Origin of the sequence: Burkholderia sp. RS01 (assembly GCF_039748055.1) — a bacterium.
Classification (GTDB): Bacteria; Actinomycetota; Actinomycetes; order Actinomycetales; family Micrococcaceae; genus Arthrobacter.
Map to the genome: position 1 here is coordinate 57672 of NZ_JBDLAK010000003.1, position 115343 is coordinate 173014.

The 115343-nt window shown below is 66.1% G+C and carries 94 protein-coding genes, 1 tRNA gene, 1 other RNA gene, 1 pseudogene and 1 riboswitch (2 of these 98 cut by a window edge); of the genes and pseudogenes, 61 read left to right on the plus strand and 36 right to left on the minus strand.

The window, feature by feature from the left end; all coding sequences use genetic code 11:
• The 4 genes in view from ABFP37_RS04095 to ABFP37_RS04110 are tightly spaced (at most 57 nt apart) and all read left to right on the plus strand, a layout consistent with a single transcriptional unit that may run on beyond the window.
• Positions 1-277, plus strand: partial view of an SAF domain-containing protein gene (locus ABFP37_RS04095; protein ID WP_347032809.1) — the final stretch only. Its footprint begins 422 nt before the window's first position; 277 of the gene's 699 nt are visible here — the last part of the coding sequence; the start codon falls outside the window, past its left edge; the stop codon is at positions 275-277.
• An 11-nt stretch (positions 278-288) separates the two neighbouring features.
• Positions 289-1632, plus strand: coding sequence for a hypothetical protein (locus tag ABFP37_RS04100; protein WP_347032810.1), 1344 nt, complete (start codon positions 289-291; stop codon positions 1630-1632).
• A 57-nt stretch (positions 1633-1689) separates the two neighbouring features.
• Positions 1690-6543: an NAD-glutamate dehydrogenase gene (locus tag ABFP37_RS04105; protein WP_347032811.1), complete on the plus strand. Its 4854-nt coding sequence runs from the start codon at positions 1690-1692 to the stop codon at positions 6541-6543.
• Between the two features lie 32 nt (positions 6544-6575).
• On the plus strand, positions 6576-8045 hold the full coding sequence (locus ABFP37_RS04110; RefSeq protein ID WP_078028014.1) for a PAS domain-containing sensor histidine kinase: 1470 nt from the start codon (positions 6576-6578) through the stop codon (positions 8043-8045).
• A gap of 90 nt (positions 8046-8135) precedes the next feature.
• On the opposite strand, the gene ABFP37_RS04115 is transcribed toward ABFP37_RS04110, so the two are convergent.
• Positions 8136-8384, minus strand: coding sequence for a WhiB family transcriptional regulator (locus ABFP37_RS04115; RefSeq protein WP_003804966.1), 249 nt, complete (start codon positions 8382-8384; stop codon positions 8136-8138).
• A 245-nt stretch (positions 8385-8629) separates the two neighbouring features.
• Here ABFP37_RS04115 and ABFP37_RS04120 point away from each other — a divergent pair, with 245 nt between their 5' ends.
• Positions 8630-9127, plus strand: coding sequence for a hypothetical protein (locus ABFP37_RS04120; protein WP_347032812.1), 498 nt, complete (start codon positions 8630-8632; stop codon positions 9125-9127).
• A 68-nt stretch (positions 9128-9195) separates the two neighbouring features.
• Here the strand turns inward: ABFP37_RS04120 and ABFP37_RS04125 are convergent, their stop codons facing one another.
• Positions 9196-13290 (minus strand): FtsK/SpoIIIE domain-containing protein, encoded by a 4095-nt coding sequence (locus tag ABFP37_RS04125; protein ID WP_347032813.1) that lies wholly within the window; start codon positions 13288-13290, stop codon positions 9196-9198.
• A gap of 241 nt (positions 13291-13531) precedes the next feature.
• Here ABFP37_RS04125 and ABFP37_RS04130 point away from each other — a divergent pair, with 241 nt between their 5' ends.
• From ABFP37_RS04130 to ABFP37_RS04175, 10 genes are all read left to right on the plus strand, one after another.
• On the plus strand, positions 13532-14821 hold the full coding sequence (locus tag ABFP37_RS04130; RefSeq protein WP_078028011.1) for a nucleotide sugar dehydrogenase: 1290 nt from the start codon (positions 13532-13534) through the stop codon (positions 14819-14821).
• Positions 14822-14884: 63 nt separating this feature from the next.
• Positions 14885-15484: an acyltransferase gene (locus tag ABFP37_RS04135; RefSeq protein WP_078028010.1), complete on the plus strand. Its 600-nt coding sequence runs from the start codon at positions 14885-14887 to the stop codon at positions 15482-15484.
• Positions 15481-16572, plus strand: coding sequence for a DegT/DnrJ/EryC1/StrS family aminotransferase (locus ABFP37_RS04140; RefSeq protein WP_347032814.1), 1092 nt, complete (start codon positions 15481-15483; stop codon positions 16570-16572). Before ABFP37_RS04135 ends, ABFP37_RS04140 begins: the two co-directional genes overlap by 4 nt.
• Positions 16572-17567 carry a Gfo/Idh/MocA family oxidoreductase gene (locus tag ABFP37_RS04145; protein ID WP_347032815.1) on the plus strand — a complete coding sequence of 332 codons (996 nt, stop codon included), beginning with the start codon at positions 16572-16574 and terminating at the stop codon, positions 17565-17567. Before ABFP37_RS04140 ends, ABFP37_RS04145 begins: the two co-directional genes overlap by 1 nt.
• Positions 17564-18742 carry a glycosyltransferase family 4 protein gene (locus ABFP37_RS04150; RefSeq protein ID WP_347032816.1) on the plus strand — a complete coding sequence of 393 codons (1179 nt, stop codon included), beginning with the start codon at positions 17564-17566 and terminating at the stop codon, positions 18740-18742. Before ABFP37_RS04145 ends, ABFP37_RS04150 begins: the two co-directional genes overlap by 4 nt.
• A gap of 173 nt (positions 18743-18915) precedes the next feature.
• Entirely contained in the window at positions 18916-20100 is a 1185-nt protein-coding gene (glf, locus tag ABFP37_RS04155) for a UDP-galactopyranose mutase (RefSeq protein ID WP_078028006.1), read from the plus strand.
• The gene (locus ABFP37_RS04160; protein ID WP_347032817.1) at positions 20097-22127 is read left to right on the plus strand and encodes a glycosyltransferase; all 2031 of its coding nucleotides are present in this window, start codon (positions 20097-20099) and stop codon (positions 22125-22127) included. The genes glf and ABFP37_RS04160 overlap by 4 nt, the downstream gene beginning before the upstream one ends.
• Positions 22124-23029, plus strand: coding sequence for an ABC transporter permease (locus ABFP37_RS04165; protein WP_139362785.1), 906 nt, complete (start codon positions 22124-22126; stop codon positions 23027-23029). The genes ABFP37_RS04160 and ABFP37_RS04165 overlap by 4 nt, the downstream gene beginning before the upstream one ends.
• Positions 23029-23757 (plus strand): ABC transporter ATP-binding protein, encoded by a 729-nt coding sequence (locus tag ABFP37_RS04170; RefSeq protein WP_078028004.1) that lies wholly within the window; start codon positions 23029-23031, stop codon positions 23755-23757. Before ABFP37_RS04165 ends, ABFP37_RS04170 begins: the two co-directional genes overlap by 1 nt.
• An 83-nt stretch (positions 23758-23840) precedes the next feature.
• Complete coding sequence (locus ABFP37_RS04175) at positions 23841-25832, plus strand: DUF6541 family protein (protein ID WP_078028003.1); 1992 nt, start codon at positions 23841-23843, stop codon at positions 25830-25832.
• 122 nt (positions 25833-25954) lie between these two features.
• Here the strand turns inward: ABFP37_RS04175 and wecB are convergent, their stop codons facing one another.
• On the minus strand, positions 25955-27019 hold the full coding sequence (gene wecB, locus ABFP37_RS04180) for a UDP-N-acetylglucosamine 2-epimerase (non-hydrolyzing) (protein ID WP_078028002.1): 1065 nt from the start codon (positions 27017-27019) through the stop codon (positions 25955-25957).
• A 112-nt stretch (positions 27020-27131) separates the two neighbouring features.
• On the opposite strand from wecB, the gene ABFP37_RS04185 reads away from it, so the two are divergent.
• Both ABFP37_RS04185 and ABFP37_RS04190 read left to right on the plus strand, forming a co-directional pair.
• Positions 27132-28250: a glycosyltransferase family 4 protein gene (locus ABFP37_RS04185; RefSeq protein WP_347032904.1), complete on the plus strand. Its 1119-nt coding sequence runs from the start codon at positions 27132-27134 to the stop codon at positions 28248-28250.
• A gap of 12 nt (positions 28251-28262) precedes the next feature.
• Entirely contained in the window at positions 28263-29366 is a 1104-nt protein-coding gene (locus ABFP37_RS04190) for a glycosyltransferase family 2 protein (protein WP_347032818.1), read from the plus strand.
• Positions 29367-29445: 79 nt separating this feature from the next.
• On the opposite strand, the gene ABFP37_RS04195 is transcribed toward ABFP37_RS04190, so the two are convergent.
• From ABFP37_RS04195 to ABFP37_RS04210, 4 genes are all read right to left on the minus strand, one after another.
• Positions 29446-30549: a glycosyltransferase family 2 protein gene (locus ABFP37_RS04195; protein ID WP_347032819.1), complete on the minus strand. Its 1104-nt coding sequence runs from the start codon at positions 30547-30549 to the stop codon at positions 29446-29448.
• Positions 30546-32333: an ABC transporter ATP-binding protein gene (locus tag ABFP37_RS04200; protein WP_347032820.1), complete on the minus strand. Its 1788-nt coding sequence runs from the start codon at positions 32331-32333 to the stop codon at positions 30546-30548. Before ABFP37_RS04200 ends, ABFP37_RS04195 begins: the two co-directional genes overlap by 4 nt.
• A 135-nt stretch (positions 32334-32468) precedes the next feature.
• Positions 32469-33488, minus strand: coding sequence for a hypothetical protein (locus tag ABFP37_RS04205; protein ID WP_347032821.1), 1020 nt, complete (start codon positions 33486-33488; stop codon positions 32469-32471).
• Positions 33489-33600: 112 nt separating this feature from the next.
• Entirely contained in the window at positions 33601-35718 is a 2118-nt protein-coding gene (locus ABFP37_RS04210; RefSeq protein WP_347032822.1) for an acyltransferase family protein, read from the minus strand.
• Positions 35719-35917: 199 nt separating this feature from the next.
• Between ABFP37_RS04210 and ABFP37_RS04215 the strand changes: the two genes are divergently transcribed.
• The 4 genes from ABFP37_RS04215 (at position 35918) to ABFP37_RS04230 (ending at position 39301) form a co-directional block, all read left to right on the plus strand.
• Entirely contained in the window at positions 35918-36556 is a 639-nt protein-coding gene (locus ABFP37_RS04215; RefSeq protein ID WP_078027996.1) for a glycosyltransferase family 2 protein, read from the plus strand.
• 4 nt (positions 36557-36560) lie between these two features.
• A complete protein-coding gene (locus ABFP37_RS04220; protein WP_078027995.1) occupies positions 36561-36971 on the plus strand; it encodes a DUF2304 domain-containing protein in 411 nt (136 codons plus the stop codon).
• Complete coding sequence (locus ABFP37_RS04225; RefSeq protein ID WP_347032823.1) at positions 36968-38065, plus strand: acyltransferase family protein; 1098 nt, start codon at positions 36968-36970, stop codon at positions 38063-38065. The genes ABFP37_RS04220 and ABFP37_RS04225 overlap by 4 nt, the downstream gene beginning before the upstream one ends.
• A gap of 93 nt (positions 38066-38158) precedes the next feature.
• Positions 38159-39301 carry a glycosyltransferase gene (locus ABFP37_RS04230; RefSeq protein ID WP_347032824.1) on the plus strand — a complete coding sequence of 381 codons (1143 nt, stop codon included), beginning with the start codon at positions 38159-38161 and terminating at the stop codon, positions 39299-39301.
• Between the two features lie 73 nt (positions 39302-39374).
• Here the strand turns inward: ABFP37_RS04230 and ABFP37_RS04235 are convergent, their stop codons facing one another.
• The gene (locus ABFP37_RS04235; protein WP_347032825.1) at positions 39375-42722 is read right to left on the minus strand and encodes a GH25 family lysozyme; all 3348 of its coding nucleotides are present in this window, start codon (positions 42720-42722) and stop codon (positions 39375-39377) included.
• Positions 42723-43026: 304 nt separating this feature from the next.
• On the opposite strand from ABFP37_RS04235, the gene galE reads away from it, so the two are divergent.
• From galE to ssrA, 14 genes and pseudogenes are all read left to right on the plus strand, one after another.
• Positions 43027-44046 carry a UDP-glucose 4-epimerase GalE gene (gene galE / locus ABFP37_RS04240; RefSeq protein WP_078028195.1) on the plus strand — a complete coding sequence of 340 codons (1020 nt, stop codon included), beginning with the start codon at positions 43027-43029 and terminating at the stop codon, positions 44044-44046.
• A gap of 151 nt (positions 44047-44197) precedes the next feature.
• A complete protein-coding gene (locus ABFP37_RS04245; protein ID WP_078027991.1) occupies positions 44198-45421 on the plus strand; it encodes an ATPase, T2SS/T4P/T4SS family in 1224 nt (407 codons plus the stop codon).
• Positions 45421-46275: a type II secretion system F family protein gene (locus ABFP37_RS04250; RefSeq protein WP_078027990.1), complete on the plus strand. Its 855-nt coding sequence runs from the start codon at positions 45421-45423 to the stop codon at positions 46273-46275. The genes ABFP37_RS04245 and ABFP37_RS04250 overlap by 1 nt, the downstream gene beginning before the upstream one ends.
• Complete coding sequence (locus ABFP37_RS04255; RefSeq protein WP_347032826.1) at positions 46272-47213, plus strand: type II secretion system F family protein; 942 nt, start codon at positions 46272-46274, stop codon at positions 47211-47213. Before ABFP37_RS04250 ends, ABFP37_RS04255 begins: the two co-directional genes overlap by 4 nt.
• Before the next feature lie 108 nt (positions 47214-47321).
• Positions 47322-47549 (plus strand): hypothetical protein, encoded by a 228-nt coding sequence (locus ABFP37_RS04260; RefSeq protein ID WP_139362779.1) that lies wholly within the window; start codon positions 47322-47324, stop codon positions 47547-47549.
• Between the two features lie 12 nt (positions 47550-47561).
• Complete coding sequence (locus tag ABFP37_RS04265; RefSeq protein WP_347032827.1) at positions 47562-47960, plus strand: TadE family protein; 399 nt, start codon at positions 47562-47564, stop codon at positions 47958-47960.
• 7 nt (positions 47961-47967) lie between these two features.
• Positions 47968-48549, plus strand: coding sequence for a hypothetical protein (locus ABFP37_RS04270; protein ID WP_347032828.1), 582 nt, complete (start codon positions 47968-47970; stop codon positions 48547-48549).
• Between the two features lie 62 nt (positions 48550-48611).
• Complete coding sequence (locus ABFP37_RS04275; protein WP_056633819.1) at positions 48612-49025, plus strand: pilus assembly protein TadG-related protein; 414 nt, start codon at positions 48612-48614, stop codon at positions 49023-49025.
• Positions 49026-49145: 120 nt separating this feature from the next.
• Positions 49146-50261: a peptide chain release factor 2 gene (prfB, locus tag ABFP37_RS04280; RefSeq protein WP_347032829.1), complete on the plus strand. Its 1116-nt coding sequence runs from the start codon at positions 49146-49148 to the stop codon at positions 50259-50261.
• 187 nt (positions 50262-50448) lie between these two features.
• Positions 50449-51123: pseudogene (gene ftsE, locus ABFP37_RS04285) on the plus strand (cell division ATP-binding protein FtsE); the annotation flags it as partial.
• 122 nt (positions 51124-51245) lie between these two features.
• Positions 51246-52160, plus strand: coding sequence for a permease-like cell division protein FtsX (gene ftsX, locus ABFP37_RS04290; RefSeq protein WP_078027976.1), 915 nt, complete (start codon positions 51246-51248; stop codon positions 52158-52160).
• A 250-nt stretch (positions 52161-52410) separates the two neighbouring features.
• Positions 52411-53799: a peptidoglycan DD-metalloendopeptidase family protein gene (locus ABFP37_RS04295; protein WP_347032830.1), complete on the plus strand. Its 1389-nt coding sequence runs from the start codon at positions 52411-52413 to the stop codon at positions 53797-53799.
• A gap of 109 nt (positions 53800-53908) precedes the next feature.
• The gene (gene smpB, locus ABFP37_RS04300) at positions 53909-54379 is read left to right on the plus strand and encodes an SsrA-binding protein SmpB (RefSeq protein WP_078027975.1); all 471 of its coding nucleotides are present in this window, start codon (positions 53909-53911) and stop codon (positions 54377-54379) included.
• Between the two features lie 92 nt (positions 54380-54471).
• Positions 54472-54840: a transfer-messenger RNA gene (gene ssrA, locus ABFP37_RS04305) on the plus strand.
• A gap of 105 nt (positions 54841-54945) precedes the next feature.
• Here the strand turns inward: ssrA and ABFP37_RS04310 are convergent.
• Complete coding sequence (locus ABFP37_RS04310; RefSeq protein ID WP_347032831.1) at positions 54946-57462, minus strand: DUF2156 domain-containing protein; 2517 nt, start codon at positions 57460-57462, stop codon at positions 54946-54948.
• Positions 57459-58787 (minus strand): alpha/beta hydrolase-fold protein, encoded by a 1329-nt coding sequence (locus ABFP37_RS04315; protein ID WP_347032832.1) that lies wholly within the window; start codon positions 58785-58787, stop codon positions 57459-57461. The genes ABFP37_RS04310 and ABFP37_RS04315 overlap by 4 nt, the downstream gene beginning before the upstream one ends.
• A 259-nt stretch (positions 58788-59046) precedes the next feature.
• Between ABFP37_RS04315 and ABFP37_RS04320 the strand changes: the two genes are divergently transcribed.
• Both ABFP37_RS04320 and ABFP37_RS04325 read left to right on the plus strand, forming a co-directional pair.
• Positions 59047-60510 (plus strand): alpha/beta hydrolase-fold protein, encoded by a 1464-nt coding sequence (locus ABFP37_RS04320; RefSeq protein ID WP_347032833.1) that lies wholly within the window; start codon positions 59047-59049, stop codon positions 60508-60510.
• A gap of 123 nt (positions 60511-60633) precedes the next feature.
• The gene (locus ABFP37_RS04325; protein ID WP_347032834.1) at positions 60634-61617 is read left to right on the plus strand and encodes a trypsin-like peptidase domain-containing protein; all 984 of its coding nucleotides are present in this window, start codon (positions 60634-60636) and stop codon (positions 61615-61617) included.
• A 73-nt stretch (positions 61618-61690) separates the two neighbouring features.
• Here ABFP37_RS04325 and ABFP37_RS04330 read toward each other — a convergent pair whose 3' ends face one another.
• The 11 genes from ABFP37_RS04330 to ABFP37_RS04380 form a co-directional block, all read right to left on the minus strand.
• Positions 61691-61825 (minus strand): hypothetical protein, encoded by a 135-nt coding sequence (locus ABFP37_RS04330; RefSeq protein ID WP_258064271.1) that lies wholly within the window; start codon positions 61823-61825, stop codon positions 61691-61693.
• A 100-nt stretch (positions 61826-61925) separates the two neighbouring features.
• Complete coding sequence (locus ABFP37_RS04335; protein WP_104136288.1) at positions 61926-62288, minus strand: hypothetical protein; 363 nt, start codon at positions 62286-62288, stop codon at positions 61926-61928.
• A gap of 171 nt (positions 62289-62459) precedes the next feature.
• Positions 62460-62825 (minus strand): CrcB family protein, encoded by a 366-nt coding sequence (locus tag ABFP37_RS04340; RefSeq protein ID WP_078027969.1) that lies wholly within the window; start codon positions 62823-62825, stop codon positions 62460-62462.
• Positions 62822-63292 (minus strand): CrcB family protein, encoded by a 471-nt coding sequence (locus ABFP37_RS04345; RefSeq protein ID WP_347032835.1) that lies wholly within the window; start codon positions 63290-63292, stop codon positions 62822-62824. Before ABFP37_RS04345 ends, ABFP37_RS04340 begins: the two co-directional genes overlap by 4 nt.
• Before the next feature lie 62 nt (positions 63293-63354).
• Positions 63355-64068 (minus strand): metal-dependent transcriptional regulator, encoded by a 714-nt coding sequence (locus ABFP37_RS04350; RefSeq protein ID WP_347032836.1) that lies wholly within the window; start codon positions 64066-64068, stop codon positions 63355-63357.
• A gap of 31 nt (positions 64069-64099) precedes the next feature.
• Positions 64100-64858: a class I SAM-dependent methyltransferase gene (locus tag ABFP37_RS04355; RefSeq protein WP_347032837.1), complete on the minus strand. Its 759-nt coding sequence runs from the start codon at positions 64856-64858 to the stop codon at positions 64100-64102.
• Between the two features lie 77 nt (positions 64859-64935).
• Positions 64936-66345, minus strand: coding sequence for an aminotransferase class V-fold PLP-dependent enzyme (locus tag ABFP37_RS04360; RefSeq protein WP_347032838.1), 1410 nt, complete (start codon positions 66343-66345; stop codon positions 64936-64938).
• A gap of 34 nt (positions 66346-66379) precedes the next feature.
• A riboswitch (SAM riboswitch) is annotated at positions 66380-66493 on the minus strand.
• Positions 66494-66664: 171 nt separating this feature from the next.
• Positions 66665-67477 carry a histidinol-phosphatase gene (gene hisN, locus ABFP37_RS04365; protein ID WP_078027965.1) on the minus strand — a complete coding sequence of 271 codons (813 nt, stop codon included), beginning with the start codon at positions 67475-67477 and terminating at the stop codon, positions 66665-66667.
• Positions 67478-67543: 66 nt separating this feature from the next.
• Positions 67544-68659, minus strand: a complete 1116-nt coding sequence (locus ABFP37_RS04370; RefSeq protein WP_078027964.1) for a ribosome small subunit-dependent GTPase A — start codon at positions 68657-68659, stop codon at positions 67544-67546.
• Positions 68643-70055 (minus strand): 3-phosphoshikimate 1-carboxyvinyltransferase, encoded by a 1413-nt coding sequence (aroA, locus tag ABFP37_RS04375; RefSeq protein WP_078027963.1) that lies wholly within the window; start codon positions 70053-70055, stop codon positions 68643-68645. The genes ABFP37_RS04370 and aroA overlap by 17 nt, the downstream gene beginning before the upstream one ends.
• 6 nt (positions 70056-70061) lie before the next feature.
• Entirely contained in the window at positions 70062-70610 is a 549-nt protein-coding gene (locus ABFP37_RS04380; protein WP_078027962.1) for a DoxX family protein, read from the minus strand.
• 506 nt (positions 70611-71116) lie between these two features.
• Between ABFP37_RS04380 and ABFP37_RS04385 the strand changes: the two genes are divergently transcribed.
• Positions 71117-71860: a sigma-70 family RNA polymerase sigma factor gene (locus ABFP37_RS04385; protein WP_078028190.1), complete on the plus strand. Its 744-nt coding sequence runs from the start codon at positions 71117-71119 to the stop codon at positions 71858-71860.
• Positions 71857-72117, plus strand: a complete 261-nt coding sequence (rsrA, locus tag ABFP37_RS04390) for a mycothiol system anti-sigma-R factor (RefSeq protein WP_078027961.1) — start codon at positions 71857-71859, stop codon at positions 72115-72117. Before ABFP37_RS04385 ends, rsrA begins: the two co-directional genes overlap by 4 nt.
• A 401-nt stretch (positions 72118-72518) precedes the next feature.
• On the opposite strand, the gene ABFP37_RS04395 is transcribed toward rsrA, so the two are convergent.
• The 4 genes from ABFP37_RS04395 to ABFP37_RS04410 all read right to left on the minus strand — a co-directional run bounded on the left by ABFP37_RS04395 (position 72519) and on the right by ABFP37_RS04410 (position 78640).
• A complete protein-coding gene (locus ABFP37_RS04395) occupies positions 72519-73139 on the minus strand; it encodes a PadR family transcriptional regulator (RefSeq protein ID WP_078027960.1) in 621 nt (206 codons plus the stop codon).
• Positions 73139-73966 carry a DUF4097 family beta strand repeat-containing protein gene (locus tag ABFP37_RS04400; protein ID WP_078027959.1) on the minus strand — a complete coding sequence of 276 codons (828 nt, stop codon included), beginning with the start codon at positions 73964-73966 and terminating at the stop codon, positions 73139-73141. Before ABFP37_RS04400 ends, ABFP37_RS04395 begins: the two co-directional genes overlap by 1 nt.
• 89 nt (positions 73967-74055) lie before the next feature.
• The gene (locus tag ABFP37_RS04405) at positions 74056-74655 is read right to left on the minus strand and encodes a GDSL-type esterase/lipase family protein (protein WP_185982234.1); all 600 of its coding nucleotides are present in this window, start codon (positions 74653-74655) and stop codon (positions 74056-74058) included.
• A gap of 172 nt (positions 74656-74827) precedes the next feature.
• Entirely contained in the window at positions 74828-78640 is a 3813-nt protein-coding gene (locus ABFP37_RS04410; protein ID WP_078027957.1) for a multifunctional oxoglutarate decarboxylase/oxoglutarate dehydrogenase thiamine pyrophosphate-binding subunit/dihydrolipoyllysine-residue succinyltransferase subunit, read from the minus strand.
• A gap of 534 nt (positions 78641-79174) precedes the next feature.
• On the opposite strand from ABFP37_RS04410, the gene ABFP37_RS04415 reads away from it, so the two are divergent.
• The 5 genes from ABFP37_RS04415 (at position 79175) to ABFP37_RS04435 (ending at position 84534) form a co-directional block, all read left to right on the plus strand.
• A complete protein-coding gene (locus ABFP37_RS04415) occupies positions 79175-80671 on the plus strand; it encodes a hemolysin family protein (RefSeq protein WP_347032839.1) in 1497 nt (498 codons plus the stop codon).
• Complete coding sequence (locus ABFP37_RS04420; RefSeq protein WP_347032840.1) at positions 80668-81738, plus strand: hemolysin family protein; 1071 nt, start codon at positions 80668-80670, stop codon at positions 81736-81738. Before ABFP37_RS04415 ends, ABFP37_RS04420 begins: the two co-directional genes overlap by 4 nt.
• 140 nt (positions 81739-81878) lie before the next feature.
• Complete coding sequence (locus ABFP37_RS04425) at positions 81879-82847, plus strand: zinc ABC transporter substrate-binding protein (protein WP_347032841.1); 969 nt, start codon at positions 81879-81881, stop codon at positions 82845-82847.
• Positions 82844-83659 carry a metal ABC transporter ATP-binding protein gene (locus ABFP37_RS04430; RefSeq protein ID WP_185982235.1) on the plus strand — a complete coding sequence of 272 codons (816 nt, stop codon included), beginning with the start codon at positions 82844-82846 and terminating at the stop codon, positions 83657-83659. The genes ABFP37_RS04425 and ABFP37_RS04430 overlap by 4 nt, the downstream gene beginning before the upstream one ends.
• Positions 83659-84534, plus strand: a complete 876-nt coding sequence (locus tag ABFP37_RS04435; protein WP_347032842.1) for a metal ABC transporter permease — start codon at positions 83659-83661, stop codon at positions 84532-84534. The genes ABFP37_RS04430 and ABFP37_RS04435 overlap by 1 nt, the downstream gene beginning before the upstream one ends.
• Here ABFP37_RS04435 and ABFP37_RS04440 read toward each other — a convergent pair.
• The gene (locus ABFP37_RS04440) at positions 84518-85033 is read right to left on the minus strand and encodes a Fur family transcriptional regulator (RefSeq protein WP_078027953.1); all 516 of its coding nucleotides are present in this window, start codon (positions 85031-85033) and stop codon (positions 84518-84520) included. The genes ABFP37_RS04435 and ABFP37_RS04440 overlap by 17 nt on opposite strands.
• Positions 85034-85128: 95 nt before the next feature.
• Here ABFP37_RS04440 and ABFP37_RS04445 point away from each other — a divergent pair, with 95 nt between their 5' ends.
• Positions 85129-85785, plus strand: coding sequence for an MBL fold metallo-hydrolase (locus ABFP37_RS04445; protein WP_347032843.1), 657 nt, complete (start codon positions 85129-85131; stop codon positions 85783-85785).
• Here the strand turns inward: ABFP37_RS04445 and ABFP37_RS04450 are convergent.
• The gene (locus ABFP37_RS04450) at positions 85782-86864 is read right to left on the minus strand and encodes a PLP-dependent cysteine synthase family protein (RefSeq protein WP_347032844.1); all 1083 of its coding nucleotides are present in this window, start codon (positions 86862-86864) and stop codon (positions 85782-85784) included. The genes ABFP37_RS04445 and ABFP37_RS04450 overlap by 4 nt on opposite strands.
• 134 nt (positions 86865-86998) lie before the next feature.
• Here ABFP37_RS04450 and ABFP37_RS04455 point away from each other — a divergent pair, with 134 nt between their 5' ends.
• The 3 genes from ABFP37_RS04455 to ABFP37_RS04465 all read left to right on the plus strand — a co-directional run bounded on the left by ABFP37_RS04455 (position 86999) and on the right by ABFP37_RS04465 (position 89503).
• Positions 86999-87838, plus strand: coding sequence for a sulfurtransferase (locus ABFP37_RS04455; RefSeq protein ID WP_078027950.1), 840 nt, complete (start codon positions 86999-87001; stop codon positions 87836-87838).
• A 61-nt stretch (positions 87839-87899) separates the two neighbouring features.
• Complete coding sequence (locus tag ABFP37_RS04460; protein WP_347032845.1) at positions 87900-89078, plus strand: NAD(P)-dependent alcohol dehydrogenase; 1179 nt, start codon at positions 87900-87902, stop codon at positions 89076-89078.
• A complete protein-coding gene (locus tag ABFP37_RS04465) occupies positions 89075-89503 on the plus strand; it encodes an HIT family protein (RefSeq protein ID WP_078027948.1) in 429 nt (142 codons plus the stop codon). Before ABFP37_RS04460 ends, ABFP37_RS04465 begins: the two co-directional genes overlap by 4 nt.
• Positions 89504-89517: 14 nt before the next feature.
• Here the strand turns inward: ABFP37_RS04465 and hrpA are convergent, their stop codons facing one another.
• Together hrpA and ABFP37_RS04475 are read right to left on the minus strand one after the other, a co-directional pair.
• Entirely contained in the window at positions 89518-93471 is a 3954-nt protein-coding gene (gene hrpA, locus ABFP37_RS04470) for an ATP-dependent RNA helicase HrpA (protein WP_347032846.1), read from the minus strand.
• Between the two features lie 166 nt (positions 93472-93637).
• On the minus strand, positions 93638-93805 hold the full coding sequence (locus ABFP37_RS04475; RefSeq protein ID WP_181038383.1) for a hypothetical protein: 168 nt from the start codon (positions 93803-93805) through the stop codon (positions 93638-93640).
• An 81-nt stretch (positions 93806-93886) separates the two neighbouring features.
• On the opposite strand from ABFP37_RS04475, the gene ABFP37_RS04480 reads away from it, so the two are divergent.
• Positions 93887-94855: a helix-turn-helix domain-containing protein gene (locus ABFP37_RS04480; RefSeq protein WP_078027947.1), complete on the plus strand. Its 969-nt coding sequence runs from the start codon at positions 93887-93889 to the stop codon at positions 94853-94855.
• A gap of 46 nt (positions 94856-94901) precedes the next feature.
• Here ABFP37_RS04480 and ABFP37_RS04485 read toward each other — a convergent pair whose 3' ends face one another.
• The 6 genes from ABFP37_RS04485 to ABFP37_RS04510 form a co-directional block, all read right to left on the minus strand.
• Entirely contained in the window at positions 94902-95216 is a 315-nt protein-coding gene (locus ABFP37_RS04485; protein ID WP_347032847.1) for a protealysin inhibitor emfourin, read from the minus strand.
• 63 nt (positions 95217-95279) lie between these two features.
• Entirely contained in the window at positions 95280-96323 is a 1044-nt protein-coding gene (locus ABFP37_RS04490; RefSeq protein ID WP_078026721.1) for a M4 family metallopeptidase, read from the minus strand.
• 114 nt (positions 96324-96437) lie between these two features.
• Positions 96438-96510: transfer RNA gene (locus ABFP37_RS04495), tRNA-Arg, on the minus strand.
• Positions 96511-96615: 105 nt separating this feature from the next.
• The gene (locus ABFP37_RS04500) at positions 96616-98175 is read right to left on the minus strand and encodes a hypothetical protein (RefSeq protein WP_347032848.1); all 1560 of its coding nucleotides are present in this window, start codon (positions 98173-98175) and stop codon (positions 96616-96618) included.
• Positions 98172-99044, minus strand: coding sequence for an FAD:protein FMN transferase (locus tag ABFP37_RS04505; RefSeq protein ID WP_347032849.1), 873 nt, complete (start codon positions 99042-99044; stop codon positions 98172-98174). The genes ABFP37_RS04500 and ABFP37_RS04505 overlap by 4 nt, the downstream gene beginning before the upstream one ends.
• A 56-nt stretch (positions 99045-99100) precedes the next feature.
• Positions 99101-99574 (minus strand): FMN-binding protein, encoded by a 474-nt coding sequence (locus ABFP37_RS04510; protein ID WP_347032850.1) that lies wholly within the window; start codon positions 99572-99574, stop codon positions 99101-99103.
• A gap of 173 nt (positions 99575-99747) precedes the next feature.
• Here ABFP37_RS04510 and argS point away from each other — a divergent pair, with 173 nt between their 5' ends.
• From argS to ABFP37_RS04560, 10 genes are all read left to right on the plus strand, one after another.
• Entirely contained in the window at positions 99748-101397 is a 1650-nt protein-coding gene (gene argS, locus ABFP37_RS04515; protein ID WP_078026717.1) for an arginine--tRNA ligase, read from the plus strand.
• A gap of 5 nt (positions 101398-101402) precedes the next feature.
• Positions 101403-102878 carry a diaminopimelate decarboxylase gene (lysA, locus tag ABFP37_RS04520; protein ID WP_347032851.1) on the plus strand — a complete coding sequence of 492 codons (1476 nt, stop codon included), beginning with the start codon at positions 101403-101405 and terminating at the stop codon, positions 102876-102878.
• Positions 102879-104195 carry a homoserine dehydrogenase gene (locus tag ABFP37_RS04525; protein WP_347032852.1) on the plus strand — a complete coding sequence of 439 codons (1317 nt, stop codon included), beginning with the start codon at positions 102879-102881 and terminating at the stop codon, positions 104193-104195.
• Positions 104196-105302, plus strand: a complete 1107-nt coding sequence (thrC, locus tag ABFP37_RS04530) for a threonine synthase (RefSeq protein ID WP_078026714.1) — start codon at positions 104196-104198, stop codon at positions 105300-105302.
• A gap of 2 nt (positions 105303-105304) precedes the next feature.
• The gene (gene thrB, locus ABFP37_RS04535) at positions 105305-106291 is read left to right on the plus strand and encodes a homoserine kinase (protein ID WP_347032853.1); all 987 of its coding nucleotides are present in this window, start codon (positions 105305-105307) and stop codon (positions 106289-106291) included.
• A 401-nt stretch (positions 106292-106692) separates the two neighbouring features.
• Complete coding sequence (gene rho / locus ABFP37_RS04540) at positions 106693-108825, plus strand: transcription termination factor Rho (protein WP_078026712.1); 2133 nt, start codon at positions 106693-106695, stop codon at positions 108823-108825.
• A 193-nt stretch (positions 108826-109018) separates the two neighbouring features.
• Complete coding sequence (gene prfA, locus ABFP37_RS04545; RefSeq protein ID WP_078026711.1) at positions 109019-110092, plus strand: peptide chain release factor 1; 1074 nt, start codon at positions 109019-109021, stop codon at positions 110090-110092.
• Between the two features lie 21 nt (positions 110093-110113).
• Entirely contained in the window at positions 110114-110998 is an 885-nt protein-coding gene (gene prmC / locus ABFP37_RS04550) for a peptide chain release factor N(5)-glutamine methyltransferase (protein ID WP_347032854.1), read from the plus strand.
• 30 nt (positions 110999-111028) lie between these two features.
• On the plus strand, positions 111029-111784 hold the full coding sequence (locus ABFP37_RS04555) for an L-threonylcarbamoyladenylate synthase (protein ID WP_078026710.1): 756 nt from the start codon (positions 111029-111031) through the stop codon (positions 111782-111784).
• Positions 111781-112539: a WecB/TagA/CpsF family glycosyltransferase gene (locus ABFP37_RS04560; RefSeq protein ID WP_078026709.1), complete on the plus strand. Its 759-nt coding sequence runs from the start codon at positions 111781-111783 to the stop codon at positions 112537-112539. The genes ABFP37_RS04555 and ABFP37_RS04560 overlap by 4 nt, the downstream gene beginning before the upstream one ends.
• 31 nt (positions 112540-112570) lie before the next feature.
• Here ABFP37_RS04560 and ABFP37_RS04565 read toward each other — a convergent pair whose 3' ends face one another.
• A complete protein-coding gene (locus ABFP37_RS04565) occupies positions 112571-113467 on the minus strand; it encodes a glycosyltransferase (protein ID WP_078026708.1) in 897 nt (298 codons plus the stop codon).
• A 378-nt stretch (positions 113468-113845) separates the two neighbouring features.
• Between ABFP37_RS04565 and ABFP37_RS04570 the strand changes: the two genes are divergently transcribed.
• Positions 113846-114952 (plus strand): MraY family glycosyltransferase, encoded by a 1107-nt coding sequence (locus ABFP37_RS04570; RefSeq protein ID WP_347032905.1) that lies wholly within the window; start codon positions 113846-113848, stop codon positions 114950-114952.
• A gap of 94 nt (positions 114953-115046) precedes the next feature.
• Positions 115047-115343 carry the 5' portion of a hypothetical protein gene (locus tag ABFP37_RS04575; protein WP_078026706.1) on the plus strand. The gene runs 189 nt beyond the window's last position, so only the first 297 of its 486 coding nucleotides appear in the window; the start codon lies at positions 115047-115049; its stop codon lies beyond the right edge, outside the window.

Sequence of the window (115343 nt, forward strand, 5' to 3'; positions counted from 1 at the left end):
TGTTCAGGAGACCTTGCCTGAGCAGGCGGTGGCCGGCACGCGCGTCGACGTCTGGGTCTCGTTGCCTGATGCAAGGAACGGATTCGCCGAGCCGCGGCTTCTCCTGCCGGGTGCTGAAATCGCCCAGGTCACGTCAGGTTCCACTGCACTGGGGTCCTCGAAATCCACGGTCCTCATGGTCCTGGTGGGCGACGGACAAATGCCGGCGATCCTCGGCGCGCAGGCCAACGAAGCCAAGATTTCTGTCGTGTGGAATCCCGGGGGCGGTACCAAGTGAGTATCCCGGTTGTGACTGTCGGCCAGGCCCAAGAGGACGTGGTCGGCGGATTGGAGAGACTCCACGGGCCCGTCACCGTGGTCCGGCGGTGCACGGAGTTGGCGGAGCTGCTCGCTGCCTGCCAGAGCGGACTGGCCCGGGCAGCCGTCGTGGCCGAGGGGAGCGAGGACCTGACGGCTTCCCTCGTGGACAGGCTCGGCGCCGTGGGCGTCGCCATTATCGCCTTGACTGACAGCCCGGAGGAAGCCGCCCGGCTGCACGGCATCGGCGTAACATCGGCGCTTACCACGGTCGACTCAGCGGCGTTGGCCGAACGGATCTCCGACGCGGTTGCCCAGCTCACGGGCAGCGGGCTCACTGGCCGCCGGCCCGCGAGTAACGGGCTCACGGCCAGCGGGCTCACCGGGGGAAAGCAGCGGGAGCACGGATTTGCAGAGACCGGTGCGGCCCTGCGCCCGGAGGCTGACGAGGCCGTGCCGGTTCCGTCGGCGGCCGGAACCGGCAAGATCGTGGCCGTGTGGGGACCCGCCGGCTCGCCGGGACGGACCCTCGTGGCGGTGAATATCGCCGGCGAGCTTGCCGCAGCAGGACAATCCGTCCTCCTCGTCGACGCGGACAGCTACGGGGCCAGCGTGGCTGCGGTTCTGGGGCTGCTCGACGAGGCGGCTGGCCTGGCCCAGGCCTGCCGGCTGGCGGACCAGGGCCTCCTTGACCGCGAGACGCTGCTCCGCGTCGCCGTCCCCGTTGCTGCCACAGCGGGAAGTTTCCGCGTCTTGACCGGCATTACCCGGGCAGACCGCTGGACCGAGCTCCGCTCTGCCGCGTTGGCGCTGGTCTTGGAGCGGGCCAGGGAAGTGGCCGACGTCGTTGTCGTGGACACCGGCTTCTGCCTCGAAGCCGACGAGGAACTGAGTTTCGACACCATGGCGCCGCGGCGGAATGCCGCCACCCTCCGGAGCCTGGAAATGGCCGATACCGTGTTCGCCGTCGGAGCTGCCGATCCTGTCGGCGTCCCCCGGCTTGTCAGGGGACTGGCGGAGCTCGAAACAGCAGTTCCGGGCGTTGCTCCGGAGGTCGTGATGAACAAGGTGCGTGCTGCCGCGGTCGGCCGCTCGCCGGAACGGCAACTCCGTGAGGCTTGGGACCGATACGGGCCCGGAACCGGTATCAAGGCCTTCCTCCCGTCGGATCCTGGGGCCAGCGATGCGGCGCTCCTTTCCGGGTCGCTGCTGCTGGAGGTGGCGCCGGATTCGCGCCTGCGCACCGCCATCGCCAGATTGGTTTGTGCACCTGTCCAGCAAAAGCGCAGATCCTCTGTGTTCTCTTCCACAGCAAAGGCAAAGCTAAGGGGTTAGGCTCACGGTGAGGGCTGCAACGGTGCGGCCGTGAACTTGTGATGGAGGCGTTTGTCGATGTCGTCTGGGTCCAGTGTGGAGGATCAGTCCCGTTCCATAGGAGCCGAAGAGGGCTTTTTTGCGGACTACTATGAGCACCTCGCGGAGGAGGACGCCCGAGCGTACCCCCGTGAGCTTCTGACTGCCCGGGCAGACATGCACCGGCAGGTTGGGGCCATACGCCAGCCCGGGCGGGCAAACATCTCGATCTCCGACGAAACCGATCGAAGCGTGGTGTACATCGTCACCGACGATATGCCGTTCCTCGTGGACTCCGTCAACGCCGAGCTGGTCCGGCAGAATTCGGCCATTCACCTCGTCCTCCACCCGATGTTTGTGGTCACGCGCAACCGCCAAAGCAATGAGCTGGTTAAGGTGGACCGGGTGCCGTCGAACATCGGGATCTCCAGCGGCGATACGGCGGCGCTGCCCAGCCTGTCGCACCTGATTGCACAGGGTGACAACGCCTCCCACATGGAGTCCTGGATTGCCGTCGAGATCGGCCGGGCGAGCGATGAAGCAAAGGTCCAGCTGAAGGAAGGACTGGAGCGCGTCCTGGGCGACGTCCGCGCGGCGGTGGAAGACTGGCCGAAGATGCGCAATAAGGCATTGCAGATTGCACAGGGCCTGGACAAAGTGGCCCATGCGTCGCAAATCGCAGAGATCCGGCAGGCCCAGGACCTGCTGCGGTGGCTTGACGAAGGAAATTTCACATTCCTGGGGTACCGGGAGTACGACCTCGTAAACGATGCCGGCGAGGACGTGCTGGAACTCCGTGAGAACAGCGGACTCGGGCTCCTGCGCGCGCACGACGACACCCGTCAGGTCCAGCACCTCACCGATGCAGGCCGGCGGAAGGCACGGGAGAAGCGCGCTCTCGTCATCACGAAGGCCAACTCCCGTTCCACCGTGCACCGGCCCGCCTACCTCGACTACGTGGGTGTGAAGAGTTTTGACGCCGCCGGGAACGTGAACGGCGAACAGCGCTTCATCGGGCTCTTCGCCACGAGCGCCTACACGGATTCGGTAAAGAACATCCCTATCGTCCGCGAAAAAGTCGACGCCGTTCTCCGCAGCGCCGGGTTTCCGCCCGATTCGCACTCCGGAAAGGACCTGCTGGGAATCCTCGAGACCTACCCGCGCGACGAACTTTTCCAGATCGAGATTCCCGACCTCGCCGCAACGGCGACCGGAATCCAAAGACTGCAGGAACGCCGGCGCACCCGGCTCTTCCTGCGCCCGGACATTTACGGACGGTTCATGTCCGCCGTCGTGTACCTGCCGCGTGACCGGTACACCACGAATGTCCGGCTCCGGATTGAGCAGGAGCTTCGCGAGACCTTCCATGCCGAGTCCATTGACTATGAGGCGCGGATGACGGAATCGGCGCTGGCCCGTCTTTTCTTCCGGATCAGGCTGCCCAAGGGTGCCGACGTCAGCCATGTCAACGCCGATGCCCTCGAGAAGCGGCTTGTCCGGGCTGCCCGCTCCTGGAGCGAAGGAATCAGCGAGGTCCTGCGTGACCGGCGCGCTGACGACGGGAATAAAGAGCTGGCTGCCATCTGGGCGGAGGCCTTCCCTGCCAGCTACAGGGTGGACTACGAGGTTGAGGACGCGCTCGAAGACATCGCCCGGTTTGAAAAGTACGGGGCCGCAGCCGAGCGGATGACCGGGGCGACACAGGAACGCCCCGGCGTCCACGTCTACCTGCCCGAGGGCGCTGGCGCGACGCTCGAAGAGGACGCCCGGGTCAAGCTCTACATGCTGGAGCCCAAGAGCCTGAGCCAGATCCTTCCCTACTTTCACAACCTGGGCCTCGAAGTGCTGGATGAGCGTCCCTTCGAGATCGAGACCGCCGACCGCCGGGACTTCTTCCTCTATGACCTCGGCTTGAAATACCCGGCCGGCGTGGACCCGGTGTCTACCGGGCAGCTGCTGGCGGATTCGTTCGGGGCAGCCGTTTCGGGAGCCGTTGAATCCGACAGCTTCGACCGGCTCGTGCTGCGCGAAGGCATGGCGTGGCGGCAGATCATCGTCCTCCGGGCCTACGCCAAATACATGAGGCAGATGGGTAACACCAACTCCTTCGAGTTCATGGCAGACACGCTTTTGAGCAACCCGGACGTCACTCGGGGGCTCAGTGCCCTCTTTGCGGCACGATTCGATCCGGCGTTGACTGAGCTGGAGCGGGCCGAACGGCAGGAAAAAGTCCGCGCTGAGCTGTCGTCGTCGATCGAAGCGGTGGCGACGCTGGATGCGGACCGTGTCCTCCGGACGTTTACCAACCTGATCGAATCAACGCTCCGCACGAATTTCTACCAGGACAAGCCGTATGTGAGCTTCAAACTGGATCCTGCCGGCATTGAGGGCCTGCCCTTCCCCCGGCCCAAGTTCGAAATCTGGGTCTACTCGACGCGGGTCGAAGGTGTGCACCTGCGCTTCGGCAAGGTGGCGCGTGGCGGTCTCCGCTGGTCCGACCGGCGCGAGGACTTCCGGACGGAAATCCTGGGACTGGTCAAGGCCCAGACTGTCAAGAACGCCGTCATCGTTCCGACCGGCGCCAAGGGAGGCTTCTTCGCCAAGCGGCTGCCCGACCCCGCCGCGGACAGGGCCGCGTGGATGGCCGAGGGCATCGAAAGCTACAAGACCTTCATCCGCGGACTGCTGGACCTCACCGACAACCTGGTCACCACCGCCGACGGTGAACGGCTGGTGCCGCCTGCGGACGTCGTGCGGCATGACGACGACGACTCCTACCTGGTCGTCGCGGCGGACAAGGGAACGGCCACCTTCTCCGACATCGCGAACGGGCTCGCCGCGGAATACGGCTTCTGGCTGGGCGATGCCTTCGCCTCCGGCGGATCCGTGGGGTATGACCACAAGGCGATGGGCATCACCGCCCGGGGCGCCTGGGAATCCGTGAAGCGTCACTTCAGCGAGCTGGACCTGGATACGCAGTCCGAGCCGTTCACGGTAGTCGGGGTGGGCGACATGTCCGGTGACGTTTTTGGGAACGGGATGCTGCTCTCCAAGCACATCCGGCTGCTGGCCGCGTTCGACCACCGGCACGTTTTCCTGGATCCCAACCCCGACGAGGCCAGTTCCTTCTCCGAACGGCAACGGCTGTTCGAGCTGCCGCGATCGTCGTGGGATGACTACGACAAGGGGCTGATCAGCGAAGGCGGCGGTGTGTACCGGCGCCAGGCCAAGTCCATTCCGGTCTCCCCGCAGGTCCGCGCGGCCCTCGGCCTGCCGGAGGACACCACCCAGCTCAGCCCGCCTGAACTCCTGCGGGCCATCCTCCTTGCACCGGCCGACCTGCTCTATAACGGAGGCATCGGCACCTACGTCAAGGCCAGCTCCGAGACCAACGCCATGGTGGGAGACAAGGCCAACGACGCCATCCGCGTTGACGGGCGTGACCTTCGCGTCAAGGTGGTGGGCGAAGGAGGAAACCTTGGCATGACCCAGCGGGGGCGCATCGAGGCGGCACTGCAGGGCGTCATCCTGAACACGGACGCGATTGACAACTCCGCCGGCGTCGACTGCTCGGACCACGAGGTTAACATCAAGATCTTCGTGGACCGGATGGTCGCCGCAGGCAAGCTTGATGCCGGCGAACGTCCCGGGTTCCTGGCGTCGATGACCGACGAAGTGGCCCGTCTCGTCCTCGAGGACAACATCGACCAGAACATCCTGCTGCTCAACGACCGCCAGAAGGTGGCCGACTGGAGCCCCAGCTACGAGCGGCTGATGGACTGGCTGGAAAAGACGGCGGACCTCAACCGCGACCTTGAAGCCCTGCCTTCGACCGCAGCCCTCCGCGAACGCCTCGAACAGGGACAGGGGCTGACATCGCCTGAGCTGTCGGTGCTGGCCGCCTATGCCAAGATCGAGCTGGCGACGGCGCTGCGCGACAGCGACCTCGCCGACGACCCCTGGTTCCGGCGCACGCTTCGGGAATACTTCCCTAAGCAGCTCCGGGAACGGTTCGATGCCGAACTGGACTCCCATCCGCTGCGCCGGGAGATCATCGCCACCGTGGTGGCCAACGACATGATCAACATGGGCGGCATCACGTTTGTGTTCCGGACCATGGAGGAAACGTCCGCCAGCGAAGTCGCGGTGGCCAAGGCGTTTGTTGCGCTGCGGGAGATCTACGAACTGGACATCATGGTGTCCGAGCTCAACGACCTGCCGGCATCGTTCCCCACCGAACACTGGAGCACGGTTCACCTCGACATCCGGCGGCTGCTGGACCGGGCGGTGCGCTGGGTCCTGGGCCAGGGGAGCGCCTCGCAGCCCATCGCCGACGTCGTCAGCGAGTTCAAGCCCCTCATGGATCCGATGCGGGCGCGGCTGCTCGACTACCTCCGCGGCGATGACCGGTCACGGGTGGCGGCCTGGCTTGAGAAGGCACGGTCCTGGGACCTGCCGGACGACCTGGCCCACCGCTGGGCCGAGCTGTTTGAGAGCTTTGTCCTCCTGGATATTGCGAAGATCACCCACTCCCGCAAGGAGCCGGTGGAGGAGATCGCACGCGTGTATTACACGGTGTTCAACCGCTTCCACGCGGATTCCCTGCTGGAACGGATCAGCACGCTGCCGCGGAAGGACCGCTGGCAGGCGCTGGCCCGGGCCGCGCTGCGGGACGACCTGTACTCCACCGTTTCAGACATGACGACGGCGGTGCTTGAGTCCACTGCAGAAGGCCTGCCGGCCGAGGAGCGGCTCAAGGCGTGGGAGGCACTGAACGCGGAACAGCTGGGCCGGGCGAAGAGCATGTTCGATGAGGTCAATGCCCTCGAAGCCGACGATATGGCGTCGCTGTCGGTAGCATTGAGGCTCTTGAGGTCAATCGTCCGACGCTAGGCATTGGCCCGGCGTCGAAATCTGGAGGTGCAGTGGCAATCTTTACGGACCCCATCAGGGAACATGCTGATTTCGGGCCGGGGGATGCCGAGTGGCTGCACCTCCTGGTGGGCGACTGGCAAATGGTGGCCGACCTCGCATTTGCCGACCTCGCCCTCTGGTTTCCGCACCCGGACCACGGCTATGTGGCGCTTGCCCACGTGCGGCCCTCCACGACGCATACGGTGTTCCATGCCGACTTCGTCGGGGAGGGCATCCGGTCCGATCTCCAGCCGCTGGTCGACAAAGCGTGGGCCAGCCGCGCCATTGAGCGTTCCAGCGAGACCAACTGGAGCAGCGATATGGCGTTGCGGGTCGAGGCCGTGCCGATGGTCAGAAATGGCCGCACGCTGGCAGTGGTCACCACCCACATGGACCTCTCCAGTTCGCGGATGCCCTCCCGCCTTGAGCTGACGTACCGCCAGTGCGCCTACGACCTGCTCCGGATGGGCACCCTGGGCCTGTGGCCCGACTTTGCCTCACCCACGGGTTCCCGCCGCGGGGCGCCACGCGTGGGCGACGGCCTGATCCGCCTCGACGCCGAGGGGATCGTGCAGTATGCGAGCCCGAATGGCGTGTCCGCGTTCCGGCGCCTCGGCGACGGCGAATCGCTGGAGGGCCGTTCGCTGGCGGAAGTCACCGCAGGATTGCTCAGGGACCGGCGCCTGGTGGATGAGACCCTGCCGCTCGTCGTCACCGGCCGGATGCCGTGGCGCAGCGAGATTGAATCCCGCGGCGTCAGCCTGTCGCTTCGCGCCATTCCGCTCCGCGACGAGCAGCAGCGGTTCGGGGCGCTGGTCCTGTGCCGCGACGTGTCCGAGCTGAGGCGCCGTGAGATGGAACTGGTCACGAAGGATGCCACCATCCGTGAGATCCACCACCGCGTGAAGAACAACCTGCAGACCGTGGCCGCTCTGTTGCGGATGCAGTCCCGCCGGATGGTCAGTGACGAAGCGAAGCAGGGGCTCGAGCAGGCGATGCGGCGCGTGGCGACCATTGCGCTGGTCCACGAGACGCTGTCGCAGGGCCTGACGCAGAGCGTTGACTTTGATGAGTTGATCGGACGGCAGTTCCGTCTTTCGGCCGAGGTGGCGTCGCCGTCCCAGCAGGTCAGGACGCAAAGGTCGGGGGTTTTCGGTGAGCTTCCCAGTGACTTTGCCACGCCCCTGGCGCTCGTGATCAACGAGCTGGTGACGAACGCCGTCGAGCACGGACTGGAAGGCCGGACCGGGACGGTCTGGCTCCTCGCCGACCGCTCGGCTGGAGAAGACGGCGAGGAACTGCTCACGGTGACCGTGGCCGACGACGGCGTTGGTTTGCCGGACACGCCACACGTCGAGGGCCTTGGGCTTCAGATTGTCCGCACTCTGGTCACCAGTGAGCTGGGGGGCACCATCCAGTGGAAGGCCCGTGAGGGAGGCGGGACGGCGGTCCAGATCATCCTCAGCCTCGCAAGCCGCTGAGGCGAGGGCCCCACTGCGCGTAAAGCGCACAAAAAAGCGACGGCCGCGGACCTTTGGTCTGCGGCCGTCGCCGTAGTGTTGACCTGCCGCTTAGGAAGCGCGGCGGGCGCGGGCCGCGCGGCGCTTCAGCGCACGGCGCTCGTCCTCGCTCATGCCGCCCCAGACACCGGCATCCTGGCCCGACTCCAACGCCCACTGCAAGCAAGTGTCCACGACGGGGCACCTGCGGCAAACGCTCTTGGCCTCCTCAATCTGGAGAAGCGCCGGCCCGGTGTTGCCGACCGGAAAGAAAAGCTCCGGGTCCTTGTCGAGACAGGCTGCGCGATTACGCCAATCCATGCTGATCAGTCACTCCATTCCTGGGAAGTCATTTGCCACTTGTGAAAATATTCACTAGGGCCTACATAGGAAAGGGGCCCTGAGGGCCCCCTTGGTCATCTGGATCAAGCGTTTCATGTTAACGCTGTGTAAACAAGGGGTACTGGTGCACGAAATCCCCCGGAAGCGTGAGCGATGCATCACACCTGCAATACGCCGGAGGGCTGCCCCCACCGTCAGTTGACTATGTCGGGTAGGGTGCCAGTGTGTCAAGACCCCCAGCAGGCCCCCCCGAACCGTCCCCCGAGCCCGAAGGCAGCGGCTTTTCCGACCGCGAAAGCGGGCCGGAGCGGCCCGCGACTGCCGGGGAAAGGCCGAGGGCAGTCGCGCTAATTGCGGCGATTGTCGCAGCCGAAGCCGCGGCGCTGTTGGTAGCCGCCGCCTGGTACGGTTTTCAGCTCGTGGCCGGAGCGCCGGTCCTGTCCTTCTGGGGAGCCGTGTTTACGCTTGCCCTGCTTTTGGCATTCGCTTCCTGGCTGTGTGCCGTTGCGGTGTTTCTGTTCCGCGGCTTCCGCTGGCCCAGGGCTGGTGCACTGGTGGCGCAACTGTTCGTGCTGACCGTCGGCTTCCCCACTCTGACGGGTGGTTACCCGGTGGCAGGGGCCGCGATGCTCATCCCGGCGGCGGCCGCCATTGTGCTCCTCTTCGACAAGCGCGTGGTCCGCTTCGCCTCCCGTCCCGCAGGTGCGCCTCCCGCGCTTTGAGCCCGGGCAGGCACAAGGGCCGGTACGGCACGGCGCCGGCGATGAGTCCCGGCTGATGCAGCTTTGCCTTAACCGCCCGCCAACGGCTCTCCGGCGGACACGTCCTCGGGACGGCTCGCGGCAAGCTGGACCGCCATTGCCCTGCCGTCCGCGAGGAGGACGGCGCGGCCCGGCGGAGGGTCCGGTTCCCGCTCGTACCTCAGCCCGAAAAGGTCGCCGTCCATGGGACTGCGCGGCCCAATCAGGATGCCGCTGCCGCAATTGCGGGCGGCCAAGGCTAGCGGGACGCGCTGCACAAGGGCCGGGCCGAAGCCGGCAGCCATGATGACCGTCCGGCCCAAAGCGTTCAGCTCCAGCAGCAGCTGGTGGGCGGCGGCGGGCAGCAGATCCGCGTCGTCCACGAGCAGTACCGCATCCCGGGCGAGCAGACCCTTGGCGGCCGCGGCGCGGGTCTCCGCCCAGAAGTCGGCCGGGTCCACCTCCGGGGCCGGGAGGACCCAGCCCGCCGTCCCCGGATTGAGGACCTGGACCGCACGCAGGAATGAAGACTTCCCCGAACCGGCCGCACCCAGGACGGCAAGGACGCCGCCGCACGGAACGCGTACGAAGACGGGAGCCAGCTCGTCCCCGCCCACGCCGACACACAGTTTCAGGTTTCGCGCCGGCCCCGATGTTCCCGCGTCAGGCCGGTCCGGAGCGGAAATTCCCTCCGGCCCGCCCATCCGGGCGAGCAGTCCGGCCAGCGAAACTTGCAAGGGGAGGGGCTCCACCCTGAAGGGCCTCGTGCGGGGGGACTCCTGCGGCGGGGCCTCTTGGCCGGGCGGGCCATCCCGGGTGTAGAGCTGGCAGACGCCCTGCCGGTTCCCCGCGAGCGCACCGACCGCGACGGCACGGCCGGGCACCGCCGGAATGTCAGGCATCCGCGGCCACGCCAGCCTGCTCTCTTCGCTGGCGCCCCTCGGAAAGTAGATCCGGTTGCGGACGGCGGAAAAGAAGCGTGCGGTCACGAGCTCACGGTCCCCTGAAACGATGACGGCAACGCCGGCGCCCTGCCCGTCCCGGACCAGGCCGTGAACCAGATCCTCAGCCCAGATCAGCGGGCCCGCCCGCAAGGCGGAAACCCACGAACCCCAGCCCGAAATGGCCAGCACCAAGGGAACCGCCGGTGTGGCCGCCGACCGGCTCAGCCGCCGTGACACTTCGTCGCTCAGCCGTTCCAGAACGCGCACGCCACGGCGCAAATCATGGAGGTTGACCACCGCGCCGGCACGGCACGAGGACGCCAGCGCGGCGAAAGAACCGTCGGCATCGAGGACATACAGGTGCGACTCCGTTGGGTGCGTCAGGAGCTGATCCAATGTGAGGGACAGTGCGTCGCCGGGATCAGCGCAGCTGCCGCCGATCAGGGCCAGGTGTCCGTCGCTGCGGGGACGCCAGTTGAGGCCGGCAAGTCGCTGTTCTTCAGGCAGGTCCAGCCAGCCCAGCTCCAGGCACCAGCGGTCATCCCGAGTGTCCGGGGCATCCGGCCGATGACCGCCGGGCCCCGCACCCGGAGTCCGGGCCGGTGCCCGTGGCGGACAGGGCAGCACGTCAGGCAGCGGCATCGCCACGGGGCTGCGCACGGCTGCCCCGCCCAACGTTTCCCACAGCGAACGGGTCACCGCCGCTATCGGCGCCACTGCAGCGGCCGGTGCCTGCGGCGGTGCCGCATTCCCGTCGCCGGCAGCCGCGGAGGAGGGCATCTCCAGCGCCTCGCTGGTCAGCAGCACGGCGACATCGCAATCACTCCCATCGGGGAGCCCGGCTGAGAGACTGGCCGACTGAAACTCCTCCGGTGCTTCGGTTGCGCGCGCAAGAAAGGCCCGGCCGGGCGTTTCAACAGCAATACCGGCGGCGGCGTTGGTTCCTATGACGTCGGCAGACTCATGGGCGGACTGTACGCGGAGGGCGATGCTGGTTGTGACGTTGGCACGGATGTCAGCCGTGAGCGCGCCCTGCGGCCGCTGGGTAGCCATGACCAGATGAATCCCCAGTGACCGGCCGATGGCGGCGATCCTCATCAACTCGCTCAGGGACAGCGGCGCATCCTCCACGAGAATCCGGAACTCGTCGATGATGAGGATCAGCTGGGGGAGGGGGTGCTCGTCGGCCGCTTTGGACAATCGATAGGCCGCCAGGTCGGGGGCAGCGGCCGCGGCCAGCGCTTGTTCCCGGCGGCGGACCTCGGCACGCAACGACACCAATGTGCGATCGAGTTCGCTCCTGGTGAGGTCCGTGAGCATGCCCACACAGTGTGGCAGGGCCGTCAACGGACCCAGCCCGGACCCGCCCTTGAAGTCGAAGAATAGGACGTTCACGCGTTCCGGCGGGAAACTCAGGGCCAACGCGGCGGCGAGCGTACGGAGCAGCTCCGACTTCCCGGATCCGGTGGTGCCCGCGATGAGCACATGCGGACCGTCAGCCTCCAGATCCAGGATGCGGACGCCGCCGGCGCTGCGACCGATGGGGACGGCCAGGCCGGGCATCAGCCTGCCGCTCGCCCAGCGCCGGGCCGTTCCGGCCTCCGACATGTCGAGGATGTCGGTGAGCGGACAGGCGGCCGGCAAGGTCGCGCCGCTTCGCGGGGCACCTCCCAGGGCATGGCCGGATTGCCGGCAGTAGCGGTCGAAGACATTGAGCGGCACAAGATCGGGAACGAACCGCCGCGTTGATCCGGGGGAGCGGAACAAGGCCCTGCGCTCGCCGAGTTCAATATCGGTGTCCGCCGGCAGCACAGGGCGGTCGGCGAAGTGAACCACCCGCCAGCCATGGCGGCGCGCGCTCTCGATGAGTCCGGCATCTGCACTGCTGGTCGTCCGGCTGCCGGCGATCAGGAATACACCCGGAGGGCCGGCCGCTGCGGAATCCACCGCCAGGACCGCCGCGGTGATCCCTGCTGCCGCGTGCAGGGTGACAGCGGGCAGGTACCGCGCCGTCAGCGGCACCAGGCCGGGCGGGCCGTGAACCACAATCCGGGTCCCGCTGGCCCGCGGATATCCGGTGAGCTGCATGAGGAAGGAGCGCATCATCCCCTGCGCTTCAGCTTCCGGTCCCCGAACGGTGACCAGTGGAACCTCGGGATCCAGAAGTAGCGGCACGGCTCCGAGGCACGGCAGCTGGAAGTCCGGGTCCTCTGGCTCAAACCGGATGTTCGCCGGTTGGTCTGCCGTTCCCAGCCGGAGCCAGACGCCGGAGGCTGCCCGTTCGGCGCCTGCCGGTTCCGCCGCACCGGGCGAGTACAGGGCCAGCTCCGCGGCGGACGGCGCGGACCGCCGTCGTCGTTCCGTATCTTCTGCCGCTGCCGCCGAAACTGCCGACCGCAATTCGCGGCGCCGCCGCCTGCCCGCGAGGACCGGGACCATAACCGTCACGGCCGATATGGCGGTGAACGCCAGGAACATCCACATCCCGGTCGCCAGCGCCAGCCCCAGCCCGAGGGCGACGGGCAACCCGGCGGCGAGGAGGAGTGCGGCCCGGCTGCCCTGCTCAGTTGCGCGCGGTACCTTCAGGGGTTCCGCCACCGACAGTCCGGCGGAGCCCAGATGCGAGCCCGGTGAACCCGGCGGCCGTGCAACCAGGACTGACAGGGTCGAGTTTCCGCACCGGATGAGCGAGTCGGTGGAAATGACGGCGTTCCTGACGCGCTTGCCATCCACCTCCGTCCCGTTGACGCTGTCAAGGTCCAGGATGGTCATGGCCGTGTCCGAAACGTCGATCCTGGCGTGCTCCCTTGACAGATCCGGATCCGGGATCGTCACCTCCGCGTTGGTGCGTCCGATCTGGTAGCTCCCGCGGCGCAAGGGCAGAATCATTCCTGCAGCCGGGCCGCTGTGCACGGCCAGCAACAGTGCAGGGGAAGCGTCCGACCCTGGCCAGGGCCTCGGCCTCGCCCGCCTCCGGCCGCCGTCAACGAGGACCGCCCCGTTGACGAGGGGGACCTCACCGACCGTCATGGTGCCGAGCGGCAGGCCATTCACCGTCAGATCCCGCGTTCCGAAGGCGTGCGCCACAGCGCGGTCAAGTTCGGCGCCCGGGCAGCCGGGCCGTACGCGGACGGTCAGTTCCACGGCCGCGTCGGAGCGCTCCGCCGCCGGGCCGCGGACCAAGGTGCAGTGCAGGGTCACCGCGTGGTCCTCCGTTCTTCGGCCAACTTGTGCCCCACGCTAACGCCGCCGCTGCCGGGACGGCGCGCCTGGATCCGGCTATGTGGATAACCGTGCGGAGCACCTCGCTGCAGCCAGCGGGCCCTGGCGACGGGGAGTAGCGGAGTCGGCGGAAGGACTGGACAGCGGATAGTGTTAAGCAAAACCGGGTGCGGCGGCGTGGTTGCCGCCTGCCAGTCATGAGAGAAAAGGCACCAGAATCGTGAAGATTGCTGTAATTGCGTTGGGGAAAATCGGGCTGCCGCTGGCTGTCCAGTTTGCTTCCAAGGGCCATGACGTTGTCGGCGTCGACGTCAACCAGCAGGTAGTGGAGCTCATCAACGCCGGCACGGAGCCGTTCCCCGGTGAAGCCCACCTGCAGGAGAAGCTCTCGGAGCTCGTGCCGGCAGGAAAACTCCGCGCCACCACGGATTACGCCGACGCCGTGCCCGGCGCGGACGCCGTCGTGCTCGTTGTGCCGCTGTTCGTTGACGCCGACGCGAAGCCTGACTTTGGCTGGATGGACGGTGCCACGGCTGAACTGGCCAAACACCTGACGCCCGGAACCCTCGTGTCCTATGAGACAACCCTGCCGGTCGGAACCACCCGCACCCGCTGGAAGCCTGCCCTCGAGGCCGGCTCCGGGCTGGTCGAGGGCCGGGATTTCCACCTCGTCTTTTCCCCGGAACGCGTCCTGACCGGCCGCGTGTTCGAGGATCTGCGCAAGTACCCCAAGCTCGTCGGCGGCCTGTCCGAAGCGGGTGCGGCGAAGGCTGTTGAGTTCTATGAATCCGTGCTGGACTTCGATGAACGTGCCGACCTCCGCAGGCCGAACGGAGTCTGGGACCTGGGCTCCGCGGAGGCGTCCGAGCTGGCCAAGCTGGCCGAGACCACGTACCGGGACGTCAACATCGGGCTGGCGAACCAGTTCGCGCGGTTCGCTGCCACGGCCGGCATCGACATCTACCAGGTCATCGAAGCCTCCAATTCCCAGCCCTACAGCCACATCCACCAGCCGGGCATCGCCGTCGGCGGCCACTGCATCCCCGTGTACCCGCGCCTCTACCTCTGGAATGACCCCGAGGCGACCGTCGTCCGCGCCGCCCGCGCTGCCAATGCCGACATGCCGGACTACACGGTGGGACTCCTCGAAGGCGCGTACGGTGACCTCACCGGCGCCCGCGTGGTCGTGCTGGGTGCGGCGTACCGCGGCGGCGTGAAGGAGACAGCGTTCTCCGGCGTCTTTGACGCCGTGACGTCGCTGGAAAAGCGCGGTGCCGAGGTGTCGGTTCACGACCCGCTGTACACGGACGCGGAACTGGACAAGCTCGGGTTCGCGGCCTACCACCTTGGCGAGCCCGTTGATGCGGCCGTCGTCCAGGCCGACCACGCCGAGTACAGGGAATTGTCGCCCGCTGACCTGCCGGGCATCAAAGCGTTTATTGACGGCCGTCGCGTGAGCTCAGCTGACCGGTGGGACGGGATCACCTACCGCGTCATTGGCAAGGCCTGACACCGCCTTGCTGCCGCAGCCCCCGCTGGCCGCGGCGCCGGCACTCTTGAGAGGAACCAAACTATGACGACGACCATTGCTCCCAGCGCCGACGTTTCGGACCAGGCAATACTCGGCGAGGGCACGAAGGTCTGGCACCTTGCCCAGGTGCGCGAACGGGCCAACCTTGGCGAGAACTGCATCGTGGGCCGCGGCGCGTACGTTGGCACAGGCGTACAGATCGGTGAGAACACGAAGATCCAGAACTACGCCCTGGTCTACGAACCGGCCAAGCTCGGCAAAGGGGTTTTCATCGGCCCGGCCGTGGTGCTGACCAATGACACCTACCCGCGGTCCGTCAGCCCGGACGGCTCGCTGAAGAGCGCCCATGACTGGACCCCCGTTGGCGTCACCATCGAAGACGGCGCCTCGATCGGTGCGCGGGCCGTGTGCGTTGCGCCGCTGACTGTCGGGCGCTGGGCAACGGTTGCGGCCGGCGCCGTGGTCACCAAGGACGTTCCGGCGTTTGCCCTGGTAGCGGGCGTTCCTGCACGCCGACTGGGTTGGGTCGGGAAGGCAGGCGAACCGCTGCGGCAGGAGGGCGACTTCTGGGTCTGCCCTGCCACCGGCGCCAAGTACATTGAAGACGGAAATTCCCTGAAAGAATCTGAGGAGAACGCATGAGCTACGACTTTATTCCTGCCGCGAAGCCGATCATCGGTGACGACGAGCGGGCCGCCGTCGACGCCGTTCTGGCAACAGGAATGCTCGCCCAAGGCACGCAGGTCGCGGAATTCGAGAAGGAGTTCTCTGACGTCCTCCTGGACGGCCGCTCCTCCGTAGCTGTGAACTCCGGCACCTCCGGACTGCACCTGGGCCTTCTTGCCTCCGGCGTCGGACCTGGCGACGAAGTCATCGTTCCCTCCTTCACTTTTGCCGCAACCGGCAACTCAGTCGCGCTCACCGGTGCCACCCCCGTGTTTGCCGACATCGAGCTGGACCACTACACGCTCGACGTGGACCACGTGGCCTCCCTCATCACGGACAAGACCAAGGGCATCATGCCGGTCCACCTCTACGGCCACCCGTTCGACGTCGAAGGCTTCACCAAGCTCGCTGAAGAACGCGGCATCGACCTCTACGAGGACGCCGCCCAGGCCCACGGTGCCAGCTTCAAGGGCAAGAAGGTCGGAACGTTCGGCAAGTTCGCCATGTTCAGCCTTTACCCGACCAAGAACATGACCTCCGGCGAGGGCGGCATGGTCTCCACCCCGGACGCCACCGTGGAACGGAACCTGCGGCTCCTGCGGAACCAGGGCATGGAGAAGCAGTACGAAAACGAGCTGGTCGGCTTCAACGCCCGGATGACGGACCTGCACGCCTCGATCGGGCGCGTGCAGCTGAAGAAGGTCCTGGGCTGGACGGAACAGCGCCAGCAGAATGCCGCGTTCCTGACGGACAACCTTGAGGGTGTGGGCACGCCCACGGTCGCCGAAGGCGCCTCGCACGTCTACCACCAGTACACGATCCGCGTCACCGAGGACCGCGACGGCCTGGCGAAGGCCCTACGCGAGGAGTACAACATCGGCACCGGCGTCTACTACCCGGTCCCCAACCACCGTCTTCCGTCGTTCAACCGCACGGAGGACCTGCCCAACACCGAAACGGCCGCGAAGGAAGTCCTCTCCCTGCCGGTCCACCCGTCACTGAGCCAGGCTGACCTGGAACGCATCGTCACGGCGGTCAACAAGCTCGTCCAGGCAGGCGCCTGATGGGGAACCTTCGCGTTGGCCTGATCGGCCTGGGAATGATGGGCCGTCACCACGCCCGCGTGATCCGGGAGCTCGACGGCGTTGACTTGGTGGCCGTTGCGGACTCCTACGGGGATCCCCACGGAGTTGCCGGCCCGCTGAGCGTGCTGTCTTCCGTTGAGGAACTCATCGCCGTGGGCATCGACATGGCAGTCGTTGCCGTGCCCACCGGACTTCACGAGGAAGTGGGGCTCGCCCTCGCCGAAGCCGGTGTCCACACGCTGGTTGAAAAGCCCATCGCCTCGAGCACCGAAGCGGGCCAGCGGCTGGTTGATGCGTTTGCAGCCAAAGGGCTTGTCGGAGCCGTCGGCCACATCGAACGGTTCAACCCCGCGCTGCAGTCCCTTCGCAAACGGATTGAGGCCGGCGAGCTCGGCGAGGTCTACCAAATCGCCACCCGGCGCCAGGGGCCGTTCCCGGCCCGCATCGCCGACGTCGGCGTGGTCAAGGACCTCGGCACGCACGACATCGATCTGACGGCCTGGCTGGCCCAGAGCCGGTTCCAGTCGATTTTTGCCCACATCACCACCCGCAGCGGCCGCCCGCACGAGGACATGGTCGCGGCAACGGGACACCTCGAAAACGGCGTGATCACCAACCACCTGGTCAACTGGCTCTCCCCGATGAAGGAACGCCTGACGATTGTCACCGGTGAGAAGGGCGCCTTCGTGGCCGACACCATCACCGCAGACCTGACGTTCTTCGAGAACGGCACCGTCGCCACTGAGTGGGAATCGATGGCCGCGTTCCGGGGTGTCTCGGAAGGCAACGTCACCCGCCTTGCGATCCCCAAGCCCGAACCGCTGCGGACCGAACACGAAGCCTTCCGGGACGCCGTCCTCGGGCTGCGCAGCGACGTGGTCACCATGCAGGAAGGGCTCGACACCCTGCGGGTTGCCGAAGCCGTGCTGGAATCCGCCACGAGCCGGCAGATCGTGGAGATTGCCGCTTCGTGACTGACAAGAGACCCCTCAAGGTCACCGTAGCCTCGCGGCTGTTCACCCCCGAGGTGGGCGCGGCATCATTCAGGCTGCAGGCGCTGGTGGACGGACTCGTGGCACAGGACGCGGAGGTCAGTGTTTTGACCACGCGGCCGCCACACGGTTCGCCGGTTTTCACGGCGCCGTACAAGCTTTCCCGGTGGCCGGTGCTTCGCGACGCGGGCGGCAACGTCCGGGGCTACGTGCAGTACATGAGCTTCGATCTGCCGGCATTCTTCCGCCTGCTGTTCTCGCCGGCGGATGTCGTCGTCTCCGAACCGCCTCCCACCACGGGGGTGATGGTGGCCCTGAGTTCGGCGCTCCGGCGCAGGCCGTTCGTGTACTACGCCGCCGACATCTGGACCGAAGCACTGTCCGCCACGGACGTGCCGGGCATTGTCATCCGCGTGATGCGGGCTGCCGAAGGCTTCGCGCTGCGCCGCGCCGCCAAGGTGATCGCCATTTCCGACGCTGTGGCGGAGAAGGTAGGGGAGTTCGGCGTCCCCGCGGACCGTGTTGTTGTTGTCGGAAACGGCATCGACACCTCCGTCTTCGGCCCGGCCGGCGAGTCAGCCGGGACGGGCGATCCGTACTTCGTGTACACCGGAACCATGTCCGAGTGGCAGGGGGCCGACATCTTCATCCGTGCGCTGCCGGCGGTGTTGGCCGAGCACCCCGGCGCCAGCATCCGGTTCTTCGGGCAGGGGTCCGATGAGCCTCATCTGCGGGAACTCGCGGCGCAGACGGCTCCCGGCCGCGTTCACTTCGGCGGAGTCATTCCGCCGGCAGAGGCGGCGCAGTGGATCCGCGGGGCATCGGGGGCGCTGGTCAGCATCAAGCCGGGCCAGGGCTACGACTTTGCGAAACCGACCAAGATCTATGCGGCGGCCGGGTGCGGAACCCCCGTGATCTTCGCCGGGACCGGAGAAGGCGCGGCACTCGTCGCCGACAACGGACTCGGCGAAGCGGCAAAGTACGACGTCGACAGCGTTGCCGGAGCCATGCGCCGGGTCCTGGACGCTCGGCACAATGGCGACGACGACGGCAGCCGGGATGCCAGGGCCGGCTGGGTTGAGCGCCACGCGTCGCTGGCTAACTCCGGTCAGCATGCTGCCGCCGCAGTTCTGGCGGTGGCGCAGTCCGGGCGCTAAGGGTGGCCCGTGAAGCGCCGGCGGGTTGATTTTCCAGCGGCCGCACGGGCCCCGGAGCCTCTCGGCAAGCGCCCTGAAGCCACCCCGGAATGCGTGACAAATTTCAAGTTCGGGTAGTCTAGACCCGGCAGATAGGGCTGTCTATGCCTGCCACCAAAACACACAGGAGAGTTGTGAACGCTGATCTCGTCGTAGTCGGTTCGGGTTTTTTTGGCCTGACAATCGCGGAACGCGCCGCCACGGAGCTTGGACTTAAGGTTGCCGTCCTGGACCGCCGGCACCACATCGGTGGGAACGCGTACAGCGAAAATGAAGCCAAAACAGGCATCGAAGTCCACCGCTACGGAGCCCACCTCTTCCACACCTCGAACGAGCGGGTCTGGGAATACGTGAACCGCTTCACGGCATTCACGAACTACCAGCACAAGGTTTACACCAGCCACAAGGGCGAGGTGTACCAGATGCCCATCAACCTCGGCACCATCAACCAGTTCTTCCGGGCCTCGATGGGGCCGGCGGAAGCACGGGCGCTGATCCAGGAACAGGCCGGGGAGCTGGCGGGCACTGACCCGCAGAACCTGAACGACAAAGGCATCCAGCTGATCGGCCGTCCCCTCTACGAGGCGTTTATCAAGTACTACACCGGCAAGCAGTGGCAGACGGACCCGAAGGACCTCCCGGCGGAGATCATTTCCCGCCTCCCGGTCCGCTATAACTACGACAACCGGTACTTCAACGACACCTATGAAGGCCTGCCGGTGGACGGTTACACCGCGTGGATTGAACGCATGGCCGACCACCCCAACATTGAGGTTCACCTCAACACCGATTTCTTCGACGGCGGCGAGTTCGGTCAGGCGTCGGTGCGCGGCCAGGTTCCCGTCATCTACACGGGACCGGTTGACCGCTACTTCAACTACGCCGAAGGTGACCTCTCCTGGCGCACCATCGACCTCGAGGAGGAGGTCCTTCCCGTGGAGGACTTCCAGGGCTGCGCCGTAATGAACTACCCGGACGAAGAAGTCCCCTATACCCGGATCCACGAGTTCCGGCATTTCCACCCCGAACGTGACTACACGAAGGACGCCACGGTGATCATGCGGGAGTTCTCCCGTTTCGCCGAGAAGGGTGACGAGCCGTACTACCCCGTGAACACCGCCGTCGACCGTTCGAAGCTGCTGGCCTACCGGGACCTGGCCCGTGACGAGGATTCAGTGCTGTTCGGTGGCCGGCTGGGCACCTACAAGTACCTTGACATGCACATGGCCATCGGATCGGCCCTGAGCATGTTTGACAACAAGATCAAGCCGCACTTCAGCGGCGGGGCGAAGCTGGAAAGCGGAGGAGTAGACGCATGAGCGTAGCGACAGAATTCCGGCAAGAAACCGGGTCCGGCACCGGCGACACCGTCTGGAAGACAGTTCACCGTGTGGTCTTCCCGGTTGACGGCGACACCGACACCCTTCCGCTGTATGTGGACTTCGACGCCGCGCGCCGCGTCGTCGAAACGCAGGACGCGGGCTCCAAGCGGGCGGCGGCAGCACCGGTGGTAGCTGCCCAGCGCAGCGAACTCCGCGCGGACTTCATCCTTGACCGCCGCCAGCTGTCACTCCCTGCGCACCGCCGGGTTTCTTTCGGAACGTATTTCAATGCGTTCCCCGCCAGCTATTGGCGCGCCCACACGGACGTTCAGAAGGTCCGGCTCAGCATTGAAGTGGATGCCGAAGTAACGGTCATTGTCTACAAGTCCAGCCCCCGGGGCAGCTCAAACCGTGTCCAGAGCATGCATGCCACCGGCGGTGCCACCGCGACCTGCGAGCTGCCGCTGACCAACTTCGCCGACGGCGGGTGGTACTGGTTCGACCTCGTCGCGCACGGCAAAGACGTGACCCTGAAGCAGGCTGACTGGTCGGTTCCCGAACCCGAAGGCTTCACCCCGGGCACGCTCTCCATTGCGGTCACAACGTTCAACCGCCCGGATTACTGCGTCAAGCACCTGCGCACGTTCGCCGAGTCGGAAGACCTGGTGGCAGTCATGGACCGCCTCATCGTCACCGATCAGGGTACCCAGAAAGTCCGTGACGAGCCCGGCTTCGAAGAAGCCGCGGCTGTCCTCGGTGACAAGTTCAAGCTCATTGAGCAGGGCAACCTGGGCGGTTCCGGCGGCTTCGCCCGCGGAATGCACGAGTCTGTGGAGGACGGCCTGAGCAAGTACGTCATGCTCCTGGACGACGACGTCGTGGTGGAAACTGAGGGTGTGCTCCGCGCCGTCAACTTCGCTGACTTCACCCGCAGCGCCACCATCGTGGGCGGACACATGTTCAATCTCTTTGAGCGTTCGGTGATCCACAACTTCGGCGAGGGCATCAACGAGTACCGGTTCCAGTATGAGCCGATCGGGGAAGGGCAGATCGCCCACGATTTCGCCTCCGGCAACCTTCGCACCACACCCTGGATGCACCGCCGTATCGACGTCGACTACAACGGCTGGTGGATGTGCCTGATCCCGACGTCGATCATCAGGGAGATCGGGCTTGCACTGCCGGTCTTCATCAAGTGGGACGACGTCGAGTACGGCATCCGGGCCAAGGCCAACGGGTACACCACTGTGAGCCTTCCGGGGGCGGCCGTATGGCACATGCCCTGGACCGAGAAGGACGACACCATTGACTGGCAGGCCTATTTCCACCAGCGCAACCGGTGGGTCGCGGCCATGCTCTACTCGCAGTACGAAAAGGGCGGCCGGCTGCCCATCGAGAGCTTCCTCCAGGACGTCCGGCATCTGCTCTCGCTGCAGTACTCGGCTGTAGAGCTGCGCAACCGTGCCCTTCAGGACCTGCTCGACGGTCCCTCCCACCTGCACCGGACAATTGGCGGCAAGCTCCCCGAGATCCGCCAGGTCCGTTCGGGTTTCCCGGATGCCCAGGTCACCAAGGACATCACGGAGTTTCCCCCGGTCAAGAGGGTGCACCTGCCGAAGTTCGGCATGGTTCCGTCCCGCCCCAAGAACTTCGCGCAGACCATCTCCAGTGCCATGTCCGGCGCCCTTCGCCAGCTGCGCAGCGTCAACACCGCAGCGTCGCAGAACCCCGAGGCCGTTGTGCCTGCGGCGGATGCCCGCTGGTGGCGGCTGTCCCACCTGGATTCGGCCATCGTCTCGGCGTCTGACGGGACGGGCGCATCCTGGTACCGCCGGGACAACGTCCGCTTCCGCAAGCAGCTGCTTCGCAGCCTGACGCTGCACGCCCGTGTGCTGGCGCGCTGGGACGAGCTTTCGGCGTCCTACAAGAAAGAACTGCCCAACTTCACGTCGCCGGAAGCCTGGCTCAAGACGTTTGAGTCCATGACCGACTCCGCGCCCGATCAACGGAAATCCAATCAGTGACTAGCGGACACACCTCCCCGACGCACCAGGATGCCGCGCGTGCCCTGGTGGTACCGGGAACCGGGAACGGGCTTGCCGATGTGTTCCGGTCCCGGTTCCTCCTGAAGCTCCTGGTCCGCAAGGAACTCAGGATCAGGTACCGGGGGTCAGTGCTGGGACTGCTCTGGACCTACGTCAAACCCGGGGTTCAGTTCGTTGCGTTCTACGTTGCCCTCGGCGTCTTCCTGGGGCTTGAACAGAGCCCGAGCAACAGGGGCGGTTTGCCGAACTACGCCGTGTACCTGTTCTCCGGGATTATCCTGGTGAACTTTTTCACCGAGTCCTTGAGCACGGCGACGCGCTCGATCGTCAACAACAGCGGCCTGATCAACAAGATCTATCTGCCCCGTGAGCTGTTCCCGGTCTCATCGGTGTGGGTGTCTGCGGTGCATTTCCTGCCGCAGATGTTCGTGTTGGTGATCGCCTGCCTTTTCAGCGGCTGGCGCCCGGGACTCCTTGAGGCGTACAGCGCCGTTGCGGGCTTCCTGATCATTGCCCTGCTTGCCACCGGACTGGGGCTCTTCTTCGGGGCCGTGAACGTATATTTCCGGGACTCGGAGAATTTTGTGGACCTCCTGCTGATGGTGGCCACCTGGGTTTCGCCGGTGCTGTATTCGTGGCACATGGTCCAGGCCAAGGCGGGGGACCTCTGGTTTTCCGTGTACCAGCTCAACCCGATCACGATCGCCGTCGAGTCGTTCCACCACGCGTTTTGGCTGCCCACGACGTCCGGGGCGGAAGGCAGCCCGCCGAACCTGGTCACGCTGTGGATCCCGGTGGGCCTGCTGGTGTCGCTGCTCATTCTGTTCCTCGGCCAGTGGACCTTCCGCAGGCTCGAAGGCCGTTTCGCGCAGGAGCTGTGATGACTACCGCCATAGAAATACGCAACATCAACAAGCAGTTTGTCCTGCGGCACACCAGGTCACTCAAGGAAGCCCTCGTGTGGCTGATGCGCGGCCGCAAGGGTGACCTCTCCAAGAAGTTCCACGCCCTCCGGGACCTTTCGATCGACGTCGAGCACGGTGAGACGGTGGCGCTCTTGGGCCTCAACGGCTCCGGCAAATCGACGCTGCTGAAGCACATTTCCGGGGTCATGCTGCCCGATTCGGGCACGGTCCGCACCGGCGGCCGGGTAGCAGGGCTGATTGAGGTGGGTGCGGGATTCCATCCTGACCTCTCAGGACGGGACAACGTCTACCTCAACGGCGCCATCCTCGGCATGACCGAAGCGCAGATCAAGGAAAAGTTCGACTCGATTGTCGAGTTTGCCGAGATCGGCGAGTTCATTGACACCGAAGTGAAGTTCTATTCCTCCGGCATGTACCTCCGGCTGGCGTTTTCCGTTGCAGTCCACACGGACCCGGACGTCTTCCTGGTCGACGAGATCCTGGCCGTGGGCGACGAACCCTTCCAGAAGAAGTGCCTGGCAAAGATCAAGGAACTGGCGGCAGCGGGAAAAACGCTGATCGTCGTCAGCCATGACCTCGACCTGGTCGCCCACGTGTGTGAACGCGGAATCCTGCTGGAACATGGCTCGGTTGTGATGGACGGCCCCGTGGGCCACGTCATCAGCCGGCTGCGGAACCGCTAAAGCAACTGCACTACTCGCGAACGACCCCCCCGGGGCACACCGGCGACAACCGGACCGCCCCTGCTCAAACTCTTGGAGGAAATGTGTCCTGGCTGTCCACACTGCCGGCTCTGCTCGTTGCCGTGGCTGTGGTGCTGCTCCCGGGCGCCGCAGTGGCCTGGTCCATGGGCTTGCGGCGCTCGAGCCTGCTCGGGTTCGCGCCGCTCTTCTCGCTCTCCATCACCGGCGTCGCTGCCGTCCTTGCTCCGTTCGTAGGGATCAGCTGGAATATCTGGGTGGTCTTGGCGGCCACGTTGCTGGTGTCGGCCGCGGCTTACGCGGCAACCCGCACAGCCTGGGTGCGCAGGCAGATCACGGCAACCGAGGTTCGCGACAGCTGGGCAGTCCTGGGGGCGACTGCCGCCGCCATCGCCGTCGGCGGATTCCTGACGGCCCGTCGTGTCATCCAGCTGGTAGGCGCCCCGGACAACATTTCCCAGCGCTATGACAACGTCTTTCACCTGAACGCCGTCCGCTTCGTCCTGGACACGGGCAACGCATCTTCGCTGAATCTCGGCAGCATGGCCGGCGGAACCGGCGGACTGTCCTCCGTCTACCCGGCCGAGTGGCATTCCCTGGCCGCGCTGGTCACGCAGCTGACGGGTGCGGCCGTTCCGGTCTCTGTCAACGTGGTGAACCTTGTGGCATCTGCCGTCATCTGGCCCATCTCTCTGGTTTTCCTGACGAGGGTGGTCGTCGGCCCCAGGCCCATCGGCCTCCTGGCGGCAGGGGTGGCGTCGGCGGGCCTCATGGCGTTCCCGTACCTCCTGCTGGTCTGGGGACCCCTCTTTCCCAATCTCCTTTCGGTGAGTGCCCTGCCTGCCGGCATCGCGGCCGTGATCCTCGTGTGCAAACTGGCCCCGACACTTCCGGTGCCGACGGTTCGCGCGCTGCCCGCATTGGTGCTGGGAATTCCGGGCCTTGCGCTGTCCCACATGAGCGCGGTCAACGCGCTGCTCGCCTTCAGCGCCCCTATCCTCGTCTGGAAATTGGCCGTCCACGTTCGCGGACAGATCCGCAACAAGGCCTCCCTCGCACGGTTCGCCGTGACGGCCGCTGTGACGGTCGCCAGTGTGGTCGTTGCACTACTTGCATGGCAGAAGCTCCGGCCGGGCGCCTACAACGGATGGGCCGCCCACCAGACAGTTGCAGGATCAGTTGGAGAAGTCCTGGCGAATGCACCGATGAAGACTGACGTGGCGCTGGCGATCTCCGTGCTGGCGCTGATCGGAATGGTTCGGATCATCCGGCAGCGGACCCAGATCTGGCTGTTGGGCTGCTATTTTGTGGCAGGGTTCCTCTACGTGGTCGACGCCGGATTCAAGGCCGGGTGGGCCAGGGCATTCTTCACCGGCACGTGGTACCAAGACACGAACCGGCTCGCGGCGTATCTGCCGATATTCACCGTGGTGCTCGCTGCTGTGGGCATGCTGGCCGTCGCGGACGTCGCCAAGGCGGCGTTCGGGGGCATTGTGTCAAGGATGCCCCGAAACGCCGTGGCCGGAGCGCGCCCTGCCGCTGTTGCCGGCCTGGCGGGGACCGTCATTGCCGTTGTGGTGCTTGCCTGGGCCACGCAGACCGGTCCGGTCCGCGACTACGTCGCGTCCGGCCAGGTGTTTTATGAGCGCGATACCAAGGATTCCATTCTGTCCTCGGATGAGTACGTGCTCTTGGCCCGCATGGGTTCCGAGGTGCCCCAGGACGCGGTCATCGCGGTGAATCCGTGGAACGGCGGAGCCCTGGCCTATGCCTTTGCGGACCGCAAGGTGCTGGAATTCCACATGGGCCAGCGGGAAACGAAAAGCATGCGGGTTGTTGCTGAGGCCCTCGCTAAGGCCGATTCGTCCGCCCGCGTCTGCGATGCCGTGCGCGAGACGAAAGTATCCTATGCGCTGGACTTCGGCCAGCAATACCTGCTGAACCACCCGTCCAGCAGGACCTACCCGGGCCTCCAGAACCTGGAGTCATCCAAGGCTGTTCAGCTCGTGGATCAGCAGGGAACCGCCAAGCTGTACAAAGTGGTGGCCTGCAGCTAGTCCGGGAACGCAGCCAGGCCAGGAACAGGAAAAGACCTCCGGCGCCGCCAGCTTGATAGCTGCGGGTGCCGGAGGTCTTTTCGTTGCCAGTCCTTGGCCGTGGCCAACGGGCCCGAGCGGGATTAGCTTCCGAACGCCTGAAGCAGGGCAGCCACCGTACGCTCGGCCGCATGGCCGTCACCGTAGGGCGTTGCGTCCGTTGCGGCCGGCGCCGGCCGCCGTACGGTATCGGCGAGGATGCTCAGGTCCTTGCTGACCAGCACGTTCCAACCCAGCTCAACGGTCTCCACCCATTCCGTTTCCGGCCGGATGGTAGTGCAAGGCGTGCGCAGCAGGAAGGCTTCCTTCTGGAGTCCGCCGGAGTCGGTGATGACGCCCGCGCTGTTCCGCACGGCGTTGACAAGCTGCGGGTAGGCCAGCGGAGCTGCCACCCGGACCGATCCCTGCTCCAGGTCGAGCCCGTGCTTGGCGGCCAGGCTGACGAGCCGCGGGTGTGCCAGCAGGAATACCGGCTTCTCCAGGCTCGCCAGGGAGCTGATGATGGCGGCCAGGCGCTCCGGGGAGTCGGTGTTGTCGGGCCGGTGAATGGTGCAGACGTAGTACTCGCCCGGCGCCGCGTCGACGGGGAGGGGCTGGTCGCCGGCGTCGAGCAGGTCGCGGACTTTGAAGAGCACGTCCGTCATGACGTCGCCGACCAGAACGGTTCTCTCCGCGAGGCCTTCCGTGGCCAGGTGCTTGACGGCCACCTCGGTGGGCGCGAGCAGGAGGTCTGCACTGTGGTCGGTCAGGACGCGGTTGTGCTCTTCGGGCATCCGGCGGTTGAAGGACCGGAGACCGGCCTCGAGGTGTGCCACCGGGATGTGCATCTTGATGGCGGCGATGGCAGCGGCGAGGGTCGAATTGGTGTCGCCGTAGACCAGCACGCAGTCCGGAGCTGATTCCTCCAGGATTGCCTCGAGTCCATGCAGCATGGCACCGGTCTGGGCGCCGTGCTTGCCAGAGCCAACTCCGAGGTTGAAGTCCGGTGCCGGGATCCCAAGATCCCGGAAGAACACATCACTCATGAGTTCGTCATAGTGCTGGCCGGTGTGGGCGATCAGGTGTTCCGCCTGGCCCTCCATTGCCGCCGCGATCGGCGCGAGCTTTACAAACTGGGGACGTGCGCCAACGACGCTGAGAATACGCATGGCTTCTAGTTTAGAGGCAGCCTCCAACTTTTCCGGACTGGCCCCTCCGGTACGATGGATTCGGCGTTGTGCCCGGCATGCGGGCTGCGGTTTACACAGTGAGGTCTTGTCGGTGCGAATTCTTGTGGTTACTACGTGGTTTCCCAGCGAGCAGAGACCGACGGAGGCACCCTTCAACCTGGAGCACGCCAAGGCCATCCAGCGCAGCCACGATGTACAGGTCCTGCATGTGCGGCTGGGGCGTTCGCAGCACCCCGAGACCGGGCAGTATGAAGGCATCCCGGTGACCCGCATCGGCCTGCACCCGCGGCGGCCCCTCACCCTGATCGGCGCCGTGCGGCAGATTTCATCCGCCCTGCGAAGCGCCGACGTCCTGCACACCATGGCGTTCTCCAGTGCCCTCGTCGCGGCATTGCCCTGGTCTCTGCGTCGGCGGCCATGGGTCCATACGGAGCACTGGAACGGCGTCACCAACCCGGAAAGCGTTGGCGGAGTCTGGCCACGGATAGCCTGGCTCAGGCACGTACTCCGCCTGCCCCACCACGTGACGGGAGTGACGCGGCAGCTGGCGGACAGGCTCAGTGAGTTCTCGCGTCCCCAGGCGGCGTCCGTGGTTCCGTGCGTCGTGCCGAACGAGAGGCCGGTGGCACCGTACCCGCCGCTGGATCCCCTGCGGCTGGTGGCCGTCGGCGGTCTCATCCCGCGAAAAAGGCCCTTGCTCGCCGTCCAGACGGTCGCCTGGCTTCGTGGCCAGGGCCACAACGTAGAGCTGGAATGGGCCGGGGACGGTGGCCAGCGGGCCGAGGTAGAGGCACTCATTGCGTCGTCCGGACTGACTCCCTACGTCCGGTTGCTGGGAAACGTTGCCCCGGCGGAAGTTTTCGCCCTCTTCGACCACGCCCATCTGTTTTTCCTGCCGACAGAACAGGAAAACTTCTTTACATCCGCGGCGGAGGCCATGAGTGCCGGGCGCCCCGTCGTTGCCCCGCACGTGGGCGGCTATGACGACTACGCGACGCCGGAAAACAGCCGTCTCGTCGACGACGTGACGCCCGAGTCGCTGGGACAGGCGATTCTGGAGGTTCGGGACCGGTTCCGGAACGAAGAGCCCAGGGTCATTGCCGGGCCGATCCGGCGTCGGTTCTCTCCCGAAACCGTCGCCGGACTCTTTGACGACATCTACACGGACGTCAGCGAACGGAAGGCCGGCGGCGCCCGAATAGCGCAGTGATAGCCTGAGCAAGTGCAAAATACGGGTACAGGGTTTACGCCTGCAGTCGACGTCGTCATAGCCGTACACAGTTCCGGCAGGCCGATCGAGCGGGCAGTGGCCTCAGCCTTTGACGGCGGCCTGGCGGCCAATCAGGACGGCGGAGTCCGCGTCTCCGTTGTCTGCCACAACATAGAAGCCGAAGCAATCCGCAGGCGCCTTCCGGCCGACACCGCAGAGCAGGTGCGCTGGCTCACCTGCCAGGACGGCATTCCCAGCCCTGCGGGCCCGTTCAACGCCGGCATCGCAGCGGCCGACGGCGAGTACGCGTGCATCATGGGGAGCGACGACTACCTGGAATCGGGCGCGCTCGCGCAGTGGCTCACAGTTGCCCGCGACGGCGGCGCCGCCGCAGTCATTGCGCCGCAGCGCCACGCTGACGGCAACAAGATCCGCACCCCTCCCGTCCGAGCCGGACGCAAGAGCCGGCTCGACCCCGTCCGGGACCGGCTGTCCTACCGCACCGCGCCGCTGGGACTCATCAGCACGAAGGAAATCCAGCGCCACAGCCTGGCTTTCACTGCGGGACTCAAGACAGGAGAGGACCAGGAGTTCTCGTCCCGGCTGTGGTTCGGCGGCGGACGGATCGACTACGCCCGGGGCGCCGGCCACTATGTCGTCGGCGCGGACGCGCAGGACCGCGTCACCTACACCCGCCGGCCCGTCACCGACGAACTGTCCTTTGCGACGCGCCTGGTGGCCTCCGACTGGTTCAAGGGGCTCACGGACACCGGCAGGCGGGCCATCGTGGTCAAGCTCCTCAGGGTCCACGTTTTCGGGCTGGTGGGGGTGCGGGCCGACCATGGGGGCTGGTCCGTGGCGGACATGGCGGAACTGGCCGCCGTCGCACGCAGCCTGCTTGCCGCTGCCCCCGGGGCGGCGGATCCGATGGCCATCGCTGACCGCCGCCTGCTCGACACCATTCTTGACCGCCTCGCCGACCCCGCTGCGCTCGTGGCTGCGGCCGCAGCACGGCGTAGGTTCGGCAGGCCCGAAACGCTTTTCGCCCGCGGGATCAGGAACAACCTCAACCCGGAGTCCCCGCTCAGGTTCATCGCGGCGTCGCTGCTCGTCTGAGCCTGGGCGGCCCGCTGCCGCCCGTGGGCCGTCGCGCGCCGTGCCGGCCCGCCGCCGTCGTCCGAGCCCAAACCCGCCGCTACGGGCGAGCCCCGCCAAACAGGGGAGCCGAGTAGAGCTTGGTGCGGATCAGGTGGCGAAGAGTGCTTTCGCGGCGTAGGTTTGCCCACGGCGCGGGCGCCAGGACCTTGCTGACGTACGGCGCCCGCTGATCGGCCTCCAGGGCCTCCCTGATGACTCCGTCTGCAGTGGCTCGTCCCGCGGCGAGAATGAGCCCGCGGTCCGCCACGGAAAACGGCCGCAGATATTTCCCGGAAATGCCGGAGACCTTGCCGATGAACTGCTCCAGCACGGCGAGGTCGGACGGCGTCCATTCCCAGTTCGCCCCGCGCCTCCGGAGAGCGCCCAGCAGATGGACCCTGACCAACTTGACGGCGATGGCTGTCCGCGCGGCAGGACGCAGGCCGCCCAACCAGGCGTCGTCGAGGCCCAGCACAGCCCGGAACTCCTCGGCCAGCGGCAGGACATCCGATGTGACGCGGTCCGACGCGTCGCTGCAGATCACGTAGCTTGGCGCGCCTGCCGGATATTCGATTTTCGCCCCCGAGTACCAGAGGCGCAGCCCGGGATCGAGGTCTTCGCCCGACCGCAGCCCCTCCGTATACGCGATGCCTTCGGATTTGAGGGTCTCGCGGCGGATGAGCCCCAGGGGAGCTGTGGCGTAGGCCAGGCCGTCGCGGACGGGATCCAGGTTGTGCGTCCGCCCGGGACGGACCCGTGGGGTTCGGATGCGGACCTGCCGGTCGGTGAGAAGCGGCGCTGCCACGGCATCCGCGTTCTGCTCATTGAGCGCGTTGTGCCAGGCCTGCAGGGCACCGGTCTCGAAATAGTCGTCAGAGTCCAGCACTGCCACAAACGGCGCCGTGGCGAGGCTCAGCCCGTAGTTCCGCGGACCGGCGGGGGAGTTCCGCTGGTCGTGAAACTCCTCGAACCGGATGGTGCCGTTGGAGGCAGCGCCCACCGTGGGGCTGATCTGGTCGCGGGAGATGTTGTGGCACACCACAGTGACGCGGACCATGCCGCTTGGCATGCCGTCAAAGCAGGAGCGCACGGCGCGGTCCAGCGGACGTTCCGTGGTGTGGACCGGAATGACGACGTCGATCGTCGGCTCTGCCGGCGTCAATTGATGAGTCCCGCCAGGGAGGCCTGATGCGCGAAGTCAGGGACGTTTTCGATCAGCTCGTCGAACGTGCCGCTGGCGGTTACCCGGCCGCCCGTCATGAAGAAAATCTGGTCGGCGTGGCGGATGGTGGACAGCCGGTGGGCGACGAGCAGCACGGTGACCTTACCGTGGAGATCGCGGATGGCCTGGCTGATGGCATCCTCCGTTGCCGTATCGAGGGCGCTCGTGGCCTCGTCCATGACCAGCACCAGCGGATCTGCGTAGAGGGCGCGGGCGATGCCCAGCCGCTGCCGCTGGCCGCCGGACAGCGACAGGCCACGCTCGCCGAGGGCGCTGTCCATGCCGCCGTCGCGCTTTTCCACGACGTCGAGCATCTGGGCTGTCTTCAGTGCTTCCTTCACCCGTTCGCGGTCAACGCTGTCAGTCCAGGTCAGGGCGACGTTCTGCGCGACGGTGGCGTCGAACAGTGATACGTCCTGGGGCACGTAACCGACACGGGAGCGCCAGTCATCCTTCACGGCGCTCAGCGGAATGCCGCCGATCGAAATGGTTCCCCCGGTGGGTTCCACGAGGCCCAGGATGAGGTCCACCAGCGTTGACTTTCCCGCGCCCGACGAACCCACGAATGCGACGGTTGAGCCGAACGGCACCGTGAGGTTGATGTCGCTGAGCGCCGGCGGCGCGTCCGGGGCATACCGGAACGACACATCGCGGAGGTCAAGGCTCGCAGCCGAGACGGCGAGCGTCTCGCCGCTGCGCTCATGCTGCCGGTCCTCGGAGAAGCGCTCGATGGACTTGATGTCGGAGACCACAATGTTCGCGTGCGGGGCGTTGACCGAGGTCTGCGACACGATGGCCTGGAAACGCTGGATGCTGGGGGCCATGCGGAAGCCTGCAAGGGCGAAGATGGCCACCGAGTACATCGCCTGGTTCGTGCCGCCCGCGAGGTATCCCACGAGTCCGACGACGACGAAACCGCCGATGAGCGCGGATTCCAGGACGTAGCGCGGAACGATGCTCAGGAACTGGATGTTGGACCGTGCGCGGGACGTGCTGATGCGGTTCTCGTGGACCACCTGGGCAACTTCGTCCGACTTGTTGCGCAGCGTAATCTCCTTCAGTGCGCCCACCATCTCGGTCAGCAGCTGCGCAACGCGGAACGAGTAGTCGCGGTTGACCCGCCCGGCCACGACCGAACGCCTCGAAACGAAGACGTAGAGGACGCCGCCCACCAGGCCCAGGTAAATCAGGGCCACCGCGGCGGTCAGAGGCTGCGAGACGGCAAGGATGGTGACAACGACGACGAAAGTGAGCACTTCGCCCACCACCGATACCGCAGGCAGCAGGAATCCGGCGATCGTGTTGGCGATGCCCACGTCCGCAATCCGGATGAGGTCCGAAGAGTTCCGCCGGAGGCGTTCGACCCAGGGCGCGGCGAGGTAGGCGTTGAACAGCCGGTCACCCATGGCAAGCTCATATTGCGCAAACCTGCGGGTGGCAAACCATTGCAGGATGACGGCAAACACGCCCTTGAGGACGATGATGAGGCAAATGATGCCCACAACGACAAAAAGGCCCGCGCCGGAGATCTCTACGCCGATGAAGGGGACCTTCCAGCCGGCGCCGTTGATCATGGGCGTCAGCACCAGTGCCAGCAGGCCCATCGCGAAGGCGTCAAAGAGTGATAGCACGCCCAGAAGTACTGAATACAGCTTCAGGAACCCGACGCTCTGCGGCGGCAGGATGCTGACAACGTTCTTGAATGTGGTCAACAGAGCCTTCACCGGCGCTGCTCCTGCGTGGGAATTGGGACGAATCGGGCGGCGTCGCAGCTGGCAGGGGAAGAACTTCGTGGGCTTCGTATCACCATGACATTCTAGCGGGCACCCGCTGGGCCGGACTGAACCCCGGATTGCCGGTCAGCGGCTGCGGTGATCCGCTGCCGAACCGTAGAGGTCTTGGAGGACCGGGATCCACGCGTCCGCGCGGTGGTTCTTGAGCACCCACTGCCGGGCGTCCGTCTGCTCTGCGGCGGTGACGGGGTCCCGCAGTACTTCCCGCGCCTGTTCAGCCAGTTCGAGCGGGGAACCCTGCAGGACGGGTGGAGCTCCTGCCGGCCCCTCCATCTGGCGTCCGGGACACGCAACCACCGGGCCAATGCCCATCGCCTCCAGTTCGCTGACGCCGAGCAGGCCCGTGGATTGCCCCACGACGAGGTCCGCGGACGCGAGGTAAGCAAGGTAGTCCGGATGGCTCATTTTTGGGACCAGCTCAACGCCGAGGGCCTTGGCGGACGCCGCTCCCGGCCCCCAGTCCAGCCCGACGATCTTCGTCGAATCCGGGACGGCCTTGACCAGCAGTTCAGCGAACTCCAGCTGCGTTTCGAGCCCTTTGGAATCGTCCCAGCGGGAGGCGAAAACCACCTTGCGCTGACCGCCCGCCTGCGCCTGGGGCGCCCAGCGGGGGAGAGTCTCGGGGCGGAGGAGCGCCGGCATGTACCGTGCATCGGGACGCGCCGCCAGCGCGTTATCTGCGGTGTCGAGATTTGAGTAGAAAACGGTGTGGGCGCCGTCAATGGCGCGCTGGACCTGATCGCGGGTAGACGGCTCGAGCCACTGCTTGCGGATATCGGTGCCATGCAGATGAAGCAGGTACGGGCGGCGGGGGAGGAAACCGTGCTCCAGCAGTGCGGCCGCCGTCGCGTAGTGGATATGGATCACATCCGAGGTCAACAGCATCTTCAGGTGCCGGGCGACGTACGGCAGCTGGCGCGCCCGCCCGGCTGGCGATGACGTGAACCCTTCCGGCGGGCGGACGTCCGAAGGCGGCACGAAGTTCCAGTGATGGCCCTGCGCGGCTGCCGCCTGGACCAGGGTCAGGGCCACGTTGGCGCAGTCGTTAAAATGCGTTACGCGCGGTTCTCCGGCTGCAGATGTCACTCGAACAGGCCTCCAGTTCAGCAATCCAGTGCACGGCCCGGCGGCCTGCATGACATGACTAGCGTAGCCGCCGGCCGCGCCGATGGGGGCGGCGGGGCCGGCGCCCGCCCGGTCAGGACAGGTGCCCGTCCACGAACGGGGCCAACGCCCGCGAAAACTCCGCGCTGATGTGCGAGTAGTCCCGGTAGACGATCACAGCCCCGAGCTGCGGGTAGCAGAGCTTCGCATCGCAGAATTCATTCCGGAGCGGGATGCGCGTGAATCCGGACGCCTTGAAGGCTGCCGCGGCATGCGTGATGGCGGTTCCTTTGGGGAAGGCATGGTCCACAGTGGTGGCACAGGCGAGCGGATCCCGGCTGTTGGCCGCAAGGCAGGTGGGAACATACTGGCCGTTAGTGCGCGGCACGTCGTCAAAGGCCACCACGCGCTTGCCGGCCGAGAGCAGCCCCTTCCACGCTGTGGTGAAGCCGTCCTGTGCGGGGTCGCGGAGTTCAACGCCGGGCGCCTGCTTGTACGTGTAGGCAGTCGAATAGGCTGCTGTGAACACGGTGGTGACCTTCCGGTCCGTCGCCAGCTTTTCCTGCACTTTCTTTCCCCAGGACCGGCAGTCTGTTTGGTTTCCGTCCGTCGCCTCCGAGGGCAGGACGCGCAACGCCGCTGTCAGGGGGCAGGACGCTTTGGTGAACGTCTTGATGTGCCACTTGTGCCGTTCCGCGAGCACCTCGATCGCCGGCAGCCACGCGGTTGCGTGCGAATCACCCACGAGGGCGACGGTGGCTGTGGCCTGGCGTTCGTCCACGCCGAGGTTGCAGGAGACGAGATCAGTGCCGGAAAGATCGCCCTGGCAACCCTTGTACAGGGGTTCCGTGTTTTGCCGGGCAACCACCGCCGGAGCGGGGTCCGGAAGCCCGGACCCGGTCACCGGGTCGCAGTGGTTGCCGGGGGTGAGTGCCCCCGGCCCGTAGCAGGGGCTGTTCACCTGCGCCGCCTTGCCGTCGCTCCCGGCGAAGGCAAATGACGTCAGCGCAACGGAGAGGCCCAGGACGATGGCCATGCCGGACGCGGCGAACGAATACGCGCGAAGGTTGGTCGACAGGAAGCGGCCGGTGCGCAGCGGGTCTTCCACCGTGATTTTCGTGAGCCAGGACAGGAGGACCACAAGGCCAAGGAGGAGGCACTTGTCCAGCAGGCCGGCGGGCCGGCCCGTGACGTACGGGGCAACGATCAGGATCGGCCAGTGCCACAGGTACAGGGAGTAGGAGATGCCGCCCACAAACGTCATGGCCTTGGATGACAGCCACCAGCGGGCTCCAGCCGGTGTCGCCGTCCCGGACACCATCAGGATCAGCACGGTTCCGCCGACGGGAACGGCGGCGGTCCAGCCGGGGAACGGCGTCGCGGCCGTGAACATGAGGGCCGAACCGGCAATCAGGCCAATGCCCGCCCAGCCCAGGACGGTGGCGAGCCGGCCGTCAAGGGTGCGCTCAACGAGGATCAGGGCAACGAGCGCTCCGGCCGCAAATTCCCAGACACGGGCCGGGGTGACGAAGTACGCCATGGACGGGGCGAGCGCCGTCACCGCCATTGAATAGGCCAGGGAGGCTATCCCCACCGCCGCCAGGCCGGCGATCAGAATCGACCGCGGAGACGTCGTCTTGCCCTTTGAACGGGCGAGCTTCGGAACTATGTACAGCAGGCCGAGCACCAGCAGGGGCCAGAAGACGTAGAACTGCTCCTCGACGGAGAGGGACCAGTAGTGCTGGGCGACGGTCGCGTCATTGTGCTGCGCGGAGTAATCCACCGAATCGCCGGCCAGCACCCAGTTTTGAACGTAGAACGCGCTGGCTGCCAGTTGCCGCGCCGTAACTTCCCAGACTGTTGACGGCACCCACAGGAATGCGGCAAGCAGCGAAGCGATCAGGACAAGGAAGGAAGCAGGCAGCAGCCGGCGGACACGCCTGGCCCAGAATTTCAGCAGGCCGATTGAAGATGTCCGCAGGATCTCCCGGTACATGTGGGACGTGATGAGGTATCCCGAGATGACAAAGAAGATGTCGACGCCCACGTACCCTCCGGTTAACCGGTTCGGCCAGAAGTGGTACAGCACGACGGCTGCCACGGCGATGGCGCGCAAGCCTTGGATCTCCGGGCGGAACGGGGCCTGAGCGGGCCGCTGCTCTGCCGTGCGGAGTCCTGAAGCCGGGTCATTCACGAGGTTAGTTGCAGACACAACAGGCAATTTTACCGTTGAATGCGGCCGGGCCGGTGCGGGGCGGCCCACAGCCGGTCACCGCTCCCGCCGTTCCTGGCTGCCTTCCACACCCTCCAGGCGTCCATACACGAGTCCGTGCCGGGGAGTCCCGCGTGCCCGTCGGCTGCGTGCCCTATGGAATACTTGACGGGTGAGTCGAACCTGGATAGTCATACCCATGTACAACGAAGCGTCCGTCGTCGGTACCGTCATCGAGGGGCTGAGGGAAGAATTCCCCAACGTTGTGTGTGTCGACGACGGCAGCAGTGACGGCTCCCAGGGTGTCGCCCGGGCAGCGGGCGCCGTCGTCGTTCAGCACCCCGTAAACCTGGGTCAGGGGGCCGCGCTCCAGACGGGCATCGAGTATGCGCTCCAGGACCCGGAACTGGATTGCATCATCACCTTCGACGCCGACGGCCAGCACCGCGTCGTGGACGCCCGTGCCATGGCCGACCGAATCCTGTCAGGCGAAGCCGACGTCGTCCTGGGATCCCGCTTCCTCGATGACCGGACAAAGCTGTCGCCCATGAAGCGGCTGGTTCTCCGTACGGCCGCTGTGCAGTCCCGCCTCGCCACCGGCATGGCCCTGACGGATGCGCACAACGGCCTGCGGGCCTTCAGCCCGGGAGTGGCCCGCGGCCTTCACCTGGAGCAGAACCGGATGGCACACGCCTCCGAACTGGTCCACCAGCTTGCCGAGATGAATCCCCGCTGGGTCGAACAGCCGGTCGAAATCGTCTACACCGACTATTCCAAATCCAAAGGCCAGTCCCTGCTGAACTCGGTCAATATCGTTGCTGATCTCTTTTTTAGGTGAAATTGTGCAGATTATTGTCCAGATAGTTCTCGTCCTGGCCGTCGTTATCATGTCGCTGGCGCTGATGCGCGGCGGCTCCAACGCGCGGCACCTCGCCATCCGCCGGATCATGCTGGTCCTGTTCGCCTGCGTAGCAGCGTTTTCCATCTTCTTCCCCGAACTGCTGACCCGGGTGGCACACCTCATGGGCATCGGCCGAGGCACGGACCTGGTCCTTTACGGCCTCGTGGTCAGCTTCCTGGTGTTCATGGCCACGACATACCAGCGCTTCCGTCATATGGAAGCCACGTTGACGAAACTGTCCAGGAGGATCGCCCTTGACGAGGTGGCACTGCCAGGCGCCAGCGATGCACATCAGAGCGGAGATGCCCAGCCTGATCGGCGGCTGACCCCGCCGGCCCACGGGGGACAATGACGTCCGTTCGGGGCGTACCGCTGCAGGCAGGCGCCCGCAGCCCCGAAAGCCCCCGGCAACGGGACTTCGGCCTGGACATCCTCCGGATTGTCAGCATCTGCGGAGTCGTGGCCATTCACGTTTTCGGCCTCCTGGTGGGACGGGCACCCCGCGGCAGCCGGACCTGGTGGATCGCCGTTACCATCGACGTCGCATGGATCTGGGTGGTTCCCGTCTTCGTGATGATTTCCGGAGCGCTCATCCTTGGCTCCCGGCAACTCGCCGATCCCGGGCTTTTCTACCGCAGGCGGGCTGTCAGGCTGGTCCCCGCGCTGATCGCCTGGAACCTCATCTATCTGATCGGTGTGCGGCTGTGGATGCGCGGCGAGGACCTCACCCCGGCGCGTGTCCTGCAGCTCCTCGTGGACGGATCGGTGTTCACCCAGCTGTATTTCCTGTGGCTGATCGCCGGGCTTTATGCCGTGGCGCCCTTGCTGGCCGCTTTCCTTCGCGGCGGAAGCAGGCGCAGGGCCGTTGCCGCCGCCGCAACAATCCTGGCGGCTGCCCTGATCTTCTACATGATGCCGGGAATCCTGAGCCTCTTTGGCGTCTCCCGTCCCATCCAGCTCAACGTCTTTACCCACTGGATGCCGTATGTGGGGTATTTCCTCGCGGGCTACGCCCTCAAGGACGTCCGGCTGGGCGGCTGGAAATTGCTGGCCGCAGGAGCCGCGACGGCCGGGCTCGTGGCAGCTGCCATCTGGCAGTACGGGCACAGGGGATCGCTGCCGGTGCTGGATGCTGCTTTTCCGGTCTCCTACCTGGGGCTGCAGGTTGCGCTGGCTGCCATCGGCGTCTTCGTGGTGGCGCTTTCCCTGTGTGACGGCCTCAAGCTGAAACGGGCGGGGAAGATGACCGTTGCACTGTCCAACGCGACCTTCGGCGTCTTCCTTGTCCACCTCGTCATTTTTGAAGCAATCCGGCTGACCGTTCCGGCGGTGTCTGCCGGAAATTCCCTGGGCGCAATCGCCGGTGCCTATGCCGTGACGCTGGCCGCCAGTTTTGCGGTCTCGCTTGCGGCCAGCCGTATTCCGCTGGTCAAGAACATTTTCTAGCCCCTGCAGATTGCCGCCGCCGGTGCCTGCGGGCAACGCGTGGTGGCGGTTTCCGGACGGGAGGCCCTGCAAGTGTCTGGGATAATGGGCCATATGACTGAGCTCCCCTCGTTGCTGATCCTGACCTTTTCGCCCATTCGTTCGGATCCAAGGGTCCTCAAGCAGGTTGAGCTGTTCAAAGGCAAATACCGGGTGACCACGTGCGGCTACGGTGAAGCCCCTGAGGGAGTCGATGATCACTATGCCCTGCCCAGCGACGCCCGCGGCTGGCCCTCGGACAAGCTGGGACTTGTCGCCCGGCGCTATCCCCGCGTATACAACGGGCTGACAGCCGTTCAGGCAGCGCGGAAAGTGTTGCCCCGTGGTGAATTCGACGTCATCCTGGCCAACGACCTGAATACGCTGCCCTTGGCCTTCGAACTTCAGCCGAGGCTCGGCGTCCACGCGGACCTCCACGAATTTGCGCCCCGCGAAAAAGAAGACGACCTCAAATGGCGGCTGTTCGTTGCGCCGTTCATGCGCTGGCTCTGCCGCCGCTACCTTCCAATGGCTGAATCGGTCACCACTGTGTCCCAGGGCATTGCCGAGGAGTACACCAAGGATTACGGTGTGGCCGCAGGCGTTGTCACCAACGCTGCACCGTACGCCGAGCGGGAGGTTCGTCCTGTCGGCACCCCCGTGCGCCTGATCCACAGCGCGGCCGGGCAGCGCTACCGGAAACTTGAAAACTTCATCGAAGCCATGCGGGACGCGCCGGACTGGCTCACCCTGGACATGATCGTCATGCCCAACGAGCCTGACTACGTGGCGGAACTGAAAGAGAAGGCGGCGTCTGTCCCGGCGATCCGGTTCCGTGATCCGGTTCCGTACGCCCAGCTGGTGGCAACCCTGAGCGAATATGACGTGTCGCTGGTGTTTCTCCCTCCGACTAACTTCAACCTGAAGAATGCCCTGCCGAACAAGTTCTTTGAAGCCGTCCAGGCCCGGATCGGCCTGATCGTCGGCCCGTCACCGGCGATGGTTTCACTTGTTGAGCAGTACGGCTTGGGCGCTGTGACGCCCGACTTCTCCGCCGATTCGCTGCGTGCGACGCTCCACGGCCTGACGGCCGACAAGATTGCGGAGTGGAAGAAGGCGGCAGACGCCGCAGCCGGGCCGCTCTCGGCCGAGTCCCAAGTGCTGGCCTGGCAGAAGGCCGTGGACGACATCGCGGGTTCCCGGCACGCACGCGCCTAAGGCGGCACGCAGGCTGGCCGGACAAGAAAGGCGGCTCCCATGCGGGAGCCGCCCTTCTTGTGCCTTCGGGCGTCTAGCCCGCAGCGGACGAGACGGAAACGAGGGCCGCTGAGCCGACAGTGCCCGCCGTCGAAACCGGGCCCCACTTGCTTCCGGCGGTGACGGGGTAGTACCGCAGCTGCCCGGACGTCTGCAGGGCCAGAAGTCCCTTGCTTGCTGCGCCGGCGAAACCTGCCGTGGCGGAGAACTGCCGGAAGGACTGCCACCCGGTGCCGACAATCTTCCTTGCTTCCGGAACGAAGCTGTTTGTCCCGGTGGAGCGGAAGAGCTTCATCGAACCGGAGGAGGAGACGGCCAAGAGGTCCTGTTTTCCGTCAGTGTCGAAGTCCACCATGGCCAGCTTGAGTCCGGTCCAGCCCGTGCCGATCCGCACGGGAGCGCTGAGCGCTGCACCCGACGCGTTGGCCCAGTAGTTGAGCTCTCCGTTGCTGCCATAGCCCACCAGGCCGGGGTAGCGGCTGCCGGTCACCCACTTGCCGGCGATCAGTGTGGTCTGGGCGAAGCCTGCCGTGGCGACAGTGACCGGTCCGGTGAATCCGCCCGACGCCGATCCCAAGTACGCTGATAGCGCGCCGCTGGTCTTCTGGGCGAGGACGTCGGGGACGCCGTCGCTGTTCCAGTCCACAACGTTCAGGGACTTCATCCCTGACCAGCCGACGCCGATCTGGAACGCCCCGGAGATCACGGAGGACCCGGCCGGATGGTTCCAGAGCCTTCCCGCGGCGTCAATGGAGAGCACGTCCGCGGTGCTGGTGACCGGCCGTTCGGATGCAAGGCGGGCGCTTCCGGAAATTAGGGTGTTGGCCCATCCTGCCGACAGCACCGACTTCTGGCCGAAGGCTCCCTGGCTCAGCGGGTAGTAGCTGAGCGTTCCTGCGCTGTCGCGTGCCAGTAACCCGTTCGAGGACGGTGCCGCGAATCCCCTGGCCGGACTGATGCTGGTCATCGCGCCCCACCCGTTGCCGATCAGCTTCCGGGCTTCCGCGATGAACGTTCCCGTGCCGTTGGAGCGGAAAAGCGTCATGCGCCCGAGGTAGTCAACGGCGGCAACGTCCTGGTTGCCGTCCCCGTCGGCATCCGTCATGGTGACGTGCATCCGGGTGAATCCAGACCCGATGCCGGCGGCAGGGCCAAGGGCGCCTCCCGAGGGGTTCGCGTAGAACTGGAGCGCGCCGGCCGCCTGGCGGACCACGAGGCCCGGATATTTCGACGCCTTCAGCCAGGGCCCGATGGTGATGTCTGCTCCGGAGAGGCCCGAGGCGAGAATGCTGGGTGCCGCGAAGCCGCCGGCAGCCAGCCCGGTCCGGATGCTGAGGGCTCCGGCGGTACTGAGAGTCGCCACATCCTGGATACCGTCTGCGTTCCAGTCGGTGACGTGAACGGAAGCGATGCCGGTAAAGCCGTCACCGATCTTGGTTGCGGCCCCGAGGGCGCCCCCGCCGGCGGAGCGGCGGAACAGGCCGCCGGCGGCATCGATGGTCACAACGTCCGAGGCGGCCGTGATCGAGGGAGTCGGCTGGGTGGGCGGAGGAGCGGCAGCGACGTTGACGGTCTCGCCGCCGGCGATGAGGAAGTCGTTCCATCCGACGCCGATCAGGGCTGACGCGCCCCACGTTGAGTTGCCGGGCACGGGGTAATAGGTCAGTTGCCCACCGCTACTGCGGGCCATGAGGCCGTTGGTTCCTGCGCCCTTGAAGTTGGTGGTAACGGTCACGCTGGTCATCGCGTTCCAGCCGCTGCCTACCGTCGGCCGTGCCTCGGCAAGGAAGGAACCGGCGCCGCCGGAACGGTAGAGCCGCAGCGCCCCGGTCGTGTCCTGCCCAAGGATGTCCTGATTGCCGTCGCCGTCAAAGTCGATCATGGTCAGGTTCAGCCCGGCCCAGCCGTTGCCGATGGCCGTTCCCGTACTAACGCCGGAACCCGAGGCGTTGCGCCACAGGCGGAGCGCGCCGGCATCGTCTCGCGTGATGATCTGCGGGAAGAAACTGCTGCTGAGCCAGTAGCCGACCGTGAGCTGGTAGTTGGCCCAACCCGTCGCTGCCAGCACCGGGCCGGCGGCAAATCCGCCGGTGGAGGCGCCCAGGTACACGTTGACGCGGCCCGAGGTCCATTGGGCGACGAGGTCCAGGACGCCGTCGGCGTTCCAGTCGATGGCGTTAATGGAACGCAGTCCGGTCCAGCCGCTTCCGATCTGGCGCCGCGCGCCGAACGTTCCCGAACCTGTCGCGGGATAGTCCCAAAGGACGCCGGTGGGGTCGGCGGCAATCGCATCACCCAGGGACGTTATCGATGGTGTGGGGATGGCACCGTCGGCCGTGGACGCAAACTTCTGCAGGGTGGCCAGTGACCCGTTCCAGGCGTTGGAGTCGCCGTCGAAAGGTCCGGTGCTGCTGTACTGCCAGACACTGTATGTTCCCCAGCCGTTGGGCATGGTGCCCACGAAGGTCGAATATGAGGCCAGGTGCAGGGGCTGCCTGCTGAAGGCTCCGGAGTTGCCGGTGCACCTGGTCCACCAGTCGGTAGTTGTGTAGATCATGGGAAGGCGGCCGGTCCGGGCCAGAACACGGTTGGAGAAGGCAGCAATCCAGTTCACCATCGCTGCCTGGCTCATGTTGTAGCACGTGTTGCCCAGCGACGGGTACGGGTTGTACTCGATGTCCAGAAGCGGGGGCATGGTCTTCCCGTCGCCGCTCCACCCTCCGCCGTTGTTGACGAAGTAATCGGCCTGCACGGACGCCGCCGTCACGTTCGGGAGCGCGAAGTGGTACGCCCCGCGGATCATGCCCGCGGCTTCCGCGCCGCCGTACTGGGACCCGAAGAGCGGGTTCCGGTACGTCGTGCCCTCCGTGGCCTTCACGTAGGCAAACCTGGCACCCATGTTGAACTGGGCCGTCCAGTTGACAGCGGACTGGTGGCTGCTGACGTCCATCCCCTGGACGCCGGGCGGCATCCAGGTATTGGCGGCCTCTGTGGAGATGGCATTCAGGGACGACGCCTGCGACTGCTTGGCGAACGTCGAGGCGCGGGCCTTGGCGCCCTGGCCCATGTAGGCGCCGTCTTTGCCGATTTCGGCGCGCAGCGCGTCCATGTCGATCTGTGCGGGGGCCGGTTGTGCGGGGGTGGCAGCCTGAGTGGCTGCGGCAGATGTCGCCGGGTCCGGTGTGCTCGCCGAGGGCGCGGCGGCCGACGACGGAGCTGGTTCCGTGGACGCAGCGGGGCTCGTCGAGGCGGCGGGGGCGTCAGGGGTTGCGGGGCCAGCGGGCGGCGTCGCCGTTGCTTGGGCCGGAAGGCCGCCGCCTACGCACAGCATCGTGGACAGAATCGCGGAAGCCCCCACAAGGCCCAGCCGTCTAATGCTCAACGCAATGACTGCGGAGCGACTGCTTTTCGAGGAACGTTCCATGTAGTACTCCGTAGCCTTGAGCTGCTGGCTTAAAACGGCCTCATGGCTGACTTTCCTCGCCGTATTGAGCCCCGCACCAAACCAGCGGCGATGTTAGCGGGCCCATCCTAACACCAGAGGTATGGAAGTGACTAATGTGACTCCTGTGACCAGCGGGGACGCTGAACGGCACTGCGCCTGCCGGATGGGCCTTCAGGTCTCCTTGGCAGCAACGGAGGCGTGCAGGCGCTGACGCCCTGCGTCTGGACCTAGACTTGTGGCCATGAAAGTTTTGGTCACCGGGGGCGCCGGCTACATCGGATCACACACTGTGCTTTGTCTTCTTGAGGACGGGCATGAGGTCGTCGTGCTGGACAACCTCATGAATTCGAGCGTCGAGGCGGTGCGCAGGGTTGAGGAGCTCACCGGCAAGAAAGTGGATTTCCGTGAGGGCGACCTTCTGGACGCGGACGCCGTCGACCGCGTGTTCGCGGAAGGCGGCTTCGACGCCGTCATCCACTTCGCCGGCCTCAAGGCCGTGGGGGAGTCGGTCGAGAAGCCCCTCTGGTACTACAAGAACAACGTCGTGGGCACGCTGAACCTGCTGGAGAGCATGGAGAAGGCGGGCGTGCGCCGGCTGGTCTTCAGCTCGTCCGCCACGGTTTACGGTGCATCGGAGCATGTTCCCCTGATCGAAAAGTCTCCCCTCGACGCAACCAATCCCTACGGGCGGACCAAGGAGCAGATCGAGGACATCCTCTCCGACCTGAGCGCCGCCGATCCGCGCTGGAGCATTGCGCTGCTGCGGTACTTCAACCCCGTGGGGGCGCACGAATCGGGCCGCATCGGTGAAGACCCCCGCGGCATTCCGAACAACCTGCTGCCGTTCGTGGCCCAGGTGGCCGTGGGCCGCCGGGAGAAGGTCATGGTCTTCGGCAACGACTATCCCACGCCCGACGGCACCGGCGTGCGGGACTACATCCACGTCATGGACCTTGCGGCAGGCCACCTGGCCGCGCTGCGCTACCTCGCGACCAAGACCGGCGCCTTCCGCTGGAACCTGGGCACCGGACGCGGCTCGTCCGTGCTGGAAGTCATCGATGCCTTCGGCGCTGCTGCCGGCCACCCGATTCCCTACGAGTTCGCGCCGCGGCGGCCCGGCGACGCGGCCGTGAGCTACGCCGATGCCTCGGCCGCCCTCGCGGAACTGGGCTGGTCGGCGCACCGGAACCTGGCGCAGATGTGCGAGGACCACTGGCGCTGGCAGAGCTCCAACCCGTTCGGCTACGCAGAACAGGACTGACGGCCGGGCCCCGGGTCGGCTGGCACAGTTCCGACCCGGGACCCACTTATCCACAACTTGTCCGCCATGACTTTGCCCACGGGGTAGCATCCCTTAGCTTTAACCCAATTGCACTTCCTCCGCCGGGGGCGGCAGTCGTATTGGGGAATACATGGATGCTGTACGGATAGTCGAGGATGAAGTCCGGGAGCTAATTCGTCGCCGGGGTCTCGATCCGCTGCGGCAGGCGGTCGAAGTCAGGCGGCTCGTGGATGCAGCCGTGAGCGATTACGACGAACGCGCACTCATGGGGCCGCTCCCTCCTATCGGTCCGCTGGAACCCGCCCGGAGGTTCGTCTTCGACGCGGTGGCAGGCTTCGGCGCCCTCCAGCCCCTGCTGGACGATCCGGAGATCGAGGAGATCTGGATCAACGCGCCCTCGGAAATCTACGTGGCCAGGAGCGGCGAATCCGAGCTGACGTCCCTCAGCCTCACGGACCAGCAGATCCGGGATTTGGTTGAGCGCATGCTGAAGAGCTCCGGCCGGCGGTTGGACATGTCCTCGCCTTTCGTAGACGCCGCGCTGCCCGACGGATCACGGCTCCACGTGGTCATCCCTGACGTCACCAGGCGCCACTGGGCCATCAACATCCGCAAGTTCGTGGTCAAGGCAAGCCGCCTGGAGCACCTCGTTGAACTGGGCACGCTGACACCGCAGTCGGCACGGTTTCTCGGAGCCGCGGTGGCCAGCGGGCTCAATATTCTTGTGTCCGGTGCAACGCAGGCGGGTAAGACCACCATGCTCAACTGCCTGGCGGCCAGCATCGGGAGCCGCGAGCGCGTCATCACCGTTGAGGAAATCTTTGAGCTGCAATTTCCGCTGCGCGACGTCGTCGGGCTTCAGTGCCGGCAGCCGAACCTCGAAGGCGAGGGTGAAATCCCGCTGCGCCGGCTGGTCAAGGAGGCGCTCCGGATGCGGCCCGACCGCCTCGTCGTGGGAGAGGTACGGGAGGCCGAGAGCCTCGACATGCTCATCGCGCTGAACTCCGGGTTGCCCGGCATGTGTACGGTGCATGCCAACTCCGCGCACGACGCCGTGACCAAGATCTGCACGCTTCCCCTGCTGGCCGGAGACAACATATCGAGCGCGTTTGTCGTCCCGACGGTGGCCTCGTGCATTGACCTCGTGGTCCACTGCAGCCGCCAGGCCAGCGGCCGCCGGCAGGTGACCGAAATCCTGTCGCTGGGCAGAAGGGTCGAGAACGGCATCATCGAGTCGTCCATGATCTTCTCGATGGTCGACGGCCAGCTGCAGCTGAAAGCCAACTCGATGCCCGCAGCGGAGAAATTCGCGAAGGCCGGTTACGACGTTGCCGCCCTCCTGGAGCCGCGCTGATGGCGCCGCTGCTGGGGGTACTGGCAGGGGCCGGGTTGTTCCTGATCTGGTGGTCGGCATGGGAAGAGCCGGATCGCGTCAGGAAGCAGCGCGGTAACGGCCGCCTGCAGGACCTGCTGCTTGCCGCGGGCGTGGAGAAGGTTACCGGGGCCGGCCTGGTCGGGAGCTGCCTTGGCCTGGGCGCCTTTGCCATGCTCGCCTTCTTTGCCGTGAGCAAGTCATGGCCGATTTCGTTCTGCTTCGGACTGTTTGGCGCCTGGCTGCCGGTAGTTGTCGTGAAATGGAGGGCCAAGAGGCGTACTGCCGTCCTGCGGCGGCTATGGCCCGACGTCGTTGATCACCTGAGGTCGGCGATCAGGGCCGGGTTGTCGCTGCCGGAGGCACTCATCCAGCTGGGTGAAAAAGGACCGGAGGAACTGCGCCATGTGTTTCGGGACTTCGGCTCCGACTATCGTTCGGGCGGGCAGTTCGACGCTTCCCTGAACAGGCTCAAGGAGCGTCTTGCGGACCCGGTTGCCGACCGGATTATTGAGGCACTGCGGCTGACCAGGGAAGTGGGAGGCTCCGATCTCGGCAAGCTCCTCGGGACCCTGGCCGAGTTCCTCAGGGAGAGTGCCCGGACCCGGAGTGAACTGGAGGCCAGGCAGTCGTGGACGGTCAACGCGGCCCGCCTCGCTGTTGCCGCCCCGTGGATCGTCATGGTGCTGCTCGCGAGCCGCCCGGAAGCCGTCGCCGCCTACAACACGCCGATGGGGGCGGCGGTCCTGCTCGGGGGGCTGGTCGTTTCCCTGGTCTGCTACTCCGTCATGCTCCGGATAGGGGCCCTGCCGGAAGAAGAGAGGGTGCTGCGATGACCACGGTGCCGGCGGCTGCGATCGTGTGCGGCGTAGTTCTGGGCGCCGGACTCTGGCTCGTCGTCGTCCGGCTGCCATTCATGCGGTCAATGAGCCTCGCGGAGCGGATCGAACCGCAGCTGCGATCCCAGAACATCGAATCCAGGCTCCTGCGGACCGTGGACCACACCATCACGCCATTTGGTCCGCTCGAACGCATTCTTCGCCCGCTCATCAAAGATGCCACCGCCAAACTGGGCAAATTCAACCTCGGCTCGTCTGCGCTTGCCCGTAGGCTCGCGCAGGCGGGCATCAGCAAGCCGCCTGTGAACTTCCGGGCAGAGCAGTTGCTCTGGGCCGTTTCCGGCTTCGTCGCTACAGTCGGTCTCATCGTTCTGGGCGCACTCGCCGGGAGGTTCAGTCCAGTCCTGGCGGTCGTTGCTGCGGCCGGAAGCGCAGTGGGCGGGTTCCTGTTCCGGGACTACTGGCTGGGTGTGCAGATACGGAAGCGTGAAGAACGGATGATGGCGGAGTTCCCCAGCCTCGCCGAGATGATGGCGCTCGCCGTGAGTGCCGGAGAAAGCGCCACTGGTGCCCTGGACCGGGTGTGCAGGAGCGCCCGCGGTGAGCTGTCAAAGGAATTCGGCGCGGTCCTCGCCGAAACCAGGGCAGGGAAGCCCCTCGTGGAAGCGTTGCAGGAGTTCTCGGCCCGGACTGACCTGGGACCACTCGTCCGGTTCGTCGACGGCATCATCGTGGCAGTGGAGCGCGGCACGCCCCTCGCAGAGGTCCTGAGGGCGCAGGCCCAAGACGTCCGCGACACCGCGAAACGCGACCTGATGGAGTCGGCCGGAAAGAAGGAAATCGCGATGATGGTTCCGCTCGTATTCGGTGTCCTGCCGCTCACCGTTGTCTTCGCCGTGTTTCCGGGACTGGCGGCGCTCAGCCTGAATCTTTGACCTTCGGGCGCGCCTCGGCGAATGGCCCTACACAAACCGGGTTTCCGGTTATCAGCAGTCAGTCCGCAGAGAAAAGGGAAGTACATGACATTCATGGCCAGGCACCGAATGGCAATTGCCAACGCACTGATGGCGCTCACCGCGGGAGCCCGGGCGCTGACCCCGCCGGCGCTACCCAAAGCCAGCGGTCAGCCTGATGACCCTGAGCGGGGAGATGTGCCTGGCTGGGTCATGATCACCCTCATGTCGGCGGTGCTTGTTGCCGCCTTGCTGGCGCTCGCGGGCCCGGCCCTTGAGGCCATGTTCAACCAGGCAATGGACACGGTCGGAAAATAGGCCGTGACAGGGATGGCCGAGGAGCATTCCGTCGACGCTGCAGGAGGCGAGCGCGGTTCTGCTGTGGTCGACTTTGTGCTGGTCGGCGGACTGCTCACGATGTTCTTTCTGGCCATCATCCAGCTCGCCCTCGTACTGCACGTCCGCAATACGCTGATCGATGCCGCGGCCTCGGGTGCGCGGTACGGGACCCTGGCTGACCGCAGTGCCGAGGACGCACGCCGGCGTACGGGCGAACTGATCGGAACAGCCCTGAGTGCTGACTTCGCGCGGGACGTCCAGACACGTGAAGTCACTTTCCAGGGCCTCCGGACGTTGGAAGTAACCGTCAGGGCCCCGATGCCGGTGATCGGACTCATCGGTCCCCGGGACATGCTGGAGGTCAAGGGCCATGCGGCCATCGGCGAATGACCCCACCGTGCCCAGGGCATCGCAGGGCGTCGCCAACGTTCGGCCGTCGCCTTGGCGCATTGCCCGATTCCTCAAGCACCGCTTGTCCGAAGCGCTGTGCCTTGACGACTGTGAACCAACCGGGGGCAGGAACGCAACCGGCAGCCGCGCCGCCGGACCCTCGTTGCGGGGCGGCTCCGGCCAGCGGGGGAGCGCGGTCGTGGAGTTCACCTTCCTGGGGCTGCTCCTGATGGTTCCGGTGGTGTACTTCATCATCACCATCAGCCAGATCCAAGGTGGCTCGTTCGCCGTCGCCGGCGCAGCAGACCAGGGGGCGAAGGTTTTTGTGGCCCAACGCGACGAGCAGTCGGGCCGTGCAGCGGCGGAGCAGGCCGCAACCCTGGCCATGGCGGATTACGGGCATTCTGCCGAAAACGCCCGCGTCGAGGTCAGCTGTGACCCCGGCGACTGCATGGCGGCAGGGTCCGCCGTCACAGTGACCGTTCATCTGAGCGTTCCGCTTCCCTTCGTCCCCTTCAGCGACGCTCTTCGCCTCAACGCCAGCCAACTGAACGCCTCAGCGACCCAGATCGTGGGCAAGTTCCGGTGAGATGGGATCCGGCCCGCCGGACACCCGGCGGAGGGAACGGAACCGGAAGCGAGGACGGGCAGATGGCCGTGCTCATTATCGGGTTCGTCATGCTTGCACTCCTGGTCAGCACGGTGGTGATGGCGGCGTCAAGCCTTTACATCGAGCACAAGAAACTCCTGTCCCTGGCCGACGGCGCATCGGTGGCTGCCGCGGACAGCTACACCCTTGGACAGGTGGAGACCAAGGGCGGAACCCCTTCGGCCGTCCTGAGCGGGGAACGCGTCAGGAGCGTCGCGGGTGACTACCTCAACCGGAACGGTGCGTTCGGGCGATTCGAAGGTCTGGCCGTCACTGCGGCAACCGGAACACCCGACGGGTCCACCGCCGTCGTGGTCCTCAGTGCCGCAGTGCACCCACCGGTGGTGAACTTCCTCGTGCCGGACGGTATCCGCATCGAGGCGGCGTCCACCGCCCGGTCGCGGCTCACACGGTAGGCCGGCCGCCGCGCCGCCCGCTCGTGACGGCCAGCCCGCCCGCGAGCCAAGTCGCTCCGCGAATCAAGCCAAGCCCGCCCGCGCGGCGGGAGGAGACGGATAGCGTAGGCTTTAATAACCATGGCCCAAATAGATTTTTCCGCAGAAATCCGCGCGCTGCGCGCCACCTACAGCTCCATCGAGAACGTCACCAATGTCGAGGCGCTGAAGGAAGACATCGCAGAGCTGAGCGAGCGCGCCGGCGAACCGAACCTGTGGGATGACCCCGCAGCCGCCCAGGTGATCACCTCCCGCCTGTCACACAGGCAGTCCGAGCTTGAACGGCTGAACACCCTCGTGTCCCGCATTGACGACCTGGAAGTGCTGGTTGAGTTGGGCCAGGATGAGGACGACGCCGATTCCATGGGGGAGGCCGCCGCGGAGCTCGAGTCGATCCGGAAATCCCTCAAAGAGCTTGAGGTCGTCACGCTCCTCGCAGGCGAATACGACGAGCGCGAGGCCGTGGTGACCATTCGCTCGGGTGCCGGCGGCGTCGATGCTGCCGACTTCGCGGAAATGCTCCTCCGGATGTACCTGCGCTGGGCCGAGCGGCATGGATATCCCACCACCGTCATGGACACTTCCTATGCGGAAGAGGCCGGGCTCAAGTCCGCCACGTTCGAAGTCAACGCGCCCTACGCGTTCGGCACGCTGAGCGTCGAGGCGGGAACGCACCGTCTCGTCAGGATCAGCCCCTTCGACAACCAGGGCCGCCGGCAGACTTCTTTCGCCGCCGTCGAAGTCATTCCGCTCATCGAACAGACGGACTCCATCGACATCCCGGACAACGAAATCCGTGTGGATGTCTTCCGGTCCTCGGGCCCCGGCGGCCAGTCGGTCAACACGACGGACTCCGCCGTCCGGCTGACCCACATCCCCACGGGCACGGTGGTGTCCATGCAGAACGAAAAGTCGCAGCTGCAGAACCGCGCCGCCGCCCTGCGTGTGCTGCAGTCCCGCCTCCTGCTCCTCAAGAAGGAGCAGGAGGACGCCGAGAAGAAGGCGTTCGCCGGTGACGTCAAGGCATCCTGGGGCGACCAGATGCGCTCCTACGTCCTGAACCCGTACCAGATGGTCAAGGACCTCCGCACCGAGCACGAAGTGGGCAACACGTCCGCTGTGTTCGACGGCGCGATTGACGACTTCATCGAAGCCGGCATCCGCTGGCGCACGGACAACCGCAACGCGGCCAAGTAGCCACCTTCGACGCTGAACGGCCAGGCTTTGGGCTCGAATCGTGCGACACGCCCCGCTGACTCCCCGGTGAGCGCAGCTGCCCGTGCGTATAGTCGAGGGGCCGGAGCTCTACTTCCCCCAAGAGAAAGCCCCCGCACCGGTTGCAGACCATGCCCACAAAGCCGCGTCCTGCAGGGTACATAGGGTCATGATCCGTTTCGAAAATGTCACCAAGGTCTACGACCAGAACGCCCGGCCTGCGCTGGACGCTGTCAGCCTTGAAATCGACCGTGGGGAATTCGCGTTCCTCGTCGGCGCGTCGGGATCCGGCAAGTCAACATTTCTGCGCCTAGTCCTCAAGGAAGACCGCGCCACTTCCGGCATCGTCTATGTCGCAGGCCAAAACGTCGCCAACATCTCCAGCTGGCGCGTGCCGAGGCTCCGCCGGGGGATCGGCGTCGTCTTCCAGGACTTCCGCCTGCTGCCGCAGAAGAACGTCTTCGCGAACGTCGCGTTCGCGATGCAGGTCATCGGCAAAAGCCGCAGCGTCATCCGGGACACCGTCCCCGAGGTCCTGAAGACCGTTGGCCTCGAAGGCAAGGAGCGGCGCATGCCGCACGAACTTTCCGGCGGCGAGCAACAGCGCGTGGCAATCGCCCGCGCAGTGGTCAACCGGCCCGGCATCCTGCTGGCGGACGAGCCCACCGGCAACCTGGATCCCACCACTTCCATGGGCATCATGGGTGTCCTGGACAAGATCAACCAGAACGGCACCACGGTGGTCATGGCCACCCACGACGACGACATCGTGAACGAAATGCGCAAACGCGTGGTGGAACTCAAGAACGGCAGGGTCATCCGCGACGAAGCGCGCGCCCTGTACACGTCGATGATTCCCGTCGTCGGCCAGTCCCGCCGGCTCAAGGATGCCAGCGGACGGGACGACGCCGCGGACTCCGGCCCTCCCCGGCCGGACCGCTCCCCGCGTTCAGGGGAGGACCAGCTGTGAGGCTCCAGTTCATCCTCGGCGAGATCGGCAGCGGCCTGCGCCGGAACCTTTCCATGGTGGTGTCCGTCATCCTGGTGACGTTCGTGTCGCTGACGTTCGTCGGCGCCGCCGGAATGCTCCAGCTGCAGATCAACCAAATGAAGGGCTACTGGTACGACAAAGTCCAGGTCGCCATCTTCCTTTGCGGTGACGGCTCGACGGCGGCCGGCTGCGCCACGGGAACGGTCACTCCCGAGCAGCAGGAAAACCTGCGGACCCTGCTCAAGTCGCCGGCGGTTTCCCAGTACATCAACGACTTCCAGTTCGAGTCCAAGGAAGATGCCTACAAGCACTTCAAGGAGCAATTTTCGAACTCGCCCATCGTCGACTCCGTCACGCCCGACCAGCTTCCTGCGTCCTTCCGGATCAACATGAAGGATCCGGAAAAGTACCAGATCATCAGCGAGACGTTCGCCTCGCAGCCCGGGGTGGAGACGGTCATTGATCAGCGGCAGGTCCTGGAACGGCTGTTCTCCGTAATGAACGCCGCGTCACTCGTGGCGGTGAGCATTGCCGGCGTGATGACGGTCTGCGCCATCCTGCTCATCGCCACCACCATCCGGCTCTCGGCGTTCAGCAGGCGGCGCGAGACGGGAATCATGAGGCTCGTAGGCGCCTCAAAGATAGTGATCCAGCTGCCGTTCATCCTCGAGGGCGTGATTGCCGCCGTCATCGGTGCAGCCCTCGCATCGGGAACACTGTGGGCCGTCGCCCATTTCTTCCTGGGTGAGTACATGTCCAAGCAGTACCCGGACACCGCATTTATTTCCCCCGCGCAGACGCTGCTCCTGGCTCCCGCCCTTGTCGGACTGGGCGTGGTCCTCGCGGGTACTTCATCTCTTCTGACACTCCGCCGATACTTGAGGGTGTAGTCCATGCGCGAACAACTGCTCGAAAACTGGGCAAAATCTGCGCATGAGGAAGGGGCAGGCCGGTCAGAATTGGCTGTAGCGCTCGGCGTGAGCAAACAGGCTGCCTTGGGAGAAATCCAATGAGAAATTCACATGACAAGATTCCGAGCACCGGAGGAAATCTCCTCGTCCGCTCCAGCTTCATTGTCAATGTCCCCGCGACATTGCTCTGGAGTCTCGCTGTGCGCACTGTCGAACTGAAGGAATGCCCATGATAGCGAAGTCCGCCCGGCTCCCGCGGAACGCTCCGGCGGGACCCCAACGCAGGATCGTCAGTGCAGCCCTCGCGCTGGTGCTGGCGGCCGGCCTGGCGGCCTCGGCTCCGGCAGCCTTCGCCGACGATCTCGAAGACCAGCAGGCCGCCCTCAAGGCTGAGGCGGCCCGGGTCCAGCAGTCGCTGGAATTCGTGGACGCAAAAATCTCCAAGGCTGCGGCCGACCTGGTCCTCTTCCGCGGCCAGCTCCCGGCCGCCCAGCAGGCATTGCTAGAGGCGCAGGGCCGTGTGGCCAGCGCAGTGAAAGAGGTTGAGGCACTCGCCGCCCGGGTGGATCTTGCCCAGCAGAACAAGGCTAAGATCGCCCAGCAGCTGGACACGGACAAGCAGAAGATCGCCAGCACCAAGAAACTCATTGGCCAGATTGCCACGCAGGCCTACAAGTCCGGCGGCGTGCCGTCGAACCTGACGCTGTTCTTCGGCTCCAACAACACGGGCAGCCTCACGGACACCATCGACCTGGCAGACCAGGCCATGCGCAGCCAGAACTCGGCCATGGACAAGCTGACCCAGCAGAACGCCACCAACGTGAACTCCCGGGCCCGCCTGGAAGCGGTCGAAGCGGAGATCAAGGACCTCAAGGCCAAAGCCGACGCCGCGCTGGCCAAGGAGAAGGCAGCCCGGGACGAGGCAGCCGCCAAGAAGGCCCAGGTGGACAAGCTCATCGCCGACACCGCCCGGCTCAACAAGGAACTCGAAGCCGCCAAGCCGGGAATCCAGAAGAAACTTGCGACCGTCAAGGCCCGGCAGGACGCCGTGGCCGCCGAGATCGTCGAACGTGACCGGAAGCTGCGTGAAGCATGGGAGGCGGAGCAGCGCCGCCTCGCAGCCGTTGCCGCGGCGGCGGCCAAGGCCAAGGGCGAAACGCCGAAGCCGTATGCGCCGGTGACCGGTCCGCCGTCGGCCTTCGGGCTCCGTCACCCGTTCTCCGACGGCGTGCCCATCACGTCCGGATTCGGCTGGCGGGCAACGCCGCCCGGAACCGTCGACTTCTACGGCCAGGGCGGCTACATGCACACCGGCATCGACTTTGGGGCCGCCTGCGGCACGCCTGTGTATGCCCCGGCAGCGGGCACCGTCTTCTCTGCCGGCTGGGCGGACGACGGCGGCGGCAACAACGTCAAAATCTCCCACGGCGTGGTGCAGGGGAACTCGCTGACCACGATCTATTACCACAACAGCAGCGTCACCGTCTCTCCAGGCCAGCATGTCAGCCAGGGTCAGCTCATTGCCTACTCCGGCACCACCGGAAACTCCACGGGCTGCCACTCGCACTTCGAGACCTGGCTCAACGGGGTAGCGGTGGACCCGATGACCCTGCTCTGAGGCAGGCTCCCGGCCTTCGCATCCGCGCCCGGATGACTGCCGTAGACTGGTGTGACCTTGCTCCGGAGCCCCGGAACAGCCAAAATTTTGAGATCTGAGGAGTTCTACCGTGCCCAAAGAAAGTGGCCGTAAGGTAGTGGCCACCAACCGGAAGGCCCGGCATGACTACCATGTCCTGGACACTTACGAGGCCGGCATCGCCCTGATGGGCACCGAGGTGAAGAGCCTTCGCGAAGGCCACGCCTCGATGGTTGATGGCTTCTGCACTTTCTACAACGATGAGCTGTGGATGGAGGGAATCCATATCCCCGAGTACAACCAGGGGAGCTGGACCAATCACGCCGCCCGCAGGCGCCGCAAACTGCTGCTGCATCGCGAGGAGCTCATTAAAATCTCGCACAAGATCCGGGAATCCGGCTTTACCGTGGTGCCGCTGCAGCTGTACTTCCTGGACGGCCGGGCCAAGGTGGAAATCGGCATCGCCAGGGGCAAGAAGGAGTACGACAAGCGCCAGACGCTGCGGGAACAGCAGGACAAGCGCGAAGCTCTTCGGGTCATGAGGGACCGCAACCGCCGGTAGGAATTATTCGCCGCAAAGATGCGTTATGATGGGTAGTCCGGCAGGGATCTGGTACGTGTACCGTTGGCCCCGCCGGCTTGGTAACAAAATACGGGGATGATCGGTTTCGACGATGTTAGTCGCGACAGGTGAAGCGGGCCGAGGATGCAGAATTATCTCGTAAACGCTGTCTGCAAACCAATAAGTGCCAATTCTAAGCGCACTGACTTCGCTCTTGCTGCCTAAGCAGTAAGACAGTCCGTCAGCCCGAGGTTGCTATTGCCCCGGATCCTGGCGTCATTTAGATAGCCACTGCTGTTTGCCCCCGTCATCGGGGCAGACGGGACTCTTAGATGACTGGGCCCGGATCAGCCGCCTGTTTGCAGGACGGCTGGGGCCGAGAAAATCCGACGCGAACTGCGCCCGGAGAAGCCCTGACAACACGACATCGGACGGGGGTTCAATTCCCCCCATCTCCACATTTTGTGGTGAGTCGGGACATCCTTCACGGATGTGTCGGGTCATCGGGAACACCCCGGTCTTCGGACCGGGGTGTTTTTCTTCGTCCGGGTTGGTGCCCGACAGACTCACGCCATGATTTCCCGGAGCAGCTTCGCCGTTTGCCGCAGGGATGTGTTCGGCATGTATGCCTCGGTGACCGCCCGGCCGATCCACGGAAGCCACAGCGGATCCTGATACATCATGTAGAGCGTGCGGTGCCGCGGCCGGAACCGCGCCTTGAAGGCCGCCAGAGAGCGGAAACCGTATACCGGCTCGAGGCCCCTCCCCAACAGGGCCAGGAACCTGCCCAGGGCATCGCCGTCAGCCGGCGCCGAAGAATGAGCTTCAGACGCCGCCGGAGGGACAAGAGGGGACCCGGAGAGCGAGAGGACGTCAAGCGATTCTTTGAAGTGGATCACGGCAGAGGCGATCAGGAACTCCATGACGCCCGGGAAGCCCTCCTGACTCCGCCGCATGAAATCGAGGGTCCGGCTGACAACCTGTCCGCGCCGGAACACCGGCAGCCAGCTGGTCACGCCGTGCACTTTCCCGTTTGAATCCACGGCAAGCCCAATGAGTACATTGTCATCCTTGAGTTCTTCAAGGCCGCCCAGCGTGAACCCCATCTCGGGCAGGGCCTTCTCGGATACCCACGCTTCCGAGATCTCGTGGATCTGCGTCCGAAGCCCGAGGCTCAGCTCGCTGTAGGTGGACCACCGGGCGGTGACTCCCAGCTTCCGGGCCTTGTTGAGCGCGGTGCGGACGTTCTGCCATTCCTTGCCCTTGAATTCGATTTCCCTGATGGGCAGCAGCGTCTCCTCCGCGACGGCGACGCGGCGGAAGCCGAGCCTCCGCAGGTGCTCCCAGTTGTCGTCGGTGATCGAATACCAGCACGGGGCCAGAGACTGGGCGCCGCAGAAGCGAGTGAATTCCTCGGCCGTGCCACCGGCGTCTTTCGGATGCCCGAACGGCCCGCCGATAGTCAACGCAACGTTATAGTGCACCTGATAGGCCACGCCCGCGGTCTGGGTAGCGTTGAACCAATAGCGGTTGTTCGGCCACAGGGCCATCCAGGACAGCGAGCCTCCGCCCTGGCGGACCAGTTCCCTGGCCTTGGAGAATTCGTTGTCCGGGCGGATGTTCCTCAGCCGCCGGCTGAGGAACAGCACGAACACGCTGATGACGGACACGAGCCAGAAGACGGCGCCCCCGTAGCTGAAGAGCAGGGTGGAAAAGAAGCCGTGCGGGAACACTGACACCGAATACCGGAAGGAGAACGGGTAGGGCAGGAACATCCTCGGAAGTGTGGCCAGGAGGGCAAACAGTCCCGCTCTCCGGTGATAGTTGTCCTCTGCGAACCACGCGATCACATAGCCTGTGACGAAGACGGCAAAGAGCGAGGGCACCAGAATCGCCGTTCGCCGGCGCAGGAGAGGATCGGGATCGACGATGAAATGCCGCCGGTTGAAGAAAAGCAGCCCGGCGATGACGAACGGCACAGTGACCACCGGCAGCACCTCAACAATCCCCGACTCCACGGGGAGCACCCGGCCTGCGCTGCGCATGTAGCTCCCGAACAGTGAAAAGAGCTGCAGGTGGATGGCCGAGAGGACTCCGATCACCAGGTGGACGGCGATCGCTGCCCACAGCGCCAAACGGTTTCCGCGCCGCAGGCCTTCCGCGCAGACGAGCAGCACCAGCAGCGGGACCAGCGACAGCGCCTCACCTCCCGGGCCGTTGAGGCCGGGGCTGTGAAGCACCTGCGCGCAGCTCAGGTCGACGGCTGCCCGGCAATTGGCCTGGAGTTGGCTGATGGTCGGAATCGGATTGACGATCAGATCGCGGAGGATAGCCAAGGGCCCGGACGGTGCCTGGGCCAGGGCTGCCATCGCCGGCCCTGCGGCGAAGACTGCCACCATCATCGACAGCAGCGCCCTCGTCTCTCGGCTCGTGGAGCGGGGCAGGCGGGCTCCCTCCGGCGGTTCGTGAAGAACCCGGGCCAGGCCAAGGCCGCACAGGATGCCCAGAAAACTGGCCAGCGCCTGCGGATGCCCGACGTACAGCAGCAGCATGAGCGTGACGGCTACGGTGACCGAGCGCAGCCGGCGCCGCCACAACGCGCTGAGCAGCGGAGTGGCCGCCATCAGCGCTGCCAGCGATCCGGCGAACGGGCCGATGATCGCCCCGGGCCGCATGCCCGCGAGCCAGTCGCTGCCCAGGGCCGAACCGGCCAGGACCACAGTGAAATGCAGGACCAGGGCGCCCAGATGGCCGCCGAAGAAGGCCAGGGCTGTCCGCAGGGTGCCCATCGTGGCTTCCGCGAGCCCGACGCATCCCAGGATGATCGCCGTGGCCAGAAGGTACGAGGCCAGGTTTCCGGTAAAGAAGATGGAAAGGAGAGGTGCCCACCAGTCCCCGCGGGCGGCAGCGTCGAAGCTCTCCGCCACCAGCCGCCGCACTTCCGGGGGCGGCCCGGACACCACGGAACGGGTTCCGGCGGCGGCGGCCCACATGACAGCGGCCAGCAAGGAGGCCAAGGGGACGCTGCGCAGCAACCGCACGGCGGCCCGCAGCGGTGCCCGCCAACCGGCCCCTTTCGTCACGGGGCCAGCCCCATCGGCCGTGCCAGGAAATCCAACGCCGACTGCATTGAATCCAACACGACCTTCCACGAATGCCCGGCACCCGGGACGATTTCCGATTTGACGTGCATTCCCGCCTTGGCAGCGGCCGCGGCCAGCACGACGGCGTTGCCCCGGAACTCGGGATCGTCGGCCCCCGCCGCGAAGAATCCAAAGCTGTCCGCGTAGTGGTGTTTGGCCAGCAGCGTCAGCGGGACTTCGGCCGTGAACGCAGCGAGGTTTCCGGCGAACGCCTCGTTGGCTGTCTGCTGGCGTGAAATCGCCAGGGCGGGCTCCCGCTCACCGCCAAAACTCATGAAGTTGGGGTAAATGCGAGGATGCCGGGTAGCCATCTGGACGGCGCAGGTGCCGCCGAAAGAAAAGCCGCCCACGGCCCAATGCTGCGGGTTCGAGTCCACGTCGAGGTTGTGCTTGATCCATTCGGGCACGTCAACGCTCATGTAGGTGTCCGTCTTGGCAATTGTGGTGTCCATGCACATCGTGTTGCCATCCTCGGTCCCATTGGGATCAGGAATGACAACCACCGGAGCCAGACCGTGGTGCCTGGCCGCGAAAACGGCCATCATCCGGACGAGGTCCCCGCTGACGGCCCATACCCCCGGCCAGCCAGGCTGGCTGCCAACCAGAACAAGGACCGGGAGCTTGGGCCGGTTCTTCAGGAGGTACACCGGCGGCAGGTAGATATGGGCGTGCCGGCCATGCCATCCCGAAACCGTCCCCGGGATCTCCGCATGGCGCATGACGCCGGTGGCAGCCAAATGCCCAGGTTCGTGCCAGTGGTCGTAGATCGGCGCGCTTTCGAAGGACATCCGGTCGCCGTGCTTCTTCAAGGCGGACTCCAGCGGCAGAAGCGAGGACCCGGAGACGCCGAACAACGTGCCGACCGTCGGGAGCAGACCAAAGTAGGCATTGATCTGCAGCCCGCAGAGACTGAGGACCACGAGGGCAGCGACCGGAGCCAGGAGGGTGTGCCGCAGGCCGCCCAGGAGAATATTTCCGACGCAGGCGGTTGCGGCAAAAACTCCGACACCGGCCCACGCCACTACCTCCGGCGGAAGATCTTCCGGCCACACGTAGAAGACGTGAACCAATAGCCACGCCAGGCCGAAGCAGCCTGCCATCGAAGCGGTCAGCGAAACGGCGGCAAAGATCCACCAACCGGGGCGCCGGCGCAGCAGCAGGAAGATAATGGAGACAGCGCAGAGAACGGCCAGGGTATCCGGAAACCACCCCTCCAAAAGACTGATTGAATACAGCCAGGTCTGCAACAGAATCCTCCAGGTCATTCTTCCGGCGTCTTCACGATAGTCACGGATTCTGGGCATTTACTGGGGATAATCTGGGCATTCGCACGGCGCTTCCCGCGCCGCTTCACGACGCCGGTTTGTTCCGCTGGCTGCTTGTGAGACAGGCGACGGGCTGCTTGGGTCAGCCCGGGGCAGGGAAGACTCAGGCGCCAGCACGCCAACATTCAGCCGGCTGTAAGGTTCCGGTCCTACTCTCATCCTGGGCGGAGCGCCAGGGGGCTGGACGCAAGGAGGCAAGATGCTGCCGCTGCTGGACCTGAATATTCTGCAGAAACCCCTGCTCTACGCATTCGACGCGGCAAGCCTTCTGGCGGTCGTGTATCTGTTGATCCGGCCGGCGGGCCCGGCCCGCCGGCGGCAGGTCCCTGCATCGGCTGCCGGCGTCCGGCGACTGGTACCGCGGCGTTCGATTGCACTTCATTCGATTCCGGTGGGCTCGATTCCCCGGCAGTTCAAACGCCGGCGCCGTCATCTCCAGGGTCGCCGGCTCCTGAGCGCGGTCGCCGCCTTGGCAGGCGGCTCCCTGGCGGGTGTCCTTACCCTCTATGTCTGCGAGGGCTGGCTCAACGTCTTCGGCCTGGCCCTGGATCCCGACACGCACGCCTGGGTCATAGCACTCTTCGGCTCGGTGGCGCTGGCGCTGCTGAACATGTGGCATTCACGCTGGCGGCGCAAGCTTGCGGCCGGAGTTTCCATTCTGCTATTCGCTGCGACGGCGGCCCTTGGCATCAATGCGGCCTACGGTCTCAACGCCACCGTGGGCGCCTTCCTGGACCTCAACCCCGCCCGTCCCCTGGCCCTGCCGAAGCTGAGTTCCAGAGCTGAGACCGGCGGCCCGCTGTGGAAGACGTGGAAAGCTCCCGCCGGCATGCCCGCCGCGGGCCGTGACGGCCCGATTTCAATCCCTGCCCCTGCGTCCGGCTTCCGCGCCCGCGACGCCCACCTTTATCTGCCGCCGGCGGCGCTGGTCCCGAATCCGCCGGCACTGCCCATTATTGTCATGATGATGGGACAGCCCGGCGGCCCCGAGCAGGACAGGTCGGCGGTGCGGGAACTCGACGCCCTTGCCCGGCAGCACCACGGCCTGGCCCCGCTGCTGCTGACGGTCGACCAGCTCGGCAATCCGTTCCACAACCCTGTGTGCGTCGATTCGGACAGCGGCAACGTCTATACCTACGTGACCACTGACGTCGTCAACTTCGTCCGGAGCAACCTCAATGTCGACGCCGACCACACTGAATGGGCAGTGGGCGGTTACTCCAACGGCGGGGAATGTGCGTTGTCGTTCGGCGCGAAGCGCCCTGACCTCTTCGCCAACATTCTCGACATATCAGGCGAACTGGAGCCGCTCAACGGAACCGAAGCCAACACGATCAACACGATCTTCAAGGGGAACCACGCGGCATTCGCCGCGGAGGAACCCGCCAACATCCTCAAAGCGCACAAGTATTCCAACGAACTCGCCATCTTCACCAGCGGTTCCCTGGACCCCGTTTACAGTGCCCAGGCGAGAACAGCGGCAGCGGACGCCAAGGCAGCCGGCATGGCCACCCGGCGCTTTGTTGGCAGCGGCATCGGCCACCGAGGGGATGCCCTTGACTACGGTGTGACGACGGGGCTGCCGCTCCTTTACCCACGCTTCGGGCTCTCGGCGCCCGATACAACTGCGCCTGGCACAACGACGCCGGGCGCCCAGAGCTGAGGCCGGCGCCCCGCTGTTCACCAACGGCGTAGCGCATCCGGGAGTAGCCGGCGTGCTGCCGGAGTTGTTTCAGGTAGCAACTCAATCCGCATCACACCTATGACAGGCCAAGGGAGGCGCGCCATGTCCACGGCGCCTGCAAGCTCATCCGATTCCGTCGACGACGACGCGCCGCTGGATGCCTACTCAGAGACGGTGATCAGGGTGGCCCAAGCGGTCACGCCGCATGTCGCCGCCATCGAGATGACCGGAAACCGGCGAAACGGCAGATTCCGCGTCGGCGCAGGGTCAGCCGTGCTCTTCACGGAGGACGGCTACCTGCTCACCAACGCGCATGTGGTGGCCGGGACGCAGAAGGGGCGGGCAGTCTTTGCCGACGGTTCCGGAACGGACCTTGAGGTGGTCGGGGCGGATCCGTTGTCGGACCTCGCCGTGATCCGCGGGCGGGCGCCGCATGTGCCCCCGGCGGAATTCGGCGATGCGGAATCCCTCCGCGTGGGTCAACTGGTCATCGCCGTCGGCAATCCGCTCGGACTCGCCGGCTCCGTGACGGCGGGTGTGGTCAGCGGGCTGGGCCGCGCCATTCCTGTCTGGGCCGGCCGCAACCGGCGTGTCATCGAGGACGTCATCCAGACGGACGCCGCGCTCAACGCCGGCAGTTCGGGAGGTGCGCTGGCCGATGCCCGCAGCCGGATCGTGGGCATCAACACCGCGGTGGCCGGCGCAGGCCTGGGACTGGCCGTACCCATCAACACCACGTCCCGACGCATCATTTCGGCGCTGCTGGCTGACGGCCGCGTGCGGCGGGCATACCTTGGCGTGGTCAGCACTCCGATCCGGCTGGGTGCAAGCGCCGTGGTCCGTACCGGGCAACGCCAAGGGCTGCGGGTTGTTGAAGTGCTGTCGGGTTCCCCCGCAGAGCAGGCGGGCCTGCGGGCCGGGGACGTGCTGCTCAGGGCAGGCTCACGGCCGGTCAGCAATGCCGAAAGCCTGCAGAAACTCCTCTTTGCGGAGGCCATCGGGGTACCGATGAGTATTGCCATCCTCCGTGACGGACGCGAACAGGAAATTGTTGCCGTGCCTGGCGAAATGGCCGACGGCGGCTAGCCGGCAACAGACGAGCAGCCAAAAAAGCGGGGCCGGAATCCGGCCCCGCTTTCTTGTTCGACGGCACCTGCGGTCAGCGCTTCTTCAGGTGCGCGACCGGGTCCGGGGCACCTTCAATGGGTCCCTTGGCCTTCTTGTCCGCCCGTTTTTGCTTGATGGTTTTGCCCGCTTTTTTCTGCTGCTGCTGGTGCGGTGTCTTGTCCGGCATGGCGTGCTCCCTCGTCCGAGGGGCACGAGAATGCCCCTCCATACGTAAATTACGCCTGTTTCATGCCGAATGTAACTGCGGGATGTGGGAGCTTCCGTAGTCAGGCTGAGACGTCGGCGATGCCCACGAAACGGGTGCCCACGCCGTCGAACTCGCTGCGCACGAACCCCGGCGCCGGCGGCGGAATTTCGGCCGGGCTGTGATGCGCGCAGCTGACGTACGTGAAGTCCGGCCACCACTTCTTGGGCCTGGCCGCTTCCGAATAACCGCAGACGTCGCACGTCAAATGCACCCACACCGGCCGCTTGCCGGTCCGGTTGGCACGGGACTGGAGCAGCCACTGCGGGGGGTTGTCCAGGATTTCACCCAGCTCGGCCTCCGACAGCCATTTGGGTATGCCGTGGCGCTGTGCCATTTCCAGGGGTACATCAAGGGCAATAGCCGCATCACGTCTGCTAATCATCACAGTCAACGATACGGTAAGGCATGACCGGTGCGGGCCGGAGCGCTGCTCCAACCCGCCTTCAGCGACAAGTCTTGACCGTGGCGATCGTGGCGTCGTTCAACGCCATCCTCGACCTCCCGCGGCCGCGCTGCCGCACAGCCGCGGGAGGTCGGCACCGGTTGCGGCGGCCTACCCGCCGCTCAGCGCGATCCCGGCAGCCGCAGCGGCCAGGCCCGTGAGGAGGTTGGCGCCGATGTTGAGCGCCGCAGCAAGGTAGCGCTGCTCGCTGACAAGGCGCACAGTCGCGGTGGTCCATGAGCTGAAAGTGGTCAGGCCGCCCGCGAGGCCGGTGGCCAGCGCGGCGTGCCATTCCGGGCCGAACCGGCTGCTGATGCCGATGGACAGCCCGATCACCAGGCATCCGGCGATATTGACTAGGAGGGTTGCCCAGGGCCAGTGGCGCCGGGGAGTTGCCCGGCCGGCCAACAGGCTGTCCACGCCAAACCGGATGAGGGCGCCGGCCATGCCGAACAGGCCTACCAAAAGCGCGGTCACGTGCGGCCCCGATTCAAGCCGCCCAGCACTTTGCCGACCCGCCAGCCGGCTGCTGCGGCGCCCAGCCCGAGCACCACCGAAAGGCACAGGTAGGCAACCCACACGCCGGGGAGTCCCTCACTGGCCAGCCGGTCCACTGAAATGATGAGTGCCGAGAACGTGGTGAAGGACCCGAGCACGCCCGGGCCGATGCCGGCGCGGAGCCAGAAGGCGGTGTGCGGCCGGGCGATCCAGATGGTGGTGAGCGCGCCCAGGACGAAGCTGCCGGCAACATTGATGCCCAGCGTGGTCCACGGCACCGACCCGCCGGCCTCGGGGAACAGCATGACCAGCCCGTACCGCAGCTCCGTCCCCAGCAGCCCGCCCGCGGCGACAGCCGCCCAGGCCCGCCACCCGTGGCCGGCGGCCGACTTCACGGCGGACGCGCCGTCGCCGGCGGCGCGCTTCAGCGGCGGACTGGATTTCACCGGCAAACCGCCGCCGCGCCGGGGCCGTTCACCCGGAGGAGGGCTGCCCTGAGGCCGATCATTCAGATCCCGGCCATCCGGCAGCCGGCATGGGCGGAGTCGCTGTGCACCCACAGCGCGGAGGCGACTTCTTCCGCGAGATCGAAGTCCCGGCTCGTCCCGGCGGTACCGATGCGCACCACCAGGGCGCCACCGAACGGCTTGCGGCCCCTGACCTCGACGTCCGCGTCAAGGTCAATCTTTTCGGCCGAGAGGTAGCGGAGCAGCTCCGGGTTCTCGTCGCTGATCCGGGTGATCCTGCCGGTGTGCCCGTCGTCGAGTTCGCTCATGCGGTGGGCGGAGGGCATCTGCACCGTGCCGTCGGCGGAGGGGATGGGATCACCGTGAGGGTCCCGCGTCGGGTTTCCCAGCCGGGCCGCCATCCGTTCGATGAAGGTGTCCGAGACCGCGTGCTCCAGTTGCTCGGCTTCATCGTGGACTTCATCCCAGCTGTAGCCCAGGTCCTGCACGAGGTACGTTTCAATGAGCCGGTGCCGGCGCACCATGGAGAGAGCCAGCCGGACGCCCTCTGCCGTTAGCGTGATGGCGCTGTACGGCTTGTGCAGCACCAGGCCCTGGTCCTTGAGCTTGCGCACCATCTCGGAGACCGAGGAGTTGGCGACGCCAAGGCGCTGTGCCAGCTGGGTGGACGTAATGGGCTTGTCCTGCCACTCCGTGAAGGAATAGATGACCTTGACGTAGTCCTCGATCGAGGAGGAGGGCATGCTGGTCTTCACGGATCCAAGCCTACCCGGTGCCGGTGCGCCATCATGCCTTCGCTGCCCGCCATGTCTGGGTGAGGTAGGGCAGGAGCAGTTGCTCGCCTTCTGCGTGGCCCAGATGTTCGTGGAGGTACCAGTCGAGGTTGCCGGTGACCTTGGCCCGGGTGGCGTCGTTCGCCCGAAGATAGTAGCTGCGCGACTTGACCAGTTCAAGGATGTCGCCCGGTGTGACCGGATCCTCCCACCGGGTCAGGTGGCTTGCCAGTCCGGCGAACTCCGGGCCTATCCGGGGACGGAAGTCAGGCTTGTGGACATCCCCTGCATGCATGATGCGGGAGAGCCGGTGGACCCAGGGCACGGAGGTGTCCAGCTGGTTCCAGATCAGGCCGAGAACGCCGCCAGTTTTCAGGATTCGCGCGATCTCGGCGCTGGCCAGCAGGGGATCGCACCAGTGCCATGCCTGGGCCACCGTGACGACGTCGAAGGCAGCCGCGGGCAGTCCGGTGTTCTCTGCGGTCCCTTCCAGCGCCGCCACCGAAGGGAGGTCGGCGCGGAGCTGGCCGAGCATGTCCGGCGAGGGGTCCACAGCGGTGACAGCGAGGCCGCGTTCCACCAGGAGCGTGGTGAACTTGCCGGTGCCGGCGCCCAGGTCCGCGGCCGTGAGGGAGCCGGCGGGAATGAGCCAATCCGCGGAGTCAGCAGGGTAGCCGGGGCGGACGCGGTGGTAGTGCTCGCCGCCGTCCTGAAAGCTGTGCCCGAGCTCCTGCCGCCGCCCGTGATCGAGTTTGGGACCACCCCGTGCCACGTGCAGTCTCCTTAGCCCATGCCGAAAATTTACCCTTCGAATTTACCGCATGGAGCTGCCGGCCGCATTTGCCGGCGTCAGTCCTGCGTGCACGGGGCCGCTCCGGCGGTACCCGGCGTATTCGGTGCCCAGTCCGGGTAAGTGCGGGTGTCATTGGCCGGAACCCAGCGGCCGGAGTCCACCACGTAGTCCCAGCCGAGGCCGGTCCGGCGGAGCTCGTCGATGCCGGCCAGCAGGCGCTGGGCGTCCTCGAGCCGCGAACCCACCCCGAAGCTCGCACGCAGGGAACCGGACGGGAGGCCGAGGCGCTTGAGGAGCGGGTGGGCGCAGAAGCGGCCGTCCCGGAGTCCCACGCCGTGCTCGGCGGACAGGTAAGCGGCCACCAGCCCGGCGTCGTAGCCGGCCACGGAGAAGTTGACCACGCCGATCGTGTCCGTGTCCGGGTCGGTGTCGGAGAAAATCTGGTGGACGGTGACGCCGTCGATCTTCGGCAGCCCCTCGACGAGGAAGGACCGGATGGCAGCCTCATGCGCATGCCAGCGCTCCTGGTCCAGCGCCGCGACCACCTGGGTGGCCCGGGCAAGCGTGGCCGCGCCCAGGACGTTGGGGGAGCCGCCCTCGTGGCGCGCGGGGCCAGTGGCCCAGCTGACGCCGTCGAGCCTGGCCTCGCTGACGGCGCCGCCGCCGGCGAGGTGGGGTGTTCCGGCGTCGAGCCAGTCCGGCCGTCCCACCAGCACGCCGGCACCGAACGGCGCGTAAAGCTTGTGACCCGAAAAGGCGAGGTAGTCGACGTCGTCCGCTGCGATGTTGATGCGGCGGTGCGGCGCGAGCTGCGCCGCATCCACGGCGATCCTGGCGCCGAACTCGTGGGCCAGCGCCGCGAGGCGGCGGATGGGCAGGATTTCGCCGGTGACGTTGGACGCGCCGGTGACGGCCAGGAGGCTGACGTCGCCGTGCTCCAGTTCGGCGCGCAGGGCTGCGATGGTGCCCTCGATCGTTTCGGACGCCACGACGCTGCGGTGCGGCACACCCTGCCACGGCAGCAGGTTGGCGTGGTGCTCGATGTCGAGGTAAAGGACCTCCCCGGTGTGGGGGTGGTCCACGACCGGCAGGCAGCCGGCCAGCAGGTTCAGGGAATCGGTGGTGTTCCGGGTGAAGATCACAGAGTCGTCCGCGCGGCCGCCGACGAACTCGCGGACGATGTTCCGGGCGTTTTCGTAGACGGAGGTGCTGATCTGCGACGCGTAGCCGGCGCCCCGGTGCACGCTGGCGTAGAAGGGCAGGATCTCGTTCAGATACGCCGAGACGACGGAAAGCGCCGGCGCGGACGCTCCGTAGTCGAGGTTGGCGTAGCGGACGTGCCCGCCTTGGATCAGCGGCGCCTGGATCTCGGCTCCGGTGACCGCGGCCAGGGGCCGGCCGGCAGCGGCAAAGCGGTCGTCAAGCAGCCCGGTGCCGGTGTTGGAAGGGAAGATTGCAGTCGTCATGGGACCTCGCTCTGACAGGACCCCTTGTGACGGGGATCCGCGCTTGCCGGGTCCGTTCCGGACCGGCCTGGTCGTCACCCGGGGCACCCCACCGCGAATGGAGGGTTGCCGGCCAGCAAACCGGGGTTTAGCGCTGGCACTCGTGACCTGTTACGAGCCTAGGACATCCCGGCTGGCGATGAAAAAGGCGGACGCGAATATTAAGCCGTTTGTTACAGAGGGGTTGAATCGCCGGAATTGCCGAATATACGACGGCGGATGCCTCCCTGAGGGGGCGCCCGCCGTCGTAATATTTTCTGCCGAAGGATCCGGAAGCGGCCTAGAGCAGATCATCCAGCTGCGGATTGAGGCGCTTGAGGACCTCAGAATGGAGGATGGAGTTCGTGGCCAGGGCGTTGCCGCCGAACGGGCCGTCGGTGCCTTCCAGCGAGGTGAAGCGGCCGCCGGCTTCCGTAACGATGGGCACCAGGGCGGCCATGTCATACAGGTTCAGTTCCGGCTCGCAGGCGATGTCGACAGCGCCTTCAGCGACCAGGCAGTACGACCAGAAATCACCGAAGGCGCGCGTCCGCCACACGTCCTCGGTAAGGCCCAGGAACTCGTCCAGGTTGCCCCGTTCCTTCCAGCCGCCGAGGCTGGAATATGACAGCGAGGCGTCCGACAGCTTTGAGACGTTGGAGACCTTGAGGCGGGTGGCGGCGGCCAGCGAACGGCCCATGTAGGCGCCTGCCCCCTTGGCGGCCCACCAGCGCTTGCCGAGTGCCGGGGCGCTGACCACGCCCACGACGGGCTCGCCCTCATCGACGAGCGCAATAAGCGTGGCCCAGACCGGAACCCCGCGGACGAAGTTCTTGGTTCCGTCGATGGGATCAATGATCCAGCGCCGGGAGCCGTGGCCGGAACTGCCGAACTCCTCGCCGAGGACGGCATCGCGGGGGCGGGAACGGGACAGCTGGCCGCGGATGGACTCCTCGGCGGCCTTGTCAGCATCGGTGACCGGCGTCAGATCTGGCTTGGTTTCTATCTGAAGGTCAAGCGCCTTGAACCGGCTCATGGTCTGGTCGTCGACGGAGTCCGCCAGCACATGGGCCAGTCGCAGGTCATCGTTGTAGCTCGAAGCGGGTTGGGTCATGGTTCCAAACTACCGTCAAAGGCCCGGCGGGGCGGGGATGTCCGGCTGCTGGCGGCGGCGGGGAGCCTAGCCGACGCTGCCGAGTTCCTTGGTTTCCTGCGCTTCCATGCGGGGATCTGTGCCCAGCAGGCGGCGCAATGACGCGAGCCGGGCAGCTCCGGAGGGGCCCGCGTGGCCGGCGGAGACCCAGGCGTCCACGCCGCAGTTGACGGCCGTGGCATCGTGTTTGCAGCCGCGTTCGCAGGCCTCGGTGCCGGGTGCAAGGTCGGGGAACGAATGGAGGATCCGGTCCGGGTCGACGTGCGCCAGGCCGAAGGAACGGATGCCGGGGGTGTCGATGATCCAGCTTCCGGTGGGGGCATCGGCCAGCTTGAGTGCGAGGGCCGACGACGACGTGTGCCGGCCGCGGCCCGTGACGGCGTTGACGCCGCCGGTGGCCCGTTCCGCCCCGGTCAGGGCGTTGACCATGGTGGATTTGCCGACGCCGGAGTGGCCCAGCATCACCGTGACCTTGCCGTCCAGGTAGGCGCGGAGCTGCGAAACCGCCTCAACGTCGAGCCGGGCGGACAGGCCGTCGTCGGACCGGGCGTCGATGCCCGACGCCGCCGAGTCGGCTGTGCGGCTGATGATGACGGGGAAGTCGAGATGCCGGTAGTTGTCGAGCAGTTCGGCGGGGTCCTTGACGTCGGCCTTGGTGACGAGCAGCAGCGGCTCGATGCCGGCGTCGTACGCTGCGACGAGGGCGCGGTCGATGAAGCCGGTGCGCGGTTCCGGGTTGGCGGCGGCCACGACCACCACCAGCTGGTCCGCGTTGGCCACTACCGCGCGTTCAATCGGGTCGGTGTCGTCGGCGCTGCGGCGCAGGAGCGTCTTCCGATCCTGGATCCGCACCAGGCGCGCCAGCGTGTCCGGGTCGCCGGACACGTCGCCCACGAGGGACACGAAGTCGCCGGCCACCACAGGGGAGCGGCGGAGTTCGCGGGCCCGGGCGGCGATGACCGTCCGCTCGTGCCCGGAGTCCTCGCCCACCACGGCCGTGTAGCGCCCGCGGTCAACGGTGATGATGCGGCCCGTGACGGCGTCGTCGTAGCTGGGACGGTCCTTGGTGCGGGGCCGGGAACCCTTCTTGTTGGGGCGGATCCGGACGTCGGACTCGTCCCAGGACTCAGTGCTGCGTGCCACCGTGGGTCCCTGCGCCGTTCCCCTGGGCAACGCCGTTGCCGCCTGCGAGGGCGGTGCCCTGCTTGAGCATGTCCGCCCACAGCTGCGGGAAGTCCGGCATGGTCTTTGCCGTGGTGGCGATGTCCTGCACTTCGATGCCGTGCACGGCCAGGCCAAGGATCGCGCCCGCGGTGGCCATCCTGTGGTCGGCGTAGCTGTGCACGACTCCGGCATGAAGGGGTGCGGGCCGGATGATAAGGCCGTCGGCTGTCTCTTCGGCGTCGCCGCCGAGCCGGTTGATTTCGGTGACCAGCGCGGCGAGCCTGTCGGTTTCGTGCCCGCGCAGGTGGGCGATGCCGCTCAGCCGTGAGGGGCCGGTGGCCAGCGCGCAGAGTGCAGCAACGGTGGGGGCGAGCTCGCTGGTTTCCGCGAAGTCGGCGCCCTTGATTTCGCGTCCGCCGGTGACAATGAGGGTCCCGGCCTCCAGTGTCACGGTTGCCCCCATGTCGCTGAGGATGCTCCGCCAGAGGTCGCCCACCTGGGTGGTGTGTTCCGGCCAGTCCGGGATCCGGACGGTGCCGCGCGACGCGAGGGCGGCGGCCAGGAAGGGACCGGCGTTGGAGAGGTCCTGCTCGATTCGCTGATCGAAGGCGCGGATGGCTCCCGGGCTGACGATCCAGTGGTTCGGCGTGGAGTCATCCACGGAGACGCCGACTCCGCGCAGCACGGCCACCGTCATGTTGATGTGGTCCAGGCTCGGCACGGCGCCGCCGGCATGCTCAAGGTGCAGGCCCTCCGTGAACCGCGCACCGACGAGCAGCAGGGCCGAGACGAACTGGGAGGAGGCGCTGGCATCAATGACGAGATGCCCGCCGCGGACCTCTCCCGTGCCGGCAACACGGAACGGCAGGGATGCCGGCAGTTCGCCCGATGCACCGCTGACGGCGACGCCGAGCCCGGCCAGGGCTTCGATAATGGTTCCCATCGGCCTCTCGCGGGCGTGGGGATCGCCGTCGAAAACGGTGGTGCCGCTCCGGAGGGCCGCCAGCGGCGGGACGAAGCGCATGACCGTGCCCGCCAGCCCGCAGTCGATGGCCGCTTCCTGGCCGCCGGAGTACGGCGGGATGGGCGTTACTTCGAGGTCCGGGCCGAATGCGCCGTCACCCGGCACCTCGCGGACATCCGCGCCGAGTTGGCGCAGCGCTCCGATCATCAGTGCGGAATCACGGGAGTGCAGCGGGGCCCGCAGGCGGCACGGGCCGTCAGCCAGGGCGGCGAGCACGAGATACCTGTTGGTCAGGGATTTCGACCCGGGGACGCGGACCGTGGCGTCCACGGGCTGGTCCGCAAACGGCGCGGACCAATGCGGCGCGGCGCCGGTGTTGTCGACGGGCACGCCCGTGATGGATCCTGTCATTCCTGCTTATGCCCCCACTGCGTGGTCTACTGCCTTGCGAACTGCCTTGTCCGCCTTGTGAAACTTCTTGCCGGTAGTTTTGCGGACGTCCGCAGCCAGGTGGCTTGCCGTCTTCCGGGCGTCGGCGGTGAGATGCTCCGCGCGCCAGGCCAGGCTGGGCTTGCCGGCCGTGTCCACCGAGGCCAGCAGCACGCCGCCGGTCAGCGTGACGTTCTTGAGCAGCTGGGTGCGGCGCGCATCCCGGCCTTCCTTGCTGCTGATATCGGCACTGCGCCATTCCACATATGCGTTCAGCGCCGAGATGACAGCCAGGAGGGTCGCCGAAAACCGCGCAAACTTGCCGAAGGCGAAGAGTACGCCTGCGCCCACCTGGGTCCCGCCGATCAGCCGCGCCAGGACCTTCTCGTCCGTCTGGAAGGGGAGGGCCTCAGTGGCACGGCGCAGGAGGGGTGACAACTGTTCCACAGTGTCGTCCGCGTTCCGGAGCTTGTCCACGCCGGCGAGGACGAAACTTGAGGCCAGCATCGGTCGGGCGAGAAAACGGACAAAGGACATGAATTTCCTCCTGGATGGACGAGCCACGGTTTCTGCGGCGGAGTCGGTTCTAGTCTTGCACTTTTGCGGAATATTTGCCCGCCAGGCGTCGTTGTCGACTACAGGCCCGGAACAGGCTTTCGGACAATATCCGGGGTGGTTGCCGGGATTCAATCGTGGCCGGGCGCTGCCCGGGCCGGCCCTATCGCAGTTGCATGCACGAGGGCTGGCCTGCGGCGTGGCCGTGCCGGGCACGTGAGTACTTGATACGGGCTTAACACGCGGGGACGGTCCTGTTTGCGCGGGACCAGTGGAGTGGAGATGGAGCTTTGACTTTGGTGAAGGATGCTGTGGGGCTGCGAAGTCCCTCCCGGTTGCGCCCCTTTGAGGCGGCGGAGTTCACGTTAGAGGCAGCGGAGCTCAAGGTGCCGGAGTTTGACGTGCCGCGGGCCGGGTCAGCCGGCTCGGCGTACGGCGCCGGGCGCGACACCGGGCCGGTTCCAAGGATCACAGTAGACTTGAACGCAATGAGCACCGTGGATCCGGCCCTTGAGGCCACACAGGAGGAGGACGCCCGAGACGGCGCCCAGGTCATCAGTACGTCTTCGGTCCCCGAACAGGCACCTGAGCAGGCCGAGGAAATCGACGTCGCATCCGAGAGCACTGAAGCCCGGCGGATCCGTTTTGAGCGCGACGCAATGCAGTACGTTGACCAGCTGTATTCGGCGGCCATGCGGATGGCCCGGAACCCTGCAGACGCCGAGGACCTCGTCCAGGAGGCCTACACCAAGGCGTTTTCGGCGTTTCACCAGTACAAGCCGGGCACCAATCTGAAGGCGTGGCTGTACAGGATCCTGACGAACACCTACATCAACCTGTACCGGAAGCGGCAGCGCGAGCCGCTGCAGTCGAACTCGGACACGATCGAGGACTGGCAGCTCGCCCGGGCCGAATCGCACACGTCCAGCGGGCTCCGCTCGGCTGAGGCGGAAGCCCTGGACCATTTGCCTGACTCGGACGTCAAACGCGCGCTTCAGGCAATCCCCGAAGAGTTCCGGCTGGCTGTCTACTTCGCCGACGTCGAGGGATTTGCGTACAAGGAAATTTCAGACATCATGAACACCCCCATCGGCACTGTCATGTCCCGGCTGCACCGGGGCCGAAAGATGCTGCGGGACATGCTGGCGGATTACGCCGCCGAGCGGGGATTCAAAGCTGCTCCGGACACCAAGGCAGCAGCGGAAAGCAACAATCAGGAGAACAGGAAATGAGCGACTGCCAGGGATTGGGCGATTGCGACGACGCCCGGATGCAACGCATCTACGAGTACCTAGACGGGGCGCTGACCCGCAGTGACCTTGCGGAAATCAAGCATCACCTGGACGAGTGTCCGGAATGCACACAACAGTACGATCTCGAGTGCGTCATCCGGAACATGGTGAAGCGGTCCTGCACCGAAGCCGCGCCAGAGAACCTGAAGAACGCGATCCTGGACAGGATCCACAACATCCGTCCCGTGGACGCCTGACGCCCGTGGACGCCTGACGCCCGCGGACGCCTGACAGCAGGCCGAAGCTTAAACGGAGTGCCCCCGCAACCAACAGGTTCCGGGGGCACTTCGTTTTAAGCTTCGGTTCTAGCCGTGGCTTAGGTGTTGGGGCGCTTCCCGTGGTTAGCGCCGCCACGCTTACGGTCACGGCGTTTACGTGCACGTTTGCTCATAGCTGGCCTCCTTAATATCGGTACTCGAAAGAGCTGCCCTCAAGTCTCCCACATCAGTGGACGGGCCGCGAACCGGCATCCGGTCCGCGGAACTGCCCGCGCAGGCGCCTCCCGGAGTGCGCGCTGACCGGGCAGCGGCAGCCAGCATTTGGCGGTCGGCCGTTTGGTGATCGGCGGAGGCAGGCCCGTAGGAGCCCCAGATGACGTTCACGGCTCAGCCTTCAAGGAATTCCTGATCGAGATGCGCGCCTGGTTAAGCACCGTCCTCATGGTCTCCAGCGTGACGGGGGTCAGGGGCCGCGCGCTGGCCTGCGCCCGAAGTTCCACCCGCAGGTCATCCCGGAAGGCCTGAAGCAGCATCTCCGCCTCCTTGAGCATGCGGTGTCCCTCCGGGGAGGACCGGGCCGCGGAGCCGGTGAAGTCAGCTGACCTGGCAGCGCAGCGGGCAGCTTCCGCGGTGGCCGCCAGGTCCGCGCGCAGGCCCCGCATGTTACTGCGGATGTCGGCCCGCAACGAGTCCGCCAGCCGCCGGACGGACGCCGCGATGTCGTTTTCCACGCCCGCGAGTTCATCACGCCGGCTGTTCAGCTCGGCCAGGCCTGCGGCCGTGATGCGGTAGTTGGTGCGCCGCCCCTCGGACTCCGTGGCAACGAGCCCCTCTTCCTCAAGTTTCCCGAGCCGCGGATAGATCGTCCCGGCGCTGGGGGAGTAGGTGCCGCCGAACCGGTCGCTCAAGGCTTTGATGAGCTCGTACCCGTGCTTGGGCCCGGACTCCAGGAGCGCGAGGAGGTACAGGCGCAGCGCGCCGTGGGCAAAGACGGGAGGCATCAGAGCGACGTTTCTGCGTCGGCGGAAGCCAGGCCGTGGAAGATGGAGGTCTTACCGGACACCGAATTGGTCCGTACCAGCATCAGCCTGGCATCCGGGCCCGCGATGGTCTGCACCTTGCCGCCCGGCTGCGTGTACCTCTGGTCATCGATCACCACGGCACCGCTGGCAGATTTGGCCACGATATCCACGCCGACGTCGCGGGGGAGCCTGATGGTCATGTCGCCGGACACTGAGTTGGCGCCGAAATCGTGGGTGAAGCCGTGCAGGTCGAAGCTCATGTCGCCGCTGACGGTGTTGGCGCGTATGTTGCTGAAGCGTCCCGACGCCGTGACCTCGCCGGAGACGCTTTTTGCCGTCAGGACTCCGTGGTGATTCCGGGCGATCACTTCGCCGCTGACGGTGTTCACATGGAGATCGCCTGAGGTGCCGTCGGACATGACGGAACCGGACACGGTATTGAGCTTGGTGTGGCCGCTGATGCCGGACACGAGTCCGTCTCCGCTGACAGTGCCGGCTTCAACCTGGACGCCGGCCGGCACCGCGATGCTGATGACCACCGAATTGTTGCTGTGGTTGTTGACGGACTCCATCAGGTTTTTGAACCAGCCCTGCGCGCCGTGCAGCTGGTGCCGGACCTCAAGGCGTCCATCGGTCACGGTCACCGCCAGGGGGTCGCCGTGGAGCTCGGAGACTTCGATGCGGGCCACAGCCTCGTCGTGGGTGACGATGTCAAACCGGCCGCGGACAATGCCGAGCTTCAGCGACGAGACGCCGTCGACGTCGATGGTTTGCGGGCCGGTGACGGTCCACGAGTTCTCTGCCATGATTCCTCCACTTGCGATATATCGTGACTGTTAGATCACGATATATCGCAAGACGCGGAAGATCAAGATATATCGCGAGTAGCTTTTGCCTACTCGGGCGCGTCCATCCCCAGCCAATGGAACCAGCCGCGGTGCAGGACGAGCCAGGCCATCAGCCCGTAGCCTGCCTGGCCCGGTGTCCCGCCGTTGGCCGCAAGGTCCTGGCGCCACTGCTCGTGGTTGAGGAGCGGCGAAAAGGTGTCCACGTAGATGTGCTTGCGCCGCGTTGTGACGTCGGCGAAGGCCGTGTTCAGTTCATCCAGCCGGCGGTTCTGCGTCTGATCCAGGGTGGGCGGCGGCCCGACGACGAACACCTCGAGCCGCTTCTGCGTGGCGGAATCGAGGATATTGGCCAAATTGAGCCTGCTCCGCGCGGTGGAGAGCCCGTACTCGATGTCCCGCCCGGAAAGGCCGATGACAAGGCGGTTCTCGTACAGGTCGCTGAAGCGCCGGCCCGTCTCCTCAAGCCACCGCGCCGCGAGGCCCTCGGTGCCTTCCTGGGGGCAGGGCAGGGCATAGCTTTCCACCGTCATGCCGTCCTGCGGAGTGCGGGCAAGTACGCGGCCCAGCCAGCCCAGGGCCCGGGGGTCGCCGAGTCCGGCCAGCAGCTCATCTCCAACAGCTGCAATCCGCAGCTTCCTGTCTTCCACTACTACCTCTTCACTTATTTGGCGGGCGTGCCCCGGATGCGGACCAATTCCGCACGGCGGCGCCATCCGCTGCCTGCGCCGACGTCCTGCCTGTGTCCATTAACTCACGCCGATTAAACAGAACTGCCCGGCTGAAACGGTATGTCACCGTTTCGGCCGGGCAGCTCCCCTGCTACTTGCGCGAGAATGCCTGCTTCAGGAGTGCATCCTGCTCGGCGGCGTGGCGCTTCATGGAGCCGGCAGCGGTTGATGCCGACGCCGGGCGGGAGACCAGGCGAACGTGGCGGTCCAGCGCCGCCGGGAGGTTCAGGCCCATGAACGGCCACGGACCCTGGTTCGCGGGTTCGTCCTGCGCCCACACCACTTCGGCGTTGGGGTACTTGGCCAGCTCGGCCTTGATTTCCTCCTGCGGCAGCGGGTACAGCTGCTCCACGCGGACGATCGCCGTCGTTGTATCGCCGGTCTTCTGCCGGGTGGACAGGAGATCGTAGTACAGCCGGCCCGAGACCAGGAGAACGCGTTCGACGGCGTCCGCCGGCAGCTGCTCATGGTCGCCGATGACGGGCCTGAAGCCGCCGTTGGTGAAGTCCTCCACGGACGAAGCGGCGGCCTTGAGGCGCAGCAGCTGCTTCGGGGTGAAGATGATCAGCGGCTTGCGCGGCCGGCTGTACGCCTGGCGGCGCAGAAGGTGGAAGTGCGATGCCGCGGTGGTGGGATTGGCCACGATCATGTTTTCCTCGGCACACATCTGCAGGAAACGTTCGATGCGGGCCGACGAGTGGTCGGGTCCCTGGCCCTCGTAGCCGTGCGGCAGCATCAGGACGAGCGACGAACGCTGACCCCACTTCTGCTCTGCGGAGGAGATGAACTCATCGATGATGGTCTGCGCGCCGTTGACGAAGTCGCCGAACTGCGCTTCCCACAGCACCAGGGCATCGGGACGCTCCACCGAGTAGCCGTATTCGAAGCCCATGGCCGCGTATTCCGACAGCAGGGAGTCGTAGATCCACAGCTTGGCCTGGTCGTCCGAGAGGTGGGCCAAGGGGGTCCACTCGTTACCGGTGGCGCGGTCGTGGAAGACGGCATGGCGCTGCACGAAGGTGCCGCGGCGGGAGTCCTGGCCGGCGAGCCGTACGGGGACGCCTTCCATGACGAGCGAACCGAAGGCCGCAAGCTCGCCGAAGCCCCAGTCGATGCCGCCCTCACGGGACATCTGCTCACGCTTCTCCAGGAGCTGCTTGAGCTTGGCGTGCACGGTGAAGCCCTCCGGAATGTCCAGATGGGCCTTGCCGATGCGGGCCAGGGTGTCCGTTGAAATGGCGGTGGACGCCGGAGCGTTCGTGCCGGAGTCGGACTGCTGCGCTTGGGGCCGCTCGATGTCGGAGACGGCCGCAGAGTCGGCGGTGATGATCGGGATGGGCGAGGTCTGCGCCGCATGGGTTTCGGCGAAGACACGCTCAAGGCGCTCCTGGTAGTCGCGGAGCAGCTGCTCTGCTTCTTCCTCGGTGATGTCCCCGCGGCCGATCAGCGACTCGGTGTAGAGCTTGCGGACCGAGCGCTTGGCCTCGATGAGGTTGTACATGAGCGGCTGCGTCATCGAGGGGTCATCGCCCTCGTTGTGGCCGCGGCGCCGGTAGCAGACCATGTCGATGACGACGTCCTTGTGGAACCGCTGACGGAACTCGTAAGCGAGCTGGCCGATGCGGACCACTGCTTCCGGATCGTCGCCGTTCACGTGGAACACCGGAGCCTGGATCATCTTGGCGACGTCCGTGGAGTAGGTGGACGAACGCGACGAGGACGGGGCGGTGGTGAACCCGACCTGGTTGTTGACCACGACGTGGATCGTTCCGCCCGTGCGGTAGCCCCGCAACTGGGAAAGGTTAAGCGTTTCGGCCACGACGCCCTGGCCGGCGAACGCTGCGTCACCGTGCACCATGATGGGCAGCACGGGGAAGGCCTCGCCCTCGTCCAGGCGGTCCTGCTTGGCCCGCACGATGCCCTCCAGCACGGAGTCAACCGCCTCGAGGTGCGAGGGGTTGGCAGCGAGGTAGACCTTGGTCTCCTTGCCGCTGTCCGAGGTGAACGTGCCTTCGGTGCCCAGGTGGTACTTGACGTCGCCGGAACCCTGCACGGAGCGGGGATCCTGCGTTCCCTCGAATTCGCGGAAGACCTGGGCGTAGGTCTTGCCGGCGATGTTGGTGAGCACGTTGAGGCGGCCGCGGTGGGCCATGCCGATGGCGACCTCGTCCAGGCCGTCGTCGGCGGCGTCGGAGATGATGGCGTCCAGCAGCGGGATCAGCGACTCGCCGCCCTCAAGCGAGAAGCGCTTCTGGCCGACGAACTTGGTCTGCAGGAAGGTCTCGAATGCCTCTGCGGCGTTGAGCTTGGAGACGATCCGGAGCTGCTCTTCACGGCTCGGCTTGGAATACGGGTGCTCCAGCTGGTCCTGGAACCACTTGCGCTCGGCCGGTTCCTGGATGTGCATGTACTCGATGCCCGTGGTGCGGCAGTACGCGTCGCGGAGCACGCCGAGGATGTCGCGGAACGCGAGCATGGGCTTGCCGCCGAAGCCGCCGGTGGGCCATTCCCGGTCCAGGTCCCACAGCGTCAGGCCGTAGGTGAGGACATCGAGGTCGGGGTGCTTGCGCTGGACGTACTCCAGCGGATCGGTGTCCGCCATGAGGTGGCCGCGCACGCGGTAGGAGTGGATGAGCTGCTGGATCCTGGCGACCTTGTTGATCTGGTCGGAGGGGTCCACCTGGAGGTCCGGGCTCCAGCGCACGGGCTCGTAGGGGATGCGCAGGGATTCGAAGATCTCGTCGTAGAAGTCCTGGGCGCCGAGCAGGAGCTGGTGGACCAGCTTGAGGAATTCACCGCTGCCTGCACCCTGGATGACGCGGTGGTCATAGGTGGATGTCAGAGTCAGCACCTTGCTGATGGCGTTGTGCGCGATGATCTTCTCGCTGGCGCCCTGGAATTCGGCCGGGTAGTCCAGCGCGCCGACGCCGATGATGGCGGCCTGGCCCTTGGAAAGGCGCGGAACAGAGTGGACCGTTCCGATGCCGCCCGGGTTGGTCAGGGAAACGGTGGTGCCGGCGTGGTCGTCCGCCGTCAGCTTGCCGCTGCGGGCCCGCTTGATGAGGTCCTCGTAGGTGTGCCAGAACTCGGAGAAGTTGAGCGTCTCCGCTTTCTTGATGTTCGGGACCATGAGCAGGCGCGTGCCGTCCGGCTTCGGCATGTCGATGGCGATGCCGAAGTTGACGTGGGCGGGCTGGACGGCAACAGGCTTGCCGTCCACCTCGTCGTAGTACACGTTCATGGAAGGGAACTGGGACAAGGCCCGGATGACGGCGTAGCCGATCAGGTGCGTGAACGAGACCTTGCCGCCGCGCGCACGGGCCAGGTTGGAGTTGATGACAACGCGGTTGTCGATCAGGAGCTTCGCCGGAATGGCGCGGACGCTGGTGGCGGTCGGCACCTCGAGGCTGGTGACCATGTTCGAGGCGATGGCCTTGGCCGGTCCGCGGAGGACGGAGACGACGTCTTCCTCGGGAGCGGTGGGGGCCTTGACGTTCTTCGGAAGCTGGGCCGGAATAGGCTGGGCGCCGGTGCCCGCCTCGGTCTTCTTCGCGCCGTCGCGGGCCACCGTCGCGGGGGCCTTCTTGGCGGGTGCGGCAGGGGCGGCGGCCGGCGACGTTGCCGGTGGTGCCGCAGGTGCCTGTCCCGCGGGGGCTGCAGTGGCCGGGGCCTTGGCAGGCACCGGCGGAGTAACAACGGGCATCTCGCGCGTCGCCGGATTGGCCGTCACACTCGGCACTCCGTTGGAAGTTGGGCCGCTGCCGCTGTCAAAGGATTCGAACAGGGGCCACCATTTAGCGTCGACCGTATTCTTGTCCTGCTGGTAACGCTCGTACAGTTCGTCAACGAGCCACTCGTTTCCGCCAAATTCCTCTGGTAGACGGTGGCTAGGCTGCTCTGGCACTTGAAATACGCCTCTTCCATGAGTTTGAATTCCCTCTGGTCGCCAAGGTGCCACGGCACAACAATCGAACCAGTTTCTGTGTCCTATGAACCCAGACCTCTGCCAGTCTAGTGACCGTTCCGGCTTAACTGCCAATAAGGGTGACTCAAATCATGTACCGGCCGAATTGTGGCCGGGGGGTGGCTAAAATCCGGGAGTCGGAGTGCTTTTCCGCCAGCCGTGAAGGCGGCTCCGGGCGCGCAATACGCACCACCGCGGGCGTCGCTGCTCCTGTAGACTGCAATTCTTATGGACAGTAAATCTAGGTGCCGGCCTGGGGGCTGTCAGCGGAGCAGAATCAGCCCCGCACAGCCCACCCGCAGAGCCGGCAAACCCCGTTCACGTTCCCGACAATGTCCGCCGCTTCACCTCGCCGGGACTTCCCGGGACACGGGCCAGGCCACGGCCGACCATCCTCCGCCTGGCAGTTTCACCGGCATTGCATCCCCCGCCAGCGGCGCGCGCTGGCCCCTCACCACCGCGGCAGGCCGCTAAATGGAATGGCTTCTTCTCGCGGCCGGGTTCCTGCTGATCTTGGGCACCGGTTTCTTCGTCGCCGTCGAATTTTCCCTGATAGCGCTTGACCAGCCCACGGTGCAGCGCGCCGTGGATGACGGCGACACCGCCGCAGTTCCGCTGCTCAAGTGCCTCAAATCCCTCTCCACCCAGCTTTCCAGCTGCCAGCTCGGCATCACCATGACAACCCTGCTGACCGGCTACGTCATGGAACCGTCGGTAGGCGCGCTGCTGAAGGCGCCGTTGGCCCTCATCGGCGTTCCGGAGGCGATGGCAGGATCAGTCTCCCTGGTACTCGCCATGGTGATCGCCACCCTGCTCTCCATGTTGCTCGGCGAACTGGTGCCAAAAAACATGGCGATCGCGCTGGCGTTCCGCGTCGGCCGGGCCCTCGCGCGGCCCCAGCTCATGTTCACCGCCATCTTCAAACCGGCGATCGTTCTCCTCAACGGGTTTTCAAACAAGGTCCTCAATGTCTTCGGCCTCGAAGCGAAAGAAGAAATCTCCGGGGCGCGGACGCCGGCCGAGCTTGCGTCCCTGGTGCGCAGGTCCGCGGCCATGGGAACCCTGGACGCGGGAACCGCCAACTTCATCGCCCGGACCTTGAACTTCTCCGGCCGCTCGGCTGCGGATGTGATGACCCCCCGCATCCGGGTGGAGACCATCAACGCGGACCAGCCGGTGTCGGACATCCTCGACGCCGCCCGCCGTACCGGCTACTCACGTTTCCCGGTGATCGGAGACTCGACTGACGATATCCGGGGGCTGGTGCACGTCAAGAAGGCGATTGCCGTCCCGTCGAACCGGCGATCCAAACTGGAGGCGGGTGCAATCATGACCGATGTTCTCCGGGTGCCGGAGACCATCCACCTCGATGCCCTGCTAGCCGAACTTCGGGAAGGCAACATGCAGCTCGCTGTCGTGCTGGACGAGTACGGCGGAACGGCAGGGATTGCCACACTGGAGGACCTCGTCGAGGAAATCGTGGGCGAAGTGGCCGACGAACACGACAAGGTCCGGCCCGGCCTGCTGCAGAGTGCCTCGGGCGACTGGTACTTCCCGGGCCTGCTGCGTCCGGATGAACTGTCCGAACAGATTCCCGGACTGAGTGTCCCGGATGAAGCGGCCTACGAAACGGTGGGCGGCTACGTCATGAGCGAGCTGGGGCGCATCGCCGCGGTAGGGGATGCCGTGAAGGTTGGCGGCGGAACCCTGAGCGTCACCCGCATGGACGGCCGCCGGATCGACCGGATCTGCTTCAAGCCGGACCGCGAACCTGCCGACGGCTCTGCGGAGAAGTCCGCTGCGGGGGAGTCCTCAGCAGAGAAGCCCTCCGCCGGGAACGGTTCCAGCCGGACCGGCTCCTCGCGGAACGGCTCATCCCGGAAGATGTCCCTGCGGAAGGGCCTGTCCCGGAACGCTTCGCCCAACAGCGCCTCGTCCAAGAACACGGCCACGAACGGAGGTGCGGCATGAGTGACTGGGCTGGGATTCTGTGGCTGGTGCTGCTGCTTATCGGCAACGCCTTCTTCGTGGCGGCCGAGTTTGCGGTCATGTCTGCACGCCGCAGCCAGATCGAGCCGCTGGCTGACTCCGGCTCACTTCGCGCCCAAACCACCTTGCGGGCCATGGAGAACGTTTCGTTGATGCTGGCCTGCGCACAGCTGGGCATCACGGTCTGTTCCCTGCTGATCCTGCTGGTTGCGGAACCGGCCATCCACCACCTGCTGGCTGTACCCCTCGCGGCACTTGGAGTGCCGATGGAAATCGCCGACGTCGCCGCGTTCGCGGTTGCGCTGATGGCTGTCACCTTCCTGCATGTGACCTTCGGGGAGATGGTGCCGAAGAACATTTCCGTCTCGGTCGCCGACAAGGCTGCCCTGCTCCTGGCTCCGCCGCTGATGTTCGTCGCCCGCCTCGTCAACCCGGTGATCGTTGCGCTGAACTGGTCCGCGAACCACATCCTCAAGCTCATGCGGATCGAGCCGAAGGACGAGGTCAACTCCTCCTTTACCCTGGAGGAGGTCCAGTCAATCGTGCAGGAATCCACCCGGCACGGGCTGGTGGATGACGACGCGGGCCTCATCACCGGTGCGCTCGAGTTTTCGGAGCACTCGGCCGCGGAGGTCATGGTTCCTTTGGAGCGGCTGGTCATGCTCAAGACCTCCGCAACCCCGCTGGAGTTTGAAAAGGCTGTCAGCCGGACCGGATTCTCCCGGTTCCCGATGGTGGACGAGGACGGAATGCTGGCCGGCTACCTGCACATCAAGGACGTGCTGTCGATTCCCGAATCGGGCTATCAGCATCCCATTGCCGAAAGCCGGATCCGGTCGCTGGCCAACCTCTCACGCGGCGATGAGATAGAAAATGCCATGTCCGTCATGCAGCGCACCGGCTCGCACCTGGCCCGCGTGATCGGACCCCACGGCCAAACGGAGGGCGTGTTGTTCCTCGAGGACGTGATCGAGCAGCTGGTGGGCGAGATCCGTGATGCCACGCAGGCCAAGGGGATACGCCGGCTGGGCGAGCCCGACGTCGAATAGCAAGGCGGGCGTACGCGGCGCCGGGGGACAGCACCCCTCGGCGCCGCCAGGTTCTAAATAGGAATCATTCCTATTTAGCGGTACACTCGGTACGGTTGCTGATCCCGCAAACTACCGTTCCCAGAACTGAGGTTTTCTCCGTGCGCATCACCGTCCGTACTTCCATCACCGCCGCCATTGCGGGTTTCGGCCTGCTGCTTACGGCCTGCGGAACGACGCCGGAGACTTCCGCACCGACTGCCGGCAACCGCATCCCCGTGGTCACATCGACCAACGTGTACGGCGAAATCGTTGAGTCCATCGGCGGCGACAAGGTCAACGTCACAGCCATCATTTCGCGGACCAGCCAGGACCCCCACTCGTACGAGGCCAGCGCCCAGGACAGGCTGGCCATTTCCAAGGCCAAGCTGGTGCTGGAAAACGGCGGCGGCTACGACGACTTCGTCCACACGATGGCCGACGACAACAACATCCCGCATGACAGCATCATCAGCGCCGTGGAAGTGTCAGGGCTGGCCCCCGCCGCTGACAGCACACCCTCTGCGACGGCCGAAAGCGGCCACAGTCATGACCACGGTGATTTCAACGAACACGTCTGGTACAGCCCGCAGGCGATGTCCCGCCTTGCCGACGCGGTGGCCGCCAAGCTGGGAACCATCGACCCCGGGTCGTCTGCTGACTTCAAGGCAAATGCCGCTTCCTTCAAGTCAGGACTGACGGAACTCGAAGGCAAGCTCGCCGCCATCAAGAAGGCCCGCGCCGGGTCCAGCGTTGCCGTAACTGAACCGGTGCCGCTGTACCTGCTCGAAGCTGCCGGACTCGATAACCGCACCCCGGCCGAATACACCGCCGCCATCGAAGAGGGCACCGACGTATCGCCCGCAGTCCTGAAGGCCGCCACGGCACTGGCAGCCTCGCCGGACACCAGGCTGCTGGCGTACAACGAGCAGACGGACGGCCCGCAGACCGAGGCCCTCAAGAATGCGGCCACGGCCGCGGGCACCCCCGTCGTGAATTTCAGCGAGACCTTGCCCGACGGCAAGACGTACCTGCAGTGGATGGCGGACAATGTGGCTAACATCAGCAAAGCCCTGGAGAGCAAGAATTGACCCCAGTAATCAGCCTGCGCAAAGCTTCCCTCAAGTTTGGTAAGCGGGCGCTCTGGGAAGACCTGGACCTGGACATCAAGCCCGGGGAATTCTTTGCGGTCCTCGGCCCCAATGGCAGCGGCAAGACCAGCTTCCTCAAGGTGCTCTTGGGCCTCCAAGAACTCCACTCCGGGAGCGCAACCCTGGGGGGCCACCCGGTGGAACGCGGGAGCCGGATGATCGGCTACATCCCGCAGCAGAAACCCTTCCTTCCGGACACCCCCATGCGGGCCCGGGACCTTGTGGGTCTCGGTGTTGACGGCCACCGCTGGGGCATCCGGCTCGGGAACGCCAAGGCCAACCGCCGGATTGACGAGCTCCTGGACCTCGTGGGCGCAAGTGACTACGCCAAGGTGCCGGTCGGGCAGCTGTCAGGCGGGGAGCAGCAAAGGCTGCGCATAGCCCAGGCTCTCGCGACGGATCCCAAGGTGCTGCTCTGTGACGAGCCGCTGCTGTCGCTGGACCTGCACCATCAGCAGGCGGTCAGCGCACTCATCAACAAGCAATGCCACGAGCAAAAGAGCGCCGTGGTCTTCGTGACGCATGAAATCAATCCGATCATTGACTACGTCGACAGGGTCCTCTACCTGGCCGGAGGCCGGTTCAGCGTGGGCACTCCGCACGAGGTCATGACCACCGACGTCCTGTCCGAGCTTTACGACAGCCACGTGGAAGTGATCCACGCGAACGGCCGGATCGTCGTCGTCGGACTCCCTGACGCCACCACCCACCATCACGACGAGGCGCACGCCGCCGCGGCGGAGGGGGCCTGATGGATCCGGACGGCATCCTGCACTCGGTGTTCAACTTTGAAAACTACGGTGAACTGCTGGTCCTGGTCCAGAACTCGCTCTGGGCCGGCGCCGTGCTTGGCCTGCTCGGCGGCCTGGTGGGCACCTTCGTGATGAAGCGCGACCTGGCGTTTGCCGTCCACGGCATCTCCGAACTTTCGTTTGCCGGAGCAGCCTTCGCGCTGCTCATCGGGGCCGACGTCGTGTTCGGTTCGCTGATCGGTTCGGTGGCCGCCGCGCTCCTCCTGGGCCTGATGGGCGTGCGCGCCCGGGACAAGAACTCCATCATCGGCGTGATCATGCCGTTCGGCCTGGGCCTCGGCATCCTGTTCCTGTCACTCTATGAAGGCCGTGCGGCCAACAAGTTCGGCCTCCTGACCGGGCAGATCGTGTCCGTGGACACCGTGCAGCTGCAGGTTCTGGCCGGCACCGCGGTGGTGGTCATGGCTGCGCTGTGCGCCATCTGGCGGCCGCTGAGCTTCGCCAGCGTCGATCCCGAACTCGCGGAGGCGCGCGGCGTCCCGGTGCGGTCGCTGGCGCTGGCCTTCATGGTGCTCCTGGGCGTCAGCGTTGCCCTGTCGATCCAGATTGTCGGCGCCCTGCTTGTTCTTGCCCTGCTGATCACCCCCGCGGCGGCGGCCCTGAGGGTGACGTCGTCGCCCCGTTTGGTGGTGCTCCTGAGCGTGGTGTTCGCCGTGGCCGCCACAGTGGGCGGCATCCTCCTGGCACTCGGCGGGCGCATCCCCATCAGCCCCTACGTGACCACGCTGTCGTTCCTGATCTACGTGGTTTGCCGGGTGATCGGAAGCATCCGGGCGAAGCGCGGGCTCAACGGCAGGGTTATGCGGACTGCGTAGTGCTGCCCGTAGACGCGGTTCCCAAGGTTGCTCCGGAAGCGGTGCCGGCCTTGCGCGCCGAGCAGTCCGGGCAGAGGCCGTAAATCTCCACGGTGTGCGCCACTTCGGTGAAACCGTGCTCCTGCGCGGTCCGCGCGGCCCAGGTTTCGACGGCGGGCGCTTCCACTTCCACGGCCTTGCCGCAGTTCCGGCACAGGAGGTGGTGATGGTGCACCGTCACCGCACACCGGCGGTAGACGGCCTCGCCGTCGCCGTTCCGCAGCACGTCCGCCAGCCCTTCATCCGCCAGTGACTGCAGGATCCGGTACGCGGTGGCCAGGGAGACCGAAACGCCTTTGTTCTGGAGTATCCGGTAAAGCTCCTGGGTGCTGACGAAATCGTCAAGGTCGTCAAGTGCGGCGCTGACGGCCAGCCGCTGCTTGGTGACACGCTGCTCTTTGCCGCCCGCTGCCGCCGAAGGGGTCAGCGGCCTGCCGTCAGCGCTGGCGCCGTGTGGCATGAATGGACTCGCTTCGCTAAGGGGTGTTGGCAATATACAAGATTACCAGCCGGAGGCCCGTGGACACGGATCGGCGGGATCCCTAGGCTGGCGGGATGAAGCTGACAAAATTCACGCACGCGTGCGTCCGGCTGGAAAAGGACGGGCGGGTCCTGGTGCTGGATCCCGGGACGTTCTCGGAGTCCGCCGAAGCGCTGGACGGTGCGCACGCAGTACTCATCACGCACGAGCACGCGGACCACATCGACGTCGCGGCCGTGGTGTCGGCGCTGGAAGGCAACGCCGAGCTGGAGCTCTACGCGCCGGAGGGCGTGGCCGAGAACCTGCGGACGGAAACACCCGGCGCCGCATCACGGGTGCATGCCGTGGAGCCGGGAACGTCCTTCGACGCCGGCGGATTCGCCATCCGCAGCTTCGGCGGGCAGCACGCCCTGATCCACCCGCACGTCCCGGTGGTGGCCAACATCGGCTACTTGGTCGACGAAAACGTGTACCATCCCGGCGACTCGTTCATCATTCCTGACGGCATCAGCGTGCAGACGCTCCTGGTGCCGGTCCACGCGCCCTGGAACAAGGTGAGCGAGGTGGTGGACTTTGTCATCGGCGTCCGCGCGCCGCGGGCATTCCCCATCCACGACGGGCTGCTTAACCGCACGGGCCTGGACCTTGTGGAGGGCCACGTCAAGAGGCTGGGCGCCAAGTACGGCACAGAGTTTGCCCACCTCTCCAGCCGTGAATCCGCGGACGTCTAAGGGTTCCAGACGCCGGTCCCGAAGAACTCGCTGATGGTCCCCTCATGCGGCTCGGGATCCAGCCCCTGCGCCGCCAGCCACGCCGGGCTGTAGTAGCTGCCCGCATAGCGGTCACCGCCGTCGCACATCAGTGACACGACGCTGCCCCGCTCACCGTCGGCGACCATCTGCGCAATCAGCTGCCAGACGCCCCACAGGTTGGTGCCCGTGGACGGCCCGGCATGAAGGCCGGCCAGGGCGTGGAGGTGCCGCATCGCCGCGACCGAAGCGGCATCGGGCACCTGGATCATGTGGTCGATCACGGCGGGCACGAAGCTGGGCTCCATCCGCGGCCGGCCGATGCCCTCGATCCGGGAGGGAAGGCCGGTGCTGTAGCCGGCCGACCCGCTGCGCCAGCCCGGATAGAAAGCCGAATTCTCCGGGTCCACCACGGCCAGGGACGTGTCATGGCGGTGATACCGGAGGTACCGCCCGATCGTGGCGCTCGTCCCGCCCGTCCCCGCGCCCACCACGATCCACCGCGGAACGGGGTGCTCCTCGAGAGCCAGCTGCTGGAAGATGGACTCGGCGATGTTGTTGTTTCCGCGCCAGTCCGTGGCGCGCTCGGCATAGGTGAATTGGTCCATGTAATGGCCCTTGCTCGAGGCGGCCACGTCCGCGGCGGCGGCGTAGACCTCCGAAGCATGATCCACCAGCAGGCAGGCGCCGCCGAACTGTTCGATCAGCGCAATCTTTTCGGGGCTGGTGGTGCGTGTCATGACGGCGATGAAGGGGAGGCCCAGCAGCTGCGCGAAGTAGGCTTCGGAGACCGCCGTGCTGCCGCTGGACGCCTCCACGATCGTGGTGCCTTCGGTGATCCAGCCGTTCACCAGGCCAAACAGGAACAGGGAGCGGGCCAGCCGGTGCTTAAGGCTTCCCGAGCGGTGCGTGGATTCATCCTTGAGGTAAAGCTGGACACCCCAGTGCTCCGGCAGCGGTACGGAATAGAGGTGGGTGTCCGCCGAGCGGTTATTTTCCGCATTGATCTTGCGGACGGCTTCGTCCGCCCAAGCCCGGTTCCTGTTGACTGCACTGTTCACCGAATCAGCCTACCGGTGCAGGGGCCGCCCGGGAGCTGGAGCTGCCCGGTGCCACTGTTGTCCCGGTGCCGGTGCTCCCCGGCGCTAGAGTTGAACCTGCCGGCCGCCGTCGATCCAAGCCAAAGGAGATTTTGATGGGAACCCTCATTGACGTGTCCGCGCTGAACGCCCGGATAGCGTCCGGGCAGCGCACGGTGCTGCTGGATGTCCGCTGGGCGCTCGGTGACCCCGAGGGCCGCGGCCACTACCTCAGGGAACACATTCCGGGCGCCGTGTACGTGGACCTTCCCACCGAACTGGCGGAACCCGCGGAGCCGGCCCGGGGGCGGCATCCGCTGCCGCCGGCCGCAAAGCTGCAGGAAGCCGCGCGGCGCTGGGGCGTCTGTGAAGGTGACACCGTGGTCGCCTACGACGATGCCGGCAACACGTCGGCCGCCCGCCTGTGGTGGATGCTCCGGAACGCCGGCTTCACGGCCGTTTACCTGCTCGACGGCGGCCTGCCCGCCTGGCGCCGTGCCGGGCTGCCGCTCGAGGACGGCCTTGAGCCGGCGGCCCCGGGCGACGTGACGCTCGCGGACGCCCGCATGCCGGTGATCGACGCCGGGAAAGCCGCCGAATGGGCTGCGCACGGTGTGTTGCTGGACGCGCGTGCCGGCGAGCGGTACCGCGGCGAGATAGAGCCGGTTGACCCGCGGGCAGGCCACATCCCCGGAGCAGTCAGCGCTCCCACCACCGGAAACCTGGATGACGGCGGCCGCTTCCTGCCGGCGGAGGAGCTCCGGCTCCGCTTCGCGGGCCTCGGAGTCGACGCGACCACGCCGACGGCGGTGTACTGCGGCAGTGGCGTGACTGCCGCCCACGAGATCGCGGCCCTGGAAATCGCCGGCATCTCCGCGGCGCTCTTCCCGGGATCCTTCTCCGAGTGGTCCAACGATGCGTCCCGGCCGGTGGCCACGGGTGAGCAGCCAGGATGACCCGCGCGGGCCGGCCCGGCGCGACTGGTACTGTTCCGGCCACGCGGGGTAGCGTCGACGTATGACTCCTGGACGCCCCGTACCGCCGCCGCTTGCCCTGAAGATTCCCCTGGAGGACGGTGCCGCCGAACAGGTGGCCGGCGGAGGTGCGGCCCCCGGGGAGGGGCTCCTGGCCGCCGCCCGCGGGGCAGCGTCCAGCACCGGCGGCCTCGTGCCGCTGACAGTGGCCCGGCGTGCCCCCAAAGCCGACGACGTTGAAATTGCCATTGAGTTCTGCGGCCTCTGCCACTCGGACGTCCATGCCACCCGCGGGGAGTGGGGCTCCCAGAACTACCCGCTGGTGCCCGGGCACGAGATTGTGGGCCGGGTCAGCCGGGTGGGGTCCGCCGTCGACGATTTTTCGCCGGGAGATTTGGTGGGCGTGGGGTGCCTGGTGGACTCCTGCCGCGAGTGTGAGAGCTGCCTGGAAGGACTGGAGCAGTACTGTGAGCCGGGCATGACCGGTACCTACGGTGCGAAGGACGCCCGCAACGGCGATGCCGTCACGCAAGGCGGCTACGCAACGTCAATCGTCGTGGACCGCCGCTATGTGCTGCGCGTGCCGGAAAACCTGGACCCCGCCGCAGCGGCGCCGCTGCTCTGCGCGGGCGTCACCACGTTCTCGCCGCTCCGCCACTTCGGTGTTGAGGAAGGCGACGTGGTCGGCGTGGTGGGCCTGGGCGGGCTGGGCCACATGGCGGTCAAGCTGGCCAAGGCCATGGGTGCGCGGGTGCTGGTCTTCACCACCTCGGAGTCCAAGGTTTCGGCCGCGCTGGAACTGGGGGCCGACGGCGTCATCCTGTCCCGCGACGAGGACGCGATGGCGGCCGCGAACCGCAGCATCGACCTGATCATCGACACCGTGGCCGCCCCGCACGATCTCAACCCGTTCTTCCGCACGCTGCGCCGGGACGGGGCGCTGTTCCAGCTGGGGCTGCCCTCCGAAGCCATGCCTCCGGTCAACCCCGGTGCGCTGATCAGGCGGCGGATCGCGTACGCCGGTTCGCTGATCGGCGGCATTGCGGAGACGCAGGAGATGCTTGACTTCTGCGCGGAACACGGCGTCGTGTCGGAGATCGAGATTGTCGGAGCGGACCAGCTCAACCACGCCTATGACCGGATGGTCGCCGGCGACGTCAAGTATCGTTTCGTCCTGGACATATCCACCCTGCAGGCACCGGCGGAAAGGGCTGACGCATGAGCACGCTATTCACCAAGATTCTCAACGGGGAAATCCCCGGCCGGTTCGTCTGGCGCGAGCCGGATGTTTCCGCGTTCCTGACCATGGGCCCGCTGGCTGATGGTCATACGCTCGTGGTGCCCACCGAGGAAGTGGACCGCTGGACAGACGCCTCGCCGGAAACGCTCGCCCGGGTCATGGAAGTGGCGCGCCGCATCGGCGCCGTGCAGGTGGACGTTTTCGGTGCCGCCCGGGCGGGCCTCATCGTGGCCGGCTACGAGATCAACCACATGCACGTCCACGTGTGGCCGTCCAACAGCATGGCTGATTTCGACTTCGCGTCCGCGGAGCACAACCCGGATCCCGCACGGCTGGACGCCAACGCCGAAAAGCTCCGCACCGGACTCCGCGGCGCCGGATACGCGGACTTCGTGCCGGCGGCATAGGCGGCGTACTGGGGCTAGGCCGCCAGGGCCTTGTTCAGCACGGCGCGGATCCGCTTCTCCGAGACGGAATAAGCGGTGCCGAGTTCGACGGCGAACAGGCTCACCCTGAGTTCTTCGAGCATCCACCGCACCTGGGTGAGCTCAGCGCCGGCACGGCGCCCGGGCAGCAGGGCTGACACGGCGTCGTCGTATTCGTCTTCGAGCCGCTGCACAGCCGCCATATTGAGCCCATCGCGCTGGACGTTTCCGGGCAGCTTCTCGAGCCGCTTTTCAATGGCGGCGAGGTAGCGGGGCAGCTGGCTCAGCTGTGCATACCCCGTGCGGGCCACAAAACCGGGAAACACCAGCTGCTCGAGCTGGCTGCGGACGTCATTGAGCGCGCTGATGAGCGCCAGGCTGGTGGTGCTCTTGAGCTGCTTTTCGATCCGGCGCGTGCTGGCCAGGATGCGTTCCACCACGGCGGTGACACTGAAGACGGTGTCAATCAGCTCCGCGCGCACCTGCTCGTAGAGGGCGTCGAAGGAGGGCCTGTCCCATGGGAGTTCCGGGGGCGTGAGCTTATCCACTGCCGCGAGGGCGCAGTCGGCAATGAGGGCCGACACCGATCCGTGCGGGTTCTGGCTGAAGGTCAGTTTCTCCGTGTTGTTCAGGTGCTCCAGGACGTAGCGGTCCGGCGCCGGAACCCGCAGGGCCAGGAGGCGGATGACGCCGCCGCGCATGGCTTCCTGCTGCTCGGACGCGGACTGGAAGACGCGCAGGGCCACGGACGCCCCTTCGTCCACGAGTCCGGGGTAGCCGGTCACGGTGTGGCCCTTGACGGTGACGCTGACTTGGCGCTGCACCGCGCCGAAAGACCACTCTGTCAGGCCGGACTGTTCGGCGAATCCCGTGGGAACAGACGGGCCGCCGCTCTGGCCGGCCGCCTGCGGCGTGCCCTTTTTCGAGGTCCGCGGCGCGGCGGTGGCGGGCGTGGCTCCCAGGGATTCGGCGATGGCGCGCCGAGTGGCGGGTGCCAGCCGTTCCTGGAGGGCTTCCAGGTCTTTGCCTTCGTCCAACACCTTGCCGCGGCTGTCCACCACCTTGAAGCTCACGCGGAGGTGAGACGGGACCGCGTCCCAGTTCCAGGAGCCGGGCGGAATGACGTGCCCGCGGATCCGGCGAAGCACCAGCTCCAGGGACTGCTCAAGATCGTCGTCGGCGGGATCGAAATCGGCCTCCAGCGCGGCCACCGCCTGCCTGGCGACGTCCGGGGCCGGCACGAAGTTCTTGCGGATCTGCTTCGGCAGCGACTTGATGAGCGCGGTGACCAGCTCCACGCGCTGTCCGGGGATCAGCCAGCGGAATGCGGCATCATCGAGCTGGTTGAGGAACAGGACGGGCACCTCCGCGGTGACGCCGTCCGAGGGATTCGGCGGAGAACCCGGTGCCACAGGGTGGAACTCGTAGCTGAGGGGCAGCTCGAAGCCTTTGTGCAGCCAGGTTTTCGGATAGGCGGATTCGTCGAGGGCGTCGGCGTCGTCGCTCAGGAGCAGCGACTGGTCGAAGTCCAGCAGCGCCGCGTCCTGCTGCCGGGCTTCCTTCCACCACTTGTCAAAGTGCCGCTCCGAAACGACGTCCTTGCCTACCCGGGCGTCGTAGAACTCAAAGAGGGTTTCGTCGTCCACGAGCAGGTCGCGCCGGCGCATCCTCGCTTCGAGCTCCTCCACTTCCTGCAGGAGCGCGCGGTTGCGGTGGAAGAACTTGTGGTGGGTTTTCCAGTCGCCTTCAACCAATGCATGGCGGATGAAGAGTTCCCGGGCCAGGACGGGGTCGACCTTGCCGTAGTTGATGCGCCGCTGCGCAACGATGGGCACGCCGTAGAGGGTGACCTTCTCGTAGGCCATGACCGAACCCATTTTGGTGGACCAGTGCGGTTCACTGTAGCTGCGCTTAACGAGGTGCGGGGCTGCCTGCTCCGCCCAGGCCGGCTCGAACTTGGCGGCTACCCTGGCCCACAGCCTGCTGGTTTCCACCAGTTCCGCGGCCATGACGAACGTGGGTGACTTCTTGAAGAGCGCCGAGCCGGGGAAGATGGCGAAGCGGGTGCCGCGGGCTCCGGCGTATTCGCGTTTGCGTTCGTCGAGGATTCCGATGTGGCTCAGGAGCCCGGACAACAGGCTGATGTGGATGCCCTCGTAATTGCCCACCGGGTCCGCCTGCCGCTTGTTGTCCAGGCTGATGCCGAGCGGGCGGGCAAGCTGCCGGAGCTGCGCGAAGAGGTCCTGCCATTCGCGGACCCTCAGGTAGTTGATGAACTCGTTCCGGCAGAGCCTGCGGAACTGCGTGGACGAGAGTTCCTGCTGTTTTTCCTGGATGTAGTTCCAGAGGTTCAGGAAGCCCGTGAAGTCCGAGTTCTCATCGCGGAAGCGGGCGTGCTTCTCGGAGGCCAGCTGCTGCTTGTCCGTGGGGCGTTCGCGCGGGTCCTGGATGGTGAGGGCGGCCGCCAGGATCATGACCTCCCGGACGCAGCCAAGTTTTCCGGCCTCGACAATCATCCGGCCCAGCCGCGGGTCGACCGGAAGCTGCGCCAGTTTCTGCCCGACGGCGGTAAGCCCGCCGCCGTTGCGGCCCGAACCGTTGCCGCCCGCATCGGCGGTGCCGTCGCCTGCCCGTGCGGCGCTCAGGGCGCCGAGCTCCCGGAGCAGTGTGACGCCGTCGTTGATGGCGCGCGAGTCCGGCGGCTCGACGAACGGGAAGTTCTCGATGTCCTTGGGGCCGCGCGCCACGCCCATGGCTGTCATCTGCAGGATGACGGCCGCCAGGTTGGTGCGCAGGATCTCCGGGTCCGTGTAAAGGGGCCGGGACTCGAAGTCCTCCTCGGAGTAGAGCCGGATCGCGATGCCGTCCGACACGCGGCCGCAGCGGCCGGAGCGCTGGTTAGCCGATGCCTGCGAAACCCGCTCGATCGGCAGGCGCTGCACTTTTGTCCGGTGCGAGTAGCGCGAGATGCGGGCCGTTCCGGTGTCAACGACGTACTTGATGCCGGGCACCGTCAGGGAGGTCTCGGCAACGTTGGTGGCCAGTATGATCCGCCGTTTGCTGCCCGGGTTGAAAACGCGGTGCTGTTCCTGCAGGCTCAGGCGGGCAAAGAGCGGCAGCACTTCGGTGCCGGCCAGGCGCCGGTTGGACTGGATCCTGGCGTTCAGGGCTTCCGCGGCGTCCCGGATTTCGCGCTCGCCGGAGAAGAAGATGAGGATGTCGCCCGGTGCCTCCAGGGCCAATTCGTCGACGGCGTCGCAGACGGCGTCGAGCGGGTCCCGGTCCTCCTCGAGTTCGTCGTCGGACGCGTCCGCATCGTCACCGGTGGCGCCGCCTGCCGGCTGGGACAGCGGCCGGTACCGGATTTCCACCGGGAAGGTCCGGCCGGAGACTTCGATGATGGGGGAGGGATCCTCGTCGCTGCCGAAGTGCTTCGCGAACCGCTCCGGGTCGATGGTGGCGGAGGTGATGATCACCTTCAGGTCCGGGCGCTGGGGCAGGATCCGCTTGAGGTAGCCGAGGATGAAGTCGATGTTGAGGCTGCGTTCGTGGGCCTCGTCAATGATGATGGCGTTGTATTTGCGCAGTAGCTTGTCCCGCTGGATCTCCGCCAGCAGGATGCCGTCGGTCATCAGTTTGACCTTGGTGGAACGGCTGACCTCGCCAGTGAACCGGACCTGGAAGCCCACTTCCTGGCCGAGCTCGACGCCGAGTTCGAAGGCAATGCGCTCTGCCACGGTGCGGGCAGCCAGGCGCCTCGGCTGCGTGTGGCCGATCAGGCCGTTGTCTGCCAGGCCCAGTTCCAGGCACATCTTCGGAATCTGCGTGGTTTTTCCGGAGCCGGTTTCACCGGCAATGATGGTCACCTGGTTGGCGGCTATGGCGGCCATCAGGTCCTCGCGGCGCTCGGAGACCGGCAGCTCGGCGGGGTAGGAGATATGAAGAGTCATGGCTGGATCCAGTCTACTTGGAACTGTCAGCACGCCACGGCTTTCGAAACGGGCTGCCGGACCCCTACACGTCATAACAGAAGGAGGGACCGGGCTCGAATAGAGCCTGGTCCCTCTTGCCGGTTTTGGGTGGGTGGACGGTGGTGGTGTTCGTATCCGCGTGCAACTAGATGATGCGCGTGGTGTAGCTGCTGCTGGGCAGGTCCAGTGCTGACCAGTCCCGGATCGAATACTCGGGAGGGGTGTGGCCGCGTCCGTCCCGAAGAACGGCGGTGAACGTGGCAGCTACCGAGATGAGGACCAGGACTACGAGGGCGATTCCGAAGATTTCCATAGCTCCATGGTTCTCTTCCGGCAGATCAGAAAGAAGTGGCAGAAATGCCTAAAAAGGGAAAATTTCTGCCACAATAGATACATGCTTAAGTCAGTAGCCCTGATCACGGTTCCGCACTTCTCGATCTTCGAGTTCGGCACTGCTTTTGAAGTGTTCGGCATTGACAGATCGGACCGGCGAACCGGTGTACCGCAGTTTGATTTCCGGGTCTGCACTCCCGTTCCCGGGGATATCCCGCTCAAGTCGGGCCTCACCATGAACGTCAGCCGCGGACTGGAGGCGGCGGCAGATGCCGACCTCGTCATCATGGCGCCTTACGGCCGCGAGGAGGACGTTTCCGAAGAAGTGCTCGAGGCGCTACGGTCGGCCCACGAGCGAGGCGCGTGGGTGATGTCCATCTGCTCCGGAGCGTTTGCGCTGGCCCGCGCCGGCCTTCTCGACGGACGCCGTTGCACCACGCACTGGCACTATTCGGGTGACCTCGCCGCGCAGTTCCCGAAGGCCCTGGTGGATGAAAACGTCCTTTATGTCCAGGACGGCCGGATCATCACGAGCGCCGGAACGGCGGCGGGCATCGATGCCTGCCTGCACCTGGTCCGGGTCGAGTTCGGCGCCGCAGTGGCGGCCGCAATAGCCCGGGACATGGTGGTTCCTCCGCACCGTGACGGCGGCCAGGCCCAGTTCATCGACCGCCCCATGCCTGAATGCGGCTCGCAGCCCATGGAGGAATTGCTGCGGTGGATGGTCCAGAACCTGGATGACGAACATCCCGTCCAAGAACTGGCGGCCCGCGTGCACATGTCGCCGAGGACCTTCGCCCGCCGGTTCCGCGCCGAGACGGGCGCCACCCCGGCGGCCTGGCTCAATTCCCAGCGGGTGCTGCGGGCCCAGGAGCTCCTGGAGTCCACCGAACTGAACATCGATGAAGTGGCGAGGCAGTCCGGATTCGGCCACCCGGTGCTGCTCCGTCACCATTTCGCCAAGGTGCTGGACACCAGCCCGCAGTCCTACCGCCGGGCGTTCCGCGGCCAGCTGGCGCCGGCGGGCTAGGAACGGAATCCGGCCAGGAACGGAATCCGGCCAGGCCGGAATCCGGCTAGGTGCGGAATCCGCCCCGGGCGCTTCCGTGTGGCGAATCTTCTGCCGCAGCCCTGGCAGTGTCCACCAGTACGCGCCACGGACCGGTCACGGCCCTTTCCGGGAGCGTGGCGCGGTGTTCGCCGGCTCGGATGGAATACATGAACAGGTCGGGCTGCCCGTCCTGAATCTGCCGGGAGTCAGGAACGGCATCCCACGGGCAGGCCTCGACGATGGGCCGCCAGTGGCTCCGGTCGCTGGTCGTCGTGGCTTGCACGGTCCAGGTACGGGTCATCCCCGCGATCCCTCCGCTGCGCTCCACTGTGATCTTCATGGCAAGCTTCCTGGGTTTCAGCGGCTGCCGGGAGGAGGACTGGCCCGCCCTCCCGGCGGTCAGCTAGAGCTTTACCTTCACAGTTTCCCACGCCTTGCGCACCGCGTCATGCTCCGCCGAGTCGGCACCGAACAGTTCCAGCGCCGATGCCGCCGTGGCCTTGGCAAACGCGCTGAATGTGGCCTTGGGGGGGAGGGATCCGCCCGTCAGTGTGTCGTACCAGATCTGTCCCGGCGCCTCCCACGCATTGCCGCCCAAGGCCAGCGCCACGAGGCAGAACGCCCGGTTGGGGATGCCGGAGTTGATGTGGACGCCGCCGTTGTCGGCGCTGGTGCGGACGTAAGAGTCCATGGAATCAGGCTGCGGGTCCTTGCCCAGGACGTCGTCGTCGTATGCGGTCCCGGGAGCTTTCATGGAGCGCAGGGCCGAGCCTTCGACCTGAGGCGTGAAGAGGCCTTCGCCGATCAGCCAGCTGGCCTCGGCGGAGGACTGCTTCCGGACATACTGTTCAACCAGGGCACCGAAAACGTCGGAGACGGACTCGTTGATGGCGCCGGCCTGGTTCCGGTAGGCGAGCCCGGCCGAAAACTGGGTCACGCCGTGGGCCAGCTCATGGCCGATCACGCTGATGGACCGCGTGAAGCGTTCGAAGATTTCGCCGTCGCCGTCCCCGAATACCATTTGCTGGCCGTCCCAAAAGGCGTTGTCATACAGCTTGCCGAAGTGGACCGTGGCCTTCAGCGGCATTCCAAGCCCGTCGATGGAATTCCGGCCGAAGACGTCGGCGTACAGGCTATGCGTATGGCCCAGGCCGTCGTAGGCCTCGTCAGCGGCAGGATCGCCGGCGGGTGCCTCGCCTTCCTTGCGGACGAGCTGGCCGGGGAGCGACTCGCCGGACTTGGCGTCGAAGACGGATCTGTCGACGGGGCCCGGCTGCGGCTGGCGCATGCCCGGGGGAGGCTGGGGCGTCGTGGCCGCGCGGGCAGCCTGAACGGTCCGGACGTGAAGCAGGGCCTCCTTGGCTGCCCGGGCCACGGCCGAGAGACGCGGGGAATCCTGCGCAGCCAGGCGTCGCAGCAGGTAGGGCGGAACGATTGAGCAGAACATGCAAGTCAGCCTACGAGCGGACACCGACAATTCTCTTCAGGCGCACTGAGGAGAGGGTTTCACTCCAGATGCGGAAAACCCCGCCACTTCCTTGAAGTGACGGGGTTATTTCTGTGCCCTCGATAGGATTCGAACCTACGACCTTCTGCTCCGGAGGCAGACGCTCTATCCCCTGAGCTACGAGGGCAGTCAGGGATCCTGCCGTTCCCGGCGGACGTCCTAGAGCTTAGCAGGAAGGTGGGCCTGAATGGAAAACCGGCGCGGGCCCGCGGCGCGTGTCAGCACCGGGCCGTCAGTAACCCGCGAACGAGTCCACATGGATCCGCCGCGCGCCGGCCTGCCGTGCCGCCCGCCGCAGGGAGCCCACGCTGGCCGGTGAACCCGAAACAAAAACCTGGCGACGGGCAATGTCGGGGACCAGGCGCTGCAGCGACTGGCCGTCCAGCCTCGCGCCGGACCCTCCGACTGCGCCGCCGTCCTCAATGAAGTCCGGGGGAGCCGATCCGTCGGCAAGCCGGGCGATGATGCGTGCTCCGGAGTCCTTCAGCTCCGCCGCATAGGCGAGCTCGGAGGCGTTGCGGGCGAGGTAGAGCAGGATGACGTCCCGCTCCTCGGCCGAGCCGTCGGAGAGGTGCGCAAGATACGGCGTGATGCCAATTCCCGCGGCGATCAGCAGGACGGGGCCGTTGGATCGTCGCGGCAGGACAAAATCCCCTGCCACCGTGGTGGCCGTGAGTTCATCCCCGGGCTGGAGCGCCAGGAGTTTCTGCTTGGCTGCCGAGAGGGGTTCGGCAGTGCCCACGCCGATCTTCACATGCCGCGCAGCGGGGGGACTCGTCAGGCTGAAGACCCGGCGTCGGCCTTTTCCGTCCGGCTTGGCATGCGGGAGGTCCAGTTCCAGGTACTGGCCGGGGGCGTGGCGGAGGGGGCGCCGCGGTTCGAAGACAAATTCCGTCGTCGTCGGCGTGAGCTGGCGCGAGTGTGTGAACAGCAGCCGGACGCTTCCGCGCTGACCGGCCAAAAAGGCAAGCAGGTTGCCGGCCAGCAGCGCCAGCTCGGGGGAGTTCGCGACGATGCCGAAGTTGAAGGGGGTGGCGAACAGGACTCCGACGACGGCGGCCAGCACCAGCTGCTGCCAGCGCCGCGGAGGCAGCGTCAGCGGTTCGGTGAGCATGAACCCGACGAAGAAAATGACGGGGCTCTGCGCCAGGGGCTGCCAAACGGCCCCGCCCGGGTCCACTCCCGACTGCAGGAGCCCGGCCGCGACAATGGACGTGGCCACGGCGGTGAAGACTGCGGCCATCAGCATTTTCCGAGTCCGGTAGAGCACCAGGAGCACCCCGGGAACCAGCAGCCACAGCATCGCCGGGGTCCCCGCCCACCATGTGGCGATGTTCAGCCCGGTCAGGCCCGTGATGAACGCCCCCGCTGCTGCCGGATTGAAAATATGCCGGCCGCGCCACGCAAGCGCATATTTTGAGGCGGACGCGAGCACGCAGGCCAGGGCCACGCCGGCAAGGTCCACGGCGGTGAACGTCGGCCCGAACTGGGTGGGCCAGAACAGGAAGTAGAGCAGCAGCCCGGTGATCAGGGATGACTCGGAATGCGGGCGGACTCGGAAGAGGGCGGCCAGTGCCCGGTTCGAGGCATAGGTCAGCCCCACGCACAGCGTCAGGTGGGCGAGGAGGTGGGGAATGCCGAACGTCAGCCAGCCAAGGGCGTCGAGGACAAGGCTGTAGGCGGCCAGGATGGCCAGGACCATCAGCACCAGCCGGTACATGGTGAATCTGCCCAGAAAGGCATCCACCGCAGTGGCCGGCGAGGTCCGCTCCGGGGAGGTCGTGGAACTCATGCGAACAGTGCCCCTTCGAATTCCGCGGAGTACTCCGCGCTGCCGTTGGAAAAAACCTTAAGCCAGGAAAAACGGAAATGGCGCTCCAGCACCTCGCCGGGGACGAAGAACAGGGCCGTGGCCAGGGCATCGGCCTCCAACGCGGTTCCGGCCATGGCCCAGGTGGCCACGACCGTCCGGACCGGGACCCCGGTGGTGCCGTCCAGGACATGGTGAAGGCCGTCACCCCACGCACGGCGGTTAGACGCCGAGGCGCACAGGGCGCCGGTGCCGAGCGCCACAATGCCGATCGCCTTGCTTGAGTCGTAGGGATGCTCGAGCGCCACGGTCACCGGGGGGCTTCCGCTGTTCAGGAGGTCGCCGCTCGCGTCGATGACGAACTCGTTGACGCCGTGGCCCCGCAGCACGTCGGCCAGGAGGTCCACCAACTGGCCCTTTCCTGCCGCCCCGATGTCCAGCACTACGGGCGTTTTGGCGGTCACTGAGGTTCCCCGCCATTCCAGGACATCATCCCAGGCAGGCGGTGGCGTGGCGGCGCCGCGTGGCCGGAGGGAATAGTCCGGCCCGTACCCCAGCTGCTCCAGGCTTCCGCCGATGAGCGGGGTCATGGCGCCGTTGCTCAAGGCGTACAGGATCCGGTAAAGCGGTGCCAGGGCCCCGGCTTCGGCCGGAAACTCGAAATGCCCGGTCCGCGCGGACATCCGGGACACGAGCGAATCGCCGCGGAACCGGGACCAGGTGGAGTCGTAGCGCTCCACCTCGGCGAGCACGTGGCTGCGAGGTCCGGGTCCCAGGGGTGCGGGAGTGGAAATCTCCCAGCTGGTTCCGATTCCGTCAAAGTTGAAGTTGTGCCAGCCTGCGTGCGGCATGGGCTCTCCTTTGCCTGCGGTTCAAAGTCGTGTCTCCCATGCCGCCCCGCAGCTTCCTACAGTGCCTGGGACTTGATCTCTTCGACTGCCTGGTTGAAGCCGCCGCTGGTCAGGGATGACCCTGCCACCTTGGAGACCTTGATCTCATCGAGGCTCTTGCCCACCACCTGTTCCGCGATTCCGCTCGCGAACTCGCCCTGGAACTTGCGCGTGTTCGGGTTGGACGGGTGCTCGGTGATCTCGACGGCGGTCACGGTGCCGTTGGCCAGCGTCAGCTGCACGCCCACGGTTTCCGTGCCGTTCGGGGATTTGTAGGTGCCGTCGGCCTTGTAGGTGCCGTCTTTGTAGCTTGCACCGGACGACGCCAGTGCGGTGGACGACGAGCCGGATGCGGCTGTGGCCGACGATTCGGGGGACTGGCTTTCCTGGGCGGCGGGCTGTTGGGCCGAAGGCGCGCATCCCGCCACCGTGCCGGCAAGGGACAGTCCGGCGATGCCGGCGTAGACGCTTTTGCGGACCGAAGAATTCACGGTGTCTCGTTTCGTTTGTACGGGCACTTACCGGGTGCAAGACGCTCAAATCAGGCTAAGCGTTCACACTGTGAATTTCCCTACTCTTAGCTGTGACGACGAGGGGCCCGGTGAGGGGACCCGGGTCCCCTCCGGATTCCGCTACAGGGCGGGGCCCCCGGTAGTCTAGGAATGTGACTCCCGAAGAACTCTCCCTCGCCATATCCACCTGCCTGAAGGACGCCGTCGCAGCAGGCGACATCGCCCTTTCCGAGTCGGCGGTTCCCGACGCCGTCCTGGTGGAGCGACCCAAGAACAGGGAGCACGGCGACTGGGCGACCAACATCGCCCTGCAGCTGGCCAAGAAGGCGGGAACCAACCCGCGCGAATTCGCCGGCGTCCTCAGCACCAGGCTGAAGGAGATCGACGGCGTCACGGCCGTGGACATTGCCGGTCCCGGCTTCCTTAACATCACCGTGGATGCGGCTGCGGCCGGGGCGCTCGCCAAAGCCATCGTGGAGGCCGGAGCGGAGTACGGCACCAACTCCGCGCTCGCGGGCCACACGGTCAACATGGAGTTCGTCTCCGCCAACCCCACCGGGCCGCTGCACATCGGGCACACCCGCTGGGCGGCGCTGGGTGATTCGATCGCCCGCGTCCTGCGCGCCTCCGGTGCGCAGGTCACGGCCGAGTACTACATCAACGACGCCGGCACCCAGATGAACGTGTTCGCCAACTCCGTCCTCGCGCGCCTTCACGGCCGGGACGTGCCCGAGGGCGGCTACCCGGGCGAGTACATCCGCGACCTCGGCCATGAGGTGCTGACCCGGCACCCGGACATCCGTGAGCTGACGGACGTGGCGGCCCTCCCGGTCATCCGTACGGCGGCCTACCAGGCGCAGCTGAAGGACATCCAGGACACCCTGGCGGACTTCGGCGTTTCCTTCGACGTCTTCTTCTCCGAACAGGAACTGCACGACGCCGGGGCCATCGAAAGTGCCGTTGCCCGCCTGCGCGAACAGGGCCACGTGTTCGACGACGGCGGTGCCGTCTGGCTGCGCACCACCGACTTCGGAGACGACAAGGACCGCGTGATGATCCGCGCGAACGGCGAACCGACCTACTTCGCGGCGGACGCGGCCTACTACCTGTCCAAGAAGGACCGGGGCTACACCGAAAAGATCTACCTGCTGGGTGCCGACCACCACGGTTACATCCACCGGCTCAAGGCCATTGCCGCCGCCGCCGGGGATGACCCCGAGGTCAACATCGAGGTTCTGATCGGCCAGCTCGTTTCGGTCAACGGCGCCAAGCTTTCGAAGCGCGCCGGCAACATCATCGAACTCAAGGACCTGATTTCCTGGCTGGGCAAGGACGCCGTGCGCTACTCCCTGGCCCGCTTCCCGGCCGATTCGCCCCTCACCCTGGACCCGGAGCTGCTCAAGAAGCACTCAAACGAGAACCCGGTCTTCTACGTGCAGTACGCGCACGCCCGCTCCCGCGGCACGGCCCGCAACGCGGTGGCCGCCGGCGTGGACCGCAGCGCGTTCGACGCCTCGCTCCTGCACCACGCCACGGAAAATGAGCTGCTGTCCTACCTCGGCAGCTACCCGTCCATCGTGGCCAAGGCCGCGGAACTCCGCGAGCCCCACCGGGTGGCCCGCCACCTCGAGGTCATCGCCGGGGCCTACCACCGGTGGTACGACGCCTGCCGCGTTGCCCCGCTGGGCGACGAGGCCGTCACCGATCTCAACCGCACCCGCCTGTGGCTCAACGACGCCACCAGCCAGGTGCTGGCCAACGGACTGGACCTGCTTGGCGTCTCCGCGCCGGAACGGATGTGAACTGAATGACCGCACATGCTTTGAACCAGTCCTCGCCGCTCGCCCCGGACTGGCTCGCGGTGCCGTCGGACCTGAATGCCCTGCACCCGGCCATGTGGGCTGCCGGAGTGGAGCGGAACGACGACGGCGAACTCGCCCTCGACGGCATTCCGGTCAGCATGCTGAAGAAACAGTTCGGCACGCCGCTGTTCGTCATGAGCGAGTCCGACTTCCGGGCCCGCGCACGGGCCTTCAAGGATGCCTTCGACGCGGCCTTTGCCGACATCTGCGGCGGAGTGGACGTCTACTACGCCGGCAAATCGTTCCTGTGCACGGCCGTGGCCACGTGGGTGGCGGAGGAAGGCCTGCGCCTCGACACGTGTTCCGGTGGTGAACTGGCCGTCGCCGCCCGCGCCGGCATCGACGGCGCCAACCTGGGCCTGCACGGCAACAACAAGTCCGACGCCGAGATCAACCGGGCCCTCGACATGCGGCTTGGCCGGATCGTGGTGGACAGCCTGGATGAGCTGGACCGCGTGGCCAAAATCGCCTCCGGCCGGGGCGAGACCGCCAAGGTCATGCTGCGGCTGACACCCGGAGTGCACGCCCACACCCACGAGTTCATCGCCACCGCCCATGAGGACCAGAAGTTCGGCCTCTCCATGGCGGGAGACTCCACGGAGCAGGCAGGGCTGTCGGCAGCCGAGGAAGCCGTGGCCGCGGCCACCAGCTATCCCGGCGTTGACTTGCTGGGACTGCACTGCCACATCGGCTCGCAGATTTTCGAACCCGACGGCTTTGCGCTGGCGGCGGAGAAACTCCTGGGCTTCCTCGCCGAGATGCAGCAGAAGTATTCCATCCAGCTTCCCGAGCTCGATCTCGGCGGCGGATACGGCATCGCCTACACGCCGGTGGACACGCCCCGCCCGGCAGCCGAAATCGCGCAGGCGATGGCCGCCGTCGTCCGCTCAAAATGCGCTGAGCTGGGTATTTCCGCCCCGCGGATCTCGATCGAGCCTGGACGCGCCATCGTGGGCAGCAGCACGTTCACGCTGTACGAGGTCGGCACGCTCAAGACCGTCCGGGTGGACGCTCCGGCCGCCGGGGACGCCGAATCAGGACCAAAAAACGTTACGCACCCCCGCCGGTATGTGTCGGTGGACGGCGGAATGAGCGACAACGCCCGTCCGGTGCTCTACGACGCGGATTATTCGGCCATTCTCGCCTCCCGGGCCTCCGCCGCGGCGCCGCAGCTGTCCCGCGTAGTGGGCAAACATTGCGAGAGCGGCGACATAGTTGTTAGAGATGTATATCTGCCCGAGGACGTGGCAGCCGGTGATCTGCTCGCTGTACCGGGAACCGGCGCCTATTGCTGGGCCCTGTCAAGCAACTACAACTATCTGGCCCGGCCGGGCGTTGTCGCTGTGCGCGGCGGAGCTGCCCGGCTTATTGTCCGCGGGGAAACCGAAGAAGATCTGCTAAACCGCGACATGGGAGCCTGAATGACCGAATTGCGAACCCTGAAAGTAGCCCTGCTGGGCTGTGGCAACGTCGGGGCTCAGGTCGCGCGGATTCTCCTGGACGACGCCGGCGCCCTGGCCGCCCGGACGGGTGCGCACCTGGAGCTGGCCGGCATCGCCGTGCGGAACCTCGACGCCGAGCGCGATGTGGAACTGCCGCGTGAGCTGTTCACCACGGACGCCGAGACCCTGGCCAAGGATGCCGACCTCGTGATCGAGCTGATGGGCGGCCTCGAGCCGGCCCGTTCGCTGATCCTCTCGGCCATCCAGAACGGCGCGAGCGTTGTCACCGGCAACAAGGCCCTCCTCGCCGCGGACGGCCCCACACTCTACGAAGAGGCGGACCGGGCCGGCGTCGAGCTCTCCTACGAAGCCGCTGTGGCAGGTGCCATCCCCATCCTGCGCCCCATCCGCGACAGCCTGTCCGGTGACCGCATCACCCGGGTCCTGGGAATCGTCAACGGCACCACCAACTTCATCCTCGACCAGATGGACTCCACTGGCGCGCAGTTCGCCGACGCCCTGGCCGAGGCGCAGCGGCTCGGTTACGCCGAGGCCGATCCGACCGCCGACGTCGAAGGCCTGGACGCCGCGGCCAAGGCTGCGATCCTGGCGTCCCTGTCCTTCCACACACGCTTCGACCTGGCGAACGTCCACTGCGAGGGCATCACCCGCGTCAGTGCCGCCGACATCGCGGCGGCCAAAGAGGCCGGATTCGTCATCAAGCTGCTGGCCATCGCCGAGAAGCTGACCGACGTTGAGGGCAACGACGGCGTCTCCGTCCGCGTCCACCCGACCCTCCTGCCGCGCGAGCACCCGCTGGCGGCCGTCCGCGGGGCCTTCAACGCCGTCTTCATTGAGGCCGAGAATGCCGGCGAACTGATGTTCTACGGCCAGGGCGCCGGCGGAACCCCGACGGCGTCCGCCGTGCTGGGCGATCTCGTCTCTGCTGCCCGCCGGATCGTCCTGGGCGGCCCCGGACGCATTGAATCCACGACCGGTCACGTCCCGGCACTGCCGATTGACGCCGTGCACACCAGCTACTACATCGGCCTGGATGTTGCGGATCAGCCCGGCGTCCTGGCCCGGATCGCCCAGCTGTTTGCCGAGCACAACGTCTCCATCGAAACCATGCGCCAGACCATCCACCGCGATGCGGACTCGAACGTCGAATCCGCGGAACTGCGGATCGTGACGCACCGCGCAACCGAAGCTGCACTGGCAGCAACCGTCGAGGCCGTCAAAGGCCTTGACGTCATCAATTCCGTTACATCCGTACTGCGGGTAGAAGGAGTCTAAGTGGCTCACCAATGGCGCGGTGTCATCCGCGAATACGCTGATCGTTTGCCCGTAACGGAATCCACCAAGGTCATCACCCTCGGTGAGGGCGGCACGCCGCTGGTCCACGCGCAGAAGCTGTCCGAGCTGACCGGCTCTGAGGTTTACCTCAAGGTGGAAGGCATGAACCCCACCGGATCCTTCAAGGACCGCGGCATGACCATGGCCATGACTGCTGCCGTGGCGTCAGGCGCCAAGGCCGTGGTGTGCGCCTCCACCGGAAACACCTCCGCGTCGGCCGCGGCCTACGCCACCGCCGCCGGCCTGAAGTGCGCCGTTCTGGTCCCTGAGGGCAAGATTTCCATGGGCAAGCTCAGCCAGGCCATCGCGCACGGAGCCACCCTGCTGCAGGTCGACGGTAACTTCGACAACTGCCTGGACATCGCCCGCAAGCTGGGGGAGTCCTACCCCGTCTTCCTGGTGAACTCCGTCAACCCGGCCCGCATCCAGGGCCAGAAGACCGGTGCCTTCGAAATCGTGGACGCGCTCGGCGACGCCCCGGACATCCACGTGCTGCCCGTCGGCAACGCGGGGAACATCACCGCTTACTGGAAGGGCTACAAGGAGTACTCCGCGCCCTTCGAGTCGGAGACTGCCGGCACCCTTCCCGCTGTTTCCACCAGGACTCCGCAGATGTGGGGCTTCCAGGCAGCCGGCGCCGCACCGTTTGTGGCCGGCCACCCCATCACGGAGCCGGACACCATCGCCACGGCGATCCGGATCGGCAATCCTGCCTCGTGGGACGGCGCCATCGCTGCCCGCGATGAGTCCGGCGGCTTCATCGATGCCGTGACGGACGACGAGATCCTCGCCGCGCACCGCTGGCTGTCCGCCAAGGAGGGCGTCTTCGTGGAGCCCGGTTCCGCCGCCGGCGTCGCTGGCCTGCTGAAGAAGCACGCTGCGGGCGAGGTCCCCGCCGGCAAGACCATAGTCATCACGGTCACCGGCCACGGGCTGAAAGACCCCCAGTGGGCTCTCCGCACCGAAGACGGATCCGACGTGCAGCCGGTCAAGGTGTCCAACGACGTCGTGACTGTTGCCGCCGAACTGGGACTGGAAGACAAATAGCCTTGGAAACCACCCTCACAGTCCCGGCCGAGTCTGCCGCCGGCGCGCCGGCAGTCCCGGCCGGGCAGCTGGTGACCGTACAGGTGCCGGCCACCAGCGCCAACCTGGGCCCCGGATACGACAGCCTGGGACTGGCCCTGTCGCTGCACGACACCCTCACGGTGGAGACGCTGGCTGGCGGCCAGCTCGAGTTCGAGCTCAGCGGCGAAGGCGCGGAAACGCTGCCCCGCGACGCCAGCCACCTGGTGGTCAAGGCCATCACCGAAGCCCTGCACCGCCTCGGGTACCGCCATGACGGCCTCAGGATCACTGCAGACAACGTCAACCCGCATGGCCGCGGCCTGGGTTCCTCGGCGTCTGCCGTCGTCGCGGCGGTCACCGCAGCGAATGCTTTGGTTCCCGAGGAGTCCCGCCGCGGCAAGGACTGGATCCTGCAGCTCACGAGCGAGATGGAGGGCCACCCGGACAACGTCGCTCCCGCCATTTACGGCGGCCTGGCGCTGTCCTGGCAGGACAGTGACCAGTACAGCAGCACGTGCGCCACGGTGGATGAAGCGGTCATTCCGATCGTCGCGGTTCCGGACTATGAACTGTCCACGGAAGCTGCGCGCGCGTTGCTTCCGGCGTCAATCGGTCACCACGCCGCCGCCATGAATGCCGGACGGGCCGCGCTGTTGATCCATGCGCTGACACAAAAGCCGGAATTCCTGCTCGCCGGCACCGAAGACTACCTCCACCAGAGCTACCGTGCGGAGGCCATGCGGCCAAGTGCTGTACTGATCAAGGCCCTGCGCGGAGCCAGGCACGCAGCCGTTGTTTCCGGAGCAGGACCCACCGTCCTGGTCCTGGCGAACGGCGAGGCGGAGGCGGCGGCCATCCTTGAGTTCATCGGCGCGTTTACGGCCGCGAACACGCCGGACATCAACTGGCGTGTGATGAAGCTGGCAGTGGACGTTGAAGGTGCTAAAGTGGGAGTGCACCGGCGGTAACCCCGCAGTCAGTCAACGCAGTTTATGCAGTTAGACGGCGACTCTGTAGTCGAGAGGCCCTGCAGTCAAGAGACCGTGCAGTCAAAGACCCTGAAATTGGCCGTGTTGCCTATCTGGTCCCCGACTGTTTCGATCTGCTGTTGCTTCGATCTCTTATTGCGCAATATTTTCGGTGCCACCTGCTTGGCCTGACGCAGGAAATTGCAGAAACTTTTCTGTTCCTGACCTGTCAGTCCGCCGCTCCTCCATTATTCGGAGCGTTGAAGGTGATCAGTATCCGGCTCTGCCGCGAATTCCATCCGGCAAGGCCGAAATCACGGCTGCAGATCTGAACTGCAGCCCAGATCAAATCATCGCGTCCAGCTCCTAGTCTGGACGCCGTCGAGGGGGAAGGATCCTTCGTGACCGAAACCACTGAGCTGTCGCCAGCTGTGGACACATCATCTTCTGTTTCCGGATCGTTGACGGAAGCACCCGCCAAGAGCAGTGGCCTCGCAGGCCTCAAGCTCGCCCAGCTGCAGGCTCTTGCCAGCCAGCTCGGAATTTCCGGCGGCTCCCGCATGCGCAAGGGAGACCTGGTCTCGGCTATTTCCGCGCACCGCGCGGGCTCTTCGGCCAGCAAGGCTCCGGCCCGGGCTGCCGAGAAGGCAACTGACAACAACGTTGCTGCGGCAAGCCCGGCGGCTCCGGCCGCCGACGCCACCGAAGCCCCGGCCCAGGAAGGGACCCGGGCACGTGGCCGCGGCCGCAGCCGCCGTGCGGTCAGCGACGGCGTGGTGTCCGCCCCCGCTGCGGAGCCCGCAGCCGAGGCTGCCGCCGAGGCCGCAGCTGCTCCGGCGCCTTCCGAGGCAGCAGAGCCGGCCGCCGCGGAAGGCGCTCCCGAGCGACGCCAGCCGCGTACCCGCAACCGCCGCCGCGGTGAGGCCGCCGCAACGGCCCCGCAGGCCGGCGAGCCCGTCGAAGCTCCGGCGGAAGCCGCTGCACCTGAGACTCGCGCCACTGAGACCCGCGCCGCCGAGCCCCGCGCTGCTGAGACCCGCGAACAGGGCGGCGAAGCCGGCGACGGCGGGCAGCGCACTGACCGCCGTGACAGCCGCACCCGCGGTGGCCGCGAGGCGGCTGCAGAAACCTCCACCGGCCGCGACAACCGCCGTGACGACAGCCGGGACAGCGATGACGCCGAGGGCGGCAGTCGCCGCAACCGCCGCAACCGCCGCGACCGGAACGATCGCAACGAGCGGTCCGACAGCAGGGACAGCCGTGACGGCAACGCCCGCAACGACCGTAACGACCGTTTCCGCGACCGCAACGACCGCCGCCGCGGACGGGCCCAGGGACCGGACGTCGACGACGTCGAGGTCACCGAGGACGACGTCCTCCTGCCCGTAGCGGGCATCCTGGATGTCCTGGAGAACTACGCCTTCATCCGGACCTCCGGCTACCTGCCCGGTCCCAACGACGTCTACGTGTCCCTCGCCCAGGTCAAGAAGTACAACCTGCGCAAGGGCGACGCCGTCGTCGGCGCCATCCGCGCCCCCCGCGACGGCGAGGACCGCAGCCAGCAGACGGCGCGCCAGAAGTTCAACGCCCTGGTCCGCGTGACGTCAGTCAACGGCAAGACCTCCGAAGAGCTCAAGGACCGCGTCGAGTTCGCCAAGCTGGTGCCGCTCTACCCGTCCGAGCGCCTGCGCCTCGAGACCGACCCCAAGAAGATCGGCCCCCGCGTCATCGACCTGGTTGCCCCGATCGGCAAGGGCCAGCGCGGCCTGATCGTCTCGCCGCCAAAGGCCGGCAAGACGCTCATCCTGCAGTCCATCGCCAACGCCATCACCACCAACAATCCTGAGGTCCACCTCATGATGGTGCTCGTTGACGAACGTCCTGAAGAAGTCACGGACATGCAGCGCACCGTCAAGGGCGAGGTCATTGCCTCCACCTTCGACCGTCCCGCGGATGACCACACGACCGTTGCCGAACTGTCCATCGAACGCGCCAAGCGCCTCGTGGAAATGGGCATGGACGTTGTGGTGCTCCTCGACTCCATGACCCGACTGGGCCGCGCCTACAACCTGGCAGCACCGGCCTCCGGCCGCATCCTGTCCGGTGGTGTCGATTCCGCCGCGCTGTACCCGCCGAAGCGCTTCTTCGGTGCAGCCCGCAACATCGAAAACGGCGGCTCGCTCACCATTCTGGCAACGGCCCTCGTGGAGACCGGTTCCAAGATGGACGAGGTCATCTTCGAAGAGTTCAAAGGCACCGGCAACATGGAGCTCCGCCTGTCCCGCCAGCTGGCTGACAAGCGCATCTTCCCGGCCGTGGACGTCAACGCGTCCGGTACCCGCCGCGAAGAGAACCTGCTTTCCCCCGAGGAAGTCAAGATCATGTGGAAGCTGCGCCGCGTCCTCTCCGGACTCGAAACGCAGCAGAGCCTTGAGCTGCTGACCAACAAGATCCGGGAGACCCAGAGCAACGTCGAGTTCCTCATGCAGGTCCAGAAGACGACGCTTGGTGCGAAGTCCGATAACGACAAATAGCGCCGCGTAACCGCCCGAAAATTGGCGGCCCTTCCCGGGCCGCCAATTTCCCGGGCGGTTGTTGCGTTAACCGGTTCCTCCGCTTCAAAAGCAACGCGGGGTCACATCGAGCCCAATAGGACCCTTGAAATGGGCGGTAAGTGACCCCGCGTTGCAGTTACTAGACTTGTAAGAGTCGAAAGAGGTTTTGAAAATGTTTGAGTCCGTACAGGGCCTGCTTGATGAGCATGATGCTATCCAGGCGCAGCTCGGGGATCCTGCTGTTTATGCTGACCAGCGGCTCGCCCGGAAACTGGGGCGGCGCTCAGCCCAGCTGAACGGCATTGTCGAGGCGTACCATGCCTGGCACGGAATCGAGGATGACCTTGCGGCCGCGAAGGAAATGGCTGACGAGGATCCCGAGTTTGCCGCGGAGGTGCCCGAGCTTGAGGCCGCGCTGGAGACGGCCGCGGCAAAGCTGCGCCGGCTGCTGATCCCGCGCGATCCTGACGATGCCCGCAACGTGATCCTTGAGGTCAAGGGCGGTGAAGGCGGCGACGAGGCTGCCCTGTTTGCTGCCGACCTGCTGCGGATGTACACCCGTTACGCGGAAACCCGCGGCTGGAAGACGGAAATGATTTCCGCGAACGAATCTGACCTTGGCGGCTACAAGGACGTTCAGGTGGCCATCAAGGGCAATTCGAACGATCCCGCCGAGGGCGTCTACGCGCGGCTGAAGTTCGAGGGCGGCGTGCACCGCGTGCAGCGCGTTCCCGTCACCGAGTCGCAGGGGCGCATCCACACCTCGGCTGCCGGCGTTCTGGTGCTGCCTGAAGTGGACGAGCCCGAAGAGCTCGAAATCAACCAGAACGATCTCAAGATCGACGTCTACCGGTCCTCGGGACCCGGCGGCCAGTCCGTTAACACCACGGACTCCGCGGTCCGTATCACGCACCTTCCCACCGGCATCGTGGTGGCCATGCAGAACGAGAAGTCCCAGCTGCAGAACCGCGAAGCGGGCATGCGCGTTCTCCGCGCCCGCATCCTTGCCCACCAGCAGGAGCAGATCGACGCCGAGAACTCCGCCCAGCGCAAGTCGCAGATCCGCACGATGGACCGTTCCGAGCGGATCCGCACGTACAACTACCCGGAGAACCGGATCGCGGACCACCGGACCGGATACAAGGCCTACAACCTGGACCAGGTCATGAACGGCGACCTTGAGCCGGTCATCCAGTCGGCCATCGAGATGGACGAGCAGTCACGCCTGGACGCCATCGGCGACTAGCCGGGAAGCGCTGAACACCCCATGACGCCCGAGAACATGACGGCCGGCACCGGCCAGTCGCTGGCCGATGCCGTCAGCCAGGCCACTGCGATTCTTGCCGATGCCGGCGTTCCCAGCCCGAGGGTCGACGCCGAACTGCTGGCCGACCACTTGTTGGGCGTCGGGCTCGGACGGCTGCGCGCCATGCTGCGGGGCGATGCCCCGGCGCCGGCCGGCTATGCGGAACTGGTGGCCGAACGGGCCCGCCGGATTCCGCTGCAGCACATCACCGGCGTCGCGCATTTCCGCTACCTTCAACTCGCGGTGGGTCCCGGCGTCTTCATCCCCCGCCCGGAAACAGAGTCCGTGGTCCAGCTGGTGATCGACCGGCTCCGGGACCTTCTCCGCGCCGGCGTGGCCCGGCCCAAGGTCGTGGATCTGGGCACGGGGTCCGGGGCCATCGCAGGGTCAGTGGCGCACGAAGTGCCCGAAGCGGCCGTCCATGCGGTCGAGTACAGCGAATTTGCGCATGCCTGGGCCGCGAAAAACCTCCAGCCACTCGGCGTAACGCTCGTCCGGGGAGACCTGCGGGACGCGCTGCCGGAGCTCAACGGAACCTTCGACGTCGTCGTGTCCAACCCGCCGTACATTCCCGCCGAGGCAATTCCGAACGAGCCCGAAGTGGCGCTCCACGATCCTCCCGAGGCACTGTACGGCGGGGGAGCGGATGGCATGGAACTTCCGACGGCGGCCGCGGCCTCCGCGGCCAGGCTGCTGGTTCCGGGCGGCTACTTCGTCATGGAACACGCCGAAGTCCAGGCCGCATGGATTTCCGCCATGCTGGCCGGAACGGGACGGTGGTCCGAGGTGACCACGCACCTGGACCTCAACGGCAAGGAACGGGCCACCAGCGCCGTCCTTGCTTAACCGCCCGCGCAGTAATGAAAGAATGAGGCAGTGACCACTACGTATAACTGCACAGCCGATGACGAGCGCACCGCAGGATTGGCCCACGCACGGCGTGCCATCCTCGAGAAGAAGTGCGTCGTCTTCCCCACGGATACCGTCTACGGGATCGCAGCCGACGCATTTTCGCCGCAGGCTGTCACCATGCTGCTGGTTTCCAAGGGCCGCGGCCGTAACATGCCCCCGCCGGTGCTGATTCCGCGCCTCAACGCCCTCGATGGCCTGGCGACCGATGTCACTACCGAAGCCCGCCAGCTGGCCGAGGCCTTCTGGCCCGGCGGCCTGACGCTCATATTCCACGCCCAGCCTTCCCTCGACTGGGACCTTGGCGAGACTAAGGGCACCGTGGCCCTCCGGATTCCGGCGGATGAAGTGGCTCAGGACCTCCTGACCCTGACCGGGCCGCTGGCCGTGTCGTCGGCAAACAGGACCGGGCAGGCCCCGGCCCAGACTGCATTCGAGGCCCGTTCCCAGCTGGCAGAATCCGTGGAAGTCTACCTTGAGGGCGGTTTCCGCCCGGTGGAAGGAACGGACGCACTGCCGTCCACCATAGTGGACGCGACATCACTGCCACTGCGTGTTGTCCGCGAGGGAGCCGTGAGCCTGGAACGGCTGCGGGAAGTGGTTCCCGGCGTGCTCGATCTCCAGGGCAACGGCCCGGAACCGTCCGGCGCCGGCGATACCGACGAGGCTGAGGATCCGGCGGACCGTCCCGGGGACGGCGACCAAGCGTCCGGCACGGAATGATGCTCCAGCGGCAACCCATCCCGGTCCTCGGTGTGGACGCCACGCCGCTGGACGTCGCCGGACTCACGGAAGTCCTCGACAAGTTCGTGGCCGACGGAACCACCCGCACCGTCGTCGGACACAACCTCCACAGCGTGACGCTCTTCCATTCCGAACCGGAATTCCGCACGTTGTACGAGGACAGCGACGTCGTGCTGATCGACGGCGCGCCCGTTCTGTGGCTCTGGGGGAGGGGACGGAAGCTGTCCGGACCCGTCATGGACTACCGGCTGGGGTCGACTGACTGGATTCCCGCGCTGGGCCAGGTCAGCGGCCTGAGAAGCATCGCCGTCGTCGGGGCCGGCCCGGTGGCCAACGCCAAGGCCGTGGCCAAGCTGCAGGCTATTGCGCCCGGGGCGTCCGTCTCCGGCATGCCGGGCGAGGGCTGGGACGAGGAGCTCGAAGAGGAGGTCACCGCCTGGCTGGCCGTACAGCGGCCGCAGCTGGTGCTGATCGGACTGGGGATGCCCCTGCAGGAAAAGGTGCTGCGGCGCCGCCTCGGCTCCCTTCCTCCCGCGGTCTACTGCGCTGTTGGCGGTGCCATCGAGCAGATTGCGGGAATCCAGAAGCTGGCGCCGCGCTGGCTTGGCCGCCTCGGCCTGGAGTGGGCGTGGCGGCTCCTGCTGCATCCGCGGCGGGTCGCCTACCGGGTGTTCGGTGAACCCTGGGTCCTACTCGGGCTCCTGGTTCGGCGCCGGCTCCGCGGGCAGGGCTAGCTGCCGCGTCAGCCGGGCGCGGGCGCCAACCCTAGAACGTCTGGTCCTTCAGGGGACCGAACCCCTTGCCCCGGAGTCCTGCCGAGAATGCCCTGAACCAGTCGCCCAAGCCGCGGAAATCGCCGCGGCGCAGGAAGTAGCCGAGGTAGCCGCCGACGTCGGCAACCAATGATTTGACGCGGAAGTGGCGGCGGATCAGATAGCCGCGGTTGCGGTAGTAGTAATAGCGCTTGAACGCAGTCTCGGGGACGATGACGTGCCAGCGGGCGCCGAAGACGTGCTTGGTTTCGGAGAAGGCGTGCGGATGCGTGATGGCTGCCGTGGTGACCGTGCCGAAGCGGACGCCTGCCTTGCGCAGCCTGATGGTGAAGTCCACCTCGTCACCGCGGATGAAGAGGCGCATGTCCGGCAGGCCAACCTTGAAGAAGACATCGGAGCGGATCAGTGCGCCGTTGAAGAAGTGGCCGTCGTTCGGAAGGAATCCCACCTTCTCCAGCGCGCCCCGGTCGTGGGTCACCTTGCCGTCGAGGCGGAAGAAAAAGGAGAGCCTGTCGGGGTGCCCGGGTGCCACCACGAGCGGAACCACCGCCTCCAGGTCCCGAGCCTCCGCCTCACGGATCAGGGTGGCGAGGCACGCGGGATCCGCCGGCTCGGCGTCGTCGTCCATCATCCAGATCCAGTCAGCGCCGCTTGCCACCGCTTTCAGGACGGCCAGGGAAAATCCGCCGGCGCCGCCGAGGTTGGCTTCCGAGCGGATGTAGTCCACATTTTCGTGCTGTCCGGCAACGTCCGCGGCCGGCACGGTGCCGCTGTCAACAAGGCAAATGGACGCCACGGGCGCCGTCTGGCCGTTGATCGCGTTCAGGAGGACGGCAAGCTCACGGGGACGGTCAAACGTCACGGCGGCAACTGCGACCGACACTGGCATTGCGGGTTCCTTTCAGCACAGCCGCCGGCAAGTTTCCCGCCGGCGTTGGGCCGTGTGACGCGAAGCCATGTAGCCGTTGGCGTTAGTATCTTGACTAGAGTCCACTGTAATACAGCCCCGTCAGGCACTATGCACTGCCTGTCTGTGCGCATGGCGACGGAGAAGTTTCATTTATTGCACGTCAGATCCACAGCTATTTAGCCCCCACAGCCCCCCAAACCTCATCGCGCATCTGCGCCGGCCCGTAACCCGGTGCTATGCCGCTCCACAGGTGGCCGCTTCGCGCGTCTGCGGGTCGCACTTTGCCCGGGCGCAGAGGGCCGGAAAATCGAACGCCGGTGCGCAGCGGGTCCGCGGAACGGGTGACGCGCCGTGATCATGTACCTGCTCATGATGCTGACGGCGGCGGTTGTCTCGTATGCGGCGACCTGGGGCGCACGCCTGGTCGGCAACAGGCTCGAGCTCTTTGCCCCCATCCGCAGCCGTGACATGCATTCGAGCCCGGTGTCGCGGCTCGGCGGCCTGGGGATCTTCGCCGGAGTGCTGGTGGCACTCGTGGTCGCGAACCAGTCTTTTTTCGTCAAGGACATCTTCCACGCCAATGCGGCCCCGTGGGGCGTGCTGGCGGGGGCAGCCGTCATTGTGCTCGTTGGCGTCGCGGACGATCTCCTGGATCTGCGCTGGTGGGTCAAACTCATCGGGCAGAGTGTCGCCGGCCTCGTAGTAGCTGTGTGGGGCGTCCGGATGACCATCATTCCCTTCGTTCCCGAGCCCATCCGCTTCGAGTCGGAACCTGTCAGCATCCTCGTCACCGCCGGCCTCATCGTGACCACGATGAATGCCTTCAACTTCATCGACGGACTGGACGGGCTGGCCGCCGGCGTGGCCATCATCGGCGGCTCGGCCTTCTTCCTGACCGCGTACTGGGTGCACCGGAACGCGCCGCTGCTGGACCGCTCGGACCTTGCCACGCTCCTGACCGCGGTGCTCGTGGGCAGCTGCCTGGGGTTCCTGCCGCACAACTGGTTTCCCTCGAAGATCTTCATGGGGGATTCCGGGGCGATGCTGATCGGCCTGCTGATGGCGTCGGCAGGCGTCGTGTCGACGGGCCAAATCAGCTCGGGGCTCTATGACCGCGTCAGCGGTATCCCCACGATCATCCCGATCCTGCTTCCCTTCGCCGTGCTTTTCCTGCCGCTGCTGGACCTCGGACTGGCGGTGGTCCGGCGCACTGCCGTCGGCCGCTCGCCCTGGTCAGCCGACCGGGGCCACCTGCACCACAAGTTGATGGACATCGGGTACTCCCACCGCACTGCCGTGATGCTGATGTACCTGTGGACCGCAGTGCTGTCGTTCGGCGGACTGGCCTTCGCGGTCTACCCTTGGCAGCTGGTTCTCGCGGTGGACATCGCCGCCGCCCTGGTGATGGGGCTCATCACGGCGTGGCCTTATCTCAGCCGGCGGGGCGCGGAAACACCGGAATAACCTCGGCTTTCCCGAATATTTCTATCTCGTGTAGAATTCAGGGGCAGGTCTTTCCTGCGCCACTCCACCCCCTGGCCCCGAAGATTGGGTTCGCATGACCTCCAGCGCCGAGCCCGGACCTGCGTCCGGCAAAGGATCCGTTGGCGTCTCCGGCCCCACCCGGTCGCTGTGGCTGGGCCTGCTGGGAATCAGCTCCACCGTTTCCGCGGCCGCCCTTGTCCTTACGGGCATTGTGGCAGCAGCACTGAATGGCTGGACCGGACTGCTTTCCAGCAGCTTCGGCGGGCTGCTGGTCATGGCTTTCTTTGCCATCAGCCTCCTGATTGGCCACTTCGTCGGCCGGAACAACCCGTCCGGCGCCATTGGCCTGTTCGTGGCTACCTATTTCGTC

What these genes read in the sequence shown, in the direction of transcription:
- ABFP37_RS04325 (WP_347032834.1), top strand. Translation starts at nt 60,634, where the DNA reads ATGTCCACGGCGCCTGCAAGCTCATCCGATTCCGTCGACGACGACGCG.
- ABFP37_RS04140 (WP_347032814.1), top strand. Translation starts at nt 15,481, where the DNA reads ATGAGCTACGACTTTATTCCTGCCGCGAAGCCGATCATCGGTGACGAC.
- prfB (WP_347032829.1), top strand. Translation starts at nt 49,146, where the DNA reads ATGGCCCAAATAGATTTTTCCGCAGAAATCCGCGCGCTGCGCGCCACC.
- ABFP37_RS04480 (WP_078027947.1), top strand. Translation starts at nt 93,887, where the DNA reads ATGCTTAAGTCAGTAGCCCTGATCACGGTTCCGCACTTCTCGATCTTC.
- ABFP37_RS04135 (WP_078028010.1), top strand. Translation starts at nt 14,885, where the DNA reads ATGACGACGACCATTGCTCCCAGCGCCGACGTTTCGGACCAGGCAATA.
- ABFP37_RS04225 (WP_347032823.1), top strand. Translation starts at nt 36,968, where the DNA reads ATGACGTCCGTTCGGGGCGTACCGCTGCAGGCAGGCGCCCGCAGCCCC.
- ABFP37_RS04215 (WP_078027996.1), top strand. Translation starts at nt 35,918, where the DNA reads ATGTACAACGAAGCGTCCGTCGTCGGTACCGTCATCGAGGGGCTGAGG.
- ABFP37_RS04525 (WP_347032852.1), top strand. Translation starts at nt 102,879, where the DNA reads ATGACCGAATTGCGAACCCTGAAAGTAGCCCTGCTGGGCTGTGGCAAC.
- ABFP37_RS04295 (WP_347032830.1), top strand. Translation starts at nt 52,411, where the DNA reads ATGATAGCGAAGTCCGCCCGGCTCCCGCGGAACGCTCCGGCGGGACCC.
- aroA (WP_078027963.1), bottom strand. Translation starts at nt 70,055, where the DNA reads ATGACAGGATCCATCACGGGCGTGCCCGTCGACAACACCGGCGCCGCG.
- ABFP37_RS04415 (WP_347032839.1), top strand. Translation starts at nt 79,175, where the DNA reads ATGGAATGGCTTCTTCTCGCGGCCGGGTTCCTGCTGATCTTGGGCACC.
- ABFP37_RS04395 (WP_078027960.1), bottom strand. Translation starts at nt 73,139, where the DNA reads ATGCCTCCCGTCTTTGCCCACGGCGCGCTGCGCCTGTACCTCCTCGCG.
- ABFP37_RS04505 (WP_347032849.1), bottom strand. Translation starts at nt 99,044, where the DNA reads ATGCCGCACGCAGGCTGGCACAACTTCAACTTTGACGGAATCGGAACC.
- wecB (WP_078028002.1), bottom strand. Translation starts at nt 27,019, where the DNA reads ATGCGTATTCTCAGCGTCGTTGGCGCACGTCCCCAGTTTGTAAAGCTC.
- prmC (WP_347032854.1), top strand. Translation starts at nt 110,114, where the DNA reads ATGACGCCCGAGAACATGACGGCCGGCACCGGCCAGTCGCTGGCCGAT.
- ABFP37_RS04145 (WP_347032815.1), top strand. Translation starts at nt 16,572, where the DNA reads ATGGGGAACCTTCGCGTTGGCCTGATCGGCCTGGGAATGATGGGCCGT.
- ABFP37_RS04320 (WP_347032833.1), top strand. Translation starts at nt 59,047, where the DNA reads ATGCTGCCGCTGCTGGACCTGAATATTCTGCAGAAACCCCTGCTCTAC.
- ABFP37_RS04435 (WP_347032842.1), top strand. Translation starts at nt 83,659, where the DNA reads ATGGATCCGGACGGCATCCTGCACTCGGTGTTCAACTTTGAAAACTAC.
- ABFP37_RS04485 (WP_347032847.1), bottom strand. Translation starts at nt 95,216, where the DNA reads ATGAAGATCACAGTGGAGCGCAGCGGAGGGATCGCGGGGATGACCCGT.
- galE (WP_078028195.1), top strand. Translation starts at nt 43,027, where the DNA reads ATGAAAGTTTTGGTCACCGGGGGCGCCGGCTACATCGGATCACACACT.
- ABFP37_RS04385 (WP_078028190.1), top strand. Translation starts at nt 71,117, where the DNA reads ATGAGCACCGTGGATCCGGCCCTTGAGGCCACACAGGAGGAGGACGCC.
- ABFP37_RS04420 (WP_347032840.1), top strand. Translation starts at nt 80,668, where the DNA reads ATGAGTGACTGGGCTGGGATTCTGTGGCTGGTGCTGCTGCTTATCGGC.
- ABFP37_RS04245 (WP_078027991.1), top strand. Translation starts at nt 44,198, where the DNA reads ATGGATGCTGTACGGATAGTCGAGGATGAAGTCCGGGAGCTAATTCGT.
- ABFP37_RS04275 (WP_056633819.1), top strand. Translation starts at nt 48,612, where the DNA reads ATGGCCGTGCTCATTATCGGGTTCGTCATGCTTGCACTCCTGGTCAGC.
- ABFP37_RS04440 (WP_078027953.1), bottom strand. Translation starts at nt 85,033, where the DNA reads ATGCCACACGGCGCCAGCGCTGACGGCAGGCCGCTGACCCCTTCGGCG.
- ABFP37_RS04460 (WP_347032845.1), top strand. Translation starts at nt 87,900, where the DNA reads ATGACTCCTGGACGCCCCGTACCGCCGCCGCTTGCCCTGAAGATTCCC.
- ABFP37_RS04170 (WP_078028004.1), top strand. Translation starts at nt 23,029, where the DNA reads ATGACTACCGCCATAGAAATACGCAACATCAACAAGCAGTTTGTCCTG.
- lysA (WP_347032851.1), top strand. Translation starts at nt 101,403, where the DNA reads ATGACCGCACATGCTTTGAACCAGTCCTCGCCGCTCGCCCCGGACTGG.
- ABFP37_RS04455 (WP_078027950.1), top strand. Translation starts at nt 86,999, where the DNA reads ATGGGAACCCTCATTGACGTGTCCGCGCTGAACGCCCGGATAGCGTCC.
- rsrA (WP_078027961.1), top strand. Translation starts at nt 71,857, where the DNA reads ATGAGCGACTGCCAGGGATTGGGCGATTGCGACGACGCCCGGATGCAA.
- ABFP37_RS04250 (WP_078027990.1), top strand. Translation starts at nt 45,421, where the DNA reads ATGGCGCCGCTGCTGGGGGTACTGGCAGGGGCCGGGTTGTTCCTGATC.
- ABFP37_RS04570 (WP_347032905.1), top strand. Translation starts at nt 113,846, where the DNA reads ATGTACCTGCTCATGATGCTGACGGCGGCGGTTGTCTCGTATGCGGCG.
- hisN (WP_078027965.1), bottom strand. Translation starts at nt 67,477, where the DNA reads ATGACCCAACCCGCTTCGAGCTACAACGATGACCTGCGACTGGCCCAT.
- ABFP37_RS04265 (WP_347032827.1), top strand. Translation starts at nt 47,562, where the DNA reads ATGGCCGAGGAGCATTCCGTCGACGCTGCAGGAGGCGAGCGCGGTTCT.
- ABFP37_RS04255 (WP_347032826.1), top strand. Translation starts at nt 46,272, where the DNA reads ATGACCACGGTGCCGGCGGCTGCGATCGTGTGCGGCGTAGTTCTGGGC.
- ABFP37_RS04105 (WP_347032811.1), top strand. Translation starts at nt 1,690, where the DNA reads ATGTCGTCTGGGTCCAGTGTGGAGGATCAGTCCCGTTCCATAGGAGCC.
- ABFP37_RS04335 (WP_104136288.1), bottom strand. Translation starts at nt 62,288, where the DNA reads ATGATTAGCAGACGTGATGCGGCTATTGCCCTTGATGTACCCCTGGAA.
- ABFP37_RS04400 (WP_078027959.1), bottom strand. Translation starts at nt 73,966, where the DNA reads ATGGCAGAGAACTCGTGGACCGTCACCGGCCCGCAAACCATCGACGTC.
- ABFP37_RS04380 (WP_078027962.1), bottom strand. Translation starts at nt 70,610, where the DNA reads ATGTCCTTTGTCCGTTTTCTCGCCCGACCGATGCTGGCCTCAAGTTTC.
- ABFP37_RS04115 (WP_003804966.1), bottom strand. Translation starts at nt 8,384, where the DNA reads ATGGATTGGCGTAATCGCGCAGCCTGTCTCGACAAGGACCCGGAGCTT.
- ABFP37_RS04160 (WP_347032817.1), top strand. Translation starts at nt 20,097, where the DNA reads ATGAGCGTAGCGACAGAATTCCGGCAAGAAACCGGGTCCGGCACCGGC.
- ABFP37_RS04465 (WP_078027948.1), top strand. Translation starts at nt 89,075, where the DNA reads ATGAGCACGCTATTCACCAAGATTCTCAACGGGGAAATCCCCGGCCGG.
- ABFP37_RS04565 (WP_078026708.1), bottom strand. Translation starts at nt 113,467, where the DNA reads ATGCCAGTGTCGGTCGCAGTTGCCGCCGTGACGTTTGACCGTCCCCGT.
- hrpA (WP_347032846.1), bottom strand. Translation starts at nt 93,471, where the DNA reads ATGACTCTTCATATCTCCTACCCCGCCGAGCTGCCGGTCTCCGAGCGC.
- ABFP37_RS04315 (WP_347032832.1), bottom strand. Translation starts at nt 58,787, where the DNA reads ATGACCTGGAGGATTCTGTTGCAGACCTGGCTGTATTCAATCAGTCTT.
- ABFP37_RS04445 (WP_347032843.1), top strand. Translation starts at nt 85,129, where the DNA reads ATGAAGCTGACAAAATTCACGCACGCGTGCGTCCGGCTGGAAAAGGAC.
- prfA (WP_078026711.1), top strand. Translation starts at nt 109,019, where the DNA reads ATGTTTGAGTCCGTACAGGGCCTGCTTGATGAGCATGATGCTATCCAG.
- ABFP37_RS04560 (WP_078026709.1), top strand. Translation starts at nt 111,781, where the DNA reads ATGATGCTCCAGCGGCAACCCATCCCGGTCCTCGGTGTGGACGCCACG.
- ABFP37_RS04500 (WP_347032848.1), bottom strand. Translation starts at nt 98,175, where the DNA reads ATGAGTTCCACGACCTCCCCGGAGCGGACCTCGCCGGCCACTGCGGTG.
- ABFP37_RS04475 (WP_181038383.1), bottom strand. Translation starts at nt 93,805, where the DNA reads ATGGAAATCTTCGGAATCGCCCTCGTAGTCCTGGTCCTCATCTCGGTA.
- ABFP37_RS04330 (WP_258064271.1), bottom strand. Translation starts at nt 61,825, where the DNA reads ATGCCGGACAAGACACCGCACCAGCAGCAGCAGAAAAAAGCGGGCAAA.
- ABFP37_RS04260 (WP_139362779.1), top strand. Translation starts at nt 47,322, where the DNA reads ATGGCAATTGCCAACGCACTGATGGCGCTCACCGCGGGAGCCCGGGCG.
- ABFP37_RS04230 (WP_347032824.1), top strand. Translation starts at nt 38,159, where the DNA reads ATGACTGAGCTCCCCTCGTTGCTGATCCTGACCTTTTCGCCCATTCGT.
- ABFP37_RS04490 (WP_078026721.1), bottom strand. Translation starts at nt 96,323, where the DNA reads ATGTTCTGCTCAATCGTTCCGCCCTACCTGCTGCGACGCCTGGCTGCG.
- ABFP37_RS04360 (WP_347032838.1), bottom strand. Translation starts at nt 66,345, where the DNA reads ATGACGACTGCAATCTTCCCTTCCAACACCGGCACCGGGCTGCTTGAC.